The organism is Frigoribacterium sp. CFBP 8766, from assembly GCF_014841435.1.
Classification (GTDB): Bacteria; Actinomycetota; Actinomycetes; order Actinomycetales; family Microbacteriaceae; genus Frigoribacterium.
Genome location: NZ_JACYTX010000002.1, coordinates 115,344 through 230,009 on the forward strand (window position 1 = coordinate 115,344; position 114,666 = coordinate 230,009).

General features: G+C 73.2%; 101 protein-coding genes and 2 pseudogenes (2 of these 103 running past the window's edge). 72 read left to right on the forward strand and 31 right to left on the reverse strand.

Annotated features, from left to right (window positions below; all coding sequences use genetic code 11):
- Together IFT90_RS06415 and IFT90_RS06420 are read left to right on the forward strand one after the other, a co-directional pair.
- A protein-coding gene (locus tag IFT90_RS06415) for a beta-phosphoglucomutase family hydrolase (RefSeq protein ID WP_192041523.1) crosses the window boundary here: on the forward strand, positions 1–377 show its 3' portion. Its footprint begins 493 nt before the window's first position; only the last 377 of its 870 coding nucleotides appear in the window; its start codon lies beyond the left edge, outside the window; it ends in the stop codon at positions 375–377.
- Positions 374–2,881, forward strand: coding sequence for a glycoside hydrolase family 65 protein (locus tag IFT90_RS06420; RefSeq protein ID WP_192041524.1), 2,508 nt, complete (start codon positions 374–376; stop codon positions 2,879–2,881). The genes IFT90_RS06415 and IFT90_RS06420 overlap by 4 nt, the downstream gene beginning before the upstream one ends.
- A gap of 126 nt (positions 2,882–3,007) precedes the next feature.
- Here IFT90_RS06420 and IFT90_RS06425 read toward each other — a convergent pair whose 3' ends face one another.
- Entirely contained in the window at positions 3,008–3,364 is a 357-nt protein-coding gene (locus tag IFT90_RS06425) for a hypothetical protein (protein WP_123545430.1), read from the reverse strand.
- Between the two features lie 48 nt (positions 3,365–3,412).
- Here IFT90_RS06425 and IFT90_RS06430 point away from each other — a divergent pair, with 48 nt between their 5' ends.
- Entirely contained in the window at positions 3,413–3,697 is a 285-nt protein-coding gene (locus tag IFT90_RS06430; RefSeq protein WP_192041525.1) for a hypothetical protein, read from the forward strand.
- A gap of 119 nt (positions 3,698–3,816) precedes the next feature.
- Positions 3,817–5,436, forward strand: coding sequence for a molybdopterin-dependent oxidoreductase (locus IFT90_RS06435; protein WP_244644833.1), 1,620 nt, complete (start codon positions 3,817–3,819; stop codon positions 5,434–5,436).
- Between the two features lie 61 nt (positions 5,437–5,497).
- On the opposite strand, the gene IFT90_RS06440 is transcribed toward IFT90_RS06435, so the two are convergent.
- Entirely contained in the window at positions 5,498–7,675 is a 2,178-nt protein-coding gene (locus tag IFT90_RS06440; RefSeq protein ID WP_192041526.1) for an ATP-dependent DNA helicase RecQ, read from the reverse strand.
- Positions 7,676–7,700: 25 nt separating this feature from the next.
- Positions 7,701–9,239, reverse strand: coding sequence for a PucR family transcriptional regulator (locus tag IFT90_RS06445; RefSeq protein ID WP_192041527.1), 1,539 nt, complete (start codon positions 9,237–9,239; stop codon positions 7,701–7,703).
- A 121-nt stretch (positions 9,240–9,360) separates the two neighbouring features.
- On the opposite strand from IFT90_RS06445, the gene gabT reads away from it, so the two are divergent.
- The 6 genes from gabT (at position 9,361) to IFT90_RS06475 (ending at position 17,774) form a co-directional block, all read left to right on the forward strand.
- Positions 9,361–10,716 carry a 4-aminobutyrate--2-oxoglutarate transaminase gene (gene gabT, locus IFT90_RS06450; protein ID WP_192041528.1) on the forward strand — a complete coding sequence of 452 codons (1,356 nt, stop codon included), beginning with the start codon at positions 9,361–9,363 and terminating at the stop codon, positions 10,714–10,716.
- On the forward strand, positions 10,716–12,218 hold the full coding sequence (locus IFT90_RS06455; protein WP_192041529.1) for an NAD-dependent succinate-semialdehyde dehydrogenase: 1,503 nt from the start codon (positions 10,716–10,718) through the stop codon (positions 12,216–12,218). Before gabT ends, IFT90_RS06455 begins: the two co-directional genes overlap by 1 nt.
- 85 nt (positions 12,219–12,303) lie before the next feature.
- Positions 12,304–13,746, forward strand: coding sequence for an aminobutyraldehyde dehydrogenase (locus tag IFT90_RS06460; RefSeq protein ID WP_192041530.1), 1,443 nt, complete (start codon positions 12,304–12,306; stop codon positions 13,744–13,746).
- A gap of 103 nt (positions 13,747–13,849) precedes the next feature.
- The gene (locus IFT90_RS06465) at positions 13,850–15,283 is read left to right on the forward strand and encodes an NAD(P)/FAD-dependent oxidoreductase (protein ID WP_192041531.1); all 1,434 of its coding nucleotides are present in this window, start codon (positions 13,850–13,852) and stop codon (positions 15,281–15,283) included.
- A gap of 5 nt (positions 15,284–15,288) precedes the next feature.
- Positions 15,289–16,224, forward strand: a complete 936-nt coding sequence (locus IFT90_RS06470; RefSeq protein ID WP_207106317.1) for a universal stress protein — start codon at positions 15,289–15,291, stop codon at positions 16,222–16,224.
- A complete protein-coding gene (locus IFT90_RS06475; RefSeq protein ID WP_192041533.1) occupies positions 16,221–17,774 on the forward strand; it encodes an amino acid permease in 1,554 nt (517 codons plus the stop codon). The genes IFT90_RS06470 and IFT90_RS06475 overlap by 4 nt, the downstream gene beginning before the upstream one ends.
- Positions 17,775–17,864: 90 nt before the next feature.
- Here IFT90_RS06475 and IFT90_RS06480 read toward each other — a convergent pair whose 3' ends face one another.
- Positions 17,865–18,533, reverse strand: a complete 669-nt coding sequence (locus tag IFT90_RS06480; protein ID WP_197980374.1) for a TetR/AcrR family transcriptional regulator — start codon at positions 18,531–18,533, stop codon at positions 17,865–17,867.
- A gap of 120 nt (positions 18,534–18,653) precedes the next feature.
- Between IFT90_RS06480 and IFT90_RS06485 the strand changes: the two genes are divergently transcribed.
- The 5 genes from IFT90_RS06485 (at position 18,654) to IFT90_RS06505 (ending at position 25,787) form a co-directional block, all read left to right on the forward strand.
- Complete coding sequence (locus IFT90_RS06485; protein ID WP_192041534.1) at positions 18,654–19,991, forward strand: ABC transporter substrate-binding protein; 1,338 nt, start codon at positions 18,654–18,656, stop codon at positions 19,989–19,991.
- The gene (locus tag IFT90_RS06490) at positions 19,988–20,980 is read left to right on the forward strand and encodes a carbohydrate ABC transporter permease (RefSeq protein WP_244638373.1); all 993 of its coding nucleotides are present in this window, start codon (positions 19,988–19,990) and stop codon (positions 20,978–20,980) included. Before IFT90_RS06485 ends, IFT90_RS06490 begins: the two co-directional genes overlap by 4 nt.
- Positions 20,977–21,981: a carbohydrate ABC transporter permease gene (locus IFT90_RS06495; RefSeq protein WP_192041535.1), complete on the forward strand. Its 1,005-nt coding sequence runs from the start codon at positions 20,977–20,979 to the stop codon at positions 21,979–21,981. The genes IFT90_RS06490 and IFT90_RS06495 overlap by 4 nt, the downstream gene beginning before the upstream one ends.
- A gap of 149 nt (positions 21,982–22,130) precedes the next feature.
- Positions 22,131–25,226 (forward strand): glycoside hydrolase family 2 TIM barrel-domain containing protein, encoded by a 3,096-nt coding sequence (locus IFT90_RS06500; protein ID WP_371812290.1) that lies wholly within the window; start codon positions 22,131–22,133, stop codon positions 25,224–25,226.
- 111 nt (positions 25,227–25,337) lie between these two features.
- A complete protein-coding gene (locus IFT90_RS06505) occupies positions 25,338–25,787 on the forward strand; it encodes a MauE/DoxX family redox-associated membrane protein (protein ID WP_192041537.1) in 450 nt (149 codons plus the stop codon).
- Positions 25,788–26,067: 280 nt separating this feature from the next.
- Here the strand turns inward: IFT90_RS06505 and IFT90_RS06510 are convergent, their stop codons facing one another.
- Together IFT90_RS06510 and IFT90_RS06515 are read right to left on the reverse strand one after the other, a co-directional pair.
- Complete coding sequence (locus IFT90_RS06510; RefSeq protein ID WP_192041538.1) at positions 26,068–26,799, reverse strand: bifunctional 2-polyprenyl-6-hydroxyphenol methylase/3-demethylubiquinol 3-O-methyltransferase UbiG; 732 nt, start codon at positions 26,797–26,799, stop codon at positions 26,068–26,070.
- Positions 26,796–27,962, reverse strand: coding sequence for an NAD(P)/FAD-dependent oxidoreductase (locus IFT90_RS06515; RefSeq protein WP_192041539.1), 1,167 nt, complete (start codon positions 27,960–27,962; stop codon positions 26,796–26,798). The genes IFT90_RS06510 and IFT90_RS06515 overlap by 4 nt, the downstream gene beginning before the upstream one ends.
- 81 nt (positions 27,963–28,043) lie before the next feature.
- Here IFT90_RS06515 and IFT90_RS06520 point away from each other — a divergent pair, with 81 nt between their 5' ends.
- The 3 genes from IFT90_RS06520 to IFT90_RS06530 all read left to right on the forward strand — a co-directional run bounded on the left by IFT90_RS06520 (position 28,044) and on the right by IFT90_RS06530 (position 32,053).
- Positions 28,044–28,691: a helix-turn-helix domain-containing protein gene (locus IFT90_RS06520; protein ID WP_192041540.1), complete on the forward strand. Its 648-nt coding sequence runs from the start codon at positions 28,044–28,046 to the stop codon at positions 28,689–28,691.
- A gap of 330 nt (positions 28,692–29,021) precedes the next feature.
- Positions 29,022–30,203: an OmpA family protein gene (locus tag IFT90_RS06525; protein WP_192041541.1), complete on the forward strand. Its 1,182-nt coding sequence runs from the start codon at positions 29,022–29,024 to the stop codon at positions 30,201–30,203.
- Entirely contained in the window at positions 30,200–32,053 is a 1,854-nt protein-coding gene (locus IFT90_RS06530) for a hypothetical protein (RefSeq protein WP_192041542.1), read from the forward strand. The genes IFT90_RS06525 and IFT90_RS06530 overlap by 4 nt, the downstream gene beginning before the upstream one ends.
- 393 nt (positions 32,054–32,446) lie before the next feature.
- On the opposite strand, the gene IFT90_RS06535 is transcribed toward IFT90_RS06530, so the two are convergent.
- Positions 32,447–32,914, reverse strand: a complete 468-nt coding sequence (locus IFT90_RS06535) for a DIP1984 family protein (RefSeq protein ID WP_192041543.1) — start codon at positions 32,912–32,914, stop codon at positions 32,447–32,449.
- A gap of 116 nt (positions 32,915–33,030) precedes the next feature.
- On the opposite strand from IFT90_RS06535, the gene IFT90_RS06540 reads away from it, so the two are divergent.
- Positions 33,031–33,525, forward strand: a complete 495-nt coding sequence (locus IFT90_RS06540; protein ID WP_192041544.1) for a DUF427 domain-containing protein — start codon at positions 33,031–33,033, stop codon at positions 33,523–33,525.
- An 18-nt stretch (positions 33,526–33,543) separates the two neighbouring features.
- On the opposite strand, the gene IFT90_RS06545 is transcribed toward IFT90_RS06540, so the two are convergent.
- From IFT90_RS06545 to IFT90_RS06565, 5 genes are all read right to left on the reverse strand, one after another.
- On the reverse strand, positions 33,544–34,140 hold the full coding sequence (locus tag IFT90_RS06545) for a hypothetical protein (protein ID WP_192041545.1): 597 nt from the start codon (positions 34,138–34,140) through the stop codon (positions 33,544–33,546).
- 102 nt (positions 34,141–34,242) lie between these two features.
- Positions 34,243–35,814: an APC family permease gene (locus IFT90_RS06550; RefSeq protein ID WP_192041546.1), complete on the reverse strand. Its 1,572-nt coding sequence runs from the start codon at positions 35,812–35,814 to the stop codon at positions 34,243–34,245.
- 78 nt (positions 35,815–35,892) lie between these two features.
- Positions 35,893–36,399, reverse strand: coding sequence for a hypothetical protein (locus IFT90_RS06555; protein ID WP_192041547.1), 507 nt, complete (start codon positions 36,397–36,399; stop codon positions 35,893–35,895).
- 75 nt (positions 36,400–36,474) lie between these two features.
- On the reverse strand, positions 36,475–36,954 hold the full coding sequence (locus IFT90_RS06560; RefSeq protein WP_192041548.1) for a heme-degrading domain-containing protein: 480 nt from the start codon (positions 36,952–36,954) through the stop codon (positions 36,475–36,477).
- 109 nt (positions 36,955–37,063) lie between these two features.
- Positions 37,064–38,284, reverse strand: a complete 1,221-nt coding sequence (locus IFT90_RS06565; protein ID WP_371812163.1) for a glycosyltransferase — start codon at positions 38,282–38,284, stop codon at positions 37,064–37,066.
- Between the two features lie 63 nt (positions 38,285–38,347).
- Here IFT90_RS06565 and ligD point away from each other — a divergent pair, with 63 nt between their 5' ends.
- Positions 38,348–39,358, forward strand: coding sequence for a non-homologous end-joining DNA ligase (gene ligD, locus IFT90_RS06570; protein ID WP_192041549.1), 1,011 nt, complete (start codon positions 38,348–38,350; stop codon positions 39,356–39,358).
- 50 nt (positions 39,359–39,408) lie between these two features.
- Here the strand turns inward: ligD and IFT90_RS06575 are convergent, their stop codons facing one another.
- The 3 genes from IFT90_RS06575 to IFT90_RS06585 are packed head-to-tail and all read right to left on the reverse strand — an operon-like array spanning position 39,409 to position 42,667.
- Positions 39,409–40,506, reverse strand: coding sequence for an ATP-dependent DNA ligase (locus tag IFT90_RS06575; protein ID WP_256413458.1), 1,098 nt, complete (start codon positions 40,504–40,506; stop codon positions 39,409–39,411).
- Positions 40,507–40,558: 52 nt separating this feature from the next.
- Positions 40,559–41,605, reverse strand: a complete 1,047-nt coding sequence (locus tag IFT90_RS06580; protein ID WP_192041550.1) for an MBL fold metallo-hydrolase — start codon at positions 41,603–41,605, stop codon at positions 40,559–40,561.
- Between the two features lie 33 nt (positions 41,606–41,638).
- A complete protein-coding gene (locus tag IFT90_RS06585) occupies positions 41,639–42,667 on the reverse strand; it encodes an NADPH:quinone reductase (RefSeq protein WP_192041551.1) in 1,029 nt (342 codons plus the stop codon).
- Between the two features lie 66 nt (positions 42,668–42,733).
- On the opposite strand from IFT90_RS06585, the gene IFT90_RS06590 reads away from it, so the two are divergent.
- The 5 genes from IFT90_RS06590 to IFT90_RS06610 all read left to right on the forward strand — a co-directional run bounded on the left by IFT90_RS06590 (position 42,734) and on the right by IFT90_RS06610 (position 47,347).
- Positions 42,734–44,197: a sensor histidine kinase gene (locus IFT90_RS06590; protein WP_192041552.1), complete on the forward strand. Its 1,464-nt coding sequence runs from the start codon at positions 42,734–42,736 to the stop codon at positions 44,195–44,197.
- The gene (locus tag IFT90_RS06595) at positions 44,194–44,868 is read left to right on the forward strand and encodes a response regulator (protein WP_192041553.1); all 675 of its coding nucleotides are present in this window, start codon (positions 44,194–44,196) and stop codon (positions 44,866–44,868) included. Before IFT90_RS06590 ends, IFT90_RS06595 begins: the two co-directional genes overlap by 4 nt.
- A 93-nt stretch (positions 44,869–44,961) precedes the next feature.
- On the forward strand, positions 44,962–45,834 hold the full coding sequence (locus IFT90_RS06600; RefSeq protein WP_192041554.1) for a hypothetical protein: 873 nt from the start codon (positions 44,962–44,964) through the stop codon (positions 45,832–45,834).
- 122 nt (positions 45,835–45,956) lie between these two features.
- Positions 45,957–46,601, forward strand: coding sequence for an SRPBCC family protein (locus IFT90_RS06605; protein WP_192041555.1), 645 nt, complete (start codon positions 45,957–45,959; stop codon positions 46,599–46,601).
- Positions 46,598–47,347 carry a DUF4166 domain-containing protein gene (locus IFT90_RS06610; RefSeq protein ID WP_192041556.1) on the forward strand — a complete coding sequence of 250 codons (750 nt, stop codon included), beginning with the start codon at positions 46,598–46,600 and terminating at the stop codon, positions 47,345–47,347. The genes IFT90_RS06605 and IFT90_RS06610 overlap by 4 nt, the downstream gene beginning before the upstream one ends.
- A 40-nt stretch (positions 47,348–47,387) precedes the next feature.
- Here IFT90_RS06610 and IFT90_RS06615 read toward each other — a convergent pair whose 3' ends face one another.
- Together IFT90_RS06615 and IFT90_RS06620 are read right to left on the reverse strand one after the other, a co-directional pair.
- A complete protein-coding gene (locus IFT90_RS06615; RefSeq protein ID WP_192041557.1) occupies positions 47,388–48,362 on the reverse strand; it encodes an acetylxylan esterase in 975 nt (324 codons plus the stop codon).
- Positions 48,363–48,436: 74 nt separating this feature from the next.
- The gene (locus tag IFT90_RS06620; RefSeq protein WP_192041558.1) at positions 48,437–49,489 is read right to left on the reverse strand and encodes an LLM class flavin-dependent oxidoreductase; all 1,053 of its coding nucleotides are present in this window, start codon (positions 49,487–49,489) and stop codon (positions 48,437–48,439) included.
- 96 nt (positions 49,490–49,585) lie between these two features.
- On the opposite strand from IFT90_RS06620, the gene IFT90_RS06625 reads away from it, so the two are divergent.
- Positions 49,586–49,987, forward strand: a complete 402-nt coding sequence (locus tag IFT90_RS06625; RefSeq protein WP_146901276.1) for a hypothetical protein — start codon at positions 49,586–49,588, stop codon at positions 49,985–49,987.
- A 68-nt stretch (positions 49,988–50,055) separates the two neighbouring features.
- Here IFT90_RS06625 and IFT90_RS06630 read toward each other — a convergent pair whose 3' ends face one another.
- Complete coding sequence (locus tag IFT90_RS06630) at positions 50,056–51,414, reverse strand: MFS transporter (RefSeq protein WP_192041559.1); 1,359 nt, start codon at positions 51,412–51,414, stop codon at positions 50,056–50,058.
- A gap of 188 nt (positions 51,415–51,602) precedes the next feature.
- Here IFT90_RS06630 and IFT90_RS06635 point away from each other — a divergent pair, with 188 nt between their 5' ends.
- The 7 genes from IFT90_RS06635 (at position 51,603) to IFT90_RS06665 (ending at position 59,497) form a co-directional block, all read left to right on the forward strand.
- Positions 51,603–52,460: a LysR substrate-binding domain-containing protein gene (locus tag IFT90_RS06635; RefSeq protein ID WP_192041560.1), complete on the forward strand. Its 858-nt coding sequence runs from the start codon at positions 51,603–51,605 to the stop codon at positions 52,458–52,460.
- A gap of 57 nt (positions 52,461–52,517) precedes the next feature.
- On the forward strand, positions 52,518–52,925 hold the full coding sequence (locus tag IFT90_RS06640) for a hypothetical protein (protein ID WP_166644730.1): 408 nt from the start codon (positions 52,518–52,520) through the stop codon (positions 52,923–52,925).
- 154 nt (positions 52,926–53,079) lie between these two features.
- Complete coding sequence (locus IFT90_RS06645; protein ID WP_192041561.1) at positions 53,080–53,928, forward strand: LamB/YcsF family protein; 849 nt, start codon at positions 53,080–53,082, stop codon at positions 53,926–53,928.
- The gene (pxpB, locus tag IFT90_RS06650) at positions 53,925–55,694 is read left to right on the forward strand and encodes a 5-oxoprolinase subunit PxpB (RefSeq protein WP_192041562.1); all 1,770 of its coding nucleotides are present in this window, start codon (positions 53,925–53,927) and stop codon (positions 55,692–55,694) included. The genes IFT90_RS06645 and pxpB overlap by 4 nt, the downstream gene beginning before the upstream one ends.
- Positions 55,691–57,307, forward strand: coding sequence for a biotin carboxylase N-terminal domain-containing protein (locus IFT90_RS06655; RefSeq protein ID WP_192041563.1), 1,617 nt, complete (start codon positions 55,691–55,693; stop codon positions 57,305–57,307). The genes pxpB and IFT90_RS06655 overlap by 4 nt, the downstream gene beginning before the upstream one ends.
- A gap of 59 nt (positions 57,308–57,366) precedes the next feature.
- A complete protein-coding gene (locus IFT90_RS06660; protein ID WP_192041564.1) occupies positions 57,367–58,833 on the forward strand; it encodes an NCS2 family permease in 1,467 nt (488 codons plus the stop codon).
- Positions 58,834–59,014: 181 nt separating this feature from the next.
- On the forward strand, positions 59,015–59,497 hold the full coding sequence (locus tag IFT90_RS06665) for a VOC family protein (RefSeq protein WP_192041565.1): 483 nt from the start codon (positions 59,015–59,017) through the stop codon (positions 59,495–59,497).
- Positions 59,498–59,581: 84 nt separating this feature from the next.
- Here the strand turns inward: IFT90_RS06665 and manD are convergent, their stop codons facing one another.
- The 3 genes from manD to IFT90_RS06680 are packed head-to-tail and all read right to left on the reverse strand — an operon-like array spanning position 59,582 to position 62,502.
- Complete coding sequence (manD, locus tag IFT90_RS06670; protein WP_192041566.1) at positions 59,582–60,820, reverse strand: D-mannonate dehydratase ManD; 1,239 nt, start codon at positions 60,818–60,820, stop codon at positions 59,582–59,584.
- Positions 60,780–61,646 (reverse strand): EI24 domain-containing protein, encoded by an 867-nt coding sequence (locus tag IFT90_RS06675; RefSeq protein ID WP_199861738.1) that lies wholly within the window; start codon positions 61,644–61,646, stop codon positions 60,780–60,782. Before IFT90_RS06675 ends, manD begins: the two co-directional genes overlap by 41 nt.
- A 1-nt stretch (position 61,647) precedes the next feature.
- Positions 61,648–62,502, reverse strand: a complete 855-nt coding sequence (locus tag IFT90_RS06680) for an aldo/keto reductase (RefSeq protein WP_192041567.1) — start codon at positions 62,500–62,502, stop codon at positions 61,648–61,650.
- 152 nt (positions 62,503–62,654) lie between these two features.
- Between IFT90_RS06680 and IFT90_RS06685 the strand changes: the two genes are divergently transcribed.
- Complete coding sequence (locus tag IFT90_RS06685; RefSeq protein WP_192041568.1) at positions 62,655–63,161, forward strand: hypothetical protein; 507 nt, start codon at positions 62,655–62,657, stop codon at positions 63,159–63,161.
- Between the two features lie 41 nt (positions 63,162–63,202).
- Here IFT90_RS06685 and IFT90_RS06690 read toward each other — a convergent pair whose 3' ends face one another.
- Positions 63,203–64,078 (reverse strand): aldo/keto reductase, encoded by an 876-nt coding sequence (locus IFT90_RS06690; protein WP_123545522.1) that lies wholly within the window; start codon positions 64,076–64,078, stop codon positions 63,203–63,205.
- Between the two features lie 176 nt (positions 64,079–64,254).
- Between IFT90_RS06690 and IFT90_RS06695 the strand changes: the two genes are divergently transcribed.
- Complete coding sequence (locus IFT90_RS06695; RefSeq protein ID WP_192041569.1) at positions 64,255–64,662, forward strand: PGPGW domain-containing protein; 408 nt, start codon at positions 64,255–64,257, stop codon at positions 64,660–64,662.
- A gap of 63 nt (positions 64,663–64,725) precedes the next feature.
- On the opposite strand, the gene IFT90_RS06700 is transcribed toward IFT90_RS06695, so the two are convergent.
- The gene (locus IFT90_RS06700; RefSeq protein ID WP_192041570.1) at positions 64,726–65,871 is read right to left on the reverse strand and encodes a glycerol dehydrogenase; all 1,146 of its coding nucleotides are present in this window, start codon (positions 65,869–65,871) and stop codon (positions 64,726–64,728) included.
- Positions 65,872–65,992: 121 nt separating this feature from the next.
- On the opposite strand from IFT90_RS06700, the gene IFT90_RS06705 reads away from it, so the two are divergent.
- From IFT90_RS06705 to IFT90_RS06720, 4 genes are all read left to right on the forward strand, one after another.
- The gene (locus tag IFT90_RS06705; RefSeq protein WP_192041571.1) at positions 65,993–66,949 is read left to right on the forward strand and encodes a DnaJ domain-containing protein; all 957 of its coding nucleotides are present in this window, start codon (positions 65,993–65,995) and stop codon (positions 66,947–66,949) included.
- 79 nt (positions 66,950–67,028) lie between these two features.
- Positions 67,029–67,415, forward strand: a complete 387-nt coding sequence (locus IFT90_RS06710) for a VOC family protein (protein ID WP_192041572.1) — start codon at positions 67,029–67,031, stop codon at positions 67,413–67,415.
- Between the two features lie 171 nt (positions 67,416–67,586).
- On the forward strand, positions 67,587–67,874 hold the full coding sequence (locus IFT90_RS06715; RefSeq protein WP_192041573.1) for a hypothetical protein: 288 nt from the start codon (positions 67,587–67,589) through the stop codon (positions 67,872–67,874).
- On the forward strand, positions 67,871–68,767 hold the full coding sequence (locus tag IFT90_RS06720) for an NUDIX domain-containing protein (protein WP_192041574.1): 897 nt from the start codon (positions 67,871–67,873) through the stop codon (positions 68,765–68,767). Before IFT90_RS06715 ends, IFT90_RS06720 begins: the two co-directional genes overlap by 4 nt.
- Before the next feature lie 56 nt (positions 68,768–68,823).
- Here the strand turns inward: IFT90_RS06720 and IFT90_RS06725 are convergent, their stop codons facing one another.
- Positions 68,824–70,293 carry a S1C family serine protease gene (locus IFT90_RS06725; RefSeq protein ID WP_192041575.1) on the reverse strand — a complete coding sequence of 490 codons (1,470 nt, stop codon included), beginning with the start codon at positions 70,291–70,293 and terminating at the stop codon, positions 68,824–68,826.
- A 235-nt stretch (positions 70,294–70,528) separates the two neighbouring features.
- On the opposite strand from IFT90_RS06725, the gene IFT90_RS06730 reads away from it, so the two are divergent.
- The 3 genes from IFT90_RS06730 (at position 70,529) to IFT90_RS06740 (ending at position 72,466) form a co-directional block, all read left to right on the forward strand.
- Positions 70,529–71,065 (forward strand): FHA domain-containing protein, encoded by a 537-nt coding sequence (locus tag IFT90_RS06730; protein WP_192041576.1) that lies wholly within the window; start codon positions 70,529–70,531, stop codon positions 71,063–71,065.
- Positions 71,065–71,763: a MerR family transcriptional regulator gene (locus IFT90_RS06735; RefSeq protein WP_192041577.1), complete on the forward strand. Its 699-nt coding sequence runs from the start codon at positions 71,065–71,067 to the stop codon at positions 71,761–71,763. Before IFT90_RS06730 ends, IFT90_RS06735 begins: the two co-directional genes overlap by 1 nt.
- Before the next feature lie 154 nt (positions 71,764–71,917).
- Complete coding sequence (locus tag IFT90_RS06740) at positions 71,918–72,466, forward strand: MerR family transcriptional regulator (protein WP_123545541.1); 549 nt, start codon at positions 71,918–71,920, stop codon at positions 72,464–72,466.
- Positions 72,467–72,698: 232 nt separating this feature from the next.
- On the opposite strand, the gene IFT90_RS06745 is transcribed toward IFT90_RS06740, so the two are convergent.
- Positions 72,699–73,511: a ParA family protein gene (locus IFT90_RS06745; RefSeq protein WP_123545543.1), complete on the reverse strand. Its 813-nt coding sequence runs from the start codon at positions 73,509–73,511 to the stop codon at positions 72,699–72,701.
- Between the two features lie 131 nt (positions 73,512–73,642).
- Here IFT90_RS06745 and def point away from each other — a divergent pair, with 131 nt between their 5' ends.
- Positions 73,643–74,140, forward strand: coding sequence for a peptide deformylase (gene def, locus IFT90_RS06750; protein WP_133737430.1), 498 nt, complete (start codon positions 73,643–73,645; stop codon positions 74,138–74,140).
- 54 nt (positions 74,141–74,194) lie between these two features.
- Here def and IFT90_RS06755 read toward each other — a convergent pair whose 3' ends face one another.
- Entirely contained in the window at positions 74,195–76,048 is a 1,854-nt protein-coding gene (locus tag IFT90_RS06755) for an AMP-dependent synthetase/ligase (RefSeq protein WP_192041578.1), read from the reverse strand.
- Between the two features lie 121 nt (positions 76,049–76,169).
- On the opposite strand from IFT90_RS06755, the gene IFT90_RS06760 reads away from it, so the two are divergent.
- The 3 genes from IFT90_RS06760 (at position 76,170) to IFT90_RS06770 (ending at position 79,280) form a co-directional block, all read left to right on the forward strand.
- Entirely contained in the window at positions 76,170–77,120 is a 951-nt protein-coding gene (locus tag IFT90_RS06760; RefSeq protein ID WP_192041579.1) for an ROK family glucokinase, read from the forward strand.
- Between the two features lie 30 nt (positions 77,121–77,150).
- Positions 77,151–77,840 (forward strand): 1-acyl-sn-glycerol-3-phosphate acyltransferase, encoded by a 690-nt coding sequence (locus IFT90_RS06765; protein ID WP_123545549.1) that lies wholly within the window; start codon positions 77,151–77,153, stop codon positions 77,838–77,840.
- A 111-nt stretch (positions 77,841–77,951) separates the two neighbouring features.
- Positions 77,952–79,280 (forward strand): class II 3-deoxy-7-phosphoheptulonate synthase, encoded by a 1,329-nt coding sequence (locus IFT90_RS06770; RefSeq protein ID WP_192042273.1) that lies wholly within the window; start codon positions 77,952–77,954, stop codon positions 79,278–79,280.
- A 32-nt stretch (positions 79,281–79,312) separates the two neighbouring features.
- Here IFT90_RS06770 and pknB read toward each other — a convergent pair.
- Both pknB and IFT90_RS06780 read right to left on the reverse strand, forming a co-directional pair.
- Positions 79,313–81,266, reverse strand: a pseudogene (gene pknB, locus IFT90_RS06775) (Stk1 family PASTA domain-containing Ser/Thr kinase); the annotation flags it as partial.
- Positions 81,267–81,368: 102 nt separating this feature from the next.
- Positions 81,369–82,760: a LysM peptidoglycan-binding domain-containing protein gene (locus IFT90_RS06780; protein ID WP_244638374.1), complete on the reverse strand. Its 1,392-nt coding sequence runs from the start codon at positions 82,758–82,760 to the stop codon at positions 81,369–81,371.
- A 226-nt stretch (positions 82,761–82,986) separates the two neighbouring features.
- Here IFT90_RS06780 and IFT90_RS06785 point away from each other — a divergent pair, with 226 nt between their 5' ends.
- Positions 82,987–83,343 (forward strand): Rv2175c family DNA-binding protein, encoded by a 357-nt coding sequence (locus IFT90_RS06785; protein WP_371740847.1) that lies wholly within the window; start codon positions 82,987–82,989, stop codon positions 83,341–83,343.
- A gap of 50 nt (positions 83,344–83,393) precedes the next feature.
- Here the strand turns inward: IFT90_RS06785 and IFT90_RS06790 are convergent, their stop codons facing one another.
- Positions 83,394–84,515: a polyprenyl synthetase family protein gene (locus tag IFT90_RS06790; RefSeq protein ID WP_192041580.1), complete on the reverse strand. Its 1,122-nt coding sequence runs from the start codon at positions 84,513–84,515 to the stop codon at positions 83,394–83,396.
- A 98-nt stretch (positions 84,516–84,613) separates the two neighbouring features.
- On the opposite strand from IFT90_RS06790, the gene IFT90_RS06795 reads away from it, so the two are divergent.
- The 21 genes from IFT90_RS06795 (at position 84,614) to dnaE (ending at position 109,143) form a co-directional block, all read left to right on the forward strand.
- Complete coding sequence (locus IFT90_RS06795; RefSeq protein ID WP_192041581.1) at positions 84,614–85,027, forward strand: DUF3040 domain-containing protein; 414 nt, start codon at positions 84,614–84,616, stop codon at positions 85,025–85,027.
- A 308-nt stretch (positions 85,028–85,335) separates the two neighbouring features.
- Complete coding sequence (gene mraZ, locus IFT90_RS06800) at positions 85,336–85,767, forward strand: division/cell wall cluster transcriptional repressor MraZ (RefSeq protein ID WP_192041582.1); 432 nt, start codon at positions 85,336–85,338, stop codon at positions 85,765–85,767.
- Positions 85,768–85,869: 102 nt separating this feature from the next.
- Entirely contained in the window at positions 85,870–86,820 is a 951-nt protein-coding gene (gene rsmH, locus IFT90_RS06805; RefSeq protein WP_192041583.1) for a 16S rRNA (cytosine(1402)-N(4))-methyltransferase RsmH, read from the forward strand.
- Positions 86,817–87,455 (forward strand): hypothetical protein, encoded by a 639-nt coding sequence (locus tag IFT90_RS06810; protein ID WP_192041584.1) that lies wholly within the window; start codon positions 86,817–86,819, stop codon positions 87,453–87,455. The genes rsmH and IFT90_RS06810 overlap by 4 nt, the downstream gene beginning before the upstream one ends.
- Positions 87,456–87,530: 75 nt before the next feature.
- Positions 87,531–89,321 (forward strand): peptidoglycan D,D-transpeptidase FtsI family protein, encoded by a 1,791-nt coding sequence (locus IFT90_RS06815; RefSeq protein ID WP_371812164.1) that lies wholly within the window; start codon positions 87,531–87,533, stop codon positions 89,319–89,321.
- A gap of 14 nt (positions 89,322–89,335) precedes the next feature.
- Positions 89,336–90,886, forward strand: coding sequence for a Mur ligase family protein (locus IFT90_RS06820; RefSeq protein ID WP_192041585.1), 1,551 nt, complete (start codon positions 89,336–89,338; stop codon positions 90,884–90,886).
- A complete protein-coding gene (gene murF / locus IFT90_RS06825; protein WP_192042278.1) occupies positions 90,883–92,292 on the forward strand; it encodes a UDP-N-acetylmuramoyl-tripeptide--D-alanyl-D-alanine ligase in 1,410 nt (469 codons plus the stop codon). Before IFT90_RS06820 ends, murF begins: the two co-directional genes overlap by 4 nt.
- Complete coding sequence (gene mraY, locus IFT90_RS06830; RefSeq protein ID WP_192041586.1) at positions 92,289–93,392, forward strand: phospho-N-acetylmuramoyl-pentapeptide-transferase; 1,104 nt, start codon at positions 92,289–92,291, stop codon at positions 93,390–93,392. The genes murF and mraY overlap by 4 nt, the downstream gene beginning before the upstream one ends.
- Entirely contained in the window at positions 93,389–94,957 is a 1,569-nt protein-coding gene (gene murD, locus IFT90_RS06835) for a UDP-N-acetylmuramoyl-L-alanine--D-glutamate ligase (RefSeq protein WP_192041587.1), read from the forward strand. Before mraY ends, murD begins: the two co-directional genes overlap by 4 nt.
- The gene (ftsW, locus tag IFT90_RS06840; RefSeq protein WP_192041588.1) at positions 94,914–96,203 is read left to right on the forward strand and encodes a putative lipid II flippase FtsW; all 1,290 of its coding nucleotides are present in this window, start codon (positions 94,914–94,916) and stop codon (positions 96,201–96,203) included. The genes murD and ftsW overlap by 44 nt, the downstream gene beginning before the upstream one ends.
- On the forward strand, positions 96,200–97,399 hold the full coding sequence (locus IFT90_RS06845; protein WP_192041589.1) for a glycosyltransferase: 1,200 nt from the start codon (positions 96,200–96,202) through the stop codon (positions 97,397–97,399). The genes ftsW and IFT90_RS06845 overlap by 4 nt, the downstream gene beginning before the upstream one ends.
- Positions 97,396–98,826: a UDP-N-acetylmuramate--L-alanine ligase gene (gene murC, locus IFT90_RS06850; RefSeq protein ID WP_192041590.1), complete on the forward strand. Its 1,431-nt coding sequence runs from the start codon at positions 97,396–97,398 to the stop codon at positions 98,824–98,826. The genes IFT90_RS06845 and murC overlap by 4 nt, the downstream gene beginning before the upstream one ends.
- A gap of 37 nt (positions 98,827–98,863) precedes the next feature.
- Positions 98,864–100,018, forward strand: a complete 1,155-nt coding sequence (locus tag IFT90_RS06855) for an FtsQ-type POTRA domain-containing protein (RefSeq protein ID WP_371812165.1) — start codon at positions 98,864–98,866, stop codon at positions 100,016–100,018.
- A gap of 140 nt (positions 100,019–100,158) precedes the next feature.
- Positions 100,159–101,325, forward strand: coding sequence for a cell division protein FtsZ (gene ftsZ / locus IFT90_RS06860; RefSeq protein WP_123545577.1), 1,167 nt, complete (start codon positions 100,159–100,161; stop codon positions 101,323–101,325).
- A 3-nt stretch (positions 101,326–101,328) separates the two neighbouring features.
- Positions 101,329–102,027 (forward strand): YggS family pyridoxal phosphate-dependent enzyme, encoded by a 699-nt coding sequence (locus tag IFT90_RS06865; RefSeq protein ID WP_192041591.1) that lies wholly within the window; start codon positions 101,329–101,331, stop codon positions 102,025–102,027.
- A 37-nt stretch (positions 102,028–102,064) separates the two neighbouring features.
- Entirely contained in the window at positions 102,065–102,619 is a 555-nt protein-coding gene (locus tag IFT90_RS06870; protein ID WP_192041592.1) for a cell division protein SepF, read from the forward strand.
- Positions 102,620–102,693: 74 nt separating this feature from the next.
- Positions 102,694–102,990: a YggT family protein gene (locus IFT90_RS06875; protein ID WP_123545583.1), complete on the forward strand. Its 297-nt coding sequence runs from the start codon at positions 102,694–102,696 to the stop codon at positions 102,988–102,990.
- A 159-nt stretch (positions 102,991–103,149) separates the two neighbouring features.
- Positions 103,150–103,983 carry a DivIVA domain-containing protein gene (locus IFT90_RS06880; RefSeq protein WP_192041593.1) on the forward strand — a complete coding sequence of 278 codons (834 nt, stop codon included), beginning with the start codon at positions 103,150–103,152 and terminating at the stop codon, positions 103,981–103,983.
- A gap of 4 nt (positions 103,984–103,987) precedes the next feature.
- The gene (gene lspA, locus IFT90_RS06885; RefSeq protein WP_197980377.1) at positions 103,988–104,623 is read left to right on the forward strand and encodes a signal peptidase II; all 636 of its coding nucleotides are present in this window, start codon (positions 103,988–103,990) and stop codon (positions 104,621–104,623) included.
- Positions 104,620–105,543 (forward strand): RluA family pseudouridine synthase, encoded by a 924-nt coding sequence (locus tag IFT90_RS06890; RefSeq protein WP_123545587.1) that lies wholly within the window; start codon positions 104,620–104,622, stop codon positions 105,541–105,543. The genes lspA and IFT90_RS06890 overlap by 4 nt, the downstream gene beginning before the upstream one ends.
- An 84-nt stretch (positions 105,544–105,627) precedes the next feature.
- A complete protein-coding gene (dnaE, locus tag IFT90_RS06895; protein WP_192041594.1) occupies positions 105,628–109,143 on the forward strand; it encodes a DNA polymerase III subunit alpha in 3,516 nt (1,171 codons plus the stop codon).
- A gap of 50 nt (positions 109,144–109,193) precedes the next feature.
- Here the strand turns inward: dnaE and IFT90_RS06900 are convergent.
- Positions 109,194–109,674, reverse strand: a pseudogene (locus IFT90_RS06900) (flavin reductase family protein); the annotation flags it as partial.
- A gap of 101 nt (positions 109,675–109,775) precedes the next feature.
- Here IFT90_RS06900 and hisD point away from each other — a divergent pair.
- From hisD to IFT90_RS06915, 3 genes are all read left to right on the forward strand, one after another.
- The gene (gene hisD, locus IFT90_RS06905) at positions 109,776–111,086 is read left to right on the forward strand and encodes a histidinol dehydrogenase (RefSeq protein WP_192041595.1); all 1,311 of its coding nucleotides are present in this window, start codon (positions 109,776–109,778) and stop codon (positions 111,084–111,086) included.
- A 99-nt stretch (positions 111,087–111,185) separates the two neighbouring features.
- Complete coding sequence (nrdR, locus tag IFT90_RS06910; RefSeq protein WP_133737445.1) at positions 111,186–111,668, forward strand: transcriptional regulator NrdR; 483 nt, start codon at positions 111,186–111,188, stop codon at positions 111,666–111,668.
- Positions 111,665–112,708: a quinone-dependent dihydroorotate dehydrogenase gene (locus IFT90_RS06915; RefSeq protein WP_371740850.1), complete on the forward strand. Its 1,044-nt coding sequence runs from the start codon at positions 111,665–111,667 to the stop codon at positions 112,706–112,708. The genes nrdR and IFT90_RS06915 overlap by 4 nt, the downstream gene beginning before the upstream one ends.
- 82 nt (positions 112,709–112,790) lie before the next feature.
- Here the strand turns inward: IFT90_RS06915 and IFT90_RS06920 are convergent, their stop codons facing one another.
- The gene (locus tag IFT90_RS06920) at positions 112,791–113,366 is read right to left on the reverse strand and encodes a DUF3043 domain-containing protein (protein ID WP_371740851.1); all 576 of its coding nucleotides are present in this window, start codon (positions 113,364–113,366) and stop codon (positions 112,791–112,793) included.
- A 42-nt stretch (positions 113,367–113,408) separates the two neighbouring features.
- On the opposite strand from IFT90_RS06920, the gene IFT90_RS06925 reads away from it, so the two are divergent.
- Positions 113,409–114,666, forward strand: the 5' portion of a protein-coding gene (locus IFT90_RS06925) for a dipeptidase (protein WP_192041596.1). It continues 158 nt past the right edge of the window; 1,258 of the gene's 1,416 nt are visible here — the first part of the coding sequence; it begins with the start codon at positions 113,409–113,411; the stop codon falls past the right edge of the window.

Consider the following 114,666-nt stretch of genomic DNA (forward strand, 5'->3'; position numbering starts at 1 on the left):
CGGTGGCCGCCGCCGAGGACATCGCGGGCAAGCCCGCCCCCGACACCTACCTCGAGGGCGCACGCCGCCTCGGCCTCACGGCCGCCGACTGCGTCGTCGTCGAGGACGCGACGAGCGGGGTCGAGGCCGGCCGTGCCGGCTCGTTCGGCCTCGTGCTCGGCGTCGACCGCGGCACCGGCCGCGACGCCCTGCTCCGCTCCGGCGCCGACGTGGTCGTCGACGACCTGCAGGAGGTGGTGGCCGCGCTCGGCTCGGTCCGCGCCTCCTCGACGCCCGACCCGGCCCGCACGGCCGCGGCCGGCACCGCCGCCGCCACCAGCACCGGCACCGGCACCACCGACACGACCAGCACCCAGACCGCAGAGGCACAGCCGTGAACCACATCACCTCCGACCCGCTCGACCGCAACCGGTTCCCCGTCGACGAGTGGGCGCTCGTCGAGGACGAGTACAACCAGGGCGACGAGGGCGTCACGGAGACGATCTTCGCCGTCGGCAACGGCTACCTCGGCCTCCGCGGCAACCCCGACGAGGGCCGGGGCGGCCACTCGTTCGGCACCTACGTGAACGGGTTCCACGAGACGTGGCCGATCCGTCACGCGGAGGAGGCGTTCGGCTTCGCCCGCGTCGGCCAGACGATCGTCAACGTGCCCGACGCCAAGGTGATCCGGCTCTACGTCGACGACGAGCCGTTCGTGCTGTTCGAGGCCGACATCCTGCGGCACTGCCGGCGTCTCGACTTCCAGGACGGCGTCCTGAGCCGCGAGGTCGAGTGGCGGACGCCCTCGGGCAAGCGCGTGCTCGTGACGAGCCGTCGGCTGGTCAGCCTCGAGGACCGCCACCTCGCGATCATCGACTACGAGGTCACCGTGCTCGACGCGGACGCGTCGCTGCTGATCTCGAGCCAGATCCTCAACCGCCAGGACATGGGCGACGAGTACCACGCGGGCATGCGCGCGGCGGCCGACGCCTTCGACCCCCGCCGCGCCGAGTCGTTCGAGGACCGGGTGCTGCAGCCGGTCCTCGCCCGCAACGGAGGCGCGCGCGCGGTGCTCGGCTACCGCACGACGAACTCGGGCATGACCATCGCGGTCGGCGCCGACCACCTGATGGAGACGGACAACGAGTGGGACGAGTCGTCGTCGATCGACGACGACCTCTCGAAGCACGTCTACCGGGTGCGGGCGAAGGCCGGCGTGCCCGTGCGGATGATCAAGACGGTGACGTACCACACGAGCCGCGGCGTGCCCCCGCGCGAGCTCGCCGACCGCTGCGACCGCACGCTCGACCGCGCCGCGGAGGAGCCGCCCCAGGCGATGTTCGACAAGCAGCGCGCCTGGCTCGACGACTACTGGGCCCGGACCGACGTCGTCGTCGGGGGCCAGCCCGAGATCCAGCAGGCCGTGCGCTGGAACCTCTTCCAGCTCGCCCAGGCGACGGCCCGCACCGACGGCCAGGGCATCGCGGCCAAGGGCGTGACGGGTTCCGGCTACGGCGGCCACTACTTCTGGGACACCGAGATCTACGTGCTCCCGTTCCTCACCTACACCGCGCCCAACGTGGCGCGCAACGCGCTGCGCTTCCGCCTCGGGATGCTCGACGCGGCCCGGGACCGGGCGGGCGAGCTGAACCAGCGCGGGGCGCTCTTCCCGTGGCGGACCATCAACGGCCTGGAGTCGTCGGCGTACTACGCGGCCGGCACGGCGCAGTACCACATCGACGCGGACATCAGCCACGCCCTGAGCCAGTACGTGCAGGCCACGGGCGACCTCGACTTCATGGAGCGCGGCGGGGTCGACATCCTCGTCGAGACCGCCCGCCTCTGGGCCGACCTCGGCTTCTGGCGCTCCAACGGCGACCAGCGGTTCCACATCGACGGCGTCACGGGCCCCGACGAGTACACGACGGTCGTCGACGACAACCTCTACACGAACGTGATGGCGCGGGCGAACCTCCGGGCCGCGGTCCGCTACGTGGCGAAGCTCGCCGAGGAGTCGCCGGTCGCCCACGAGCGGATGGTCGCCCGGCTCGGCCTCGACGACGACGAGATCACGGGGTGGCAGCTCGCGGCCGAGGCGATGGAGATCCCCTACGACGAGCACCGAGGCATCCACCCGCAGGACGCGCAGTTCCTCGACAAGGAGCTGTGGGACCTCGACGCGACGCCCGCCAACAAGCGCCCCCTGCTGCTGCACTACCACCCGCTGGTGATCTACCGGTTCCAGGTGCTCAAGCAGGCCGACGTCGTGCTCGCGCTGTTCCTGCAGGGCGACGAGTTCACGGCCGAGCAGAAGCTGCGCGACTTCGAGTACTACGACGCCCTGACGACGGGCGACTCGACCCTCTCGGGCGTCGTCCAGTCGATCATCGCGGCCGAGGTGGGCCACCACCAGCTCTCGATGCAGTACTTCCTGTCGTCGCTCTACGTCGACCTCGCCGACCTGCACCGCAACACGGCCGACGGCGTCCACGTCGCGTCGACCGGCGGCATCTGGAGCGCGCTGGTGAACGGCTACGGCGGCATGCGCGACTACCTCGGCGGCATCAGCTTCGACCCGCGCCTGCCCGCCGACTGGGAGGAGCTCACGTTCCGGCTGACGGTCAAGGGCAGCCGCCTCCGCGTCGAGCTGGCCGTCGACGAGATCGTCTTCACGATCGAGGACGGCGAGGGCCTCACGGTCAGCGTCCGCGGCGAGACCGTCGAGGTGCCGAGCGATCGCCCGGTGCGCGTCGCGCTCGACGACCAGGGGCCCCGCATCACGACGAAGGTGCCGACGACGAGCGACCTGCGCGGGCTGGTCCGGGCCGACGGCTCGGTCATCACGGCGTCGATCCCGACGATCAGCGCCGACCGGCACGACGACGACGAGGCCTCGTCGTAGCCAGCGAGCCAGCGCTCGACGTCCTCGGGAACGCGGCCGGCACCTCCTCGGAGGGGCCGGCCGTTCTCGGTCTCGGGGTCGGGGTCGGGCTCGGGGTGGCTCGGCTCGGCTAGCTCGAGCGACGGGCTAGAAGGGCCCGGCCGCCGACGCGATGGCGTCGAACAGCGCGATCGTGTCGGCGTCGCGCTTCTTGACGCTGACGCCGATGGTGCCGGCCGGCGCGTGCACCTCGCCGGAGATGCGGCTGCCCGCGCCCGCCTCCTCGAAGACGAGGTGGACGGTGTCGGCGTCGCTCGCCGTCGCCGAGCGGCGGATCAGCCGCGCGCCCTGCTCGTCGGCCGACGTGAACGAGAACGCTGGGGTCGACTGCACGGCGCGGCGCACGACGCCCGCCAACAGCGACACCGGCAGCGACAGCTCCAAGGAGGCGCGGGTCACGTCCGCGTCGCCGGTCTCGACCTGAGGTGCTCGCTTCTCTGCCATGCGCCCGAGGCTACGGCACGCGCGTGCCGCGCCCGTAGGGTGGCAGCCATGAAGACGCTGTTCTACGCAGGCCAGGAACTGATCGTGACCGACGAGCTGGCCGAGGTGCTGCTCGCCGCCGCCATGGAGTTCAGCGACGACGACCGCACCTTCCGCGTGCCGGTCGCCGCGCGCCTCGGCGGCGTGGCCCACATGGCGCAGCTCGTGGTCGGCCCCGGCATCCCCCTGCTCGTCGTCGACGCGGACGACGACGTCGAGCCGGCCGCCGGGTCCGAGTCGTCCGTCGCGTTCATCGTCGAGCTGATGGAGAGCCTCGTCGACGACGACGAGTGACCGACGGCCGACCGAACGTGACCGCCGGCCGCCGACGACCCGCAGCGGGCCGACGACCCGTGCCCGGTCGCCTCGTCCGGCCCCAGCGGATCCCGAGCGGCGCCGCCTAGCCTGACCGCATGTCCGTGCGCCTCGACCCACCCGCAGCAGCGACCCGCGAGGGCATGTCGACCCGCGCCTCCTCGGGCTGGGCCGCGGTCGCCGGCGTCGTCTCGGCGGCGGCGTTCCTCGCCTCGGCCGAGCTCGCCGCCGTCGTGACCGGCCCCGGCGGCAGCCCGCTCTACGCGGTGGGCTCCGCGGTGATCGACCTCGCACCTCCCGTGGCCAAGGACACGATGGTCGCCCTCTTCGGCACCGGCGACAAGATCGCGCTCTTCACCCTGATGGGCGTGCTGCTGGCCGTCATCACGGCGGGTGCGGGTCTCGCCGAGCTCCGTCGGCCCCCGGCCGGCAAGGTCGTCTTCGGCCTCGGGGGAGTGCTCGCGATGATCGCCGTGCTCACCCGTGCCGACTCGTCGAGCATCGACGGGGTGCCCACGGCCGTCGGCACGCTGGTCGCCCTGCTGCTGCTCACGGCGCTCGTCCGGAGGCTCTCCCGCTGGCAGGCGACCACCCGCACCGGCTGGTCCGAGGCCTCGGTGCCCGCGCCGCCCCTCCGCGGCCCCGGCCTGGAGCGTCGCAGCTTCGTGCTGCTCGCGGGCGCCGCCGGTGCGGCCTCGGTGCTGCTCGGCACCGGTGCCCGTGCCTGGAACGCGACGCGGGCGAACGTGACGCAGCTGCGCGCGGCCCTGCGCCTGCCCGCCGCGGCGACCGCCGAGGAGGCGGTGCCCGCGGGCGCCTCGCTCGACGTCGACGGCCTCACGTCGTACATCACGCCGAACGACGAGTTCTACCGGATCGACACCGCCCTGCGGGTGCCCGGCATCGACCCGGGGGACTGGTCGCTGCGCATCCACGGCCTGGTCGACGAGGAGGTGGTGCTCACGTTCGACGACGTGCTCGCGCTGCCGCTCGTCGAGCACACGGCCACGCTCAGCTGCGTCTCGAACGAGGTCGGCGGCACGCTGATCGGCACGGCGCTCTGGCTCGGCTACCCGCTCCGCGACCTGCTCGCTCGGGCCCGGCCGCAGGCCGGCGCCGACATGGTGCTCTCGCGCAGCATCGACGGCTTCACCGCGGGCACGCCGCTCGAGGTGCTGCAGGACGACGACACGGAGGCGCTGCTCGCGATCGGCATGAACGGCCAGCCCCTGCCCCAGGAGCACGGGTTCCCCGCTCGCCTCGTCGTGCCCGGCCTCTTCGGCTACGTCTCGGCGACGAAGTGGGTGACCGAGCTCGAGGTGACGCGCTTCGCCGACGCCGAGGGCTACTGGACCCCTCGCGGCTGGGACGCCCTCGGCCCGGTCAAGCTCGAGTCGCGCATCGACGTGCCCGCCGCCGGGACGACCGTCGACGCCGGCACGGTCGCTGTCGCCGGAGTGGCCTGGCACCCGCACACCGGCGTCTCGCGCGTCGAGGTGCAGGTCGACGGAGGCACGTGGGACGAGGCCGAGCTGGCGGAGTCGATCTCGCCCGACACCTGGGTGCAGTGGGTCTACCGGTGGTCGGCGTCGTCCGGCGGGCACACGCTGCGCGTGCGGGCGACGAGCGCCGACGGGACCGTGCAGTCGGAGACCGAGCTGCCGCCCGCGCCCAACGGCGCCGAGGGCTGGGACGAGCACGCGGTGTCGGTGCGCTGAGCGCGGCAGCCTGTCAGTTCGTCAGCCCGTCACCCCCGACAGGCCGGCTCGGCGAACGAGCTCAGCCCACGACGCCAAGCGAGAACGGCAGCACGGCCGACGCCCCCGCTCGGCGCAGCTCGCGCCCGGCGGTCGTCATCGTCCAGCGGCTGTCGACGAGGTCGTCGACGAGCAGCACGGGCCCGGAGACCTGCGCCAGCGCGGCCGCCAGCTCGGGGCCGACCTCGACCGCCTGCCAGACGTCGGCGAGGCGGTAGACGCTGTTGCCGCCTCCTCCGCTGCCCCGACCGGCCGATGGTCGCGTCGGGGTGAGCGAGCCGAGCAGGGGGAGGCGCCCCACGCTGCTGATCGCCTCGGCGAGCGAGCCGACGAGCTGCGGCCGCGACGACGACGGCATCGCGACGACGCCGACCGGACGCTCGGCCCACGGCCACTCCTTGAGCACGCGGACCACCCCGTCGAGCAGCGCCTTGGTGAGCGGTGCATCCTCGGCACCGGCCGCGAAGACCTGGCGCAGCGTCGTGCCCCAGCCGAGGTCGGTGAGGCGGGCCAGCGCGCGGCCGGTCTCGATTCGCTCGCCCTCGGCGATCTTGCCCTTGGCGGGAACTCCAGCCCGGTCGGCGCCCGTCGGCCACTGGGCCCGGGGCTCGATCTCGACGCCGACCCGGTCGAGGGAGGTCGAGGCCGACGCGGCGGCCTCGCCGCCGATCTCGCTCGGGTACCAGGCACCGGCACAGATGTCGCACCGGCCGCAGGGTGCCGCGGCCGGGTCGTCGAGGTCGAGCTGGAGCATCTGCATGCGGCAGGTCGTCGCGCGCTCGTAGGAGATCATCGACTGCTGCTCCGCGACCCGTGCCTCGCCGATGCGCCCGTAGCGCTCGGCGTCGTAGACCCAGGGCCGACCCGTGCTGACCCAGCCGCCCTGCACCCGCGACACCGCGCCGTCGACGTCGAGCACCTTGAGCATCAGCTCGAGCGGCGAGCGCTTGACGTCGACCCGGGCCTCGAGGGCCGGCGTCGACAGCGGCGTGTCGCCGAGCTCGGCGAGGACAGCTGACGCGCGGGCCTCGGACGGCATCGAGGCGGTCGCGAAGTACTGCCAGATCTCGGCGTCCTCCGTGCCCGGCAGCAGCAGCACGTCGGCGTTGTCGGTCGCGCGCCCCGCGCGGCCGATCTGCTGGTAGTAGGCGACGGGCGACGACGGCGCCCCGAGGTGCACCACGAAGCCGAGGTCGGGCTTGTCGAATCCCATGCCGAGGGCGCTGGTGGCGACGAGCGCCTTGAGCTCGTTGCGCTTGAGCTGGCCCTCGAGCGCCTCCCTCTCTTCGTTGTCGGTGCGGCCCGAGTACGAGCGCACCGCGTGGCCGGCCTCACGGAGCAGGCGGGCCGTGTCGTCGGCCGCCGAGACGGTGAGCGTGTAGATGATGCCGCTGCCCGGCAGGTCGTCGAGGTGGCTGAGCAGCCAGCCGAGCCGGTCACGCGAGGTGGGCAGCGTCAGCACGCCGAGCCGCAGGGAGGCGCGGGCCAGCGAGCCGCGGATCGTCAGCACCTGGTCGTCCGGCCCCGCCGTCAGCTGCTCCTCCACGTCGGCGACGACCCGCTCGTTCGCGGTCGCCGTCGTGGCCAGCACGGGCACCGTCGTCGGCAGGGTGCGGATGAGGTCGGCGAGCCGCCGGTAGTCGGGCCGGAAGTCGTGGCCCCAGTCGCTGATGCAGTGCGCCTCGTCGACGACGAGCATTCCGAGGCGGGCCACCAGCACCGGCAGCTGCTCGTCGCGGAACCGCGGGTTGTTGAGCCGCTCGGGCGAGACGAGCAGCACGTCGACCTCGTCGGCCGCGAGGGCCTGCTGCACGTCGGACCACTCGTGCGCGTTCGCCGAGTTGACCGCGACCGCCCGCACGCCGGCGCGGCTCGCCGCGGCCACCTGGTCGCGCATCAGGGCGAGGAGCGGCGACACCAGCAGCGTCGGCCCGCCGCCCCGGCGGCGGAGCAGCAGGGTCGCGATGAAGTAGACGGCCGACTTGCCCCAGCCGGTGCGCTGCACGACGAGGGCGCGACGACGGTCGGCGACGAGCGCCCGGATCGCCTCGAGCTGGCCGTCGTGGAACACGGCGTCGTCACGGCCCGTCAGGGCCCGCAGCAGCTCGAGGGCCTCGGCGTCGATGTCGGTCGCCCCGTCACTGTGAGTCGCTGCGGGACGGTCGGTCGCGGTGCTGGCCGGGCTGCTGCTCGTCGTCATCCGGCCATGCTGTCACGGGCCACCGTCAGCGAGGCCCGGTGCCGCCTCCCGCGCCCGCGGCCTGCAACAGCGCCCACAGCTCGGCCCGCCCGGCGAACCCGTCGAGCGGCAGCCCCAGCAGGGACTCGACCTTGGCCACCCGCGCGCGGAGGCTGTGGCGGTGCAGGCCGAGTCGGCGGGCGGCCGGGTCCCACGCGCAGTTGTGCTCGAGCCACGTCCGGCAGCAGGCGAGCAGCTCGTCGCCGTCGGGCAGGGCGACCACGGGGGCGAGGCCGGACGACGCGAGCTCGGCGGCCCCCTCCGACCAGAGCGCGGCCACGAGGCCGCCGGCCGCGAGGCTCGCCCAGGTGACCACCGCCTCCTCGGCGGACGACGTCGCGACGGCGAGGGCGCGCTCGGCCTGTGCCGCGGCACCGGCGAGGTGGTCGAGGTCGGTGACGTCCGAGACGCCGATCCGCAGGCCGTGGGCGGCGGCGAGCGCGGGCAGGTCGACGGCGCTCTCGGCGGCGAGCACGGCGATCCTCCCGTCGACGAGCGCGACGAAGACGTCGGGCCGACCGGCGGCGAGCCGCTCGACGGCCTCGGTCGCGCGGTCGGGCGAGTCGCGAGGAGGCGCGGCGAGGGCCACGACGACCGGTCCCGCGGCGATGCCCACCCCGACCGACCGTGTGATGGACCGTGCCACCTCGACCTGCCCTGCCACCAGCAGCGACCACACCTGCCGCCACAGCTCGCGCTGCCCGCGCAGCCGGGCGACGTCGCGCTCGAGGGTGACCTCGGCGAGGGCGACGACGCTGGTGAGGACGGCCCGGGCCGCCGTGTCGAGCTCGGCGGGGGTGCGGACGGCGAGGACGCCGCGGAGGCCGTCCCGCCGGCCGAGGGTCTGCAGCGACACGACGGCGCCGGGGACGGTCACGGTGCTGCCGGCCCGGGCCCCGCGGCGCAGGAGCCGCGCGACCTCGGCCTCGACCTGCCGCTGGTCGCCCTGCCCCTGGTCGACCTGCCGCTGGTCGACCCGTCCCTCGTCGGCCGCGGCGTCCGACCCGTGAAGCACGACCGACCCGCCGAGCTGCTCGCCGAGCACCCGCAGCACGGCGTCGAGCCCGCCGTCGCCGATGGCCGCCACCGAGACCGCGCGCTGGGCCCGCAGCGTCCAGCGGTCGCGGTCGCGCGCCTCCTCGGCCAGCTGGTCGGCCGCCCAGCGGGCGACGGCGATGAAGGGGGTGCGCCAGGGGACCTCGACGACGGGCGCCCCGAGGGCGGAGGCGGCGAGCACGAGCTCGACGGGCGTGTCGGGCCGGTGCACGCCGGCGCCGAACCCGAGGGCGACCACGCCGGCGCCGACGACCCGGCCGACCCAGGCGTCGTAGTCGTCCTGCGTCGCGTCGGCGCCGAACTGGCTGCCCGTCGTCAGCAGCATGGTCGAGGCGGCGACGAAGGGCGACGGGTCGACGAGGTCGGAGCTGTGCACCCACGAGAGCGGCTCGTCGGTGCGCGTGGTCGGGTCGAGGAGGCGCAGGCCGAGGGGAGCCTGGCGGACGAGGGCTCGGACGGTGGGGCGCACGCGCTGAACCTAGCACCGGCCTGCCGATCTGGCAGAAGATCGCGCCGAGCACGACGAACTGTCGGTCGAGGAGGTGTGCCCCGGCTCCCTAGAGTCGCCGCAACGTCGAAGGAGCGCCTGCATGTCGAGCACCACAGTCACCACCCCGCGCGGAGGCCCCGGCCTCGAGCAGCGCCGCCGTCTCGTCACCGAGGTGCCCGGTCCGCGCAGCCGCGAGCTGATGGAGCGCAAGCGCGGCGCGGTCGCCGCGGGCGTCGGCGTCTCGCTGCCCGTCTTCACCGAGGCGGCCGGCGGGGGCGTGCTCGTCGACGTCGACGGCAACACCCTGATCGACCTCGGCTCGGGCATCGCGGTGACCGGCGTCGGCAACTCGGCCCCCGGCGTCGTGGAGGCGGTCGTCGAGCAGGTGCAGCGCTTCACGCACTCCTGCTTCATGATCACGGCCTACGACGGCTACGTCGAGGTCTGCGAAGCGCTCAACCGGCTCACGCCCGGCGACCACGACAAGCGCTCGGCGCTCTTCAACACCGGCGCGGAGGCGGTCGAGAACGCCGTCAAGATCGCCCGCTCGTACACGCGCAAGTCCGCCGTCGTGGCCTTCGACCACGCCTACCACGGCCGCACGAACCTGACGATGGCGCTCACCGCCAAGTCGATGCCCTACAAGAGCGGCTTCGGGCCCTTCGCCCCCGAGATCTACCGCGCCCCGCTGTCGTACCCGTACCGGGACGCGGGGCTCGACGGGCCGCAGGCCGCGGCGCGTGCGATCTCGCAGATCGAGAAGCAGGTCGGCGCCGCGAACCTCGCCGCCGTCGTCATCGAGCCGATCCAGGGCGAGGGCGGCTTCATCGTGCCGGCGCCCGGCTTCCTCCCCGCGATCGTCGCCTGGTGCCGCGAGAACGACGTCGTCTTCATCGCCGACGAGGTGCAGACCGGCTTCGCCCGGACCGGCCGCATGTTCGCCAGCGAGCACGAGGGCATCGTGCCCGACCTGGTCGTCACGGCGAAGGGCATCGCGGGCGGGCTGCCGCTCTCGGCCGTCACCGGCCGGGCCGAGATCATGGACGCGCCGCACGTCGGCGGCCTCGGCGGCACCTACGGCGGCAACCCGATCGCGTGCGCCGCGGCCCTCGCGGCCATCGAGTCGTTCGAGCACGACGGCCTGCTCGAGCGCGCGGCCGCCATCGGCGACCTGCTGCTCGGCCGCCTGCACGAGCTGCAGCAGGGCGACCCGCGCATCGGCGACGTCCGGGGCCGCGGCGCGATGATCGCGATCGAGCTCGTCGACCCGCTCACCGGCGAGCCCGACGCCGCGCTCACCGGCCGGATCGCCGCCGCCTGCCACGCCGAGGGCGTCATCGTCCTCACCTGCGGCACCTTCGGCAACGTGATCCGGTTCCTGCCGCCGCTCGCCATCGACGACGCGCTGCTGCACGACGGCCTCGACGTCGTCGCCGCCGCGCTCGGGTCGGCCTGATGACCCCCGTGTCGACGGTCGCACGGACGACGCGGCCCGACGCCGCAGCGCTGCCCGGGTTCCCCCCTCACGTGGTGGCGCTCGTGCGCGAGGGCGCCGCCGCGCCGGCCCTCGACGGCGTCCCGACCTTCCCCGTGCACGACCCGGCGACCGGCGAGGTCCTCGCGCTCGTCGCCGACCAGGGCCCCGCGGACGCGATCCGTGCCCTCGACCGGGCGGTGGCCGCCGCAGACGAGTGGGCCGCCACGCCGCCGCGCGTCCGCGGAGAGACCCTGCGCCGGGCCTTCGACCTCCTCGTCGAGCGCCGCGAGTCGTTCGCGCTGCTCATGTCGCTCGAGATGGGCAAGCCCCTGGCCGAGGCGCGCGGCGAGGTCGCCTACGGCGGCGAGTTCCTCCGCTGGTTCTCCGAGGAGGCGGTGCGCGTCCAGGGCCGGTACGGTCCCGTCCCCGAGGGCACCGGCACCATGATCGTCACGCACCGACCCGTCGGGCCGAGCTACCTCGTCACCCCGTGGAACTTCCCGCTCGCCATGGCCACCCGCAAGATCGCTCCTGCCCTCGCGGCCGGCTGCACGGTCGTCGTCAAGCCCGCCGAGCTGACGCCGCTCACGACGATCGCGTTCGCGGGGCTGCTGCGCGAGGCCGGCGTCCCCGACGGCGTCGTGACCGTGCTGACCACGACGGACGCGGCCGGGGTGACCGGGCCCCTGCTCGCGGACCAGCGCCTCCGGAAGCTCTCGTTCACCGGCTCGACCGCGGTCGGCCGGGTGCTGATCGCGCAGGCGGCCGAGAACGTGCTCCGTACGTCGATGGAGCTCGGCGGGAACGCCCCGTTCGTCGTGATGGCCGACGCCGACCTCGACGCCGCCGTCGACGGGGCGATGCTGGCGAAGTTCCGCAACGGCGGCCAGGCCTGCACGGCGGCGAACCGCCTGCTGGTGCACGAACGGGTCGCCGACGAGTTCACGCGCCGCCTCGCCGAGCGCGTCGAGGCGATGGTGGTCGGGCCCGGCACGGCCGACGGGACGACCCTCGGCCCGCTGATCGACGACCGCGCCGTCGCGACCTGCGAGCGGCTCGTGGCCGACGCCGTGGCCCGGGGCGCCCGCGTCGTCACGGGCGGCTCGGCGCCGGACGGCCCCGGCTCGTTCTTCGCCCCGACCGTGCTCGCCGACGTGCCCCGCGACGCCGACCTGATGCACCAGGAGATCTTCGGCCCGGTCGCCGCCGTCACGACGTTCCGCGACGAGGACGACGCCGTCCGGCTCGCCAACGACACTCCCTACGGCCTCGTCGCCTACCTCTTCACGACCGACCTGGCCTGTGGACGACGCATGCTCGGACGGCTCCGCACCGGCATGCTGGGCGTCAACACCGGCCTGGTCTCGAACGCCGCGGCCCCGTTCGGCGGGGTCGGGCACTCGGGACTCGGGCGCGAGGGCGGCAGCGAGGGCATCCACGAGTACCTCGACACGACCTACGCGCTCCAGCCGGACGGCTGAGCCCGAGCCGACCAGCACCGCCCGACCCGACCCGCACGGCCCCGAGCACCACGGCACCAGCACCGAGCACCACCGAGAGGACACCATGGCGACCCTGCAGAACTTCGTCGACGGCCGGTACGTCGACGCCCACGGCACCGCGACGATCGACGTGGTCTCGCCGATCACGGAGCAGGTCGTCGCGGTCTCGCCCGTGAGCGACGCGGCCGACGTCGACGCGGCGGTGCAGGCCGCGGCCCGGGCGTTCCCCGGCTGGAGCCGCAGCACGCCGTCGGTGCGCCAGGCCGCGCTGCTCGCGCTCGCCGACGCCCTCGACGCGCACAGCGACGAGCTCGTCGAGGCGCAGCACCGGGACACGGGGCAGCCGAAGGCGATCATCGCTGCCGAGGAGGTCGCCGTCGGCGCCGACCAGGTGCGGTTCTTCGCCGGGGCGGCCCGCCGGCTCGACGGCATCGCCTCGGGGGAGTACCTCGACGGGCTCACCTCGTCGGTGCGCCGCGAGCCCATCGGCGTCGTCGCCCAGGTGACGCCGTGGAACTACCCCCTGATGATGGCGATCTGGAAGATCGCCCCTGCGCTCGCCGCGGGCAACACGATCGTGCTGAAGCCGAGCGACACGACGCCGGAGTCGACCCTCGTGCTCGCATCCCTGACGAAGGGCATCCTGCCCGACGGCGTCTTCAACGTCGTCCTCGGCGACGCGAGCACGGGCCAGGCCCTCGTCGAGCACCCCGTGCCCGGGCTGGTCGCCATCACGGGCTCGGTCCGCGCCGGCGTGGCCGTCGCGACCTCCGCTGCCGACCGCGTGGCCCGGGTGCACCTCGAGCTCGGCGGCAAGGCGCCCGCCGTCGTGTTCCCCGACGTCGACGTCGACGTGGTCGCCCCCCAGATCGCGGAGGCGGCCTTCTTCAACGCCGGCCAGGACTGCACCGCGGTGACCCGCGTCATCGTGCACGAGTCGGTCCACGACGACCTGGTCGCCGCGCTGGTGCGCGCCGCGGAGGCGACGACGACCGGTCCCGACGCCGGGGAGGGCGCCTCCTACGGGCCCCTCAACAACGCGCGGCACTTCGCCGCGGTCCAGGCCGTCGTCGACTCGCTGCCCGCGCACGCGACCGTGGCGACGGGCGGGCACCGCGTCGGCGGGACGGGCTTCCACTTCGCGCCGACGATCGTCACGGGCGTGCGGCAGGACGACGACGTCGTGCAGGCCGAGGTGTTCGGCCCGGTCCTCACCGTGCAGTCGTTCGGCACGGCCGACGAGGCGCTCGAGCTGGCCAACGGCGTGCCCTACGCCCTGGCCTCGAGCGTCTGGACCGACAGCCACACCACGGCCGAGCGCTTCGCCCGCGACCTCGACTTCGGCTGCGTCTGGATCAACACGCACATCCCGCTCGCCGCCGAGATGCCGCACGGCGGCTTCAAGCGCTCCGGCTACGGCAAGGACCTCAGCGCCTACGGCCTCGAGGACTACACCCGGGTCAAGCACGTGATGAGCGCGCACGCCTCGCCGCGCGCCTCGTCCTGACCGGACCGTCCTGACCGTCTCGGCCGGGACCGCCCCGGCCGAGCCCGACCCCCACACTCACCCGGCACCACCCGGTGCCCGCACCAGCGACGGAGACCACCCCATGACCGACACCACCTTCTGCGACGTCGTCGTCATCGGCGCGGGGGCCAGCGGCCTGACCGCGGCCGCCGACCTGCGCGCGGCGGGCCTCGACGTGGTCGTGCTCGAGGCACGTGACCGCGTCGGCGGCCGGCTGCGCACCGAGACGATCGACGGGGCGATGCTCGAGCTCGGCGGCCAGTGGGTGTCGCCCGACCAGACGGCCCTGATCGCCACGCTCGGCGAGCTCGGCCTCGAGACGTACTCCCGGTGGCGCGAGGGCGAGAGCGTCTACGTCTCCGCCGACGGCACGGCGTCGCGCTTCACGGGCGACATCTTCCCTGCCTCCGAGCACACGCAGGCCGAGATCGAGCGGCTCATCGTCGTGATGGACGAGCTCGTCGCCGAGACCGACGTCGCGGCCCCCTGGGAGCATCCGCGCGCCGCCGAGCTCGACCACGTCTCGTTCTCGGCCTGGCTCGAGCAGCAGAGCGACGACGCGGAGGCGCGGGCCAACATCGCGCTCTTCATCGCCGACGCGATGCTCACGAAGCCCGCCCACTCGTTCTCGCTGCTCCAGGCGCTGCAGATGGCGTCGAGCGCCGGCAGCTTCAGCAACCTCGTCGACGCCGACTTCATCCTCGACAAGCGCGTCGTGGGCGGTCTGCAGCGGGTGCCGCTGACGCTCGCGGAGCAGCTCGGCGACGCCGTGCGCCTCGGCCAGCCGGTCGAGACGCTCGAGTGGTCGGCCGACGGGGTCGTCGCGTCGACGCCCGAGCTTCGCGTCGCGGCCCGCTGGGCCGTCGTCGCCGTGCCGCCCAACCTCTACTCGCGCATCGAGTACCTGCCCGCTCTGCCCGCCCTGCGCCAGCAGTGGCACCAGCACGTCTCGCTCGGCCTCGTGATCAAGGTGCACGCCGTCTACGAGACGCCGTTCTGGCGCGACGCCGGTCTCTCGGGCACGGCGTTCAGCCCGTACCAGGTGGTGCACGAGGCGTACGACAACTCGAACCACGACGACCCGCGGGGCACCCTTGTCGGCTTCGTGAGCGACGAGAAGGCCGACCGCCTCCTCGCCCTGCCGGCCGACGAGCGACGCGCGGCGATCCTCGCGTCGCTGGCCTCGTACTACGGCGAGCAGGCGACCGAGCCGGTCGTCTACTTCGAGAGCGACTGGGCGAGCGACGAGTGGACGGGCGGCGCGTACGCGACGAGCTTCGACCTCGGCGGCCTCTCGCGCTGGGGCCACGACCAGCGGGTGCCCGTCGGGCCGATCCGCTTCTCGTCGAGCGACATCGCGGCGGAGGGGTTCCAGCACGTCGACGGCGCGATCCGCGTCGGGCACGACGTGGCGGCCGAGATCCTCGCGGAGCGCGACGCACACGCCGACGCATCCGCGCAGGCCGCGTCCGCAGGCCAGCCCGAGAGCGCCGACGCCGGAGCGGCCGTCTCGTGAGGAGCGTGGTCGTCGGGTACCTGGACACCCCCGCGGGGCACGACGCCCTGGCCCTCGGCACGGCCCTCGCGCACACGCTCGGCGTGCGCCTCGACCTCGTGATGGTCCTGCACGACCAGGGCCGCGCCTCCCTCGTCCCGACCGCGCCCAGCTACGAGCGGCACCTCGACGACCTCGCCGAGGGCTGGCTGCAGGAGGCGGCGGCCGAGGTCCCGGCCGGCGTCACGTCCACGACGCACCTCGTCCGGGCCGAGACCTTCGCCGAGGGCCTGGTCGCGGCCGCCGCCGACCTCGAGGCCGACGCGATCGTGATCGGCGCCGGCAAGGAGGGGACCCTCGGCCGGCTGCACCTCGGCAGCGTCGGGGGAGTCCTCGTGCACTCCGCGCCCGTACCCGTGGCGATCGCCCCCGCCGGGTTCGCCGAGCGGGGCGTCCGCAGCTTCGGCAGCGTGACGGCCGCCGTCGGCACCCGGGCCGGCGCCCGCGCGGTCGTCGACACCGCGGTGGCCACGGCCGCCGCGGCGCGCGTCCCGCTGCGGCTCGTCTCGCTCGTGCCGCTCGACTCCGTCGGGGACGGCGAGCGCCGCGACCGCGACGACCGCGAGCGCGCCCTGCACGACGAGGCACGCGAGCACGCGGAGCGGATGCGCGACATCGCGCTCGACGGCGTCCCCGCCGACCTCGACGTCACGGTCGAGATCGCCCCGGGCCCGAGGATCGCCGACGCGATCGACGCCCTCACCTGGCGGGACGACGAACTCGCCCTCGTCGGCTCGAGTCGTCTGGCCCAGCCTCGTCGGCTGTTCCTCGGGAGCGTCGCCGCGAAGATCGTGCGCGGCGTCCCCGTCCCCCTCGTGGTGGTTCCTCGTGACCACGATGCCCGCACGACCTGGACCGGCGTCGCCCCGGGCGGCGCCCACCCCGAAGGGACCACCCCGTGAGCATCCTCAAGAAGTCCGGTGTCGCCGCCGACCAGACCCTGTCGTCGAAGGGCCTGAGCGCCGGCAGCGTCGGCCTGATCGGCGCCGTCGTCATCGGCATCTCGTGCATCGCGCCCGCCTACACGCTGACCGGTGCCCTCGGCCCGACCATCGCGCAGGTCGGCACGCACCTGCCCGCGATCTTCCTGGTCGGGTTCATCCCGATGCTCCTCGTCGCGTTCGGCTACCGCGAGCTGAACAGCGCGATGCCCGACAGCGGCACCTCGTTCACCTGGGGCGTCCGCGCCTTCGGCCCGTGGGTCGGCTGGATGGCCGGCTGGGGGCTGGTGGTCGCGACCATCGTGGTGCTGAGCAACCTCGCGGGGATCGCGGTGGACTTCTTCTACCTGCTGCTCGGACAGGTCTTCTCGGATCCGTCGATCGCCGACCTGGCGGCGAACCCGCTGATCAACGTCGTCACCTGTCTGGCCTTCATGGCCGGGGCGACCGTCATCTCGTACCGCGACATGCAGACCACCCAGAAGGTGCAGTACTGGCTCGTCGGGTTCCAGCTGCTCGTGCTGGTCGGCTTCGCGATCGTCGCCTTCGTCCGGGTCGGCGGCGGCTCGGCGTTCGACGCCACGGCCATCTCGCTCGACTGGTTCAACCCGTTGACGGTGCCGACCTTCTCGGCCTTCGCCGCGGGGCTGTCGCTGTCGATCTTCATCTTCTGGGGCTGGGACGTCACGCTGACGATGTCCGAAGAGACGAGCGGCTCGCGGACGACCCCCGGCCGCGCCGCCACCCTCACCGTCGTCATCATCGTGCTCGTCTACCTGCTCGTCTCGCTCGCCTCGATGACCTTCGCGGGCCTCGGCGACGAGGGGGTCGGGCTCGGCAACCCCGACATCCAGGGCAACGCGTTCTCGGCGCTCGCCGGGCCCGTGCTCGGGCCGCTCGCCGTCTTGATGTCGCTGGCGGTGCTGAGCAGCTCCGCCGCCTCCCTCCAGTCGACCTTCGTGTCGCCGGCCCGCACGCTCCTCGCCATGGGGCACTACGGCGCGCTGTCGCCGAAGTTCGCCCGCGTCTCGCCGCGGTTCTTCACCCCCGGGTACGCGACCCTCGCCTCCGCCGTCGTCGCGAGCGTCTTCTACGCGGTGATGCGCTTCATCAGCGAGGACGTCCTCTGGGACACGATCACGACCCTCGGCATGATGATCTGCTTCTACTACGGGCTCACGGCGTTCGCCTGCGTCTGGTACTTCCGGCACCAGTGGCGCACCGGGGCCCGCAACCTGTTCTTCCAGATCGTCGCTCCCGGCGTCGGCGGGCTCATCCTCGCCGTGCTCTTCGTCACCACGCTGGTCGACAGCATGGACCCGGACTACGGCAGCGGCTCGCAGATCGGCGGGGTCGGGCTGGTGTTCCTGCTCGGCGTCACCATCCTGGTGGGCGGCGTCGTGGTGATGCTGGTCAACGCCCGGCTGCGCCCCGCGTTCTTCCGCGGCGAGGGGCTCCGGGCCGGCGTCGCCGGCGACGAGCGCGAGGGGCAGGCCGCTCTGCCCGAGTGACCCCCCCCCAGGTCGACGGCGGGTCACCTGGGTCGACGGCGGGTCCTTCACGACCCGCCCTCGACCGCATCGACCCGCCCTGGGGGTAGGTCAGACCGAAGGAGGCGCGGGCTCGGCCCCGTCGTCCGTCGCGGCAGGCAGGATCACGAGGTCGAGGTAGTCGCGCAGCAGCCGCGGCACGTCGACCTCGCTCGGGGCGAGCAGCCACTGCAGCTGCACGCCGTCCCACAGCCCGACGAGCCCGGCGGCCGCCCGGTCGGGGTCCACGCCCTCGCGCAGCCGGCCGACCTCGGCCAGGGCACGGAAGTCCGCGGCGTAGTCCCGTCGCAGGCCGGCGAGCCGCTCCGTGACGTAGCCGCGGCCGGGGTTGCCCTCGGTCACCGCCTCGCCCGACAGGACCGTGTAGAGGCCGATGAGCCCGGGCACGCCCTCGTTGTACCGAGCCTGGCGCTCGACGTCGCCCGCGAGCTGGACGCCGTCCCCCCGAACGAACTCGCCGCTCGACATCTGGTCGCGTCGGCGGAGCACCTCGAGCAGCAGGTCGCTCTTCGACGGGAAGTAGTGCAGCAGGCTCGTCTGGCTCATGCCCACCACGTCCGCGACGCGCTGCAGCGAGCCGCCCTGGTACCCGTGGGCGGTGAACACCTCGAACGCCGCCTCGACGATGGCGGACCGCCGCTCGGCGGACTTCGCGTACGGGCCGCGTCGGCCGCCGCGGGCGCCGCGGCCACGGGTCGTCACGGGAGCGCCTTCGGTCATGACCGGGAGCCTACGACGACCCGCGGCTCCTCGGTGCGCATCCGCGTCCCAAATTCGAGCGACCACTCGAAAAGCCGTGTTACGGTCGGTCTCGTCCCGTCCACAACGAAGTGAGTCCTGATGAGTCCTCTCAGTCGTCGGCAGCTGCTGAGCCTCGGCCTCGGCGCGTCCGCCGCCGCCGTCCTCGCCGGCTGCGCCACGCCCGGCACGACCTCGGTCAACACCCTGCCGACCATCCCGCCGGCCGCCGGCAAGGTCCGCCTCGAGTACTGGGCCTGGCTCAAGGGCCTCGACCAGGTGACCGACCTCTACAACAAGAGCCAGGACCGCGTCCAGGTCGAGACCGTGTTCATCCCCGGCGGCAACGCGGGCGGGTACCAGAAGCTCTACTCGGCGCTCGCCGCGGGCGCCGGGCCCGACATCGCCCAGGTCGAGCTGCGCTCGCTGCCCGAGTTCCTGCTCGCCAACGGCGTCGTCGACCTCAAGCGCTACGGCGCCGAGAAGTACGAGGAGCTGTACGACCCCACGCTCTGGAACCAGGTCAGCTACACGGGCGGCATCTACGCCGTGCCGCAGGACAGCGGCCCGATGGGCATGTTCTACCAGCCCGCCGTCTTCGACCAGGTCGGCGCGGCCGTGCCCGCCACCTGGGACGAGTGGGCGGCCGTCGGTGCCGAGCTCAAGGGCGCGGGCGTGCTGATGGACTCGTTCCCGCTCGCCGACGCCTCGCCGTTCGCGGCCTACGCCACGCAGGCAGGCGCCTCCTGGTTCACCGCGGAGGAGGACGGCTGGGTCATCGACATGACCGACGACGCCACGCTGAAGGTCGCGGCGTTCTTCGACAAGGCGATCGACGACGGCATCGTCACCACCGCCTACGGTGCCTACACCCCGGCCTGGTTCTCGGCCGCGGCGGACGGGAAGATCGCCTCCGTCGCGACCGGCTCGTGGGGCGACGCCCTGATCGAGGGCGTCAGCGGCGCCGAGGGCAAGTGGAAGGTCGCGCCCCTGCCGACCTGGGACTCGGGCTACGCCTCGAGCTTCCTCGGCGGCTCGACCGCCGCCATCCTCGCGAACAGCCAGCACCCGCAGGAGGCGCTCGAGTTCGCCGTCTGGATGACCACCACCCCCGAGGGCGTCAACGCCCTGATCGAGTTCTGCGGCATCGGCTGGTCGCCGGCCGTGGACGTGGTCGGCACGCTCCGCGAGAAGCCGAGCGCCTTCTTCAGCGGCCAGAACTACAACCAGGAGGTGTTCGTGCCCGCCACGAAGGAGTCCAGCCAGAACCAGGACTGGAGCTGGTGGCCCGTCACGCAGCAGTCGTTCAACATCCTCAGCGACGGCTTCCGCGGCAAGGCCTCGGGCGGCACGCTCGTCGACGCCGTCGCACAGGCCGAGAAGGACATCATCTCGGTGATGCAGAACAAGGGCCTCTCGATCCGCAAGGCGAGCGCATGAGCGCCGGGATGGAGACGCGGCCCGAGACGGCAGCGGCGACGGACGCCACGGCGCCCGGCCGGGGTCGCGACGGAGGCGGCGACGCCACCCGCAGGAAGGGCGCGTCGTCCGGCGCCGTCAAGCGCGCCCCCTGGGTGCTGCTCTTCCCGTTCCTCGCCCTGTTCCTGCTGACCTTCATCGTCCCGATCCTCATGGCGCTCGTGTCGAGCTTCACGAAGGTGACCCGCGGCGGCCTCTTCGGCGAGGCCGGCGTCGTCACCGAGTTCGCCGGCTTCGACAACTACGCCCAGGTGATCGGCGACCCGAACTTCGTCGCCTCGATCGGCCGGATGTTCCTCTTCGGCATCGTCCAGGTGCCGGTCATGCTGATCCTCTGCACGGTGCTCGCGCTGCTGCTCGAGTCGGCGTCGGCCAAGTGGCCGGGCGTGTTCCGTGCCGCGTACTTCCTGCCGTACGGCGTGCCCGGCGTCATCGCGACCATCCTCTGGTCGTTCCTCTACGTGCCGGGCCTCAGCCCGATCATCGACGTGGCCGAGGTCTTCGGCGTCTCGCCCGACTTCCTCGGCGCGAACACCGTGCTCTGGTCGATCGCCAACATCGTCACGTGGAGCTACACCGGCTACAACATGCTGATCATCATCGCCCAGCTCAAGTCGATCCCGGTCGAGCTGTACGAGGCCGCCAAGGTCGACGGGGCGTCGGCCCTGCGGGTCGCGACGAGCATCCAGCTGCCGCTGATCCGCCCGGCCCTGCTGCTCACCGCCGTGTTCTCGATCATCGGCACCCTGCAGCTCTTCGCCGAGGCCCAGGTGCTGCAGCGCGTCGCACCGGCCATCGACAGCCAGTACACGCCGAACCTCAGCGCCTACACGACGGCATTCGCCTACAACGACTACAACGTCGCCGCGGCGCAGTCCGTGCTGATCGCGCTCGTCGCGTTCACGCTGTCGATCGTGTTCCTCACCATCACGAACAGGAAGTCCGCATGAGCCCCCGTGCCTCGGGCTCCGCGACGAGCGCGACGAGCGCCTCGGTCGCCGAGCAGCCCACCGACACCGAGTCCATCGTCACGGCCGGCCAGGGCAGGAGGCGCGGCGAGGGTCGAGCCGCCGCCCGCCGGTCGGCGAACAACGGGCCGGACCGGTCCGCGGGCCGCAGCCGCGCCTCCACCATCATCGTCACGGCCGTGCTGGTCGTCGTCGCGCTGTACTTCCTCATCCCGGTCTACTGGGTCGTGGTCGCCGCGACGAAGACCACCGGCGACCTCTTCGGCACCTTCGGCTTCTGGTTCGCCCCGACCTTCGCCCTGTGGGACAACCTCGGCCAGGTGCTCACCTACGGCGACGGGATCTTCCTGCGCTGGCTCGGCAACTCGGTGCTCTACGCCGGGGTCGGCGCCCTGATCGCGACGTACTTCGCCGCGGCCGGCGGCTACGCCCTCGCCAAGTACGAGTTCCGCGGGCGCAACGCCGTCTTCGGCACGATCCTCGGCGGCGTGCTGGTTCCCGGCACGGCCACGGCACTGCCCCTGTTCCTGCTGTTCAGCCAGATGGGCCTCGCCAACACCTACTGGAGCGTCCTGCTGCCGTCGCTGGTGTCGCCGTTCGGCCTGTTCCTCTGCCGGATCTACGCCCAGGCCACCGTCGACACGTCGCTGATGGAGGCCGCCCGCCTCGACGGCGCGAGCGAGCTCCGAATCTTCCACACCCTGGGGCTGCGCATCCTCACGCCCGCGCTGGTGACGGTGTTCCTGTTCCAGCTCGTCGGCATCTGGAACAACTACTTCCTGCCCCTCGTGATGCTGAGCGACGTCGACAAGTTCCCCGTCACGCTCGGCCTCAACAACTGGCTCAGCCAGACCGACCGGCTGCCCGAGTTCTACCAGCTGACGACCGGCGGCGTGCTGCTGTCGATCATCCCGCTGGTCATCGCCATGGTCGTCCTCCAGCGCTTCTGGCGCGGCGGCCTCACGGAAGGATCCGTCAAGTGACGACCCCCGCCTCCTCGTCCGCCGCCTCCGCGACCCCCAGCTCGGAGACCCTCGCGTCGCCGAGCCCGGCGGCCTCGGCACCGGCGCCGGGCGACTACCTCGCCGACACCGGTCCCGGCACCGGTCGCCGCAGCCCCGCCCGGTCGTGGCTGCACACCGACGCGCCGACCCTGTCGCTCGACGGGGAGTGGGCGTTCCGTCTGCTGCCCGGCGCGCCCGGCACCCCCGGGGGCCGCGGTGTGCTGCCCGAGGGCGAGGCCGTCGACAGCGTGGGCGACCCCGACCTCGACGACTCGTCGTGGCAGTCGATCGCCGTGCCGTCGCACTGGGTGCTGACCGGCGACGGCGAGCGGGGCGCGCCGATCTACACGAACGTGCAGTTCCCGTTCCCGACCGAGCCGCCCTTCGTGCCCGACGCGAACCCGACGGGCGACCACCGCCGCCGCTTCGACCTGCCGGCCTCGTTCGACGGCGCCGAGCGGGTGCTGCTCCGCTTCGACGGCGTCGAGTCGCGCTACGCGGTCTGGGTCAACGGCGTGCACGTCGGCGTCGGCGTCGGCAGCCGCCTCGCGCAGGAGCTCGACGTCACCGACGCCGTGCGCCCCGGCGAGAACGTCATCGCCGTGCGCGTGCACCAGTGGTCGGCCTCGAGCTACGTCGAGGACCAGGACCAGTGGTGGCTGCCCGGCATCTTCCGCAGCGTCACGCTGCAGGCCCGCCCGGTCGGCGGCCTCGACGACGTCTGGCTGCGAACCTCCTGGCACGGCACGGCGGGCGAGACCGCAGGAGGCACGACGATCGTCCCCGAGGTCACGGCCGGCCCCGACGCGTTCCCGGTCACCCTCGCGGTGCCCGAGCTCGGCGTGGACGTGACCTGGGCCACGGCCGCCGACGTCGCGCCCGTCGAGCTGGCGGAGGGCGTCGAGCCCTGGTCGGCCGAGACGCCCCGGCTCTACGAGGCCACGGTGTCGAGCGCGCTCGGCGCCGAGGTCGTCAGTCTCCGGCTCGGCTTCCGCACCGTGCGGATCGACGGCGACCTGTTCACCGTCAACGGCCGCCGCGTCGTGTTCCACGGCGTCAACCGGCACGAGACCCACCCCGACCGCGGCCGCGTCTTCGACGAGGAGTGGGCGCGCCGCGACCTGCTGCAGATGAAGCGGTTCAACGTCAACGCGATCCGCACGTCGCACTACCCGCCGCACCCGCGCCTCCTCGACCTCGCGGACGAGCTCGGCTTCTGGGTCGTGCTCGAGTGCGACCTCGAGACGCACGGCTTCGAGCGCGACGCCTGGACCGAGAACCCCAGCGACGACGCCGCCTGGCACGACGCCTACGTCGACCGGATGGTGCGCACCGTCGAGCGCGACAAGAACCACCCGTCGATCGTGATGTGGTCGCTCGGCAACGAGGCCGGCACCGGCCGCAACCTCGCGGCGATGGCCGCGTGGACGCACGCCCGCGACACCGGTCGTCCCGTGCACTACGAGGGCGACTACACCGGCGCCTACACCGACGTGTACTCGCGGATGTACTCGTTCGTCGACGAGACGCGCGCCATCGGCAGCGGCGACGAGTCGGTGCAGCTGCTCGGCTGCACGCCCGCCGAGGCGGCGCGCCAGCGGTCGAAGCCGTTCCTGCTCTGCGAGTACGTGCACGCCATGGGCAACGGCCCGGGCGCGATCGACGAGTACGAGGCGCTGGTCGACGAGTTCCCGCGGCTGCACGGCGGCTTCGTGTGGGAGTGGCGCGACCACGGCCTGCGGCACCGCACCGCCGACGGCACCGAGTTCTTCGCCTACGGCGGCGACTTCGGCGAGGTCGTGCACGACTCGAACTTCGTCATGGACGGGATGGTCCTCAGCGACGACACCCCGTCGCCCGGCCTGTACGAGTGGGCGCAGGTCGTCGCGCCGATCCGCGTGTCGCTGGCCGCGGGGGAGGCCGACGTTGAGGACGCCGATGGTGCCGATGGTGCCGAGGCGCTCGTGACCGTGGCGAACCTGCGGCACTCGGCCGACGCCTCCGACGTGGTCGTCCGGCTCACGGTCGAGCACGACGGCGAGGAGGCGCTGGTCGCCGACCTCCCCGTCGCCGGCGTCGGCGACGACGCCCTCGCCGCGGGGGAGACGGTCGTCCTGGCCGTCCCCGGACTGCCGGTCTCGTCCTCGGGCGAGACCTGGGCGACGGTGCGGGTCGTGACCGCGGCCGACGCCGAGTGGGCGCCCGCGGGGCACGTGCTCGCGACCGCCCAGCTCGACCTCACGCCTGCCGCTGCGGCGCGACGTGCGCCGTCGACGCTGCGACCCGGCGTGCCCGGTGCCGCCGGCGACCGACTGGCGGGCGCCTCCTCCGGTCGGCTCGACCTCGGGCCGGCGTCGTTCGTCGACGGCCGTCTCGTGTCGCTGGCGGGTCGTCCCGTCGACGGGCCGCGGCTCGAGCTCTGGCGCGCGCCCACCGACAACGACCAGGGGCGCGGCTGGGTGCCGCGCGACCGCGACGTCGACGTGATGCGCGACCGGCACCGCGCCGACCAGTACCTGCTGGCGGAGCTGCCGAGCGCCGAGACGACCTGGCTGCGGCTCGGGCTCGACCGCATGACGCCGCGTGTGGAGCAGATCACGGCGACGGAGTCGCAGGTGCACGTCCGCACCCGCTGGGCCGCCGCCGACGCCCGCCAGGCCGTGACCGTCGACGAGCGCTGGTCGCTCGAGGGCGGCGAGCTCTGGCTCGCGCTCGACCTGGTGCCGACGGCCGGCTGGGACACCTCCTGGCCCCGCGTGGGAGTGCGCCTCGACCTGCCGACCGACGTCGCCACCGCGTCGTGGTTCGGCACGGGGCCGCACGAGTCGTACCCGGACAGCCGCCACGCCGCGGTCGTCGGGCGCTACACGGCGGCCGTCGACGACCTCGTCGTCGACTACGCCCGCCCGCAGGAGAGCGGCCACCGCAGCGACCTGCGGAGCCTCGACCTGACCGGCGCCGACGGCCGCGACTGGCTGCGGGTCGACGCCGTCGGCGACGAGCTCGGCCGGCTGCCCGGCTTCACGCTGCGCCGCCACACCGCGCAGCAGGTCGACGCCGCCCGCCACCCGCACGAGCTGCCCGAACCCGACCACACCTACCTGTGGCTCGACGCGGCGCAGAACGGGCTCGGCTCGCGGGCCTGCGGGCCCGACGTGTCGGCGCCGCACGTGCTGCGGCCGTCGGCTCGGTCGATGCGGCTGCGGCTGACCGCGCTCGGCTAGGGGGCCTGGGCGTCGACCCTGGCCCGCCGAGTGGTCAGTCCTGGTCATCCGTGCAGCACGGAACGACCGGAACCGACCACTCGGCGTCCTCGGCAGGAGCAGACTGGTCGGATGTCGAAGCGCACCACAGCCCGTCCCACGTCCGTCCCGCGGACCGTCGCCCGCCTCCTGCTGGGAGCCGTGCTCGTCTTCGCGGGTGCCAGCCACCTCAGCTTCGCGCGGGACGACTTCCAGGCGCAGGTGCCCGAGTGGCTGCCGATCGACGACGACGCGGTCGTGCTCGCGTCGGGGGTCGTCGAGATCGCGCTCGGCAGTTCGCTGATCGCGCTCGGTCGCTGGCGCGTGGCCGTCGGGCTCGTGGCGGCGGCGTTCTTCGTCGCGATCTTCCCGGGTAACATCTCGCAGCTCGTCACCAGGACGAGCGCCTTCGGGCTCGACACCGACGCCAAGCGCTGGCTGCGCCTCCCGTTGCAGCCGCTGCTCGTGTTCGTCGCGCTCTGGTCGACGGGCGCCTGGCGCGACCGCCGCGTCGTGCTCGACCGCCTGCGCCGCCGCCGCTGACCCCTGGCGTCTCCCGCCCCTCCGCCGCCCGTCCCGATCTCCTCTCCCGCAAATGCCGACCGCGAGGCCTCCAATACCGGGAAATCCGAATGTTGCGGTGCCCGGAGCCGGCTCGCGGTCGGCATTTGCGGGTCGGGACCGCGCCTACGACGGTTGACACGCGCGAGTGCCCGCAAATGCCGACCTCGAGACCTTCAATAGTGGAAAGTCCGGGTGCTGTGGTGCCCGGAGCTGGCCTCCGGTCGGCATTTGCGGGGCCAGCAGGGCTGGGGCGGGCGGACTAGGAGGCGCGGGTCGCCTTGACGACCACGTCGCGCACCGTGGTGGTCCCGCCGTCCGTCGCGGGCACCTGCCGCGCGCGTGACTCGGCCACCTCGACGGTCCAGCCGTCGTCCGGGACGGCCGCGAGCACGTCGTCGATCGTGAACATCAGCTCCTCCTTGCCGTGCCGACCGGCCCCCGCGGTCAGGTCGGACAGGTCGTGCCCGACGACGAGCAGGGTCCCGCCAGGCGCCACCGCCTCCGCAAGCGACCGGAACAGCGCGGCGCGCACCGGGTCGGCGAGGTGCATGAACTGCGACGACACGAGGTCGACCGACCCTGGCGCGGGAGCCCACTCGGCGAGGTCGTGCTGCTCCCAGGTGATCCGGGCCGCCGCCTCCTCGTCGACCTCGGCCGCCCGGGCCGCTGCCTTGTCCAGCGCTGCTTGCGCGATGTCGATCCCGGTCACCTGCCAGCCGCGGCCTGCAAGCCAGATCGCGTCGCCGCCCTCGCCGCTGCCGACGTCGAGCACACGACCCGGCTCGAGCCCGCTCGCCTCGTCGACGAGGACGGGGTTCGGGCGCCCGCTCCACTGCAGGCCGGGGGCCGAGTAGCGGTCCTCCCAGTAGTCGCGGCCCCACTCCTCCGAGGCGTGCTGCCCGTGCTGGTCGGCTCCGTGCTCGTGATCGCGCCCGTGGCCGTGCTCCGGCTCGTGCTGGTCGTCTGAGTGCTGCCCGGTCGTCTGCGTCATCGTCGTGCTCCCTCGAGTCCGTGCCTGAGTCCGTGCCGGCGGTCGCCGAGCACCCTGGTCGTGTTCTCCGCCTCGGCGCGGACGCCGAACGGTCGCCGCCGTTCCGCCACGGCGAGGTCGGTGTCCTCGGTGATGAGGTCCATGTTGACGGCGACGGCGATCCCCACGCCGGAGGCGGCGGCCGTGACCACCTGCATCCGCGCGTCGGCGACGTTGCCGGCCAGGTACAGCCCGGGTACGGTCGTGGCCCCGGTCAGCGGGTCCGAGGCGATCACGGTCCCCAGCCCCATCGGGTGCGGCTCGTGCACCAGGCCGAGCGGCTCGAGCAGGTCGCCGTTCGGGCGCACCGCCGCCGCGACGGCCAGCGCGTCGACGGGCACCACGGGGGCCCCGTCGACGACGACGCCCGTCAGCGCGTCGCCCTCGACCCGCAGCGATCGGACGCGACCTGTCACGACCTGCACGCCGCGGGCGGCCAGCCGCTCCCACTCGTCGTCGGTCGGCTCGGGCGCCTCGTGCACGAAGAGCGTCACGCGGTCGCTCCACTGCCGGAACATCATCGCCTGGTGCACGGCGAACGGGGTCGTGCCGAGCACGCCGATCACCTGGTCGCGGATCTCCCAGCCGTGGCAGTACGGGCAGTGCACGACGTCGCGGCCCCAGCGCTCGGCGAGCCCGTCGACGTCGGGCAGCTCGTCCGTGAGGCCCGTCGTCACGACAACGCGTCGGGCCCGGACGACGCGGTCGTCGCCGCCCTGCGTCGTCAGCGAGACGGTGAACGAGGAGGCGCCTCCTGCGTCCGCCCCCGTGGCCGACGCCTCGGCGACGGAGGCGTCGCCGGGCTCGCCGCCGCCGCGCTCCAGCCGCGTCACAGTCCCGTCGACGACCTCGCCGCCGACCTGCTCCACCTCGGCGCGGCCGAGCCGGGTGAGCTCGCGCGGGGCGATCCCGTCCCGGGTGAGGAAGCCGTGCACACCCGCCGCGGGGGCGTTGCGCGGCTCGCCGGCGTCGACGACGAGCACGCGACGGCGGGCGCGGGCGAGGGTGAGGCCGGCGCTGAGGCCGGCGGCGCCGCCGCCGACGACGACCACGTCGTAGGTCGTCGCGGTCGTCGCGATCGTGGTGGCGAGCGGGCGGGGTGGGTGCTGCGGGGCGTTCGTCATGGTGGGTGACCTCCTGGGACCATGCTCGACCGGCACCTCCTCGACCTGCAAGCTCTGTTGCCGATGTGGCAAGATCGCGGCATGGCTCACGATCCTGCTCGTCCTCACGGCTCCCTCGGCGGGTCCGACGCCGGAGCCGACGCCTCGACCGACGACGTGCTCGCGGCCGTCGGGCCCCGGCTGCGCGCGCTGCGGGCGACGAGCGGCCGTACCCTCGCCCAGCTCGCCGAGACGACGGGCATCTCGGTGAGCACCCTCTCGCGGCTCGAGTCGGGCCAGCGACGTCCCGCGCTCGAGCTGCTGCTGCCGCTCGCCCGCGCCCACGGCGTCCCGCTCGACGAGCTCGTCGGCGCACCCGAGACCGGCGACCCGCGGATCCACCTGCGGCCCGTCACGATGCACGGCCAGACGATCGTCCCGCTGTCGCGCGGCGGGGGAGGCCTGCAGGCGTTCAAGCACCTCATCGAGGCCGACGTGCCGCCGGGCGAGCCGGACCCCCGCGTGCACGAGGGCTACGAGTGGCTCTACGTGCTGCGCGGGCGGCTGCGGCTCGTGCTCGGCGAGCACGACCTCGTGCTGCCCGCGGGGGAGGCCGCGGAGTTCGACACGCGCACGCCGCACTGGTTCGGCCGGGTCGGGCCCGGAGCCGTCGAGTTCCTCAGCCTCTTCGGACGCCAGGGCGAGCGCATGCACGTGCGGGCGGCGCCGCCCGGCCGCCTCGGCGCCTGACCCGCCTCGCACGCGCTGCACGTCTCTCGAGGGCGGGTCTTCTGCATCGAGGGCGGGTCGCCGCCCCTCTCGCCGAGAGGGCACGCGCGCGGTCGACTTGCCCCGGATCGTCGGTCAGCGGGCGTGCGGGCAGCCGTTCGGGGCACCTCGACGGTGTGGACGTCGGCCTGGCCGGCGGTCGCGACTTGAGGAGGAGCCCGGTTCATCCCGAAGGAGGGTCCCGGTCATCCCTGGGCAGGCTGCGGCGGGGCACGGCCCGTTCCTACGCTCGAGGTCCGGACGCTAGTCGTCCCCGAGCGGGCCTGCCCCGCGCGATCCAGAGGACCCGCCATGACCCCACGACCCCCCGCGTCCCGACGACCTGTTCTCCGCGCGGTCGCCGCCACGGCAGCCGCAGCCCTCGCGCTCGCGGTCCTCGCCGGCTGCACCCTCGAGTCGCCCGAGCCGCTCGTCCTCGGCTTCACCGCCACGTCCGCCGAGCCGCTGCCCTCGCTCGGGGCCGGAGCCGCCGACGCCGTCTCCGCCCACGCCCTCGCGGCGCACCAGCCCGCCGAGGGCAGCGTCGACGTCGTCGTGCAGGGCACGTCGTCCGCGTCGGCCCACGACCTGACCCCGATGCTGACCGCCGACCGCGTGCAGCAGGTCCCCGACAAGAGGGAGGCGGCGGTCGCCGACGCCCTGGACGAGCTGGGCTCGGACGTGGCCGGTCTCACCGCCGGCGACGAGGGCCTCGACCTGCTCTCGGTGCTCGCCTCCGCGGCGGCCCTGCACGACGGCGGGTCGATCGTCGTCGTGTCGAGCGGCGTGCAGACCGCGGACCCCCTCGACCTCCGGCAGCTCGGCTGGTCGTTCGACCCGGCCGCGGTCGCCTCGACCCTCGCGGACCAGGGCGCCCTGCCCGACCTGGGCGGGCACGCCGTCACCTTCGTCGGGCTCGGCCGCACGGCCGGCTCGCAGCCCGCGCCGTCGATCTCGTCCACGAGCCGCCTGTCCGAGCTCTGGCTCGCGATCTGCGACGCCGCCGGGGCGACGAGCTGCACCGACGGGGGAGCGGGCGCGTCCCAGGAGGCGCCCGTCGCCTCCTCGGCGGTGCCCGTCGTGCCCGTGACGAGCGACGCGACGCCGTGCACCGCTCCGCTCGTGCTCTCGGCCGCCGTCCTCTTCGGCGGCGACTCCGCGGCCCTCGGCTCGACCGCGGACACGGCCCTGCAGGGCGTCGCCGACGAGCTCGGACGGTGCCCGTCCGGGGTCGCCGCCGACATCGTCGGCCACGCGGCCGACACCCGCGCCGGGGTCGTCGACGGCGAGCAGCTCAGCCTCGACCGGGCGCAGGCCGTCCACGACGCCCTCGTGCGCCTCGGCGCCCCCACCGGCACGCTCGGCGACGTCGTCGGCCGAGGCGACGCCGACCCCGTGGTCGACGACCTGCCCGGCGGCGTCTTCGACGACCAGCTCGCGGCGCAGAACCGCCGCGTCGAGATCACCTTCCGCAGTGAGGACACCGCGTCATGACCGACATCCGCCCCGACTCCCGCCATGACTACCGGCCCGACGACCAGGTGACCGAGCGCCTCGACGGCTGGCCGAACGCGCAGGTGACCGAGCGGCTCGACGCCCGGCCCGACGCGCAGGTCACCGAGCGCCTCGACGCCTGGCCGGACGACCAGGTCACCGAGCGCCTCGACAGGTGGCCGGACCTGCAGGTCAGCGAGTCCCTGCCCGGCTCGCGGGACGCCGAGATCACCGAGCCCCTGATCCCGTTCTCGGACACGCAGGACACCAGACCGTTCGTCGGCCAGCCCGACGTCCAGGTCACGGAGCGCCTGACCGGCCGGACGGACCCGCGCCCGACGGACCGGCTGGACGCCTGGCGCGAAGCCCGCGTGCGAGACCGCCTCGCCAGTCGGCCCGACCGCGAACCGACCAGGCCGACCGTCCCCCTGACGCGAGCCGTCGCGGCGACCTCTGCCGATCCGACGGTGCCCGAGGCGCACGATGCCGGCCCGACCGCTGTCGTCCCGCCTGCTGCCGTCCCGACCGCTGCCGCGCCGCGAGCCTCCGTCCCGACTGCCGTCGCCCCGAGCTCTCTCGCCCCGAGCTCACCCGCAGCGACGGCGCCCGCCCCGCTCCCGGCGCCCCGCCCGGCCGGCACGCTCCCGCGAGCCCGCGCCGTCGAAGCGATCCCCACCGGCGACCTCGTCTTCTCGCTCGTCGGCGTCGGTCCGATCCCGGCACGGCACGTCGCCACGGCCCCGCGCCTGCACGACGAGCGCCTGCGCGCCGACCTGCCCGAGGGCGTGGACGACCACACCCCGTTGGAGGCGGCGCTCCGGCTGCGCACCGAGGTCGCGGCCGAGAGGTGGCTGGCCCGTCGCACGCGGCAGGTGCTCGACCCGGCGGCGCGCCGCCTCACCGCGCTCAGCTCGCGGCACCGCGAGGTGCTCCGACGCCTCGACCGCTCGGGCGACGAGCCCCTCCTCGACACGACGGGCCGCACGGTGACCCGGGACGAGGCCCGGGCGACCGCCGACCGGCTGTCCGTGGCGATCGAGGCGTCGCTCGACTCGGGCTCGGAGAAGCACCGCACCGAGTCGCGGGCCCGCAAGCGCCTCCTGCTGTTCTTCGTGCTCGCCGACTTCGCGCTGTTCGCCTACTTCATGTCCCGCGTGCTCAACGTCGACGTGTTCATGCCGGCGACCGACCCGATCGCCTTCACGACGTCGATCGTCTTCGCGCTGCTCTTCACCCTCGGCGTCGCCTACGCACTGCACCACTTCGGGCACGCGCACCGGGTGCACAAGGACGACTCCGGCGAGGTCGTGGTGCCCGACGGCGCGGTGCAGCTCCGCCTGCAGCTCGTCTACGTGCACGTGCTGACCGTGCTGCCCGGCGTGCTGATCGGCGTGCGCATCGTCGACGACGCCCTGGTCTCGGGGGCGCCCCTGCCCCTGGCGCTGCTGCTGGGCGTCGCGATCGGCGTGGTGATGGCCGGCATCGGGCACCTGATCTACCGCACGGAGCTGCGCGACGGCACGAGCGCGACCGACCGCCTCCTGCACCTCGGGCGGCACCTGCGGAAGGCCCACCGGCGCGACCGGAAGCTGCACCTCGAGCTCGACCGGCTCGAGCGACGCGTCGCGGTCGTCTCGGCCCGTGCGGAACGTGCCGCCGCCCGGATCGAGCAGACCGGCGACCGCCGGGCGAACCGCGGCCCGAGCACCCGCACCCTGCGGTACACGCGGTCGCTCGCCGGGACGGTGCACGTCGGGGCGGCCCTGCCGGTCGTCCGCCCGGCCCGGGGCGGCCTCGACGAGGCCCTCGGCCAGATCCGGGCGCCGCGCGTCACCGACCTCGCCGACTGACGCGCGCCCACGCCCGCGCCCCGCCCCGCCGGCTCGACGGCGTCAGGGGACGCCGCAGGCGCGGGCCCACGCCCGCGGTGTCCCTTCTCGCCTGCCGAGGCAGTCAGCCCACCCCACCCCTCCGCACCCACCCCGAGTGCGCAGCTGCGTCCAGGCCCGGACGCGTCTGGCAGTGCCACGCGGAGAGGTCCCCGATCCCGCCCTCGACGTCGCCCGGCCAGCACACGGTGATGAGACGTCGTCGATGAGACGTCACCTGTGCGGCGTGCAGGGCTGCATCATGCGGGGATGGCGCTGCCCTCGCGCCGACAGGGGCCGGGATGACCGCCGGCCACGGCTCGTGCTCGCTCCGGGAGGCGTCTACCGACTCTCCGCGCGCGGTGGTGCCTCGTCTCAGGTCGTGAGGTCCGCCTCCCAGTTGGTGCGCTGGATCTCGACGTCGAGCTCGCGCAGCTCGCGGGCCGTGTCGTCGGCCCGACGGCGCAGCTCGGCGACGGGCAGCGCCGCGAACTGGCGGAGCTCGCTGCGCAGCTGACGGAAGCCGCCGCCGCCGGCGCCCTGGGCCGCGTCGGCCGCGCTCGACAGGAGGCTGTGCCGCGCGCGCAACGTCTCGCGGCGGGCCAGGGCGGCGGTCATGGTGCGACCGTCGGCGAGCAGCACGGAGGCGTTGGTCAGGTTGACCGCGACGACCAGCTCCTCGAGGCGGTCGAGCGACCGCGACACCTCGTCCACGAGGGCCGCGGCGTCCTCGGCGGGCTCCTCGCCCTCCTGGTAGCGGGCGTTCTGGCGGATCCGCTCCTGCGCCTGCGCGATCCGTCGCTGCAGGTCGGCACGGGTCATGAGGGCCTCGGCGAGCTTCATGCCGCCATCCTGCCAGGCACCGGCGCCGCGGGCACCGCCGCCGCAGGCACCGCCGCCGGTCGCGCAGGAGGCGGCGGCACGGCCGGTCGCCCAGCCGCCGGGAGCAGGATGGCGCCATGAGAGCGAAGCGCATCGAGCCCGGGCCCGGCCAGGAATCCGTCTGGGACTACCCGAGGCCGCCCCGCGTCGAGGCGCGCCCCGAGCGCGTCGTCGTCCGGCTCGGCGGCGAGGTCGTCGCCGACACCACGGGCGCCTACCGCGTGCTCGAGACGAGCCACCCGCCGGTCTGGTACCTGCCCCGCGAGGCGTTCGTCGACGGCGCCCTGTCGGCGGGCCAGGGCCGCAGCATGTGCGAGTTCAAGGGGACGGCCCGCTACCTGGACGTCCGGGGCGGCGGGACCACCGCCTCCTCGGCAGGGTGGACCTACCCGAGCCCCTGGCCCGGCTACGAGATGCTCGCCGACCACGTCGCGCTGTACCCGAGCCGGTTCGACTCGTGCGAGGTCGACGGCGAGGTCGTCGAGGCACAGGACGGCGACTTCTACGGCGGCTGGATCACGTCGCGCGTCGTCGGACCGTTCAAGGGAGCCCCCGGCACCCTCGGCTGGTAGCCGCGTCGAGGCGTCGAGCTACGGAGCGGGACTCGCCGTCAGGGCCGCGACTACCGTCTCGGCGTCCGCCCACCACTTCGTGTAGTGGTCGGGGTCGGCGTTGACCTGCACCGCGTGCGCGGCCTGGGTCGGCGTCAGCTCCTTCCAGCCGGGCATCCGCACCAGCTTCGTGAAGAAGCTCGTCGCCGCCGTGTACGGGTCCATGCGCTGCTCGTAGGTGCCCCACTGGCCGTTGTCCCGCTGCTGGAACAGCCCCCGGCTGTCCGGACCGACCTCGTCGCCGTGGTCGATGTTCCGGAGGCTCGACTCGCCCATCGCGGTCATCACCCCGATCGCCTGGGTGTGGGTGCCGATGCCCTGGGCCTTCGCCGCCTCCATGATCCAGGCGGCGTTGATCAGCCTGTCCTGGCAGTAGCCCGCGATCGGCCCGGCGGGCACGCTGATCGTGCCGACCACGACGGGCTCGACGTCGGGGCAGGTGACGCCCACGGCGACCGGCTCGGACGGCTCGTCCGGCGTGCCGGCCAGCGACGCCACGACCATCACGAGCGCCACGACGAGGGCGACGACCCCGCCGCAGAACACGACGGAGGCGGCGATCACGAGACGGCGCACGGCGGGCTCCCGGGGCGGTGACGGGGTCGGACGGGGTGGACCCGACCGAATATAGGGCCCTGTCCTGGACGATCCCGGCAGGCATCCTTCACGTCACCTCGGTCAGCGGGCGGGCGGCACCGCCTCGGGGTCGCCCGCGTCGCCGGTCGACGCGACCCGCGCCTCCTCGGCTCGGGCGCCGCCGCCGGCTCCCCGATCGACGCCTCCTCCGCCGCCGCGTCCGCGCCGCGAGATCATCGTGACGACCCACAGGACGACCCCGATCGCCAGCAGGATGCCGGCGATCTGGTACTGCTCGCCGCCCCGGCCGGACGAGAACGGCAGCACCAGCCAGAGGCAGGCGACGACGCCGACGACGGGCAGCACGCGCCCGGCCTGGAAGTGGTGCCGGCCGACGTCGTCGCGGCGCAGCACGAGCACGGTGACGTTGACGATCGCGAACACGACGAGCAGCAGCAGCGACGTCGTGCCGCCGAGCACGGCGACGACGGGCGACTCCGGGCTGAGCGACACGTAGCCGATCAGCAGCAGCGAGAGCGCCGTCGTGAAGACGATCGACGCCCACGGGGTCTGGCGGGTGCGGTGCACCCTCGACAGGAACCCGGGCAGCACGCCCTGCTTGCTCATGCCGTAGAGCAGCCGGCTCGCCATCATCATGTTGATCAGGGCGCTGTTGGCGACGGCGAACATCGAGATGAACGGCAGCAGCTGACCGATCGGGAAGCCGGGGGCGGCCGTGTCCACGACCGTGACGAGCGGCGTCTCGTTGTCGGCGAGCTCGCCGATCGGGACGACGGCGACGGCGCAGATCGAGACGAGCACGTAGACGACGGCGGTGATGCCGAGGCCCGTGAGCATGGTGCGCGGGAAGATGCGGCTCGGGTCCTTGGTCTCCTCGGCCATGTTGACGCTGTCCTCGAAGCCGACCATGGCGAAGAAGGCGAGCGAGGTCGCCGTGCTCACGCTGAGCAGCAGCGACTTGTCGCCGGGCGTCTCGAAGATCGTGACGCGCGACAGGTCCGCATTGCCGCCCGCGATGGCCCAGAAGCCGATCATGATGACCATCACGAGACCGGACAGCTCGACCAGGGTGAGCACGACGTTCGCCTTGACGCTCTCGCTGACGCCGCGGAAGTTGACGAGCATCACCAGCAGCATGAAGCCCATCGCGATGCCCATCACGGCGATGTTCGGCAGCTCGAGCCCGACGCCGACCGCGAGGTTCGCCGCGAACGCCCGCGAGGCGGTGGAGGCGCTGGTGATCCCCGAGCACATCACGACGAAGCAGACGAGGAACGTCACGAAGTGCACCCCGAACGCCTTGTGCACGTAGAGGGCGGCGCCGGCGGTCTGCGGGTACTTGGTGACGAGCTCGAGGTACGAGAACGCGGTCACGAGCGCCACGCCGAACGCGATGAGGAACGGCAGCCAGGCGGCCCCGCCGACCTCGGCGGCGACCTGGCCGGTCAGCGCGTAGACGCCCGTGCCGAGGATGTCGCCGACGATGAAGAGCAGCAGCAGCTTCGGCCCGATGGCCCTCTTCAGCTCCGTCTTCTCCTCCCCGTCGGGGGCAGCGCCGGAGGCGGCGGTCGGCTGGTCGGGAGGGGTGGTGGTCGTCGACACGAGGGCCTCCTGGGGCGCATCGGTGCTGCACGGGTCCGGTTGACGGCCCATCCTGCTCCGCCGCGCGGCCCGGGTCACGTGCTGCCCGCGAAGTTGCAGCGTGTGCAACGAGCGTGCCGAGGAGGCGGCCTAGACGAACTCGGACCGGTCGGCCAGGTAGGCCCGCAGCTCGCGGACCTCGTCGGGGCCGCGGCCCCAGCGCACGTGCACGACCCCGTCGCGGAGCAGCAGCGGGTCGGACGCCCCGCTCCGCAGCGAGTCGGCGTCGAGCGGCAGCCGGACGTGCTCGAAGTTGACGACCTCGCCCTCGGTGAACCTCTTCGAGGCGGCCCGGCGGGCGTCGCGGCGCTCCTCGACCGAGGCCGAGAGGCCCTGCTCCTTCTTCGGCTCGGTCGCGCGGGTGATCCGGCCGGTGGCCCACACCTCGCCGTCGCGGCCGAGCAGCAGGACCCCGAGCCGCCAGGCCCGTCCGGCAGGCTGCATCGACGCCGAGGTGTGCACGAGCAGCAGCTTCCGCGAGGCCTTTACCGTGGCCAGCGCCTCGTCGCGGGCGTGCCGGGCGTCCAGCTCGGAGGCGGTCTCGCGGAGGAGGCGCGCGAGGGAATCGGCAGCCGTGACGGCCTCGTCGTCGGTCACCGCGCCTCCTCGGGGGCCTGTCGGGTCATGCTGTGTCAAGTGGTGCTGTGTCGTGCCGGGCTGCTGGGCTGCCGGTCAGCTGTCGTAGCCGTGGTCGAGGAAGTCCTCGACGAGCTCGACGACGAGAGCGTGGTCGTCGGCCTGGGGCAGGCCCGAGACGCCGACCGAGCCGACCATGCCGACGCCGCGGACGATCACGGGGAACACCCCGCCGTGCGCCGCGTAGACCGCCGTGTCGAGGCGGGACTTCTCGTCGAAGGTCGAGCCGTCCACCCGGAACTGCTCGCCGACCCGCCACGAGCTCTTCCCGTAGCGCTCGACGACGCGGGCCTTGCGGTCGAGCCACTCGTCGTTGTCGAGGGAGGTGCCGGGCAGCGCCGCGTGGAACACCCGCTGGCGGCCCTTGAGGACGGCGATCGTGACGGGCAGGCCGCGCCGACGAGCACCGGCGAGCACGTGGGCGCCGAGGTCGAGGGCCGTGTCCGTGGTGAACCTGCGGAAGGTGAGGCGCTCCTCCTGCTCGGCGAGGGTGCGCAGCAGCGTGTCGTCGGTCATGGTGCCTCCGGGATGTCAGGTCGAGCGGGCGTCGTCGCCCCGGCCGAGCCTAGACGCGGGCGCTGGGGACGAGATCGGCGCGGCCGCGGGCTCGTCTCGTTCCCGAGGGTCAGCGACGCCCGCCCGCCGCGGCGAGCGCCCGGCAGGGGTCGCTGCCGACGAGCCGGCAGTACACGTCGGACAGCTCGGCGGCCGACAGCGACCACGGGTGCTCGAGAGCGCGCTCGCGGGAGGCGCGTGCCAGCCGTCCCCACAGCTCGCCGTCCCCGAGCAGCCGGGTGACCGTCTCGCCCCAGACGGCGGGGTCGCGTGAGTCGAGCACCACGCCGGTCACGCCGTCGACGACGGACTCGCGGAGGCCCCCCGAGGAGGCGGCGACCACCGGGACCCCGCTGGCCGCGGCCTCGAGGGCGATCAGCCCGTACGTCTCGGAGTGCGACGGCACGAGCACGATCCGGGCCTCGCGGAGCAGGCTCGCGAGGCCCGGGCGGGTCTGCGGACCGAGGAACCGGACGTCGAGCCCCGCCCGGTCGGCGAGGGCGGCCAGGTCGCGCTCGTAGCCGGCGAACTCCGTGGAGGCGCCTCCGGCGATCACGAGCTCGGGTCGCAGCTCGGCGGGCACCGCGGCCACGGCCTCGATGGCGAGGTCAGGGCCCTTGAGCGGCTCCAGCCGGCCGGCCACGACGACGGTGGGGTGCGGGGACGTCTCGCCCGCGTCGAGCGGACGGAACAATGCGGCGTCGACGCCCGGCAGCACGACCGCGACCCGGTCGGGGTCGCCGCCCAGCCGGGTCGTGACGGTCTCGGCCTCGGCGTGGCTGATGGCCACGACGGCGTCGGACTCCCGGGCGAGCATCGCCTCGCCGGCGAGCCGGCCGGGCGACTCGGCGCGTTCGCCGTGCGAGAGGGGAGTGCTGTCGGCGGCGGCGATGGAGTGGAAGCTCTGCACGTGCGGGATCCCGCGCTGTCGCGCGATCGGGAGGGCGGCGACGCCGCTGAACCAGTGGTGGGAGTGGATCACGTCCCAGGGGCCGAGCTCGGCGAGACGCTCGCGGAACTCGTCGACGAACTCCTCGTGGCGGCCCTTCGGCACGGCCTCGACGGGCCCCGCGGCGAGGAACCGGAGCACGACGCCGGGCGACAGCTCGACGGTCTCGGGCTCGTCGGGGGAGGACCGCCGAGTGAGGATTTCGACCTCGTGGCCCGCCGCGCCGAGCGCCTCCGCCTGGTTGCGCACGACGACGTTCATGCCCCCGACGTCGCCCGATCCCGGCTCGGCCCCCGGCGAGGTGTGGAGCGAGACGAGCGCGATGCGGAGGGGTGAGGTCACTGCCCGAGCGTACTCGCCGTGGCCCGCACGGCCCGCCCGGCGCCGCCGGGCATACGGTGAGGCATGGCGAGCGAGGCGACGATGCTGCAGGTGGGCGACCGCGAGGTCCGGGTCTCGAGCCCGGGGCGGGTGCTCTGGCCCGACCTGGGGATCACGAAGCTGGACCTCGCCCGGTACCTCGCGACCGTGGGCGACGCGTTCGTCCGGGCGAACGGCGGCCGACCCGTGTCGCTGCAGCGGTTCCCCGCCGGGGTCGACGGCGACGACTACTTCTCCAAGAACCCGCCGAAGGGCGCCCCCGAGTTCGTCCGCAGCGTCGAGGTGACCTACCCCAGCGGCCGGTCGCACCCGCAGCTCGTGATCGACGAGCCCGCCGCCGCGGTCTGGGCCGCGCAGATGAACACGGTGGTGTTCCACCCCTGGGCGTCCCGGGCCGACGCCAGCGACCTGCCCGACCAGCTGCGCATCGACCTCGACCCCCAGCCGGGCACTGACGTCGCCCACGCGGTGCCCGTCGCGCACGAGCTCCGCCGGGTGCTCGCCGACGCGGGCCTCACCGCGTTCGTCAAGACGAGCGGCAACCGCGGCCTGCACGTCTTCGCCCCGATCGAGCCGACCCGCGAGTTCCTCGACGTGCGGCACGCCGTCATCGCGGCCGCGCGCGAGCTCGAACGACGCCTCCCCGAGGCGGTCACCACGAACTGGTGGAAGGAGGAGCGCGGGCAGCGGGTCTTCGTCGACTACAACCAGGCGAACCGCGACCGCACCATGGCGGGCGCCTGGTCTCCCCGGGCTCTCGCCACCGCCTCCGTGTCCACGCCCCTCGACTGGAGCGAGCTCGACGGCGTCGACCCGTCGGCGTTCACCGTCCTCACCGTGCCGGACCGCCTCGCCGCGACCGGCGACCCGTGGGAGCGGATGCACGACGAGCCCGGCACCGTGGACGAGCTGCTCTCGTGGTGGGAGCGCGACGTCGACGCAGGACTCGGCGAGCTGCCGTTCCCGCCCGACTTCCCGAAGATGCCGGGGGAACCGCCCCGCGTCCAGCCCAGCAGGGCCAAGAAGCAGCCGTAGGAGGCGGGGGCCCGCCACCAGGCGCGGCACGGCCGGCAGACGGGTCGCGGTCAGGGCCGGACGAGCACCTCAGCGAGGTCGTACGCCGCCGGCACCTCGAGCTGGTCGAAGCCGCACGACGCGGCCTCGCGGTCGTCGCGCCAGCGCTCGACCTGGACCGTGTGCCGGAACCGCGCGCCCTCCATCTGGTCGTAGCGCACCTCCACGACGCGCTCGGGTCTCAGCGGCACGTACGAGACGTCCTTCCCCGACGAGAACCGGCTGCGGTCCGTCTCGGCGTGCGCGACTCCTCCGTCGTCGTCGCGCCGCACCAGGTCGGCGAGCTCGTCGACGAGCTCGAGGCGACGGGCGTCCGAGAACGCGGAGGCGCCTCCCACGTTCCGCAGCTCGCCCTCCGAGTCGTACAGCCCCAGCAGCAGCGACCCCACGCCCCGGCCGCTCTTGTGCACCCGGTAGCCGAGCAGCACGCAGTCGGCCGTGCGGTGGTGCTTGACCTTGAGCATCGTCCTCTTGCCGGGCAGGTAGGAGGCGGCGAGCGGCTTGGCCACCACGCCGTCGAGCCCCGCGCCCTCGAACTCGACGAGCCACCGACGGGCGACGTCGGCGTCGGTCGTCGTCCGGCTGAGGTGCAGGGGAGCAGCCGCCCCGTCGAGCAGGCGCTCGAGCGCGGCACGGCGCTCTCCGAAGGGCCGGTCGAGCAGGCTCTCGTCGCCGTCCGCGAGGAGGTCGAACGCGACGAAGGAGGCGGGGGTCTCGACGGACAGCCTCGCGATGCGCGAGGCTGCCGGGTGGATCCGCTGCGAGAGGGCCTCCCAGTCGAGGCGCTCGCCGCCGTGGTCGCCGCGGCGCAGGACGATCTCGCCGTCGAGCACGCACGGGCGGGGCAGCCGCTCGCCGAGGGCCTCGACGAGCTCGGGGAAGTACCGCGTCAGCGGCTTCGAGCCGCGGCTGCCGATCTCGAGCTGCTCGCCGTCCCAGTAGACGAGGCCGCGGAAGCCGTCCCACTTCGGCTCGTACGACAGGCCGCCCTCGACGCTGTCGGCGTCGGGCACGGTCGCGACCGCCTTCGCCAGCATCGGCGCGACGGGGTCGGCGGCGGTGGGGATGCCTGCAGCGGCGGACGGGCTCGTGGTGCGTGGCGGCGTCATCGCCTGAGTCTGCTCGCTGCCGCGAGGCTGAGTGCGCTCGAGGAGACGGCGGTCAGCTCTCGAGGTCGGCGGCGCGGCCCGCCGCACGCAGGTGCCACTCGGTCTGCGCCAGCGCGGACGCCAAGGGCAGGCCGCTCATCGACCGGAGCCCGCCGCGCCAGCCCGTCATGGCCTCGGCCACCTGCCACACCGACGGCGCCGCACCCGCACTGGTGTCGGCACCGCCGAGCAGCCCGTCGAGGGCGCTCACCGCGTCGCGGGTGCGCTCCTCGCGGTGGGCGACGAGCGCCTCCGCCCGCTCCGTGAGCCCGACGAACCGGTACTCGTGGCCGGGGCAGACCTCGAGCGCGTCGGCGCCCGGTCGGTCGAGCTCGACGACGCGAGCCAGCGAGGCCAGCACGTCGTCGAGAGGGTTGGCGGCGGTGCGGCCGCCGAGGCCGATCCCCGGGTTGATGGTCGGCAGCACGTGGTCGCCCGTGAAGATCAGCCGCTGCTCGGGCTCGATCAGGCAGAGGTGACCCGACGTGTGGCCGGGCGTGTGCACCGCGCGAAGATGACGCCCCGCGACCGGCAGCTCGTCGCCGTCGTCGAGCAGCAGGTCGGGGACGACGTCGACGAGGAGGCGGCCCGAGCCCCACGAGGCGACCAGCGCCTCCTGCGCCTCGGCCGGCACCTGCCAGCGCACGAGGTCCGCGTCGGCCGCGACCGCGTCGTCGGCCCGGCCGGCGAGCGCCCGCTGCTCGGCCGGGTGCATCGCGAGGCGGGCGCCCGTGGCGCGTCGGACGGCGTGGGCTGCCCCGAGGTGGTCGACGTGCAGGTGGGTGGCCACGATCAGGTCGACGTCGTCCAGCTCGTGGTCGAGCTCGTGCAGGGCGGTCTCGAGCCGGTCGACGGCGTCGGGGGAGGGCCAGCCGGGGTCGATCAGCGTCAGCCGGCCGTCGAAGCCCTCGACGAGGTAGCCGTACGAGAAGTCAGCGACGGAGGAGGCGGCCGGCGAGGTCAGCGACCAGACGCCGTGCCGCACCTCCTCGAGCGGAGGGGCCGTGCCCGCGCGCAGGGCCTCGGCCTGCACGGGGCTGAGCGGAGCAGGAGCAGGCATCCGCCGAGCCTAGCCCGACCCCTCTGACCGACCTCAGCCCTGGGCGACGTCGATCAGCACCTTGCCCGTGACCCCGCCCTCGACGGCGTCGTGGGCCGCGGCCGTCTGCTCGAGCGAGTACCGGTGCAGCGGCAGCCCCGCCTCCTCGCCGACCGGCAGGGCACCGTCGCGGACGGCTGCGGTGACGTCCTCGGCGGCCGCCTGCAGCGCCTCCTCGCCCACCGTGTAGAGCAGCACGAACTGGTAGCGCGTGTTGGTGCCCATGTTCGCGCGGAGCGGCAGCTCGACCGTGTCGCCGCCGTCGTTGGCGTAGATGGCGACGGAGGCGCGGGTCGAGACGACCGCCGCGACCAGCTCCGCGTTCTGCCGGATCGACACCTCGACGACGATCTGCACGCCGTCGGGCGCGATGCGGCGGATCTCGGCGGCGGCGTCCTGCTCCTTGTAGTTCACGACGTGGTGGGCGCCGGCCGCCCGGGCGAGCGCGGCCTTCTCGTCGCTCGAGATCGTCGTGATGACGGTGGCACCCGCCCAGGCGGCGAGCTGGATCGCGGCGTGGCCGACAGCTCCCGCGCCGCCCGAGACGAGCACGGTCACGCCGTCGAGCGCGCCGGGCGAGAGGCGCGAAGGCCCGTCCTCGTGGACGGTCAGCGCACGGTGCGCGGTCATGGCCGGCACGCCGAGGCTCGCGCCCAGGTCGAACGAGGCTCCCTCGGGCAGGGCGACGACGCGCGACCGCGGCAGCACCGTGTACTCCTGTGCGGTGCCCGTCGCGTGGCCGTTCGCCGAGATGAACGACCAGACCCGGTCGCCGACCGCGAGGTCGTCGACGCCCTCGCCGACCGCGTCGACGACGCCCGCGCCGTCCTGGTTCGGCACGATCACGGGGAACGGCACGTCGCCGCCGCTCGTCTCGCCCGTGCGCGACTTCCAGTCGGTCGGGTTCACGCCCGATGCGACGACGCGCACGCGCACCTCGCCTGCCCCCGGCTCGGGCACCTCGCGCTCGACGAGGTGCAGGACGGACGACGGACCGGTCTCGGTGTAGGTGATCGACTTCATGCCCCCAGTCAACGACGCGGCCGCGATGCGTGTTCCGCGCCGACGCAGATCGGCGAGGATGTGCAGATGAGCACACCTCGGGGGGAGGGCGGCAGCGGTGCCGTCCCGCACTGGACGACCGTCGCCCGGCCCGTCGACCGCACGCTCGCCTCCGGCGCCGACCCCCGCCCCTCCGGGGTCGTCGCCTGGGTCGCCGTCGTCTCGGTGCTCGTCATCGTCGCGGTCGCGGTCGCGGCCCTCTTCGCCGCCCGCGGCCTCGCCGAGGCCGAGTCGGTCCGCGACGCCGCCGACCGGGCGGACCGCATCGCCGACGCGATCGTCGAGCCCGCCCTCACCGACGCTCTGGTCGACGGGGACGAGGAGGCGCGTCGCGCCATGGACGACGAGGTCCGCGACCACGTGCTCAGCTCGAGCATCGTCCGCGTCAAGATCTGGGACGACACGGGCCGCGTCGTCTGGTCCGACGAGCCCGCGCTGATCGACCGCCGGTTCACCCTCGACGAGGACGACCTCGAGGCGCTCGCCGCCGCAGGCAACGGCAACAGCACCGGCACCGGCGTCGAGGCCGAGGTCAGCGACCTGACCGCCCCCGAGAACGAGTACGAGCGCGACCGAGGCAAGCTGCTCGAGGCCTACCGGGCCGTCGCGACGCCGGGCGGGCAGACGCTGCTGTTCGAGGTGTACTTCCGCTACGACGAGGTGCTGCAGCGCAGCGGGCAGCTCTTCGCCGGGTTCGCGGGCATCACGATCGGCAGCATCGTGCTCGTCGTGCTGCTCCTGCTGCCCGTGCTGCGGCAGCTGCTGCGGGCGCTCGACCGGGCCAGGGTCCAGCGCGAGGCGCTGCTCGAGCGCGCGCTCGACGCGAGCGCCGCCGAGCGACGCCGCATCGCGGGGGCGCTGCACGACGGCGTGGTGCAGGACCTCGTGGGCGCCTCGCTCGCGGTGTCGGCCGAGTCCGGCTCGGCCCGGGCGCGCGGCGACGTCACCACGGCCGACGGGCTCGACCGGGTGGCCGGCGCGCTGCGCGGCAGCGTCGGGGGCCTGCGCTCGCTGCTCGTCGACATCTACCCGCCGAACCTCGCGCGGGCGGGCATCGGCCCGGCTCTCGACGACCTCGCGGCGGGCGTGCGGTCGCGAGGGGTCGCCGTCGTGCTCGAGGCCGACGCGGCCTCGGCGCTGGACGACGAGGGCCAGCGGCTGGTCTTCCGGGTGGTGCAGGAGTGCCTGGCCAACGTCGTGGCCCACGCCCGCGCCTCCGTCGTGTCGGTGACCGCGGACCGTGCCGTCGGGGGCGGCGTCGTCGTCACCGTGGCCGACGACGGCGCGGGCTTCGACCCCGAGCTGCTCACGAGTCCCGAGCCCGACCACTTCGGTCTGCGGGTGCTCGCCGACGTCGCGGGCGCAGGAGGCGCGGGCCTCGACCTGCAGACCGCGTCCGGCCACGGGACGCGGTGGCGCCTCACCCTGCCGACGACGGCGGTGGCGCCGGGTGTGGCCGCGTCCACGGGCGGCCGCGGGGACCCGTCGTGATCCGCGTCCTGGTGGTCGACGACCACCCGCTGGTTCGCCAGGGACTCCGCTCGCTCGTCGACCAGGCCGACGGCGTCGAGGTGGTCGAGGAGGCGGCGGACGGCGAGCGAGGAGTCGCCGCGGCCGCCCTGCACCGGCCGGACGTCGTCCTCATGGACCTGTCGATGCCCGGCATCGGCGGCGTCGAGGCCACGCGGCGCATCGTGGCGGTCGACCCGCGGGTGAACGTCGTCGTCCTCACGTCCGTGCCCGACGCCTCCTCGGTCCGGGAGGCGCTGGCCGCGGGGGCGGTCGGCTACCTGCTCAAGGACGCCGAGCCCGCGGCCGTCGTGGCCGGGGTCCGGGCCGCGGCGGAGGGCGGGGCGCCCCTCGACCCGCGGGCCGCACGGGCGCTCCTGCCGGACCGGCCGGCGCCGGACAGATCAGCTCCGGTCAGGTCGGTGCCGGAAGGTCCGGCGTCCGCCGCGGCGCCCGACCCGGCCCCGTTCGTCTCCGGCCGGGAGGCCGAGGTGCTCCGCCTGCTCGGCCGCGGCCTCGCGAACAAGCAGATCGGAACCGAGCTCGGCATCAGCGAGCGCACGGTCAAGGCGCACGTCGGCAGCGTCTTCCGCCGCATCGGCGTCGCCGACCGGACGAGCGCGGCCCTGTGGGCGCGCGACCACGGGTACTAGTACCAAGGTCCGATGGTGCGCGGGGACGACCGCGGCGAGAGTGGTCGCAGGCCCGGGGGACGGGCCGTCCGACCCTCCACGAGGAGCCCCGCCATGACCACCACCTCCCCCCTCGGCCGCACGGCCCGTCAGCTCCGCGCGGCGGTGCTCGTCGCGGCCGTCGTCGCCGGGTCGCTGGCCCTCTCGGCCGGCCCGGCCAGCGCCTCCGGCAAGACCAGCGCGGGCGGCGACTACCGCGTGACGATCGGCAGCACGACCTACGACCCGGCCCCCGGCAAGAGCGTCAAGGTGAGCGGGATCGTCCCGACCGGCCGCATCGCCGTCCGCGGGGTGAACAACGGCTTCGACATCGACGTCGCCACCCTGGGCGTCTACGACTACACGCTGACCGGCGCGCCGGACACGCAGCGGATGGTGACGACGCCGACCGTCGTGTTCGCCTCCAAGGTGCCGACCCTCACGCCGGCACAGCTCGCGGGCGCGACGATCAAGAGCCTCGAGGTCAAGGACGACACCCTCGTCGTGCTGTTCAGCACTGCGGGCGGCAAGTTCAAGATCCAGGCGAAGGACGGCGCGCAGGGCGGCATCTTCCAGGTGGAGTCGGAGTTCGGCGCCCCCGTCGAGTTCACGCACACCCTCGGCGCCGGCCTGTTCTACTTCGTCAACCAGTACACGGGCAAGGTCAACTTCGGAGACGGCGTCGACCCCGTGACCTCGGGTGCTGATGCGCACCAGATGCTGCTCGGCAAGGACAGCCCCCAGGTCGCGACGAAGACCCTGCAGACCGGCACCGTCACGAAGTGGCTCGTCCAGTCGGGCGGTCGCCTCGGGGGAGTGCTCGGCGAGGACGCGATCGAGCTGAGCGCCGGCGCCACGAACTGCACGAGCCAGTGCCAGGCGCAGAACCAGATCCGCGGCTCGCTGCCGGTGCCGCCGCTGCCGACCGACCCGACGCCCATCGGCTGAGCCGGGTCCGTCGCACCTCGGGGGCCGAGCAGCCGCGTGCTGCTCGGCCCTCGTCCGCGTCACGGCGGGCCAGCCCTCCTCGGGGGCTGGCCCGCCGCCGCCGTCCGCGCCAGACTCGGGCCGTGAGCAGACGAGACCGGCCCGCGCGGCCGCCCCGCGGCGGTGCAGGTGCGCCCCTCTGGGTCGAGACGACGATCCACGCCCCCCTCGAGCGCGTCTGGGAGCTCACGCAGGCCCCGGAGGAGCACGTCCGCTGGGACCTCCGCTTCAGCCGCATCGTGCCCGTGGCCGACCTGCCCGGCGGCGGCTGGCGCTTCCGCTACGAGCGGTCGATGCCCGGCCACGTGATCACCGGGACCGGCACCTCGCTCGGCGAGCGGGAACGACCGGACGGCACCCGCACCTCCGCCCTGCGGTTCGACACCGCCGACCGCCTGTCGCCGCTCCGTGGGGGCCGCGGCTACTGGCGCTACGTCCCGGTCGACGGCGGCGTGCGGTTCGTCACGGGCTACGACTACGAGCCCGGTCTCGGGCGAGCCGCCGACCGCCTCCTGCGGCCCGTCGTGCTGTGGATGACGGCGTGGTCGTTCGACCGGCTGCGGATCTGGGCCGAGACGGGCACGCCGCCCGAGGCGTGGCCGCTCGCGTCGGTGCTGGCGTTCTGGCGCGCGGACCGTCCGCGGGCCTCCCGCTGCGGCACGACCGCCCCGCGCCGGGGAGCCCTGGCCGACGCCCCGACGACCCTCTCGACCCTGGAGGCGCCGTGACCGCCCCGCTCGCCCGCTCCCCGCGCCCCCGTCGGACGCCGCTCTCGCGCACCGGCGGGCCGACGACCGGCTCGGTCTTCCGTGCTGCGCTCGGCGACGACTTCGACCGGCTGCACCCGCGCCTCCAGGAGCGCTTCGGGGTCTCGGTCGCGGACGGCCGCGGCTGCGTGGGCACGGGCGTCATGACGGAGGTGCGGCGCGGCCCCTGGTGGACGGTGCCCTTCCTGCAGATCGGCCGCCTGCGGAACATCCTCATCGCCGACGTCGGCCGCGACGTGCCGTTCCGCATCGAGAACTGGCCGTACGTCGACCCGTTCGGACGCGAGACGGTGACCTTCGTGCGCGAGTACCGCGCGCCGAGGCGTCGCGCGGTGAGCCGCTTCGACGCGACCATGGTGCTCGACCCGGGGCGCGGCACCGTCGTCGACTACCTCGGCACGCACCAGCACCTCGCGGTCGACCTCGACCTGCACGTCGAGGACGACGGCTCGCTGCACCTCACCTCGCACGCGCAGCGCTTCTACGAGGGGCGGGCGGCGTTCCGGTTCCCGATGCTCGCCTCGGGCACGGCCTCGCTCCGCGAGCGGTGGGACGACGACGCCGGGGTGTTCCGCATCTCGCTCGAGGTGCACAACCGGCTGTTCGGGTTCCTGTTCGGCTACGAGGGCTGGTTCACCGCCGAGTACCCGCCCGCGTCCGAGGCTCCGGACCACGTGAGGCCCCTGCGCCACGAGGAGCGCCTGTAGGCCCGGTGCGATCCGCACCTCCGGACCCGGCGCGGTGCAGCTACAGCCCGAACGCCTCGCGCAGCATCGCCAGCGCCTCGAGGTCGTCCTCGACCCCGCCGCCCTCGTGACCGTTGTACGGCCAGACGGTGATGTCCGCCTCGCCGCCGTACGCGTGGAACGCGCCGAACACCGTCGACGGCGGGCAGGTCGCGTCCATCAGCGCCGTCGAGAACAGCGCGGGCGCCGTGGCCCGCTTGGCGAAGTTGACCCCGTCGAAGTACGACAGCACCTCGTGCACCTGATCGGCGCGGTGGCGGTGCACCGCGAGGTAGCGCCCGATCTGCTTGTACGGGTCGCTGTCGGTGATGACGGAGGCGCGGCGGAAGTCGCAGAGGAACGGCACCCGCGGCACCGCGGCGACCAGCCCCTCGACGAGACCGGCGACGGCCAGCGTGATGCCGCCTCCCTGGCTGGTGCCGAGCACGGCGACGCGGTCGGCGTCGACGACGTCGAGCGACCGGGCGGCCTCGACGGCCCGGACCCCGTCCGTGTACACGCGGCGGTAGTAGTAGCTCTCGGGGCTGTCGATCCCGCGGGTCATGACGCCGTCGGCGGCCGGGCCCGAGCCCCCGGAGTCGGCGGTGTCGCCGGTGCTCCAGAGCGAGCCCTGGCCGCGGGTGTCCATCTGCAGGTGCGCGAAGCCGGCGGAGGCCCAGAACAGGTTCTGCTGGGCGTGCCCTCGGCCGCCCCCGTAGCCGACGAACTCGACGACGGTGGGCAGCAGCTCGCCCGAGGCGGCGGCGCCGGCCGGCACCCGCAGCCAGGCGCGCACGCGCTGGCCGTCGGCCCCGCGGAACGACACGTCGATCACGTCGACCGTCGTGAGCCCGGTGTCGACCGGCTCCGCCTGGACGTCGAGGTCGTGCTCGCGTGCCTCGGCGAGGGTCCGGCGCCAGAAGTCGTCGAAGTCGTCGGGCTCGGTCTGGGTGCTGCGGTACGCGCGGAGGGCCGCCTCGTCGAGGTCCGTGTTCATGCAGACATGTCTACAGGCCGCGGGGCGGCGACGGGACGAGGAGGCGCGGCTCGCCTCGGGAGCGGCGGTCGCTGCTACGAGGCGGTGGTCGCCCGACCGAACGCCGGCGCCCACCCGATCGCGGGCGCGACGTGCTCGGCCACGGTCCGTAGCAGCCGCGCGTTGTAGTCCACGCCGAGTTGGTTCGGCACCGTGAGGTGCACGGTGTCGGCCGCCTGCACGGCCGCGTCGTCGGCCAGCTGGCGGGCGATGACGTCGGGCTCGCCCACGTAGCTCTTGCCGAAGCGCGACTGGACGCCGTCGAGCATGCCGACCTGGTCCTGCGAGTCGGCCTGGGCGCGGACGCCGAAGTACCGCACGTCCTCGTCCGTCGTGATCGGGATGACGCTGCGGCTGACGGCGACGCGCGGCTCACGGGTGTGGCCGGCCGCGGCCCACGCCGCCCGGAACACCGCGATCTGCTCGGCCTGCAGCTCGTCGAACGGCACGCCGGTGTCCTCGGTGAGCAGGGTGCTGCTCATCAGGTTCATGCCCTGCTCGCCGGTCCACTGCGCGGTCGCCCGGGTGCCGGAGCCCCACCAGATGCGCTCGCCGAGACCGGGCGACCGCGGCTCGATGGCGAGCGGGCTCGACCAGCCGGTCATGCGCGGGTCGCTCTGGGCGACGGCGTCGCCGTCGATCGCCCGGCGGAACAGGTCGGTGTGGCGCCGGGCCATGTCGGCGTCGGTCTCGCCGTCCTCCGGCACGTGGCCGAACGCCTCGTAGCCGCGCAGCGACGTCTCGGGTGATCCCCGGCTCACGCCGAGCTGCAGCCGCCCGGCGCTGATGAGGTCGGCGGCGGCGGCCTGCTCGGCCATCGAGAGCGGGTTCTCGTAGCGCATGTCGATGATGCCGGTGCCGAGCTCGATGCGGCTCGTGCGCGCGGCCATGGCGGCCAGCAGCGGGAACGGGCTGGCCAGCTGCTTCGCGAAGTGGTGCACGCGGACGGAGGCGCTGTCGATGCCGATCTCCTCGGCGGCGACCGCCAGCTCGATCGACTGGACCAGCGCCTCCCGGGCGGTGGGCGTCCGGGAGCCGGGCACGTCCTGGTAGTGGCCGAACGAGAGGAACCCGATGCGCTTCGTCATGTTCGATGCCAACGCATGCACCGCCTCCCGCATTCCGCCAGCGATCGACCGAGTTCACAGGTGACGGGACGAGGACGCGCCGCTAGCGTGGGACAGGTGGAGAACCGCTTCCGGATCGACGGCGACGACCTCGGGGTCGACCTGCGCGCCTCCTCGGTGACCATGGGCTCGGACGGGGTGGTCGACGCGACCATCGTCGCGGCCCGGGTGCCCGAGGTGGCCGACTGGTCGGACGACGCCCCGCGGCTCGAGTTCCGCGACGTGCCCCTCAAGTTCGACGGCGCCAGCTTCGGCGTCACGGTGGACGACGACCTTCTCGACGAGCACGAGATCTCGTTCTGGCTCGGGGAGTCGCTCGACGTGCACGGCCAGCTCAGCCTGGCGGCGGGGGAGCGGCTGCGCTTCGTGGGCACGACCCACGTGGCGGGCGAGCCCAAGGCGTGGCGCGTGGACGTGTCGATCCGGTTCGGGTCGCCCGGTCGCAGCGCGGCCGTCTGACGTCCGTGCCGCACCAGGCGCCAGGCGCCAGGAACCGGGCACGCGGCGCTGCGTCCGACGTCGGGCGCCTAGCGCGCCGCGATCTCGACCACGGGCAGGTGCCGCCGCACGCGCATCTGCAGCGTGAGCTGGCCCCGCCGGGCGAGCACGAGCGCGGTCACGCCGGCGACGACCGCGGGCACGCCGCCGGAGACCACCATGGCCGTGGGCGTGCCGAGCAGCTCGACGATCCCGCCCATCAGCGGGCCGCCGACGGCCTGCCCGCCGAGCAGCACGAGCACGTAGAGCGACATCACCCGGCCCCGGATGCCGATGTTGCTCGACAGCTGCACTAGCTGGTTCGCCGACGTGAGGAACAGCAGCGACGCCAGCCCGACCGAGACGAGCACCAGGGCGAACGGCACGACGCCGGCGGCGCCGCCGACGACTCCGGCGCCCGCCTGCAGCAGGCCGGTCACGAGCAGGCCCACGACGAGGGTGCGCAACCGGATCGTGGCCCGCCGGGTCGACAGCAGCGCGCCCGTGAGTGCGCCCACGGCGATCATCGAGTTGAAGAGCCCGTAGCCGCCGGCGCCCACGTCGAAGACCTCGTCGGCGTACGACGCGAGCAGCACGGGCATCGTCAGGCCGAACACGGCGTAGGACGCGACGAGCACGACCGGCACGAGGATGGTCGGCTTCGCCCGGGCGTACGCGAGGCCCTCGCGCAGCTGGCCGCGCGACCGGGGAGCCGGTGCGGTGCGGGTCATCTGGGAGGTGCGGAGCAGGCCGAGCATGCCGACCACGAGCAGGCAGGCGACGCCGTTCACGGCGAAGGCCCACCCGGCGCCGACCGCGAGCAGCAGCACGCCGCTGACGGCGGGGCCGATCATGCCGCCGAGCTGGAACACGCTCGAGTTGACGCTGATGGCGTTGCGGAGGTGGCGCTGGCCGACGAGCTCGCTCACGATCACCTGGCGGGCCGGGTTGTCGACCACGGTCACCAGGCCCGTCGCGAAGGCGATGGCGAACACGTGCCAGGCCTCGACGACGCCGGTCAGGGTCAGCACGGCGAGCCCGATGCTCAGCACCGCGAAGACGCTCTGGGTGACGACCATCAGCGCCCGCTTCGAGAACCGGTCGACGAGCACGCCGCCGAGCAGGCCGAAGAAGAGCATCGGCGCGAACTGCATCGCCACCGTGACGCCGACGGCCGTCGCGCTGCCGGTCAGCTCGAGCACGAGCCAGTCCTGGGCGATGCGCTGCATCCAGCCGGCGGTCATGGCCACGAAGTTGCCGACCGTCCAGAGCCGGAAGTTCGGCACGCTGAGCGCGATGAAGGTGTGCCGCCACGGCGGGCGCTGCGTCGCGACGGGCAGCGGTGCGGTGGCGGGGAAGGAGGCGGCGGGGTCGACGACGGGAGTGCTGGCGGTGGACGGTGAGGACATCGGCGTTCCTGCGCTGGTGGGCGGCCCGGGGCGGTCGCGGCCGCCGGGGGAGGAGGCGAGGGGCCTCGCGGTGGTGAGCCGCGCCTCCTCGTCCCTCGACGGTAAGGCCGCCGGCGTCATTCGGACCCCCTATGGTGTGAATCACTGTCATGCGATGATCGAATGACTCGACAGGAGGAGGTCTCACCGTGTTCGACCCTGCCCTGCTGACGACGTTCCTCGCCGTGGCGGAGACGCGCAGCTTCACGGCCGCGGGTCTCCGTCTCGGCATCAGCCAGCCGACGGTGAGCCAGCACGTCGGCCGGCTCGAGAAGGCGGCGGGCCGCACCCTCGTGGTGCGGGACACCCGTGACGTGCGCCTCACCGACGACGGCGACGCGATGGCCGGCTTCGCCCGCACGATCCTCGCGGCGCACTCCGCGGCCGAGAGCTGGTTCAGCGGCTCGGCGATGCGCGGCCGCCTGCGCTTCGGTGCCGCGGACGACCTCGCCATCACGCAGCTGCCGCGCATCCTCCGGCACTTCCGGCAGCTGCACCCCGACGTCGACCTCGAGCTGACGGTGAACCAGAGCGGTCCCCTGCGACGCCGTCTCGCCTCCGGGCACCTCGACCTCATCTTCGTGAAGCAGACGGCGGGGGAGTCCGACGAGGGCCGCCGGGTCGCCGGCGACACGATGGTCTGGATCGGGCAGGAGAAGCTGCAGGTCGAGCCCGGCCGGCCGGTGCCGCTGATCGCCTACCAGGCGCCGAGCCTCAGCCGTCAGCTCGCGATCGGCGCCCTCGAGGCGAGCGGGCGCACCTGGCGCATCACCTGCAACACGCGCGACGTGAACGGCGTGCTCGCGGCGGTGCGGGCGGGCATGGGAGTCGCCGTGTTCCCGTTCTCGCTCATCCCCACCGACCTCGTCAAGGTCAGCGACCGCTTCTCGCTGCCGGCCCTCGGCGACGTCGACTACGTGCTCGTCGCCAATCCCGCCGCGCCGCGCGAGCCGGTCGAGGCGCTCACCTCCGCGATCATGAGCCGGGGCGTCCGCCGCGCCGTCTGACCTCCCCTCGGCCGGGTCGGACCCGTCGAGGAGGCGCGGGCGAGCAGGATGGACCACATGAGCACCCGACGCACCCGCCACGCCCGCACCGCCTCCGTCCGCCGCACGGCGCTCCTCCTCGCGGCCGCCTGCGGCGTCTCCGGCGTGCTCCACCTGGTGCGCCCGAGCGCCTACGACGCGGTCGTGCCGCGCAGCATGCCCGGCCCGGCCCGCCTGTGGACCACGAGCTCCGGCGTCGCCGAGGTCGTCGTCGCCGGCGCCCTGCTCTCGACGACGACGCGACGGGCGGGCGGCGCCCTCGCGGCCGCGCTCTTCGTCGCCGTGTTCCCGGCGAACGTGTCGATGGCCCTGCGGGCGCTCCGGAGCAGCCGCGCCGGGACGGCCCGGCGGGTCGTCACCGTCGTCCGTCTGCCGCTCCAGGTGCCGCTCGTGGCGAGCGCGCTCGCCGTGCGCCGCGCCTCCTAGCCGACCCGACGGCGCGGCCGCCGCGCGTCCCCGTGGGCGTCGCCGCGCCTCCTGCCCGGCGTCCTCCCCGCCCCGGCCCGGTACCGTGGACGACCGGCCCACGAGCCGACCACCGCACGACAGCCGCACGACGACCGCCGAGGGGAGGCGCCGCATGACCACGATCGACCTCAACGCCGACCTCGGCGAGGGCTTCGGACGCTGGACGCTCGGCGACGACGACGCCCTGCTCGACGTCGTGACGAGCGCGAACGTCGCCTGCGGGTTCCACGCGGGCGACCCGGCCGGCCTGCTGCGCGTCGTCGACGCGGCCCACCGTCGCGGGGTCGTCGTCGGGGCGCACGTCTCGTACCGCGACCTCGTCGGCTTCGGCCGCCGCTACGTCGAGGCCTCGCACGACGAGCTCGTCGCGGACGTCGTCTGGCAGATCGGCGCACTGACCGGGCTGTCCCGCGCGGTCGGCGGGGCCGTCCGCTACGTCAAGCCGCACGGCGCCCTCTACTCGGTCGTCGCGGACGCCGACGGCCGGGGCGCCGTCCACGCGGGCGCAGTGATCGAGGCGATCCTGCGGGTCGACCCGGCCCTGCCCGTCGTCGGGCTCGCCGGCTCCGCGTTCCTCCGCCGTGCCGAGCAGGAGGGCCTCCACGTCGTCGCCGAGGCCTTCGCCGACCGCGCCTACGACGCGACCGGCGCGCTCGTGCCCCGCAGCCGACCCGGGGCCGTGCTTCACGACGCCGACGAGGTCCGCGACCGCGTCCTCCAGCTGGTCGAGACCGGCACGGTGCGCTCCGTCGACGGTGCCGTCGTCGAGCTGCGGGCCGACACGGTCTGCGTGCACGGCGACAGCCCGGACGCCGTGGCGATCGCGGTCGGGGTGCGCAGCGCCCTCGAGGAGGCAGGGGTCGGCCTCCGCCCGTTCGTCACCGTCCCGCAGGCGGCCGGCACCCCCGCGACGCCCTCGTCCTCGTCGACGCCGCTCGACCCCGGGACGACCGCCCGGTGACCGGCCACGAGGTCGATCTCGGGGCCGCGCTCGCGCACCTCCGGGTGCTGCCGCTCGGCACGGACGGCGTGCTGATCGAGACCGACGGGCTCGACGAGTCGCTGGCCCTCTTCGGCGCCCTGCTCGCGCAGCCCGTGGCGGGCATCCTCGACGTCGTGCCGGCCGCACGGAGCGTCGCGGTGCGGTTCCTCCCCACGCTGCTGCCCATCGCCTCGCTGATGAGCGTCCTGCGGTCGCTGCCGACGTCGCGGGACGCCGCGACCGAGGGGCGGCTCGTCGAGATCCCCGTCGTCTACGACGGCGAGGACCTGGCCGAGGTCGCCCGGCTGAGCGGCCTCAGCGTCGACGAGGTCGTCGACCGGCACGCCGGTGCCACGTACACCGTCGCCTTCACGGGCTTCGCGCCGGGCTTCGCCTACCTCACGGGCGGCGACCCGTCCCTCGCCGTCCCTCGCCGCGCGACGCCCCGCACCTCGGTGCCCGCGGGGGCGGTCGCCATGGCGGGGGAGTTCACCGGGGTCTACCCCCGCGAGAGCCCCGGCGGCTGGCAGCTGCTCGGGCGCACCGACGTCGCCCTCTGGGACCTCGCCGAGCGCGTCCCGGCGCTGCTGCAGCCGGGGATGCGCGTCCGCTTCGTCGACGTCACGCAGCGTCCCCCCGCAGTCGAGGAGGCGGCGAGCCCGGAGTCCGGGAGCCCCTCGCCCGTGGAGTCCGGCTCCGCGCTCCCGCCGGCCGAGCCGATGTCCGACGCGCCTGCGCCCGCCGTGCCTGCGCCCGTCGACCGCCCGCGCCCCGACCGTGCGCTCGTCGTCACGGCGCCTGGCCCCTTCAGCATCCTCGAGGACCTGGGGCGGCCCGGCCGCTCGGGCCTCGGCGTCTCGCGCTCGGGCGCGATGGACCACCGTGCGCTCCGCGAGGCCAACCGCCTGGTCGGCGCGGCGACGGGCTCGGCCGCGCTCGAGCTGGCCTACGGCGGGCTGGAGGCCACGGCGCGCGGCGACCTCGTGCTCGCCGTGGCGGGCGCGCCCGTCCCGCTGACGGTGCACGGCGCGGGCGGCGTCCGCCACGCCGTCCCGGGGGCCGCGTTCGCGCTCGACGACGGCGAGGTGCTCGTCGTGGGGGCGCCTCCTCGGGGCGTCTACTCGTACCTCGCCGTCCGCGGCGGCTGGGAGGCCGAGAGCGTGCTCGACAGCGCCTCCGGCGACGTGCTCGCCCGCATCGGACCCGGGAGGCTGGCCGCCGGCGACGAGCTCGGCGTCGGGCGTGCCTGGTCCGAGAGCGTCGCCGCGGCGGCCCACGACGCCCAGCGCTCGGTCTCCGCCCCGGACGAGGTCACCCTGCTCGACGTCGTGCTCGGCCCCCGCGACGACTGGTTCACCGCCGAGGCGCTCGAGCGCCTCACGGGCCAGCGGTTCACGGTCACGGCGCAGTCGAACCGGATCGGGCTCCGCCTGGCGGGCGAGCACCCGCTCGAGCGTGCGGTCGAGCACGAGCTGCCGAGCGAGGCGACCGTCTCGGGTGCCCTGCAGGTGCCGCCCGACGGCCAGCCCGTCCTCTTCATGGCCGACCACCCCGTCACGGGCGGCTACCCGGTCGTCGCGTGCGTCGTCGGCGACCAGCTCGACCGTGCCGCGCAGGTGCCCGTCGGGGCGAGCGTGCGGTTCCGCGTCGTGCCCGGGCCCGACCTCGGCGCGGGTCGACGCGGCGGTCGCCGCGACGCGCGGGTCGACGAGCGCGCCGCGGACGAGCGGGGGGTCGAGCAGTGAGGAAGCTCCTGATCGCCGAGCGCGGGCTCGTGGCGGTGCGCGTCGCGAGGGCCGCCGCCGACCTCGACCTGCCCTCCGTCGCGGTGTTCGCGCCCGACGACGTCGACGCGCTGCACGTGCACGCCGCCGACGAGGCCTGGGTGCTCGACGAGCTGCCCGGCACCGACGCCTACCGCGACATGCAGGCGCTCCTCGACGTCGCCGAGCGAAGCGGCGCGGACGCCGTGCACCCCGGCTGCGGGCCCCTGAGCGAGAACGCCGAGTTCGCGCGGCGCGTGCTCGCCGCGGGCCTCACCTGGGTCGGGCCCGACCCCGAGACGATGGAGCTGCTCGGCGACAAGGTGTCGGCCCGTGCCCTCGCCGACTCGGTCGGCGCGCCCCTCGTCGTCGGCACCTCCGATCCCATCGCGTCGGCGGACGAGGCGGTCGCGTTCGCCCAGCGGCACGGGCTGCCGATCGCGCTCAAGGCGGCCCACGGAGGCGGCGGCCTGGGGCTGCGCGTCGCCCGCCGGCTCGACGAGGTCGCCGACCTGCTCGACTCCGCCGTGCGCGAGTCGGCTGCCGTCTTCGGCCGCGGAGAGGTCTTCGTCGAGCAGTACCTCGACCGGCCGCGCCACGTCGAGGCCCAGCTGCTGGGCGACGGCGAGGGACGGGTCGTGGTGGTCGGCACCCGCGAGTGCTCGGTGCAGCGCCGGCACCAGAAGCTCGTCGGCGAGGCACCGGCACCGCACCTGACCGACGAGCAGCTCGAGGTCGTCACCTCCACCTCCGTCGCGCTCGGCTCGGCCGTCTCGTACCGCGGCGCCGGCACCGTCGAGTTCCTCGTGTCGCGGGCAGGCCAGGTCTCGTTCCTCGAGGTGGGCACCGCCCTGCCGCTCGAGCACGTCGCCACCGAGCAGGCCACGGGCGTCGACCTGGTGCGGCAGCAGCTGCTGGTGGCGGGCGGGCTGGGGCTCGACCTCGCCGACGTTCCCGAGAGCCGCGGCCACACGATCTCGTTCCGCGTCACGGCGGAGGACGCCGGTCGCGGGTTCCTGCCGGCGCCTGCTCCGGTGAGCCGCCTCGAGCTGCCGGGCGGACCGGGCGTCCGGGTCGACTCGGGCGTCGTCGCGGGCTCGGCCGTCCCCGCGGGCCGCGACCCGCTCCTCCTCAGCGTCGTCGTGACGGGCCGGGACCGCGCGGCGGCCCTGAGCCGCGCGCGGCGCGCCCTGGACGGCCTCGTCGTCGAGGGGCCGGCGACGACCGTGCGCTTCCACCGCCTCCTCGTCGACGACCCGGCCTTCACGGGCGTCGTCGCGGATGCTGAGACGGGGGCCGACGGCGGGGGAGCGGGCGGCGACGAACCGTCCGTGCACACTCGCTGGATCGAGACCGAGTGCGAGTGGCTCGACGAGCTGGCGACCGCGACGCCGGAGGCGGCGGCCGGCCCGGGGTCCCTCCGCACGTGGGTCGTCGTCGACGGGCGTCGCGTGCCTCTCGTGCTCCCGCTCACCGACGTCGTCGGCTCGTCCGACGGCGCGCTCGGGGCCGACGCGCTCGTCGCCGGCATCGCCGCCGCGACGATCGAGGTCGATGTGCCCGGACAGGCCGGACGGGGCTCCTCGGCGTCGTAAGCTGAGAGTGCGCCCAGAGTCGCGCGCCCTCCTCGCCGCCCTACTCCTCGGGAGCCACCATGACCACCCCCGTGTCCACCGACTCGCGCCGCCCCGGCGTGGCCGGTGCCCTCGACCGCTACTTCGAGATCACCGGCCGCGGCTCGAGCTGGGCCCGCGAGATCCGCGGCGGCGTCGTCACCTTCGTGACGATGGCCTACATCGTGATCCTCAACCCGCTGATCCTCGGCGGCTTCAGCGAGGACCAGGCCGCGAAGGACGTCCTCGGCGGCTGGCTGCAGAACAGCCAGGTCGGCGCGGTCACGGCCCTCACCGCGGGCGTCATGACCATCCTCTTCGGGACGGTCGCCCGCCTCCCGTTCGCCTTCGCGGCGGGCCTCGGCATCAACTCGTTCCTCGCGGTCACGGTCGTGCAGGACGTGACCTGGCCCGAGGCGATGGGCCTCGTCGTCATCAACGGCCTCGTCATCACGATCCTGGCCGTCACGGGCCTCCGCAGCATGATCTTCAGCGCGGTGCCTGCGGCCCTCAAGACCGCGATCACGGTCGGCATCGGCCTCTTCATCGCGTTCATCGGCCTCGTCGACTCGGGCTTCGTCCGCGCGAGCGGCAATGCGTCGCCGCCGGTGCAGCTCGGCGACGGCGGGTCGATCAGCACCCTGCCGACCATCACCTTCGTCATCGGCCTCGTCGTCATCGGCGTGCTCATGGCCCGTCGCGTCCGCGGCGCGATCTTCATCGGGATCGTCGCCTCGACGGTCATCGCGATCGTCCTGCAAGCGATCTTCCAGGTGCCCACCTCGAACGGCCAGAACCTCGACGACTGGAACCTCAACGCGCCGGTCCTGCCGACGCAGATCGTCGCCCTGCCCGACCTGTCGCTGATCGGCGACGTCAGCCTCGGCGCCTTCGCGCGCATCGGCTGGCTGTCGGCCGTCATGCTCGTCTTCACCCTCGTCTTCACGAACTTCTTCGACGCCATGGGCACGATGACCGGCCTCGCGAAGGCCGCCGACGTCGCCGCGCCCGACGGCACGTTCCCCCGTCTGAAGTCGGCGCTCGTCGTCGAGGGCATCGGCGCGGTCGCCGGCGGCGCGACGAGCTCGTCGTCGAACACCGTCTTCGTCGAGTCGGCCTCCGGCATCGGCGAGGGCGCCCGCACCGGCTTCGCCTCGGTCGTCACCGGGCTGCTCTTCATCCTCGCCATGTTCTTCACGCCGCTGACCCAGGTCGTGCCGCTCGAGGTCGCCGCCGCGGCGCTCGTCATCGTCGGCGCGCTGATGGTCTCGCAGATCAAGGACATCGACTGGACCGACTTCAGCGTCGCCCTGCCCGTGTTCCTCACGATCATCGTCATGCCGCTGACCTACTCGATCGCCAACGGCATCGGGGTCGGCTTCGTCACGTGGGTGATCGTCCGCGCCTTCTCGGGCAAGGCACGGGAGATCAGCCCGCTGCTGTGGATCGTCGCGGTCGGGTTCCTGGTCTACTTCGTCCGCGGCCCGATCGAGACCCTGATCGGCTGATCCTCCGCGCGACACCTCGAAGTGGACGATGCACCCCGACGTATCGGGGTGCATCGTCCACTTCGAGGTGCGGGACGACCGAGGCGCAGCTGTCGACCCTCGCGGCCGGACGCGGTGCGCGGTAGCGTCTGCCGCACGCACCGACACCGTCGTCGGCGCGACCGAGCCGAGGAGGCGCCCCGTGCCCCGCATCACCCCAGTCCTGTGGTTCGACGGCGAGGCCGAGGCGGCCGCGACGTTCTACGTCTCGCTGTTCCCGGTCTCTCACATCAGCCACGTGTCCCGGTACCCCGACGACTTCCCCGACCCGGCCCTGGCCGGCCAGGCGCTCGTCGTCGAGTTCGACCTCGACGGCCAGGGCTTCCAGGGCCTGAACGGCGGCCCCGGGTTCGTCCCCAACGAGGCCGTCTCGCTCTCGGTGCCGGTCGACGACCAGGAGGAGCTGGACCGGATCTGGGACGCCCTCGCCTCCGACGGCGGCCAGGAGGGGCGGTGCGGCTGGGTCCGCGACCGCTGGGGCTTCTGGTGGCAGGTCGTGCCGAGCGCGATGCAGCGGACGGTCGGCGGGCCCGACCCGACCGGCGCCTCCCGCGCCATGGAGGCGATGAGGGGCATGGGCCGCCTGGTCGTCGCCGACCTCGAGGGCGCCTACCGCGGCGACTGACCTGCCTGCCGCGACGAGAGGCCCCGGATCGATCCGCAGCCGTGGCGCGAGGTCGATCCGAGGCCTCTCGAGCGCCTCCTCAGCTCACCAGTCGTGCACCGTCCCGTCGGCGAGGCGGTTGTAGGGCAGGTAGGCCTGCTCGTAGGGGTACTTGCCGGCCTCGTCGACATCGAGCTCGACCCCGATGCCCGGCTGCTCGCCGGGGTGCAGCATCCCGTCGACGAAGGTGAAGCTCTGCCGGAAGACGGAGTCGGTCTTCTCGCCGTGCTTCATGTACTCCTGGATGCCGAAGTTGTGGATCGCGAGGCCGAGGTGCATCGCGGCGGCCATGCCGACGGGCGAGATGTCGGTCGGCCCGTGCATGCCCGACTTGATCTGGTACTGCGCCGCGTAGTCGAGCACCTTGCGCAGGTGCGTGATCCCGCCGGTGTGGGTGACGGCGCTCCGGACGTAGTCGATCAGCTGCTCGCGGACGATCTGCTGGTAGTCCCAGACCGTGTTGAAGATCTCGCCGATCGCCAGGGGCGTCGTCGTGTGCTGGCGGACGAGCCGCAGCGCCTCCGGGTTCTCGGCCGGGGTGACGTCCTCGAGCCAGAACAGGTCGTAGGGCTCCAGGCTCTTGCCGAGCGAGGCCGCCTGGATCGGCGTCATGCGGTGGTGACCGTCGTGCAGCAGCGGGATCTCGGGCCCGAACTCGTTCCGCACGGCCTCGAAGACGGTCGGCACGTGCCGCAGGTACGAGCGGGTGTCCCAGTCCTCCTCGTTCGGCAGGGCGCCGCGCTGGGCGGGCTCGTGGTCGTAGCGCACGCCCGTGTTGGCGTCGAAGGTGGCGTTCGAGGCGATGCCGTAGATCGACTTCAGCCCGGGCACGCCGGTCTGCACGCGGATGGCCTTGTAGCCCTGCTCCTGGTGGTCGCGCACGCTGTCGAAGAGCTCGTCCAGGTCCTTGCCGGAGGCGTGGCCGTAGGTGAGCAGGCCGGTGCGGGAGGCGCCGCCGAGCAGCTGGTAGAGCGGCATGCCGGCGACCTTCGCCTTGATGTCCCAGAGGGCGACGTCGACGGCGGCGATGGCGGCCATCGTGACGGGGCCGCGGCGCCAGTAGGCGCTGCGGTAGAGGAACTGCCAGGTGTCCTCGATGCGGCCGGGGTCGCGGCCGAGCAGGAGCGGCACGACGTGCTCGCTGAGGTAGGCGACGACCGCGAGCTCGCGGCCGTTCAGGGTGGCGTCGCCGAGCCCGGTGACCCCCTCGTCGGTGGTCAGCTTCAGCGTGACGAAGTTGCGGTCAGGGCTGGTGACGACGACCTCGGCCTTGTCGATCTTCATTCGGTCTCCTTCGACTGGATGGTGGCGGCAGCGCCTCCTCACCACCCTGTCGCACCTGGCCTCCACGCGCCAGCGCGTCCTGCTCGCGGGCGGCGTCGCGCGCCAGCAGGGTCGCGCCGGCGACCGCGGCGGGCATCACGACGACGGCCCCGAGGGGGACGAAGAACGACAGCCAGGTCGCCGTGCCGAAGCCGAGGGTCCGCCAGCGGTTCGCCGCCAGGGCCGCGCGTCGCTGCCGCAGCGACCGCCCGCGCGCGTCGAGGGCGAACCCGGTGAGCTCGACCGCGAGGAACCAGCCGCCGGTGAGCGCCCCGAGCACGGGCACGAGGGTCTGCCCGACGACCGGGACGAAGCCGCCGACGAACAAGCAGACCCCGACGGCCGCGGTGGCCAACAGCAGGCGGAGCGAGTCGCCGACGCTCCTCAGGACGCCGCGCCAGAACCCCTCGTCGACGTCGGCCGGGGCGTCGCCCTCGCGCTGCTCGACGTGCCGCCAGATGCGCTCGTAGAAGGGATCGCCGACGAGCAGCGTGACGGCCGTGAAGGTGACCACGGCGAGCAGCACGGCCAGCAGCGAGACCGCGACGCCGACGCCGACCCGGACGAGCACGCGGCCCTGCTCCGGCCACCGGTCGGCGAACGGGGTCGCCAGGACGGCCAGGTCGTCCGCGTGCCCGTTCACGAGCACGAGCAGGGCGACGAAGACGGCGCCGACGATCAGGGCGGGCACCGCCCCGAGCAGCATCAGCCGAGGCGACGTCCCCCAGAGGCGCAGCCCTCGGCCGAGTACCGCGACGCCCGACCCGAACTCGCGGAGCGCCGACACCTCAGCGCACCTCGAGGGGCACGGGCCCGGTCGGCGCCGGGAACGCCCGCTCGAGCTGCGCGAACGCCTGGTCGTCGAGGTCGACGGCCAGGGCTTCGGCGTCCTCGCGCACGTGGTCGACGCTGCCGGCCTTCACGGCGAGCAGCACGTCGGGCGCGAGCCGCAGCACCCAGGCGATCGCGAGCTGGGCGGGCGTCACGCCGAGGTCGGCAGCGACGGAGGCGACGACCGGGTGGTCCAGGAGCTCGCCGTGGTCGACGGGCGAGTAAGCCATCAGCGGCGTCCCCGTCTCGCGCAGCCGCGGCAGCAGGTCGTGCTCCGGGCCGCGCCGGGCGAGGTTGTAGAGCACCTGGTCGGTCTGGGGCATCGACGACCCGTCGGTCGCCCTGGCGAGGTCGTCGAGGTCGCCGACGTCGAAGTTGCTGACGCCCCAGCCGCCGATCGAACCCTCGGCGACCAGCGCCTCCATCGCCTCCACCGTGCCCTCGAGCGGGTGGCCGCCGCGCCAGTGCAGCAGGTAGAGGTCGAGCCGGTCGGTGCCGAGGCGGGCGAGGCTGGCGTGGCACGCCTCGATCGTGCCGCGGCGGCTCGCGTTCGAGGGCAGCACCTTGCTCACGAGGAACACCTCGTCGCGCCGACCCGCGATCGCCTCGGCGACGAGTCGCTCGGAGGCGCCGCGCCCGTACATCTCCGCCGTGTCGACCAGGGTCATGCCGAGGTCGAGCCCTTCGCGGAGGGCCGCCAACTCGGCGTCGCGTCGACGGGGATCGTCTCCGAGCTCCCAGGTGCCGAGCCCGAGGGCGGGGGCGGTGCGTCCGTCGGGGAACGTGACGCGGGGGTTCTCGTGAGCGGCCATCGTCCCAGTGTGCCCGGGAGACCGTGCTCACGGCCCGTCCTCTCTGAGCCGCAGACGCGTGCTCCCTCCCCAGAGTCGATGGCTCGCGGCACCGTCCACAGTCGAGGAGGCGCGGGTCGAGCCGCGACGCCCGCTCCGGCACGGTGGTCCCCATGACCACGACAGACCGCACCGTCCCGCCCCTGCCCGCCAGCTCCTCCGAGTCCGCCCTCGCGCAGTGGGCGAGCGTCGCCTGCGACGAGCCCTGCGACGAGGACCTCGTCTACGTCGCGTTCTTCGATCGCGGCGAGTACCCCTGCGCGAACCTGATCCGGCTGAGGGGCCTGCCCCGGCTGCCCTACGGCCGCGACGTCGCCTCCCTCGAGCGCGTCGTCCGTGACCAGGCGAGCGACGTGCGGGCCCGCTCGGTCGTGCTCGTGTGGCAGCGCGAGGGCGAGACGCCCCTCGACGACCTGGCCGTGGCCACCTGGGCGAGGGGCCTCGCCGAGAGGCTCCGACGGGGCCCGCTGAGCCTCCGCGGCCAGGTGCGCCGCACGCCGGGCGGGTTCGACCCGGCCCCGCGGCTGCCGGGACAGGTCACGGCGACCGACCTTCCCGAGGGGTTCGGCGTGCCCGGCGACGGCCCGCAGCTGATCCCGATGCGGAATCCGTACCACTGACCGTCGCCCGCCCGTGCCGTCGCCCGGAAGCGCCCGTCAGCTCACGCCGCGTCGGCGGCTGCGTCGAGCCTCTGCACCTCGTCGGCGGACAGCTTGATGGTCGCGGCGGTCGCCGAGTTCATGATCGTCTGCGGACGAGTCGACCCGGGGATGGGGATGACCAGCTCGGACGCGTGCAGCTCCCACGCGAGGGTCAGCACCTGGGGCGAGATCCGGCGTGCGTTGGCGATCTCGGCGAAGACGGCGTGCTTCGTGCCGAGGTCGGCGGCGTTCGTGATGCCGCCGAGCGGGCTCCACGGCAGGAACGCGATGCCCATCTCGTCGCACAGCACGAGCTCCTCGGTGCTCGAGCGGAACGCGGGGGAGTACTGGTTCTGCACGGAGACCAGGCGCCCGTCGAGGACGTCGTTCGCCTCGCGGATCTGGTCGACGGTCGCGTTCGAGATGCCGGCCATGCGGATGACGCCCTCGTCAAGCAGCTCCGCCAGCGCGCCCACCGAGTCGGCGTACGGCACGGCCGGGTCGGGGCGGTGGAACTGGTAGAGGCCGATGGTCTCGACGCCGAGGCGCTGTGCGGACGCGCGCGCCGCCTCCTTCAGGTAGGCCGGGTCGCCGTTCTGTGCCCAGGCTCCTGCCTCCGGTCGGAGGTGGCCGCCCTTCGTCGCGACGAGCACGTCCGAGGTGTCGCCGTGGAAGCTCTCGAGCGCCCGAGCGATCAACGACTCGTTGTGCCCGATCTCGTGGGTGCCGGGCTGGTGGTAGGCGTCGGCGGTGTCGATCAGGGTGATGCCCTGCTCGAGAGCGGCGTGGATCGTGGCGATCGCCTGCTTCTCGTCCGGCCGTCCCTCGATCGACAGGGGCATGCCGCCCAGGCCGATCGCGCTCACGGTGACGTCTCCGATGGTCCTCGTCTTCATGGGTCCTCCTCGTGCCGCAGCGGTGCGGCGCTCGTGATCGTGGCGGTCCCCGCACGCGAGGACCCTGCGTCCTGGCTACGCCCGCCCGGCCTCCCCGTTCCCAGGAACGGGCGGCGCCCAGGTGCCTGGCAGGGGGCACGGCGGGGTCTGCCAGGGGAGCCGCCTAGTTTCTCCGCATGACCTCCGAGACCGCCGTGGCCCCGTCCCGGCCCGCCGCCGGCCCGCACGACGACGGTGCTCCCCGTGGTGCGACGCCTCCGGGCGCCCCCGAGCAGGGACTCGGCCGGGCTGCCCGGGCACGAGCTCGGTGGCGTGCCGGGCGAGAGAAGCTCGACGGCTACCCCCGCCTCCGCGTCGCCTACAAGGTCGGGGTGGCGCTGGTGGGCGTCGTCGTGATCGCCGTCGGCCTCGTGCTCGTCCCGCTGCCCGGTCCCGGCTGGTTGATCGTGTTCGTGGGGGTCGCCGTCCTCGGCACCGAGTTCCCGGCCGCACACCGCGTCACGCAGGCCGTGCGACGGCTCGCCCACCGCCTCCGGCTGCGCTGGCGAGCCTGGCGAGCGAACCGGGCCGCCGCGCGCGCCTGACCACCTGCACCGCAGAGGGCCCGTCCGATCATGGACGGGCCCTCTACGGTGCAGGAGCTGTCGCTAGTGCGCGGCCTCGTACTTCACCGGCTCGGGCAGGCCCTTGTCGGCCCGGATCGACCGGGACAGGCGCTCGATCGAGGTGAGGGCCGCGACCACGTCGGCGGCAGTCACCGGGAACGGCATCGAGTGGATGGTCTCCGACTCGACGGTGGCGGCCGCAGCCACCGCCTCGAGCTCCTCGGTGTCGTCCGTGCTCAGGCCGATCTCGGTGAGCGTGTTCGGCAGGCCCACCCGGGTCGTGAACTCGACGAAGTCCTCGATCTCGGCACGGGGTGCCCCCTCGAGCACGAGCTGGGTCAGCGAGCCGATGTTGACCTTCTGGCCGTGGGTCAGGCCGTGCGTCTGCGGGGCGGCGGTCAGGCCGTTGTGGATCGCGTGCGCGGCGGCGAGGCCGCCCGACTCGAAGCCGAGGCCGGAGAGCAGCGTGTTCGCCTCGACGAGCGACTCGAGCGCCGGCGTGACGATCCCGTCGCGGACGGCGTCGAGGGCGGAGAAGGCGTTCTCGTGGATGATGCGCCACGACAGCTCGGCCAGGGCGGTGCCCGCCTGGGTCGCGAGTCCGCCGGCCATCGTGGTCGCGGCGGCCTTCGCCGACGCGCGGGCCTCGATCCAGGTGGCGAGCGCGTCGCCGATCCCCGCCACCAGGAACTGCACGGGGGCGTTCGCGACGAGCTGCGTGTCGATCAGCACGAGGTCGGGGTTCCGCGGGAAGAACCGGTACTCGATGAACTCGCCCTCGTCCGTGTAGACGACGGCGAGCGCCGAGGTCGGCGCGTCGGTCGAGGCGACGGTGGGCACGCTCACCCAGCGGATGCCCGTGGCGTGGCCGGCGGCCTTGGCGGCGTCGATGGCGCTGCCGCCGCCGATCGCCACGACGACGTCCGCGTCCGACGACCGGATCGACTCCGCCAGCTCGTCGATCGCGGCCGGCGTCGCGAACCTGCCGAACGGGACGCGCTCGACGCGCAGCGACTCGGCGGCGAAGCTCGTGCCCACCGCCTCCTCGACCAGGCCCCAGACGACGTCGTCCGCGACGACGAGGGGGCGGCTCCCGATCGGCGCGACGAACTCCCCGAGGCGGGTGATCGCGTCCTTGCCCTGGACGTAGCGGGCGGGGCTCATGACGGTGCGGACGGGAACGGGCATGCGGGTCTTCCTCTCGTTGCGGAACGTGTGTCGTGCACGGTAGGCGGAGCGGCTCCGTGTCCGGTGGACGCCGACACCGACGCCGACGCGCCGCCCAGCCGCGGCCCGATATCGTTGCGGGGTGACGCCCAGTCCTGCCTCCGCCACCGCCTACGAGGTGCTCGGCGTCCCCTCCACGGCGTCCGACGACGACCTGCGACGTGCCTACCGACGCCTCGCCCGCGAGACGCACCCCGACCTCGGCGGCAGCGCCTCGGCCTTCCGCGACCTGCAGCTGGCGTGGGAGGCGGTCGGGACGCCGGAGGCGCGGGCCGCGTACGACCGTCGGCGCCCGTCGTCGTCGACGTCTGGCCGCTCGGGCTCGGCGTCGTCCTCCTCCGGCGCCCCCGCGCCCGGCTGGGCCCCGCCGCCCCGTGACCCCCAGCGCACCGACTCCCGGCCACGGGCCCGGGTGCACGGCCATCCCGGCGGCGCCAACCGGGAGCGATACCTGTCGCTGATGCGCGAGTGGGTCGGCCGCGGCGTCCCCCTCGACGACCCCTACGACGAGGCCCTCGTGCGGACCGCGCCCCCGGAGATCCGGCACGTGCTCGCCGACGCCCTCGCCGAGGAGGCGACGGTCGCGATCGTCACCGGGCTCGGCATCGGCTTCACCATCTGGAGCGACGTCGACGCCGGCCCCGACGGCAAGCTCGACCACATCGTGCTCGGCCCCTCGGGCCTGTTCGCCGTGCAGTCGTCCGACTGGGGGAGCGAGGTCACCGTGTCCAAGGGCGACCTCGTCGGCCCGGGCATCCCCCTCGACGAGCAGCCGGTCCGCGACGTGACGAGGCAGGCCCGCGCCGTCCGGCGCGAGACCCGGGTGTCGTTCACCCACCAGCTGATCGTCGTGCCCGACGACGACCTGCCCACGGCGCTCGAGCAGGTCGGGCGAGGGCGACGGGGCAGCACGTGGGTCCTCCGGCGCTCGCTCCTCGCCCAGGTGCTCCGCCACGGTCCTGAGCTGGGCGACCGGACGGCGCTCTCCGACGTCTTCGAGATCCGGGAGCGCCTCCAGCAGGCCGTCCGCTTCGTGTGAACCGGGAACCGCCTCGGGGCGCGCCCTTCCCGGGGCACGTCCCGAGGCGCACACTGGTGTCCCGATCCAGGAGGTCCCCGTGTTCGAGCCCGTCAGCGCCTACAGCGGCTTCAGCGTCGACGACGTCCCGGCGGCGGCCGAGTTCTGGGGCGAGGTGCTCGGACTGGCCGTCACGCCCCTCATGGACGGCACGATGCTGCAGGTCGAGCTGCCCGGCAGCGCCGGGAGGGTCCTCGTCTACGGCAAGGACGACCACCGGCCCGCAGGCTTCACCGTCCTCAACCTCGTCGTCGACGACCTCGACGTCGCCCTGGCCGGCCTCGCCGAGCGCGGGCTGAGGCCCGACCCGGGCGGGCCCTGGGCGGGCGAGGACCAGGTCGTCCGCGGGCGCGCCTCGGGCCACGGCCCCGACATCGCCTGGTTCCACGACCCCGCAGGGAACGTCTTCTCCGTCCAGCAGCAGTGACGGCAGACGCGGGCCGAGGCGGCAGCAGCACGAGCGGAGGGCTGGCCCGACATCGGGTTCCGGGCCAGCCCCCTGTCCTCGTTCGGAGTCCCCGGCCCGCCGGTTGGGTGTCACGTCGTCCTCGGAGCGGCGGCCGGTAACCTTGGGGCACCGACCCGAGGAGCACCAGCGATGACGCGCGACGCCGAACCCCGCCCCGCCTCCGACCGACCGATCGCGGCGTTCCTGTCCGTCGCGGCGGGCGTGCTGGCCTTCGCGGTGCCCATCCCGGCCCTCAACGTGGTCTTCTCCCTCGGCGCCCTCGTCTACGGCGTGCTCGGCCTCCGACGCAGCCGGGCGCTGCGCTCTCGCGGTCCGCTGCGCTCGGGGCTCGTCCTCGCGATCGTCGGCCTCGTGCTCGGGGCCCTGGCAGTGCTCGGCACGGTGGCGGGCCTCGTCGTCCTGTCCCAGCGCTCGTGACCGTCCACGGGCCCGCCGACGGCTGGGTCGAGGGCCCCGACGGCCGACGGTTCTGGGGCCGCGCCGGGGCTGCCGGCCTGCTCGCCGTCGACGCCGCCGACCGCGTCCTCCTCCAGCACCGCGTCGAGTGGAGCCACTTCGGCGGCACCTGGGGCCTGCCCGGGGGCGCGCGCGACTTCGACGAGACCGCCGTGGCCGGAGCCCTCCGCGAGGCAGGCGAGGAGGCCGCCGTCCCCGCCGACGCCCTGCGACTGCGGTCCGAGTCGGTCCTCGACCTCGGCTTCTGGTCGTACACGACCGTCGTCGCGGCCGTCACGCGCGACTTCGACCCCGTCATCTCCGACGCCGAGAGCCTCGAGCTGCGCTGGGTCCCTCGAGCCGAGCTCGACGTCCTCCCGCTGCACCCGGGGCTCGCGGCGTCCTGGCCCGGCCTCCGCGCCCAGCTCGACGACGACGTGCACCTGGTCGTCGACGGGGCGAACGTCGTAGGGTCGCGGCCCGACGGCTGGTGGCGGGACCGCGCAGGAGGCGCCGCCCGCCTCCTCGGGTCCCTGGCCGACGCGCTCGCGGTCGGCCTCCCCGCCCGGCTCCTGTCGGACGCCCCGCCCGAGGGCCCCGGCGCCGCCACGTCCTGGTGGCCGACGACGACGGTCGTGCTCGAGGGCGAGGCCCGCCGAGCCCCCGACGTCGACGGGCTCACGGTGCGTCGCGCACCTGGCGAGGGCGACGACGCGATCGTCGTCGAGGTCGAGCAGCGCGTGGCCGCTGCCGTCGGCGCCGGAGCGACGCCCCGGGTCGTCGTGGTGACGGCCGATCGTGGCCTGGCCGACCGTGTGCGGGCCGCGGGCGGCGCCGTCGTCGGTCCCCGGCGCCTCCTCGACCTGCTCGGCTGACGGCACGGAGGCCCTCCCTCCGGACCGGGAGGAAGGGCCTTCGCGCGTATCGGGGGTCAGGCTGCGGGGCCCTCGCCGAGGGTCACCGTCGCGGTGTGGCTCGTGCCGGTCGCGTCGGTCCAGGTCAGCTGCACCTGGTCGCCGGCGTCGTGCGCCTGGACGGCCGCGGTCAGGGCCGAGGCGTCCGCCACGGCGGTGCCGTCGAGCGCGGTGACGGTGTCGCCCGCGACGAGGCCGGCCGACTCCGCGGCGCTGCCCTCGACGGTGCCGGCGATCGCGACGCCTGCCCCGGTGCCCGTCGCCGTGCCCGAGATCTGGGCGCCGAGGAACGCGGGGAGCCCGATCTGGATCGTCGAGCTGCCCTGACCCGCGACGATCTGCTTCGCGATCGACAGCGCGTGCGAGATCGGGATGGCGTAGCCGGTGATCGGATCGGCGCCCGAGGAGGCGGCGGTCACGATCCCGACGACCTCGCCGTCGGCGTCGCGCAGCGGCCCGCCGGAGTCGCCCGAGACGACGTCCGACTGCAGCTCGATCAGGCCCGACAGCGACTCCGTGCCGCTGCCCGTCTCGCTGGCGACGGAGATCGCCTGGTCGGTCGCGAGCACCGTGCCCTCGGCCGTCACCAGGTCCCCGGTGCCGCCGGCGTTGCCCGTCGAGTGCACGGCGTCGCCGGTGGCCACGTCGCCCGAGGCGTCGAAGTCCACGGGCGTCAGCCCGCTCGCGTCCTCGAGCTGCAGCACGGCGACGTCGTTCGTGGCGTCGGTGCCGACGACCTTCGCGGTGTAGGTCTGCCCGGTCGTCTCGTCGGTGACCTCGATGCTCGTCGCGCCCTGCACCACGTGGTTGTTCGTGAGCACCAGCCCGTCCGCCGTCATGACCATCCCGGTGCCGGCCGACTCGTACGACGAGTCGTAGTTCAGGGTGCTGACGATCGTCACGACGCCCTTCGTCTCGTCCGCGGTCGCCGCCGTGGCGGACGACTCGGAGGCGCCCGTGCCGCCGGTGCTGCCCGTGCCGCCCTGAGCCTGGCCGGGGAGCAGCTGGCCCCCCGAGGACGACCCCTCCGAGCTGCCGAACGGCGAGCCCTGCGAGGGCAGCTGCTGGGGCGAGAGCTGGTAGGTCTGCTGGCGTGCCTCCGCGGCGGCGAGGCCGACGGAGTGGCCGAGCGACCAGGCGCCCACGCTCGCCCCGCCGACGCCGAGAACGAGGACGGCGGCGGCGCCGGTCACGAGGGCCCAGCGGGCGGGGCGGCGGCGACGGGAGGGGCGGGGACCGAAGGCCGAGGGGTGGGACGGGCCGGACGCGGCCGTGCCGCCCTGCGTCGCGGCCGGGTCCTCCGCGGCGGCGGACACGAAGCGTGCGTCCGAGGAGCCCGTCACGTGGGGGAGCGTGCGGGCCTCTGCCGGAGCCCGGTCCGTCGCGCTCGGGGTCGGGGTCGGGGTCGAGCTCGTGTTCGGCGTCGGCGTCGTCGCGGGCGTCGGCTGGTCAGCGGTGCGGTCGGCGTCGCTCTCGCGGTCGTTCATGGGGTGCCTCCTGGGGCGGTGGTCGAGGTGATGAGGACCATGGAACGAGGTCCGCCGATGGATTCCCTATGAACCGCCGAGGAGGTGGTCGTGAGTTCTCGGAGGGGCCGCCGACAGCCCTGGGCCGTGTCCTCCCTTCGGCGGACGATCGTCCGTCCCCGGGCGGTCCGCCCCGAAAAGCGTTGTCGTCCGGTGCCGCCGATCCGATACGCTGGTCACCCGAAGGAGGTCCACGATGGCAGAGCCCGTTCACCACGTGCCCGACGAGCACCGCCCCGACGAGGGCAGCTCCGGCGCGCACACGGCACACACCCCCGCGCAGGGCGTCCCCGGGTCCTCCCGCGAGGTCGACACCACCCTCAGCTTCAACGAGGAGTACCAGGCGCAGCTCGCCGCGCTCCAGGGGGGTGCCACGTCCGACGAGGGCGAGGCGGTCGCCGCGCTCCCCTCCGGCTCCGCTCTCCTCGTCGTCCGACGGGGCCCGAACATCGGTGCCCGGTTCCTCCTCGACTCCGACGTCACGGTGGCCGGCCGGCACCCCGACGCGGGCATCTTCCTCGACGACGTCACGGTCAGCCGCAAGCACGCCGAGTTCCGTCGGTCGGGCACGACGTTCACGGTCAACGACCTCGGCTCGCTCAACGGAACGTACTTCGACGGCGTCCGCATCGACGAGGCCCTGCTCAGCGACGGCGCCGAGGTGCAGGTCGGCAAGTTCCGCCTCACCTTCTACGCCTCGCGCGTCGACCTGGCCACCCTGGCCCTCCAGTAGTGCCCGGCTCCGCCGCCGCCCGGTCGTCGCCGACCGGGTCGGCAGACCTGTTGACGATCGGGCAGGTCCTGGCGCGTCTCAAGCCCGAGTTCCCCGACCTGAGCAACAGCAAACTCCGGTTCCTCGAAGAACGCCAACTGGTCACGCCCGTGCGCACCGCGTCGGGCTACCGCAAGTTCTCGTCCGCCGACGTCGAGCGCCTGCGGTTCATCCTCGGGCTGCAGCGCGACCACTACCTGCCCCTCAAGGTCATTCGTCAGCACCTCGACGACCTCGATGCGGGTCGACCCTCCACCCTTCCGACGGGCTCCGCTCCCGTCTCGATGCTCTCCACCGTGCGCCGGTTCTCCCGAGCCGACCTGCTCCGCGAGTCGGGCGCCTCCTCGGCCCTGCTCGACGACGCGATCGCGTCGTCCCTGATCTCGCCGTCCGAGACGTACGGAGACGAGCCCCTCGCCGTGCTCGTCGCCCTGGTCGAGCTCGGTCGCTCGGGCATCGAGCCCCGTCACCTGCGGAGCTTCCGTGCAGCCGCCGAACGAGAGCTCAGCCTCATCGAGAGCGCGCTCGCGTCGGTCGCTCGGCGTCGCGACCCTGCCGGTCGGGCACGGGTCGCCGAGCTCTCCCGAGAGCTCGCCGGGCAGCTCGAGGTGGTCCGCACCTCCCTCATCCGCTCCGCCCTCGACCGCCTCGACACGTAGACGTCGGCGCCGTCGACGAATATCCTCGACACGCCGACTCCTCGACGCGGATGTCGCCTCGACGAGCACCCGATGTGGGTACCGTGGGACCAGGTCGAACCATCAACCCGGTGTTGAATGTTTCGGGTCAGATCGCGACGTGGAAGGCAACTGCATGAACGAGTCAGGTTCCCCTGAGGGATCCCGCTACGAGCGGGGCCTGCTCTTCACGGACGGCATGCCCGAGCTCGACGCCGACAGCGGCTACCGCGGCACCGTCGCGGCTCGCGCCGCCGGCATCAGCTACCGCCAGCTCGACTACTGGGCCCGGACCGGCCTCGTCGAGCCCACCATCCGCAGCGCCGCCGGCTCGGGCTCGCAGCGGCTCTACGGCTTCCGCGACATCCTCGTGCTCAAGCTCGTGAAGCGCCTGCTCGACACCGGCATCTCGCTCCAGCAGATCCGCACCGCCGTGAACCAGCTGAGGGAGGCGGGGGTCAGCGACCTGGCGCAGACCACGCTCATGAGCGACGGCGCCAGCGTCTACCTCTGCACGTCCGACGACGAGGTCATCGACCTCGTGAGCCGCGGTCAGGGCGTCTTCGGCATCGCCGTCGGCAAGGTCCTCCGCGAGGTCGAGACGAGCCTCGTCGAGCTCGACAGCACCCCCGCGGCCGATCCCTCCGACGAGCTGGCCGCCCGTCGAGGCGACCGCGCCAGCTGACCTGCCACGGTCAGCGTCCGGTCGAGCGCTGCTCGGGACTCACCAGGCGCAGCGTCCTGGGGTCTCGGCGCCCGCGAGCGGTGGCTTCTCGTCTCCTGCCCACGCGGCTCGTCCCGTCCTCCGCAGCGACACGGCAGGGCGCGGGTCCCCGTAGACGTGTGCCGGCGGTTGCACGCCAGGGGACGTGCGCCTGCGGGCGTGCCTCGACCGGCGTGCGGAGGGGCGACCGGTCTCAGCGCGCGGCGGGTTCGGCGTAGTCGCCGATCTTCGCCGTGCGCATGATGCGCTCGAGCAGCTGGTCGAAGTTTCGGGCCATCTCCTGCGCGCTCTCGCCGGGCCAGACGTGCAGGGGCTTCGCGGCGCCCTGCGCCTGCTGCAGCGAGGTCCGCTCGGGCAGCTGCGGGCTCAGGACGAGGGGCCCGAACATGTCGCGGAGCTCCTTGATGCGGAACTGGTGCTCGATCGACTGGACGCGAGCACGGTTGACGATGATGCCCAGGGGCTGGAGCCGAGGGGAGAGGCCGCGGCGGATCTCCTCGATCGCCCGCAGGGCACGGTCCGCCGCGGCGACGCTGAAGAGACCGGGCTCGGTGACCACGGTGACGCGGTCGGAGGCGGCCCAGGCGGTGCGCGTCAGGGCGTTCAGGGAGGGAGCGCAGTCGATGAGGACGAGGTCGTAGTCGGCCTCGACGTTGGCGAGCGCCTCCTCGAGCTTCCAGATGTCGCGGATCGACGGGTGCGGGCCGTCGAAGTTGATGGCCGAGGGGCTGCCGATCATGACGTCGATCTTGCCCGTGCGGCCCTTGGTCCAGCCGCTGGGGGCGATGGCGGCCCGGACCGTCTTCTCCTTCGGCGACGCGAGGACGTCGGCGACGTTGAGGTGCCCCGCGACGGTGATGTCGAGGCCGGTCGAGACGTCGGACTGCGGGTCGAGGTCGACCACCAGGGTCCGGAGGCCCTTGGCGAAGGCCGCCGAAGTGAGTCCGAGCGTCACGGTCGTCTTGCCGACGCCGCCTTTGAGAGAACTGACGCTGAGTACATGCACGACGACGACGATACCGTCACTATTCTTGAAGCACCTGCACGCCACGTCGCCCGACGGGCGATCCCGGCAGGCTCCCTCGTCTCCGGTGGCTCCGAGCCCCGTCCCCGTTCCTTCCCCAGGAGGTGCTCGTCGTGAGCGTCCGCCCCATCCGACTCTTCGGCGACCCGGTGCTCCGGTCGCCCTCCGACCCTGTCCGCGTGGGCGACGCCCGACTGGCCTCGCTAGTCGACGACCTCCTCGACACCGTGCGCGAGCCCGGTCGTGCGGGCGTGGCCGCTCCCCAGATCGGCGTCGGCCTCCGGGCCTTCAGCTACAACGTCGACGGCGAGGTCGGCTACGTCCTGAACCCTGAGATCACGGAACTCTCGGGCGAGAAGGAGCTGGTGGAGGAGGGCTGCCTCTCCGTGCCGGGCTTCTGGTTCCCGACCCCGCGCTGGTCGCGGGCCCGCGTCGAGGGCATCGACCTCGACGGCGAGCCGGTCGTGCTCGAGGGCGACGGGCTCATGGCGCAGGCGCTCCAGCACGAGACGGACCACCTCGCCGGCACCCTCTACGTCATGACCCTCGAGACCGAGACCCGCCGCGACGCCCTGCGGCAGATCCGGGCCAGCGACTGGTGGCGGGCCTGACCGGACCTCGACCGGCGGCGCCCGCGGCGCCGCCGGCACGGGTGCCGCGCGCGGTCAGGCGGTCGGCCCCGGCTTGTCCGCGGACGAGACGGTCCTGACCGACTCCGTGTTGGGGTAGACGGAGTAGAGGTCGGCGATCTGGCCGGCGAAGTCCTCGACGACGACGGCGCGCTTGACGCTCATCTTCGGCGTCAGGTGCCCGCTGGCCTCGGTCAGCTCGATCGGCAGCACGACGAACTTGCGGATCGACTCCGCCCGGGAGACCGCCTCGTTCGCGAGGTCGACCGCCCTCTGCACCTCGGCCAGCACGGCGGGGTGCTCGGCAGCCTCCGCGAGCGGCATGTCCGCGGCCTCGCCCGCGTTGTTGAGCCAGACCGGCAGCATCTCGGTGTCGAGGGTGACGAGCGCCGAGATGAACGGGCGCTGGTCGCCCACCACGACGACCTGGGCGACGAGGGGGTTCGCGCGGATCGGGTCCTCGAGCACGGCGGGGGCGACGTTCTTGCCCCCGGCGGTGACGATGATCTCCTTCTTCCGACCCGTGATGGTGAGGTAGCCGTCAGAGTCGAGGCTGCCGAGGTCGCCGGTGCGGAACCAGCCGTCCTGCATGACCGCGGCCGTCTCCTCCTCGTTCCTCCAGTAGCCCGCGAAGACGTTCTCGCCCTTGACCAGCACCTCGCCGTCGTCGTCGATCCGCAGCGAGACACCCGGGAGCGCCGGTCCGACGGTGCCGATCTTGAACCGCGACACGAGGTTCACCGAGGCCGGAGCCGTGGTCTCGGTCAGGCCGTAGCCCTCGAGGATGCGGATGTCGAGGCTGCGGAAGAAGTGTCCGAGGCGGGTGCCGAGCGGGGCCGAGCCCGAGACGGCGTAGCGGATGTTCCCGCCCATCGCCTTCTTCAGCTTGCGGTACACGAGCCGGTCGAAGAGGGCGAAGCGCAGGCGCAGGCCGACGGGCACCGTCCCCTCGTCGAGGGCCTTGGAGTGCGCGATGGCCACCGCGACGGCCTGACGGAAGATGCCGCCCTTGCCCGAGGCCTCGGCCTTCTGCTCGGCGGAGTTGTAGACCTTCTCGAACACCCGCGGCACCGCGAGCAGGAACGAGGGGCGGAAGGAGGCGAGCGACGGCAGGAGCTGCTTGGTGTCGGCCTGGTGGCCCACCTTGACCCCGGCGTGCACCGACATCACCGCGATGAAGCGGGCGAAGACGTGGGCCGTCGTGATGAACAGCAGGGTCGACGAGCCCGGTGCCACGACGTCGCCCATGGCCACCGCGGCGTTGCGGCTGGTCTCGACGAAGTTGGCGTGCGTCAGCATGCAGCCCTTGGGGCGGCCCGTGGTGCCCGACGTGTAGATGATGGTCGCGAGGTCGTCCCCGTTCGCCAGCGTGCGGCGGCGCTCGAGCTCGTCGTCCGGCACGCCCCGCCCGGAGCGGGCCAGCTTCTCGAGGTCGCCGAGGTCGATCTGCCAGACGTGGGCGACGTCCGGCAGCTCGGGGTGCACCTCGTCGAAGCGGGCGAAGTGGTCCGGCGTCTCGACGATCACGGCCACGGCGCCCGAGTCGCTGAGGTTCCAGTGCACCTGGCTCGGCGACGACGTCTCGTAGACGGGCACGAGCAGCGCGCCGGCGAACCAGACCGCGAAGTCGACGAGCGTCCACTCGTAGCGGGTGCGGCTCATCAGGCCCACCACGTCGCCGGGCTGGATGCCGGCGGCGATGAGGCCCTTGGCGACCTCGCGCACCCGGGCGGCGAACTCGGCGGCGGTGACGTCGGTCCAGCCTCCCGTACCGTCGGGCACGGAGAACAACGGCTCGTTCGGCGTCGCCGCCGCCCGCTCCACGAGCAGGTCTGTCGCGTTGGCGGTCGGGTCGGCAGGGACCACGAGGGGGACGGTGTGTTCGTTCACGGCAGCTCCTTCGGCACCGGCAGGGTCCGACGAGCTTAGCGGGGCCCCCTCCGTCCGTCCCGGGACGACCTGCGGGCGTCGTGGAACGACAGGAGACGGCCCGAGGATAGACTCGTCGCTCGTGCAGGCAATAGGCATTGACATCGGCGGGACGAAGATCGCGGGCGGCGTCGTCACCGAGCTGGGCGAGATCGTCGCCGAGGAGCGAGTCCCGACCCCCGCCGGCGACGCCGGTGCGATCGTCGACGCCGTCGTCGCGATGGTGAAGGGCCTCCAGGCGCGTCACCCCGGCGTCGTCGCCGCAGGGGTCGCGGCCCCCGGCTTCATCGACGCCTCGCAGTCGGTCGTGTACTACACGCCGAACATCCCGTGGCGGAACGAGCCGCTCAGGGCCCGGCTGTCCGAGCAGCTCGACCTGCACATCACCATCGACAACGACGCGAACGCCGCGGGCTGGGCCGAGTTCCGGTTCGGCGCCGGCCGCCTCGCGAGCGACATGACCATGCTCACCATCGGCACGGGCGTCGGCGGCGCCGTCGTCGCCCAGGACCGCCTGCTCCGCGGCGGCTTCGGCACCGGCGGCGAGCTCGGCCACATGCGCATCGTCCCCGACGGCTTGCCCTGTGGCTGCGGTGCCCGCGGCTGCATCGAGCAGTACGGCTCCGGACGGGCCCTGCTGCGCATGGCGGGCGAGGTGGCCGACCTCGGCGGCGTCGGGTCGGCGCTGGCGGCGGTGCGTGCCGAGAAGGGCGAGCTCACGGGCCACGACGTGGCCGCGCTGATGCAGGCGGGCGACGCGGGTGCCCTCGAGGCCCTCCGCCAGCTGGGTACCTGGCTCGGCCAGGCCGCGGCCTCGCTCGCCGCCATCCTCGACCCGCAGGTGTTCGTCTTCGGCGGGGGAGTCGCGCAGTCGGGCGAGCTCCTCCTCGCCCCCGTCCGCAAGGCGTTCCACGAGCACCTGCCGGCCCGCGGGTTCCACCCGGAGCCCGACTTCGTCATCGCCGAGCTGGTCAACGACGCGGGCGTCGTGGGCGCCGCCGACCTGGCCCGGCTGCACGCGTCCACTCGCTAGACTCCGACCGCCGACGAGGGAGGGGCCCCGATGCTCTACTGGTTCTTGAAGACGATGGTGGCGAGCCCCCTCATGCTCACGGTGTTCCGTCCGTGGGTCCGCGGGCTCGAGAACGTCCCGGCGTCCGGCGCCGTCATCTTCGCCAGCAACCACCTGTCGTTCGTCGACTCGATCTTCCTGCCGCTCGCCCTCGAGCGCCGCATCTCGTTCCTGGCCAAGAGCGACTACTTCACGGGGTCGGGCCTCAAGGGCTGGGCCATGCGACTCTTCTTCACCGCCACCGGCCAGCTGTCCATCGACCGATCGGGCGGCAAGGCCTCGGAGGCGTCGCTCGCGACGGGCCTGTCGGTCCTGGGCCGCGGTGAGCAGCTGGGCATCTACCCCGAGGGCACCCGCAGCCCCGACGGCAAGCTCTACCGCGGCCGGACGGGCGTCGCGCGCATGATCCTCGAGGGGCACGTGCCCGTCGTGCCGGTCGCCATGATCGACACCGAGAAGGTCATGAAGACCGGCACCAAGATCCCCAAGATCCGCCGGGTCGGCATCGTCTTCGGCGAGCCCCTCGACTTCAGCCGGTTCGAGGGCATGGAGGGCGACCGGTTCATCCTCCGGTCCATCACCGACGAGATCATGTACGAGCTCGGCGCCCTGAGCGGCCAGGAGTACGCCGACGTCTACGCCTCGTCGGTCAAGGAGAAGCGCGTCGCCTCCGCGCGGTAGGCTCGACCGCCGGGATCGATCGGTCCCTGGCCCGTCCTAGCTGCAAGGAAGACCGTGGTCCCCATCGCCGAACCGTCCGCGGGCGTCGTCACCGACGCCTCCACCACCGACGTGATCGACGGACTCGACTACTGGCGCACGCTCCCGATCAAGCAGCAGCCCGCGTGGCCCGATCCCTCCGCGGTCCAGGCCGCGTCGGCCGAGATCGCCGCGCTGCCGCCCCTCGTCTTCGCGGGCGAGGTCGACACCCTCCGCGACCGGCTGGCCGCGGCGGCCCGAGGCGACGCGTTCCTGCTGCAGGGCGGCGACTGTGCCGAGACGTTCGCCGGCGCCACCGCCGACCAGATCCGCGACCGCGTCAAGACGATCCTGCAGATGGCCGTCGTGCTCACGTACGGCGCCTCCGTCCCGGTCATCAAGATGGGTCGCATGGCGGGCCAGTTCGCGAAGCCCCGCTCGAGCGACTCCGAGACCCGCGACGGCGTGACGCTCCCCGCCTACCGCGGCGACATCGTCAACGGCTACGACTTCACGCCCGAGTCCCGACGGGCCGACCCTGCCCGGCTCGTGAAGGGCTACCACACCTCCGCGTCGACGATCAACCTGATCCGCGCGTTCACGCAGGGCGGCTTCGCCGACCTCCGCCAGGTGCACAGCTGGAACCGCGGCTTCGCGGCGAACCCCGCCAACGCCGCCTACGAGCACCTCGCGAAGGAGATCGACAAGGCCATCCGCTTCATGGAGGCGGCCGGTGCGGACTTCGACGAGCTCAAGCGCGTCGAGTTCTACACCAGCCACGAGGCCCTGCTGATGGACTACGAGCGGCCGATGACGCGGATCGACTCGCGCACGGGCGACCCCTACGTCCTGTCGTCGCACTTCGTCTGGATCGGCGAGCGCACGCGTGACCTCGACGGCGCCCACGTCGACTTCCTCTCCCGGGTCCGCAACCCCATCGGCGTCAAGCTCGGCCCGTCGACCACGCCGGACGACATGCTCCGCCTCATCGACGTGCTCGACCCCGACCGCGAGCCCGGGCGCCTGACGTTCATCACGCGCATGGGCGCCGGCAAGATCCGCGAGTCGCTGCCGCCGCTGCTCGAGGCGATCAAGGGCGCCGACGCGACGCCGCTCTGGGTCAGCGACCCGATGCACGGCAACGGCCTCACGACGCCGACGGGCTACAAGACCCGCCGCTTCGAGGAGATCATGGACGAGGTCAAGGGGTTCTTCGAGGCGCACCGCGCCGCGGGCACCCACCCCGGCGGCATCCACATCGAGTTGACCGGCGACGACGTGACCGAGTGCCTGGGCGGCTCCGAGCACATCGACGAGGCCACGCTCGCGACGCGGTACGAGTCGCTCTGCGACCCGCGGCTGAACCACATGCAGTCGCTCGAGCTCGCGTTCCTCGTCGCGGAGGAGCTGGCGGCCAACTAGGCCGCGCCTCCTCGGCTCGCCGAACGGCCACNCGACGCGGTAGGAGAGCCTGACCGTCGATCCCCGGGGCGCGGTGGCTCCCGGGACGGGGTCCGTCGAGACGACGGTGAGGCTCGCCTCCCAGTCGAAGAAGGCGCAGGTGAAGTTCGTGCACCGGTCGTAGCTGACCCGCAGGCCGAGTGCCTGCAGCTGGGCCGTGGCCTGGTCGAGGGTCTTGCCGGTGACGTCGGGGACGGTGACGGGCGGAGGCCCGTCCGAGACGACGAGGTCGAGGGAGGCGCCGGGCCGGATGGGGCCGTCCTGCTGCTGGTCGGCACGGATCACGGCGCCCTCGTCGACGTCGTCGCTGAACTCCGTGCCGGCCTCGACGCCCGTGAGGCCCACGTCCTGGAGCGTCGCCTGGGCGTCCTCGACCGACTGGCCGACCACGTCCGGGACGGGGCCGAGCGAGACGGTCAGCGTGACGGGCTGCTGCTCGCCGTACTGGGCCGCGCCGGCCAGGTCGACGGCCGTGCCCGCGGAGTCGACCCCCGAGACGGCGAGCACCGTGCCGGGGTCGGCGGCGTCGAACTGGGTCGTGCTGTCCTGGACGGCGAAGGACGACAAGGAGGCGCGGGCCGAGTCCTCGGTCTGTCCCACGACGGCGGGCAGGTCGAGCGGCTGCGGGCCCTGCGAGACGACCAGCGTGACGGTCGAGCCCTTCTGGAGGCGAGAGGACGCACCGGGGTCCGTCCCGATCACCTGCCCGGTCGGGACCTCGACCGAGAAGTCGGCCGCGTCCTGCTCGGCGACGACGAACTCGGCCGCCTCGAGGGCGGACGCGGCCGCGGCCGGGTCCTGGCCGGCCACGTCGGGGACGGCCACCTGGCTGCCCGGACCTGCCCCGAACCACCAGCCCGCGCCGCCGCCCACCACGGCGAGCACGAGGACGAGCGCGATCCACACGAAGCCCCGTCGCCGTCGCCTCCGGGCCACCTCGCTGAGCTCGGCGACCGTGTCGACGGCCGCCGGTCCCACCGGTCCGGTGCGGTGGCGTGCCTTGGGGAGCGCCTGCGTCTCGCCGGTGCCGCCTCGCGGGAGGACCATCGTCGCGGAGGCCGGGGGGAGGACCATGGTGCGGCCGAGGGGAGCGCCGGACGGGTCGGCGAGGACGCGCTGGACGTCGATCAGCTGGTCGAGCATCGCCCGGGCGTCGCGGGGGCGGTGCTCCGGGTCGCGTGCCGTGGCCCACAGGACGAGCTCGTCGAGCTCGGCGGGGACCGACGGGTTCGCCGAGCTGGGCGCGGGGACCGTGTCGTTCGCGTGCTGGTACGCGATCTGCATCGGCTGTTCGCCCTTGTAGGGCTGCTCGCCGGTGAGCATCTCGTAGAGCATGATGCCGAGCGCGTAGATGTCGCTGCGGGTGTCGGCCACGCCGCGGGTGACGAGCTCGGGGGAGAGGTAGGCGATCGTGCCGAGCAGGGCAGCGCCGGTCGCGGTGTTCGCGGTCGCGGCGCGGGCGAGGCCGAAGTCGCCGATCTTGATCCGGCCGTCGTCGGCGAGCAGGACGTTCTCGGGCTTGAGGTCGCGGTGGACGATGCCGGCGCGGTGGGCGGCGGCGAGGCCGGCGAGCACCGCCTCCAGGATGTCCATGGCCTGCTCGCTCGTGAGGACCTTGTGGTCCTGCAGCAGCTCGCGCAGCGTGATGCCGGGCAGGTACTCCATCACGAGGTAGGCGCTGTCGTCGTCCTGGCCCTGGTCGAAGACGTTGACGACGTTGGGGTGGGCGAGCCTCGCTGCCGAGCGCGCCTCCTGGATGAAGCGCTCCTTGAAGGAGGCGTCGTCCGCCAGGTGGCCGTGCATGATCTTGATCGCGACCCGGCGCTCGAGCCGGAGGTCGGTGGCCAGGTACACGGTGGCCATGCCGCCGCGGGCGATGCGCGAGCGGACCTGGTACCGGTCGTCGATGAGCCGGCCGATCATCGGGTCAGTCTGGTTCGCGCTCATCGAGGCGATCCTACGAGTCGGCGCGCCGGTGGCCGACGAGGCTCACCGGCGAGTGTCGAACGGGGGTGCCGACGACGTCGCCGCGGTGGTGGCGCGGACGGCTCAGCCCAGGGTGCTGAGCCACGTGCGTGCCGGTGCCTCCCACTTGGCGTAGGCCGTGGGGTGGGCCGAGAGCTGGACCGCCTGGGCGGCGTCCGTCAGCGACATCGAGGACCAGCCCCGGACGTCGAGCAGGCCGCGGGTCTTGCCGACGTTCGGGTTCGTCCGTCCGCCGAAGAAGAGCTTCGTCGCGTGCGCGGCGTCCGTGAGCTGCGCGGGGGTGCCCCAGCCCGTGCTCGGACGCTGCTGGAACAGGCCGAGCGAGTCGCGGTCGCCGTGGTGGATGTTCCTGAGGCTCGACTCCTGCGCCGCCGCGGCCAGGGCCACGACGATGGCCTGGTCTCCCACGCCCAGCTCGCGCCCGACGCGGATGATCACGCGAGCGTTCTCCTGCTGCTCGGCGGTGAGCGTGGTGCTCGTCGTCAGCGGGGCCACGGAGGTGGTGGCCACGACCGTCGTGGGCGCGGCGGCAGGGGCAGGCGACGAGGCGCCGGGGACGACGAGGGTGCGGCCCGCGTAGATCGTGCTCGTCATGCTCAGCCCGTTGGCCGCGAGGAGCGCCTGGACCGTCGTGCCGGTCTGCCTCGCGATGGAGGCGATCGTCTCGCCGCTCCTGATGACGTGGCCGGCGGTCGCCGCGGGGGTCGGCGCGGCGGCCCTCTGCGCTGCCGGCGCCGTGGCCTGGGACGCCCCGCCGGGCAGGGAGAGCACCTGGCCCGGGTAGATGATGCTCGACCAGCTGAGGCCGTTCGCCCCGAGCAGGGAGGCGGTGCTCACCCCGTGCGCGCCGGCGATCGAGCTGAGCGTGTCGCCGCGCGCGATGGTGTAGCTGCCGGCCGCGGCGGCCCGGGTCGCGCTGGTCGGCGCCGCGGGAGAGGGCGTCCGCGAGGACGCGACGAGGCTGAGCGTCTGGCCGGGGAAGATGGTCGACTTCCAGCTGAGGCCGTTGAGGGCGAGCACGGAGGCGGTGCTGAGCCCGAAGGACGCGGCGATGCTGGCGACGGTGTCGCCCGAGGCGACGGTGTAGGTCGACGGCGCTAGGACGGTGCTCGACGACGCGGCGACGTCGACCGTCGAGGACGTCGACTCCGGGGCCGGAGCGGCTGCCGTCGGCGGGAGCGCGATCGGGCGCGGGGCGGCGTGCGGCTTCTTCGTGGGCTGCTGGTCGTGGGCGACCGACGCGACGGGGCCGGTCATGCCGAGGCTGAGCGCCATCGAGCCGACGAGCATGATGGGCACCGTCTGGAGCATGGAGCGAGCGGCCCGTGAACGAGCCCCCCGTCCGTCGGCGTCGAGTGCCCCGCGGCCGAAGGCGGCACCGGGCAGCCGTGTGGCGCGGGGCGCGTCCGGGGTCCCGTCGAGGTCGAGGGCGCGGTCCGAGCTGCTGTCGTTCATGGAGGTGATCCTCGGGTCGTGGCGTCCGACACGTCGACAACCTGATCCGCGACGGCGTGTCTCGTGGTGCCAAGTTGGCACAGGTGGAGACCCGTGTCAATCACAGTGACCAGTGCTACGAGTGGGGTCGATGTTACTGATGTGACCTTTGTGGCTCGTGTGACGAGAGTGACACGAGCTACGAGGCGCGACACGGAGCGGTGGGCGACCGTGGCAAGGTGGACCCGTGACCGATCTCTCTCAGCAGCCCTGGTTCGACGACACCGAGTGGCTGGCGGTGCCCGACCTCGTCGAGATGCTCGGCCTCAGCGTCAGCCGCGTCCACCGGCTCTTCGAGGACCACGTCCTGATCTCCACGCGGGTGGACGGCGTCGTCGTCACCCCGGCGGTGTTCCTGGTCGACGGCGAGCCCATGCACGAGCTCCGGGGAACCGCCACCGTCCTCGCGGACAACGGGTTCACGGATGACGAGGCGCTCGACTGGATGCTCTCCGTCGAGGACAGCCTCGGCGTCTCCCCGGTCGAGGCGCTGCGCGCGGGGCGCAAGGCCGAGGTCCGCCGGGTGGCGCAGAGCCTCCTCTGAGCCGACTCCCGTCAGGTCGGGGGGGCAGCCGGAGGCCGGCGGCCCCGGACCTAGTAGGTGCGCTTCGTCACCGTGTCGGCGAGCCGCGTGAGCTGGGCCCGTGCGGAGGGTGCGAGATCCGCGCCGTCGAGGGCTGTCACGGCGCGCTCGACCTGGTCGGTGATCGACTGCTCCACCGCCTCCACGGCCCCCGACTCCCTCAGCGTCGCCTGCAGCACGCCGATCTGGTCGTCGTCGAGGTCGGGATCGCCCAGCAGCTCGTCGAGCAGGCGGACGGAGCTCGGCGGCAGCGCCCGGCGGGCCGTCGCCACCAGGACGGTCCGCTTGCCCTCGCGGAGGTCGTCGCCGGCGGGCTTGCCGGTCACCTCGGGGTCGCCGAAGACGCCCAGCAGGTCGTCGCGGAGCTGGTAGGCGATGCCGAGGGGGAGCCCGAAGCGCCGCAGCGACTCGAGCTCCGACTCCGAGCCCCCGGCCATGGCCGCCCCGATGGTGAGCGGTGCCTCGACGCTGTACTTCGCGGACTTGTAGACGATGACCCTCTGGGCCCGGGGCAGCAGGTCGACGTCGGGCACGCTGCGCCAGGCGTTCTCCTCGAGGATGTCGAGGTACTGGCCCACGGTGACCTCGGTGCGCATGCGGTTGAACTCGCGCCGAGCCGAGAGGGCGGCGCCCCGGGACTCGAGGGCGTCGAGGGCCTCGCTGATCTGCTCGTCGCTCCATGCGAGGAGGAGGTCGCCCATGAGCAGGGCCGCCGACGTGCCGAAGCCGGACGCGGAGCCGAGCCACCCGCCCTCGCGGTGCAGGGCCTCGAACCGGCGGTGCGCGGCGGGGCGCCCGCGACGGGTGTCGGAGTTGTCCATGATGTCGTCGTGCACGAGCGCAGCCGCGTGGAAGAACTCGAGCCCGACGGAGGCGGTCATCACGGCGTCGAGGGACCGCTGGTCGACGGTCGTCCCGAGCGGGTCGAACCCGGCGTCACGGCCGGCGACGGACTGCCAGCCCCAGTAGCAGAACAGGGCCCGGAAGCGCTTGCCGCCGCGGAGCAGGTCGCTGGAGAAACCGGCGAAGGGGGAGAGGTCGTCGGCGATGCCCCGGAGGGCCGGTCGGCGGTCTTCGAGGAACCGATCGATGCGCTCTTGAACGACGTCCACTAACCGCGTACTCTCAGCCACGCTGCCTAGCCTAGCCACAGCGCCCGGGCATACACTCGCCCGTATCCACACGCGGTGATCCCGAGGCCGCGGGGCCTGTGCTCGAAGGGAACAAAGAGATGCCACTTTCCGAACAGGAGCAACGACTCCTCGAAGAGATGGAGCGGAGCCTCTACAGCAACGACTCCGACTTCGTGGCGACGGTCGGCGGGCGCCGTGGGCGCCCGAACTACACGATGGTCGTCATCGGCGTGCTCGCGGCTCTCGTCGGCATCGCGGTCATCGTCACCGGCGTCATCATCCGGACTCCTCCGGTGGGTCCGCTCGTCGGCGTGGCGGGCTTCGTGCTCCTCGTGGCCGGCGCCGTCTTCGCGATGGCGCCTCCTCGTCGCGGCTCGCAGGCCCGTCCCTCGGCTGCGTCGTCCGCTCCCGGCTCCGCTCGTCCGGCGGCCTCGCGCCCCGCGCGCAGCGGCAGCATGATGGACCGCCTCAACGACCGCTGGGAGCGCCGCCAGGACGGCGACCGCTCCTAGTCCTCCACTTCGCACCACGACCTCAGGGGTCGGCCTCCGGGCCGGCCCCTTTCTCGTGCGCCCGGGGCCTCCTGGCGCCTCCCCGCAGGGCTCCCTTCGCGGTGTCGGCGCGCGTCCCGGACCCGTCTCGTGGTCCCCGGTCGACTTTCCCCTTCCTTCTCCTCCACCGCGGTGGCCCCCGAACTGGAGCGGATCCGGGAGGTGTCGACGCGACTTCGACCCCATGTCGCCTATCCGGGTGGGGGATCGTGGAGTAAAGTGGAGGCACGTGCCACGAACGGGGTGCGGGGCGAAGGGGGGCGAGGCGCATGTTCCTCGGCACCTACTCGCCCAAGCTCGACGAGAAGGGCCGGATCATCCTCCCCGCGAAGTTCCGTGACGAGCTGGCCTCCGGCCTCGTCATGACCCGCGGTCAGGAGCGCTGCGTCTACGTGTTCAGCCAGGCCGAGTTCGAGGACATGCACACGCGCATCCGGCAGGCGCCGATCACGAGCAAGGAGGGGCGCGACTACATGCGCCTGTTCCTCTCCGGCGCCAGCGACGACGTCCCCGACAAGCAGAACCGCGTCACGATCCCGTCCCCGCTGCGGGACTACGCGGGCCTGGGTCGCGACCTCACGGTCATCGGCGCGGGCAACCGTGCCGAGATCTGGGCCACGGACGCGTGGAACACCTACTACGAGGCCCAGGAGGCCGCGTTCGCGAACACCACGGAGGAGGTGATCCCCGGGCTCTTCTAGCTCCTCGGCCCTGACTCCCAGCCGTCCGCCCTGGCGCACCTTCCCCGGTGCCAGGTCGAGATGGATGGGGATCAGGGCCCGGGATCCAGGCCCAGGTCAGCCATGGCAGATCAGATCCACACCCCCGTCCTCCTCGAGCGCACGCTCGAGCTCCTCGCCCCGGCGATCGCGCGCCCCGGCGCCGTCGCGGTCGACGCGACGCTCGGCATGGGCGGCCACGCGGCCGCGATGCTCGAGCGGTTCCCCGACCTCACCGTGGTCGGCCTCGACCGCGACACCGAGGCGCTCGCGATCGCCGGCGAGCGTCTGCGACCGTTCGGCGAGCGTGCCCGACTGGTGCACACGCGCTACGACGGCGTGGCCGACGCCCTCGACGAGCTGGGCATCGACGAGGTGCAGGGCGTGCTCTTCGACCTCGGCGTCTCGTCCCTCCAGCTCGACCGGGTCGAGCGGGGCTTCTCCTATTCCAAGGACGCACCGCTCGACATGCGGATGGATCCGACCTCCCCGGTCACGGCTGAGACGATCCTCGCCGAGTACCCCGAGTCCGAGCTGCGGCGCATCTTCTACCAGTACGGCGAGGAGAAGCTCAGCCCCCGGTACGCCCGCCGCATCGTCGAGCACCGCGCCGAGGCGCCGCTCCGTCGCAGCGGGGAGCTCGTCGACCTCCTCATCGCCGCCACGCCGATGGCCCTGCAGCGGGCGGGCCACCCTGCCAAGCGCGTCTTCCAGGCGCTGCGCATCGAGGTGAACGGCGAGCTGGCCTCGCTCGAGGCGGCCGTCCCCGCCGCCCTCGACCGCATCGCCGTCGAGGGTCGCGTCGTGGTGCTCGCGTACCAGTCGCTCGAGGACCGCTTCGTCAAGCGCGAGCTCGCGGCCCGGACCACCTCGACGGCGCCCCAGGGCCTCCCGGTCGAGCTGCCCGAGCACCGGCCCGGCTACCGCCTCCTCGTCCGCGGCGCCGAGCTCGCCTCCGCCGACGAGATCGACCTGAACCCCCGTGCCAAGCCCGTGCGACTGCGCGCAGCCGAACGAATCCGGAGAACAGCATGAGCAACGCCGCGATCGACCCGATCCCGCAGCGCCGCCCCTCGCACGAGCCTCGCCGGGCACCGGTCGAGATCGTCACGAGCCGGGCACAGCGTCGCGCGCGGCCCCGGATCGCGTACGCGCTCGTGGCGACCGCCTCCTTGTTCGTCCTGCTCCTGACCCAGCTGGCGATCAGCATCGCCCTGAGCGACGGGGCCTACACGATCTCCGACCTGCAGGCCGAGAAGACCGAGCTGACGCGCGACCAGCAGAAGTACTCCGAGCAGCTCGACGTCCTCTCGTCGCCGCAGAACCTGGCCAACAACGCCGAGCAGCTCGGCATGGTCCGCAACTCGAACCCGGTCTACCTCGACCCGACGACCGGCGCGGTGCACGGCGACCCTGCCCCGGCCGACGGCACGGCGGACGGCACGGACAACCTGATCCCGAACACCCTGCTCGACGGCGTCCCCCTCGCGACGGTCGCACCCGACGCGGCGACGACCGACACGGCGGACTCGGCGGCGGCGTCGAGCGACGCGGCGGCGCAGGGCACGCCTCCGACCGACTCCGCCACGACGGGCGCGGCGACCGCGGGATCCGGCACCCCGTCGGTAGCGTCTGACCCTGACCAGCTCGCGGCTCCCCAGACCCGCTAGCGGTGCGCCCTCCGTGGCGCACCTGACGACGACAGCGGCCGGTGCCACACGACCTGCCGCGGTGAGGACACCTTCGTGAACACAGCCCCTCGCAGCCGCCGGCTCCGGGCGACGCTGGCCATGGCCGTCGTGATCGCGCTGGTCGGCGTGTTCGTCGTCCGCCTGGCCGACATCCAGCTCGTCCAGGCCGCCGAGCTCAACGCGCAGTCGCAGAACAAGCGCGAGATCCAGCAGGTGACGTACGGCGACCGGGGCGACATCACCGCGAACGACGGCACGGTCCTCGCCGGCAGCGTCACGCGGTACAACATCACCGCCGCGCCGGCCTTCGCCGCCGACGTCACCGTGACGGGGACCGACGCGGACGGCGAGAAGACCAAGGTCGCCATGTCGGTCGACCAGGTGCTGGCCGAGGTGGCCGAGATCACCGGCGGGTCGGTGGAGACCATGCAGGAGGCGCTCACCCGCGACCCCGAGGCCAACTTCGCGTTCCTCGTCAAGGGCGTCGACGTCGACGCCTTCCGCGCCGTCCGCGACCTCAAGAACAGCGGAGTGTCCTGGCTCTACTTCGAGCGCCAGTCCGCCCGGACCTACCCGAACGGCTCGGTGGCCGGCAACCTCACGGGCTTCGTCGGCACGGACGGGCCGCAGGCGGGGCTCGAGCGAACGGCCGACTCCTGCCTCGCCGGCACGAACGGCAGCGAGACCTACGAGCGCGGCGCCGACGGCGTGCAGCTCCCCGGCAGCACCGTGACCACGAAGGAGGCGGTGGCCGGCGGCACCTTGCAGCTCACCGTCGACAAGGACCTGCAGTACATGACGCAGCAGGCCATCGCCGAGCAGGGCCAGGCCATCGGGGCCGAGTCGGCCACCGCCGTCGTCCAGGAGGTGGCGACCGGCAAGCTGCTCGCCGTGGCCGACTGGCCCACGGTCGACCCCAACGACGTGAACCTGACGAAGGACGTCGGCGACCTCGGCTCCAAGGCCTTCACCGCCTCCTACGAGCCGGGCTCGACCTTCAAGGCGATGACCGCGGCCATGCTGCTCGACTCCGGCAAGGCCACGCCGACGAGCCAGGCGACCGTGCCCTACTCCCGCTCGTTCCCCTGGGGCGGCGAGATCCACGACGCGAGCTTCCACCCGACCGAGCGGCTCACGCTGACCGGCATCCTGCGCGACTCCTCCAACGTCGGCATCTCGCTGCTGGGCCAGAACCTCAGCGCGCAGGCGCGGTACGACTACATGGTCAAGTTCGGCCTGAACGAGCCCACGGCCGTCGGGTTCCTCGGCGAGCCGACGCAGGGCGTCCGGGCCGCGAGCTCGTGGGACCAGCAGACCAGCATCAACACGATGTTCGGCCAGGGCGTCTCGACGACGGCGCTGCACGTGGCCAGCATCTTCCAGACCCTCGGCAACCACGGCGTCAGGCTCCCGTCCCAGCTCGTCGAGGGCTGCACGGCCGCCGACGGGACGGTCACGCCGGCACCGGCCGTCGAGGGCACGACCGTGGTGTCGCCGTACGCCGCCGACACGACGGTGAACATGCTCGAGAGCGTCGTCTCGGCCGGCGAGCAGAAGGACGCGCTGACCATCCCGGGCTACCGCGTCGCCGCCAAGACCGGCACCGCCGAGATGGCCCGCGCCGACGGCACCGGCTACGGTTCCGACCGCGTGGTGTCCGTCGCGGGCATCGCCCCGGCCGAGGACCCGAAGTACGTCGTCGTCGTGAGCTTCACCAAGCCCAGTACCATGAAGACGTCGGCCGCCGCGGCGCCGACCTTCAACAAGATCATGTCCCAGGTCCTCGAGATGTACCGCGTCCCTCCGTCGACGGAGCCCGCGCCGGCCATCCCCCAGACCTGGTGAGAGAAGAGGATTCATTGAGCGCCCGGATCCCCCCGGTCCTTCGACCGGAACATCCGTCGGCGAGGTCACTCGCCCAGCTGGTCAGCGAGTTCGGTCTCGAGCACGAGGGTTCCCTCGACGGCGTCGAGGTCACCGGAGTCACGCTGAGCACGGGGGACCTCCACCCCGGCGACCTGTACGTCGGCGTCCCCGGCGAGCACCGGCACGGTGCCGAGTTCGCCGCGCAGGCACGGGAGGGCGGCGCCGTCGCGCTGCTCACCGACGCCGCGGGCCTCGAGATCGCCCGCGAGAGCGGGCTGCCCGTGGTGCTCGTCGACTCGCCCCGCGCGGCCCTCGGCGACGTCTCGGCGTGGATCTACCGCACCGGCGGCGACGACTCGCCCCTCCTGTTCGCCGTCACCGGCACGAACGGCAAGACCAGCACCTCCTACCTGCTCGAGGGCGTCCTCCGCCAGCTCGGGCTCGTGACCGGCCTCAGCAGCACGGCCGAGCGCCACATCGGCGACCTCACGGTCGTCAGCCGCCTGACCACGCCCGAGGCGAGCGAGATGCACGCCCTGCTGGCCCGCATGCGCGAGAGCGAGGTGCGTGCGGTGGCCGTCGAGGTCAGCGCGCAGGCGCTGAGCCGCAACCGCGTCGACGGCCTGGTCTTCGACGTCGCGGCGTTCACGAACCTCAGCCACGACCACCTCGACGACTACGCCGACATGGAGGAGTACTTCCAGGCGAAGCTGCCGCTGTTCCAGCCCGACCGGGCCAAGCGCGCGGTCATCTCGCTCGACTCGCCGTACGGGCACCGCGTCGTCGACAACGCGCGGGTGCCGCTGACGACGATCACGATCCTCCCCGACGTCGAGGCCGACTGGCGCGTCGAGATCCTCGACGAGCAGGCTGCCTGGACCGAGTTCCGGCTCACCGGCCCGGAGAACCGCGAGCTCGTCACCCGGGTGCCGCTCATCGGGTGGCACATGGTCGCGAACGCCGCCCTGGCCATCGTGATGCTGGTCGAGGCCGGCTTCGAGCTCGGCGCGATCTCGCAGGCCCTCGAGGCCGAGGGCGGCATCGTCGCCTACCTGCCGGGCCGCACCGAGCGCGTCTCGGGCGACCGCGGCCCGAGCGTCTACGTCGACTTCGGACACAGCCCCGACGCCTTCCTCACCACCCTCGCGGCCGTCCGCCGCTTCACCCCCGGCAAGGTCATCATGCTGTTCGGCGCCGACGGCGACCGCGACAAGACCAAGCGCGGCGACATGGCCCGCGTGGCCGCCGAGGGCTCCGACATCCTCGTCGTCACCGACCACCACCCCCGCTTCGAGGACCCTGCCGAGATCCGCGCGACCCTCGTCGGCGCGGCCCGCGAGGCGTACCCCGAGCACGAGATCCACGAGGTCAGCCCGCCCGAGGCGGCCATCCGCACCGCCGTCGGCCTGGCCGGCGAGGGCGACTCCATCCTCTGGGCCGGCCCCGGCCACCAGGACTACCGCGACATCCGCGGCGAGCGGACCCCGTACTCCGCCCGCGACGAAGCGCGCGCCGCGCTGCGAGAGGCCGGGTGGTCCGAGTGATCGCCCTCACGCTGGCCGAGCTGGCCGAGATCGCCGGAGGTGCCCTGCACCTCCCCGAGGCCGGTCCCGACGCCGACCAGGTCGTCGACGGATCCGTCGAGACCGACTCCCGGCTCGTGACCACAGGCTCGGTGTTCTTCGCCCTGCGCGGCGACGAGGCCGACGGCCACCTGTTCGCCGACTCGGCCGTCGCCTCCGGCGCCGCGGTCGTCGTCGCCGAGCGTCCGCTCGACCTGGCCGTCCCGGTCGTCGTCGTCGACGACGGCGTCGAGGCCCTCTCCCGCCTCGCCGCGGGGGTCGTCGAGCGCGTCCGCCGGGGCGGACGACTGCGCGTCGTCGGCGTCACCGGGTCGAACGGCAAGACCAGCACCAAGAACATGCTCCGGGCTGTGCTGTCCGACGTCGGCCCCACCGTCGCGCCCGAGGGCTCGTTCAACAACCACGTCGGAGCGCCGATCTCGATGCTCCGCGTCGACCTCGACACCGAGTTCCTCGTCGTCGAGATGGGCGCCTCCGGCCCGGGCGAGATCGCCCGCCTGGTCGCGATCGCCCGACCCGACACCGGCGTCGTGCTCAAGGTGGGCCTCGCCCACGCCGGCGGCTTCGGCGGCATCGAGGGCACCCGTGCGGCGAAGGCCGAGATGGTGACCGACCTGCCCGCGACGGCGACCGCCGTCCTCAACGTCGACGACGACCGCGTCGCCGGAATGGCGGCCGACACGGCCGCCCGCGTCGTCGGCTTCGGCCTCACCGACTCGGCCGCCTACAAGGCGTCCGACCTCGAGGTCACCCGCGAGGGCACCTCCTTCGTGCTCGAGCACGACGGGGTCTCGCGCCCCGTGCAGCTGCGCATCCTCGGCGAGCACCACGTCATGAACGCCCTCGCCGCCCTCACGGTGGCGGGGGAGTGGGGCCTCGACCTCGACCGCGTCGTCACGGTGCTCGAGGGAGTCGCCCGCGCCGAGCGCTGGCGCATGGAGGTGCTCGACGGCGGCGACGGCGTCACCGTCGTCAACGACGCGTACAACGCGAGCCCCGACTCGGTCGCCGCGGCCCTCAAGACGCTGGCCCAGATCGTGCCCCCCGGCGGTCGCTCGATCGCCGTGCTGGGCGAGATGGCCGAGCTCGGCGACCTCGCCCGCGAGGAGCACGACCGCGTCGGTCGCCTCGTCGTGCGGCTCAACGTCGGCCAGCTGGTCGTCGTCGGCCACGAGGCCCGTCACATCCACGTCGCCGCCGGCCTCGAGGGCTCGTGGGACGGCGAGTCCGTCCTCGTCGACACCGTCGACGAGGCGTACGACCTGCTCCGTCGGACCCTGCTCGACGGCGACGTCGTGCTCGTGAAGTCGTCGAAGTCGGCCGGTCTGCGCCACCTGGGCGACCGCCTCGCGGGGGTGACCTCATGATCGCCCTCCTGATCGCGGGCGCCGTGTCGCTCGTCTTTACGCTGCTCATGACGCCGCTCTTCATCCGGCTGTTCCACCGCCTCGGTTGGGGGCAGTTCATCCGCGACGACGGGCCGCAGTCGCACCACACCAAGCGGGGCACCGCGACCATGGGCGGCATCGTCCTGATCATCGGCACCGTGCTCGGCTACTTCGTCGGCCACCTCGTCGGTCCCGACAGGATCACCAACAGCGGCCTGCTCGTCCTCTTCATGATGGTCGGCCTCGGCGCCGTCGGGTTCCTCGACGACTTCCTCAAGGTGCGCAACCAACGCAGCCTCGGGCTCGGCGGCTGGGCGAAGATCGCGGGCCAGGTCGTGGTCGGAGCGGTGTTCGCCGTGCTGGCGCTGTCGTTCCCGAACGAGAACGGCCTCACGCCCGCCTCGACCATGATCAGCGGCGTGCGAGACATCTCGTGGCTCGACTTCATGTTCTTCGGCACGATCGTCGGCGGCGGGCTGTTCCTGATCTGGGTCGTCCTCATCACGGTCAGCACGTCGAACGGCGTGAACGTGGCCGACGGGCTGGACGGCCTCGCGACCGGGGCGTCGATCCTGGCCATCGCCTCCTACATCTTCATCGGCTTCTGGCAGTTCAACCAGTCCTGCTTCAGCACGCGGCTCGACGAGTCGACCAGGGCGGCCTGCTACACGGTCGCCAACCCCCTCGACCTCGCCGTGGTGGCCGCGGCCATTTGCGGCGGCCTGATCGGTTTCCTGTGGTGGAACACGTCGCCGGCCCAGATCTTCCTCGGCGACACCGGTTCGCTCGGCCTCGGCGGCGCACTCGCGGCACTCGCGATCCTCAGCCGGACCGAGCTGCTCCTCGTCCTCATCGGCGGCCTGTTCATCGTCGTCACCGGCTCGGTCATCCTGCAACGGGCGTACTTCAAGATCACGCACGGCAAGCGGATCTTCCTGATGAGCCCGCTGCACCACCACTTCGAGCTCAAGGGCTGGGCCGAGGTGACGGTCGTCGTCCGGTTCTGGATCATCGCGGGGCTCTTCGTGGCCGCGGGCGTGGGCGTGTTCTACCTCGAGTGGATCTCGCGCACCTCATGACGCACTCCGCCTCCGACCCCGTCCTCGCGGCGCGGCTCGACGGCCTCACGAGCTGGCACGCCGACTGGTCGGGCCTCCGCGTGCTGGTCCTCGGCCTCGGCGTCACGGGGTTCTCCGTCGCCGACACCCTGACCGAGCTGGGCGCCCGGGTCGTCGTGCTCGCCCCGAGCGTCGACGACGACCGGGCCGAGCTGCTGGGCCTGATCGGCGCCGAGCTCGTCCTCGACCCCGCCATGGCCGACCTCCCGCCGAGCGTCGTCGAGTTCGATCCCGAGCTCGTCGTCCTGTCGCCGGGCTTCGCGCCCCACCACCCCTTCGCCGTGCGCGCGGTCGAGTCGACGGCCGCCGTCTGGGGAGACGTCGAGCTGGCCTGGCGCCTCCGCGACAAGACGGCGACGGTCGCCGAGTGGCTGCTCGTCACCGGCACGAACGGCAAGACGACGACGACCCAGCTCGCGACGGCCATGGCCCTGGCCGGCGGCCGGCGTGCCGCGGCCGTCGGCAACATCGGCGTGCCGGTCCTCGACGCCGTCCGCGATCCCGAGGGGCTGGACGTGCTCGTGGTCGAGCTCTCCAGCCACCAGCTGCACTGGCTGCCCGTCGAGGGCCCCGGCGCCCTCCGGCCCCGGGCGTCCGTCTGCCTCAACCTGCAGTCCGACCACCTCGAGTGGCACGGCTCGGTCGAGGCCTACCGCGACGCCAAGGCCCGCGTGTACGAGAACACCGTCACCGCGTGCGTGTACAACAAGGCCGACGCGGCCACCGTCCACATGGTCGAGCAGGCCGACGTGGCCGAGGGCTGCCGTGCCGTCGGCTTCGGGCTCTCCGCGCCCGGCCCGAGCGACTTCGGGGTCGTGAGCGCCGAGGACGGCGGCGTGCTCGTCGACCGGGCCTTCCTCGCCGAGCGGCGCCACCGTGCCCTCGAGCTGGCGACGACGGCCGAGCTCGAGACGGCCGGCCTCGCCGCCGACCACCTGGTCGAGGACGTGCTGGCCGCCGCCGCGCTGGTCCGGGCCGTCGACGTCGAACCGGCCGCGGTCCGTGAGGCCCTCCTCGCGTTCCGGGTCGACCACCACCGCACGGAGGTGGTGGCCGAGTCGGACGGCGTCCTCTGGGTCGACGACTCGAAGGCCACGAACCCCCACGCGGCACACGCGTCCCTCGGCTCGTTCCCCTCCGTCGTGTGGATCGTGGGCGGCACGTTCAAGGGCGTCGACCCCGAGCCCCTCGTCCGCGACGCGGCCGAGGGGCTCGCCGCCGCCGTGCTGATCGGCGTCGACCGGGAGGGGCTGCGTGAGGCCTTCCGGCGACACGCCCCCGAGCTGCCCGTCTTCGAGGTCGACGAGACCGACACTGAGCGGGTGATGCCGACGGCGGTCCGCCTGGCGGCGGCCGCGGCGAGGCCGGGCGACACCGTCCTCCTCGCCCCCGCGGCGGCGTCCTTCGACCAGTTCACCGACTACACCGCGCGCGGCAGGGCATTCGCCGCCGCGGTCGCACACCACCTGGGAGGTGACGCTGATGGCCACGAAGCCCACCAGCCTCCCGCGTCGCCGGCCGACTGAGTCGACCCGCCCGCGGGACGACGACGGCACCCGTGCCACGCCGCACGACGGCAGGCAGGCCGCGGCCGTGGTGGCCGTCAAGAAGCTCTTCGCCGCCGAGACCGGCTCGTTCTTCCTGATCCTCGGCACGACGCTGTTCATGGTCGTGCTGGGCCTCGTGATGGTCCTGTCGTCGTCGTCCGTGGAGCAGTACATCGCCTCGCGGCACACGTCCTTCTTCGGCGCGTTCGTGCGGCAGGGCGTCTACGCGGCCATCGGGGTCCCGCTGATGCTGATCGCCTCCCGCGTGCCCGTCTCGTTCTGGAAGCGCTGGGCCTGGCAGATCCTGCTCGTCACGGTCGTGCTCCAGCTGCTGGTGTTCACCCCCCTCGGCTACGAGATCGGCGGCAACCGCAACTGGATCGACCTCGGGTCCTTCACCGCGCAGCCCTCCGAGGCGGTGAAGCTCGCCCTGGCGATCTGGCTGGGCATGATCCTCAGCGTCAAGCGCGACCTGCTCGACGACTGGAAGCACCTCGCCATCCCGCTGGTGCCCGTCGTCGGCGTCGCCGTGGGCCTCGTCGTGCTGGGCGGCGACCTGGGCACCACGATGGTGATGCTCCTCCTCGTCTTCGCGGCCGTCTGGTTCGCGGGCGTCCGCCTCCGGTACCTCGCGGTCCCCGTCCTCTTCCTGGCCGCGGCCATCCCGCTGATCGCGTCCGGCTCGGCCTCGCGCAACGAGCGCATCGCGGCGTGGATGTCGGGCTGCACCGACTCGAGCGACTACCAGGCCGCCTGTTGGCAGACGCTGCACGGCACCTGGGCGCTCGCCTCCGGCGGCCTCTTCGGGGTCGGCCTCGGCAACTCGAAGTCGAAGTGGTCCTGGCTGCCCGAGGCCGACAACGACTTCATCTTCGCGATCATCGGCGAGGAGCTGGGGCTCATCGGCGCCATCGTCGTGCTGGCGCTCTTCGTCGTGCTCGCGGTCGGCTTCGTCAAGATCATCCGACGCACGAACGACCCGTTCGTCCGGGTCGTCACCGGTGCCGTCACCGCCTGGATCATCGGTCAGGCGCTGATCAACGTCGCCGTCGTCCTCGGGCTCCTCCCGGTGCTCGGGGTGCCGCTGCCGCTGATCTCCGCAGGTGGCTCGGCGCTCATCGTGACCCTCGTGGCGATCGGCGTGGTGCTCTCGTTCGCCCGTCAGCCGGAGGAGCCCCTGGCCGGCCGAGGCGTCCCGCGCCAGCGGGTAGGGTCTCTCCGGTGACGACGTACCTCCTCGCCGGCGGCGGCACCGCCGGGCACGTGAACCCCCTTCTCGCGGTGGCCGACCGGATCCGCGACACCGAGCCCGACGCGACCGTCCTGGTCCTCGGCACGGCCGAGGGCCTCGAGGCCCGGCTCGTCCCGCTGCGCGGCTACGAGCTCCTCACCGTGCCCCGCCTGCCGTTCCCGCGCCGCCCCTCCCGCGCCGCGCTCCGCTTCCCCGCAGCGCTCCGCGGCGCCGTCGCCGGCGTTCGCGAGCTGCTCGCCCGGCACGACGTCGACGTCGTCGTCGGCTTCGGCGGCTACGCGTCGGCGCCCGCCTACGTCGCGGCCTGGCGCTCGCACGTCCCGCTCGTGGTCCACGAGGCGAACGCCAAGCCCGGCATCGCGAACGTGCTCGGCTCGTGGTTCACCCGGCACGTCGGCGTGGTCCACCGGTCGACTCGGCTCCGGCACGGCCGTCAGGTCGGCATGCCCCTCCGCCGCGAGATCGAGCAGCTCGACCGCCGCGAGAGCCGGCAGGAGGCGCTGGTCGAGTTCGGCCTCGACCCCCGCAAGCCGACGTTGCTGGTCACCGGCGGCTCGTCGGGCGCGCGCCGCCTGAACGAGACCATCGCCCGGTCCGCGACGAGCGTGCTCGGCGCCGGCTGGCAGATCCTGCACGTGACGGGACAGAAGTCCGAGCTGCGCTCGACCGACCTGGCCGACCACCACCTCCTGCCCTACTGCGACCGGATGGACCTGGCGCTCTCGGCAGCCGACCTCGTCGTCTCCCGCGCCGGCTCGGCGACGGTCAGCGAGCTGACGGCCCTCGGCCTGCCCTCCGTGCTCGTGCCCTACCCCGTCGGCAACGGCGAGCAGCGGCACAACGCCACCGACGTCGTGGCCGCCGGCGGAGCGCTGCTCGTCGCGGACGCCGACTTCACGCCCGACTGGGTGCGCTCCACGCTCGTGGGCCTCCTGCAGGACCGCGCTGCCATCGCCGAGATGGCCGTCCGGGCCGGCACCGTCGGCGTGCTCGACGGGACCGACCGCACGGTCGAGCTGGTCCGGGAGGCCGTCCGCGAGGCGCCCGCCCGTGCCGACCGCGACGCGCCGCCCCGCACGCAGCGGCATGCCTCGTCCCGGCCCGCCAGCGACCGCCGCACCGACCGCACCGACGCCCAGACCGAGAAGGCGAGCCCCGAGCGCCCATGATCAAGCCCGACCTCCAGCAGCAGATCCCGGCCGAGCTCGGCCGAGTCCACTTCGTCGGCATCGGCGGCTCCGGGATGAGCGGCATCGCGCGCGTCTTCCTCGCTGCGGGCCACACCGTCTCCGGCTCCGACATCCGCGAGACGGCCGGGGTGGCCGCCCTCCGCGAGCTCGGCGCCGAGATCGCCATCGGCCACGACGCGGCGAACGTCGGGGACGCCGACACGCTCGTCGTCACGGGCGCCCTCTGGCAGGACAACCCCGAGTACCAGCTCGCCCTCGAGCGGGGCCTCCCCGTGCTGCACCGGTCGCAGGCGCTGGCCTGGCTGATCGGGCAGCACCGCCTCGTCTCGGTCGCCGGCGCCCACGGCAAGACGACCTCGACCGGCATGCTCGTCACCGCGCTGCTCGCGGCGGGCCACGACCCGAGCTTCGTCAACGGCGGCGTCATCCAGTCGCTCGGCGTGAGCGCGCAGGGCGGCTCCGACGACCTGTTCGTCGTCGAGGCGGACGAGTCGGACGGCTCGTTCCTGCTCTACGACACGTCGGTCGCGCTCATCACGAACGTCGACGCCGACCACCTCGACCACTACGGCTCGCACGAGGCCTTCGACGCCGCCTTCGTCGAGTTCGCCTCCGCGGCCCGCGAGCTCGTCGTGGTGTCGTCCGACGACGCCGGCGCGCGTCGGGTCACGGAGTCGCTCACGCACCCGCACGTGGTGACCTTCGGAGAGGACGAGTCCGCGGACGTCCGCCTGACCGACGTCGCGTCCTCGGGCCCCGTGTCGTTCACCCTGCGCCACGACGGCTCGAGCTGGCCCGTCCAGCTCCGCGTGCCCGGGCACCACAACGCCGTCAACGCCGCGGGGGCCTTCGCCGTGCTCGTCGGCCTCGGCGTGGAGCCCGAGGCGGCGATCGCCGGCCTCGAGACCTTCGGCGGGACGGAGCGCCGGTTCGAGCTGCACGGCACGGTCCGCGGCGTGAGCGTCTACGACGACTACGCCCACCACCCCACGGAGGTCGCGGCCGCCCTGCAGGCCGCCCGGTCCGTCGTCGGCGACGGACGCCTCATCGCGGTGCACCAGCCCCACCTCTACAGCCGGACCCGGATGATGGCGGGGGAGTTCGCCGAGACCTACGAGCGCCTCGCCGACCACACGATCGTGCTCGACGTCTACGGTGCCCGCGAGGACCCGGAGCCCGGGGTCACCGGCGCTCTCGTGTCCGAGCGCTTCGCCGACGCGTCGCGCGTCGACTTCGTCGCGGACTGGCAGGCCGCCGCCGACCGCACGGCGGCCGTCGCCCGCGACGGCGACTTCGTGATCACCCTCGGCTGCGGCGACGTCTACCGCATCGTCCCCCAGCTGCTCGGCTCGCTCGACGCCGCGTCGGCGCCGGACGCGTCGACCGCGGAGGAGTCCGGAGAGTGACCACGCGTCGACCCGCGTCGGCCGGCGGGCGGCGCCCGTGAGGCGGCCCGAGGGCTTCGACCCGTCCGAGGGCTCCGACGGCGCGTCCGAGGAGGCGGCACATCCGTCGTCCCTGCGCGACCGGCTGTCCGCGGCACGGCCTCGTCGAGCTCGGTCCGAGCCCGACGGAGCAGCCGAGGCCCCGGACGACACGTCCACGGGACCGGTGGCCCTGCGGACGGGATCGGGCACCGTGTCCGGCGTCGCCTCCCGCCTCGCCTCGGGCCTGTCGGGCGTCGTGTCCCGTCGGGGAGCGTCGTCGACCGGTCAGCCCGAGGGGGCCGTGTCCGCGTCGGACGCCGAGGAGGCGCCGCGCACCGTGACCGCGCGCATCGAGCCCGAGGGGGGTGCGGACGAGGCTCGTCGGCGTGCCGCCGAGGCGCGCCGTGCCGCACGGCGTGCGTCGGGGGAGCGGCGGCGCACGGAGCGGACCGAGGTCCGGCGGTTCACGAGGCGGTCACGCCACCGCCGAGCCGCGTGGGTGACCGCCGCGGCCGTCGCCCTCTCGCTCGCGGCCTCCGTGGGGATCGCCGTCTTCTCGCCGCTCCTCTCGCTCGAGCAGATCGAGGTCGAGGGGACGGACCGTGTCGACGCCGCGTCGGTGCAGGCCGCCGTCTCGGGCCAGCTCGGCACCCCCCTCGCGCGGATCGACTTCTCGCGGATCACGACCGAGCTCGAGCAGTTCCCCCTCATCGCGACCTACGTCACCGAGACGGCTCCGCCGCACACCCTCGTGATCCGGGTGACCGAGCGTCAGCCGATCGCGACGGTGCCCTCCGGCGACGGCTTCGACCTCGTCGACCCCGCCGGCATCGTCGTGCAGCACCTCGACGCTCGCCAGGAGGGCGTCCCGCTCGTCGACGTGGGCGGCGCCTCGTTGGAAGACACGGCCTTCCGGTCGACCGCCGAGGTCCTGCTCGCGCTGCCTCAGGCGCTCCGGGCGACCGTGGACTCCGCGACCGCCTCGACCGCCGACGACGTCACGTTGTCGCTCACCACGGGCGAGCGCGTCGTCTGGGGCAGCGCCGACCACTCGGCCGAGAAGGCGCAGGTGCTCTCGGGGCTCGTCGCCGACCAGGCGAGGCGGGACCCGGCCGCGTCCGTCGAGTTCGACGTGTCCGCACCGGACAACGGCATCATCCGGACCCGGTGACACGCCGTTCGTTCGCGACACGCCTGCCCGGCTGGACCGTGCGTCTCGCGGCGGCACCTAACTTGTGACTGCAGCACTTACATACCATGTACAACCTTAACCTTCAACTTCCGAGTTAAGGTTTCAGCGGAGGCCCGGACGTGACAACGAACCATAACTACCTAGCCGTGATCAAGGTCGTCGGTGTCGGCGGCGGTGGCGTCAACGCCGTCAACCGCATGATCGAGCTCGGTCTCCGCGGAGTCGAGTTCATCGCCATCAACACCGACGCCCAGGCACTTCTCCTCAGCGACGCCGACGTCAAGCTCGACGTCGGCCGTGAGCTGACGCGCGGCCTCGGCGCCGGAGCCGACCCCGAGGTCGGCCGGCGCGCCGCCGAGGACCACGCGGAGGAGATCGAGGAGGCGCTGGCCGGCGCCGACATGGTCTTCGTCACCGCAGGCGAGGGCGGCGGCACGGGCACGGGCGGGGCGCCGGTGGTGGCCCGCATCGCGAAGTCGATCGGCGCGCTGACCATCGGCGTCGTCACGAAGCCCTTCGGCTTCGAGGGCAAGCGCCGCCAGGCCCAGGCCGAGGCCGGCGTGGCCCAGCTCAAGGACGAGGTCGACACCCTCATCGTGGTCCCCAACGACCGCCTCCTCGAGATCTCCGAGCGCGGCATCTCGATGGTCGAGGCGTTCGGCACCGCCGACCAGGTGCTCCTCGCCGGCGTCCAGGGCATCACCGACCTGATCACGACCCCCGGCCTCATCAACCTCGACTTCGCCGACGTCAAGTCGGTCATGCAGGGCGCGGGCTCGGCCCTGATGGGGATCGGCTCGTCGCGAGGCGCAGACCGGGCCATCAAGGCCGCCGAGCTCGCCGTCGCGTCGCCGCTGCTCGAGGCGAGCATCGACGGCGCCCACGGCGTCCTCCTCTCCATCCAGGGCGGCTCGAACCTCGGCATCTTCGAGATCAACGACGCCGCGCGCCTGGTGCAGGAGGCCGTCCACTCCGAGGCCAACATCATCTTCGGTGCGGTGATCGACGACACTCTCGGCGACGAGGTGCGGGTGACCGTCATCGCCGCCGGCTTCGACGGCGGCGAGCCCACGGCCAAGACGAAGGACCGGCGCTCGAGCTTCGTCGAGTCCGACGCGGCCCCGGCCGCGGCGTCGACGCCGGGCGTCTCGGCCATCGCCGACAGCGGTGCGTCGCACGACACCCCGTCGTGGCGCCGGCCCGACGACCACGCGGCCACGCAGGCCGTCGACCCTGCCTTCGACGGCGGCGACGACGACCTCGACGTGCCCGACTTCCTCAAGTAGCGCGTGACGGACGGTCTCGATCTCGGAGGCGACCTCGGCGAGCGTCTCGCCCGGGTCGCCTCCGGCGTCGACGACGCGGCCAGGGCCGCCGGTCGTCAGGCCGACGAGGTGACGACCATCGTCGTCACGAAGTTCCACCCGGCGTCGCTGGTCCGTGAGCTGCACGCCCTGGGCGTGCGCGACGTCGCGGAGAACCGACACCAGGAGGCGCAGGCCAAGTCGGCCGACACCGCCGACCTCGAGGGCCTCCGGTGGCACTTCGTGGGCCAGCTCCAGTCGAAGAAGGCACGGCAGGCGCGGCGCTACGTCTCGGCCGTGCACTCGCTCGACCGGGACAGCGTCGTGGACGCCCTCGGGGTCGACGACGGCCACGTCGTCGACGGCTTCGTGCAGGTGTCCCTCGACGGCCAGGAGGGGCGGGGCGGCATCCCCGCGTCCGAGGTCGAGCGCCTGGTCGAGCGGCTGCTGCACCTGCCCGGCGTCCGCCTCAGGGGAGTGATGGCCGTGGCGCCGCTGGGCGAGCCGGCGCGGCCGGCGTTCGCGCGCCTCCGCCAGGTCTCCGAGGAGGTCCGTCGGACGGCTCCCGGCGCCGACGCGATCTCCGCCGGCATGTCGCACGACTTCGCCGACGCGATCGCCGAGGGAGCGACACACCTCCGCATCGGCACCGCAATCACGGGTTCGAGGCCCGAAGCTCGTTAACCTCGGACACAACGCCCCACGACCCGGAGGACACCCCATGGCCAACCCCCTGCGAAAGACGATGGTCTACCTGGGCCTCGCCGACGAAGAACTCGAGTACGACGAGCAGGAGCAGCGGCAGGAACAGCGCCAGCAGCCTGCCCAGGCCGCTCAGCCGGCCGCTCGTCAGTCCTCCGCGGCGGCACACGCTTCCCCGGTCGCCCCCGTCCCCGCGCCGGCACCTGCCCCCGCCGCGACACGCGCCCCCGTGACGCCCCTGCGTCGCAGCTCGACCTCCTCCACCTCGAAGAACACGGTGCCCCACGACATGAACGAGATCCTCACCGTCCACCCCCGCGAGTACAAGGACGCCCAGGCGATCGCCGAGAGCTTCCGGGACGGCATCCCCGTCATCATCAACCTGTCGCAGATGACGGAGGCCGATGCCCGTCGCCTCGTCGACTTCGCCAGCGGCCTGTCGCAGGGCCTCTTCGGCAAGATCGAGCGCGTCACGAACAAGGTCTTCCTCCTGTCCCCGGCCCACATCGCGGTGAGCGGCGAGCAGGCCGAGGTAGAGTCCGACATCGAGGCGTCCTTCTTCGCGCAGTCCTGAGCCGCGGCGTCCCGACGCCCCGACTCCTCTCCGTGGCTCGACCACGCCGACCAGTGTGAGCTGATGACACCCCGATGACGTTCCTGATCGCCTCGATCGCGTACTACGCGCTCCTCCTGTTCTTCCTGTTGATGTGGGGGCGCTTCGTCCTCGACCTGGCGCAGTCCTTCAGCCGGGGGTGGCGTCCTAGGGGCCCCGTCCTGGTGCTGGCCGAGATCGCGTACACGGTCACCGACCCGCCCATCAAGGCCATCCGGCGCGTCCTCCCGCCCGTGCGGCTGGGGTCGGTGGCCCTCGACTTCGGGTGGAGCATCATCATGCTCGCCGTCGTCATCCTCATGGGCGTCGCCAGCGGGCTCCGCTTCGCATGACGCCCGGCCTGGCCTCTCTCCGCACGGCGAGAGGGTAGGCTGCTGCGAGGGCAACCGCGCCCCCGCTGCCCTCCGGGGCCAGTGTTCGCTACGGTGTAGTCGAACGACACAGACCACGATCACGATCACGTGATCCCACAGATGCACGAGGTGACGGCAATGGCTTTGACGCCTGAAGACGTAGTCAACAAGCGGTTCCAGCCGACGAAGTTCCGCGAGGGCTACGACCAGGACGAGGTCGACGACTTCCTCGACGAGGTCGTCGCAGAGCTGCGACGACTCGGCCAGGAGAACGACGAGCTGCGTCAGCGGCTGTCGTCCGCCGAGTCGGCGGGCGGCTCCGCCGTCCCCGCCCCGGTCGCCGCCAGCGCCCCGGCATCGGCCCAGGCCCCCGCCTCGGTGCAGGCCCCGGCCTCCGCCCCGGCGCCCGAGTCCGAGCCCGCCCCGGTCTCCGAGCCGGCGCCCGCGTCGGTCCCGGCTCCCGTCGAGGACGCGCCCGAGCCCGAGGCAGCACCCGAGCCGGTCGCCGCCGCGGCGGTCGCCCCGGTCCCGGCCTACGCCGGGCCCAGCCAGGACGACACGGAGAGCACCAACAGCCTCCTGCAGCTCGCTCGTCGCCTGCACGAGGAGCACGTCCGCGAGGGCGTCGAGAAGCGCGATGCCCTGATCGCCGAGGGGCAGTCGACGTCGGCTCGTCTCGTGGCCGAGGCCGAGGCCAAGCAGCGCGACGTCGTCACCGAGGCCGAGGCCCGCTCCCGCGAGGTCGTGGCCGAGGCCGAGACCAAGCGCCGCGAGGTGCTCGAGCAGCTCGCGACCGAGCGCACCGGCCTGGAGCGTCGCATCGACGACCTGCGCACGTTCGAGCGCGACTACCGCCAGAAGCTCAAGGGCTACATCGAGGGCCAGCTCCGCGACCTCGAGGCCGAGTCCGGCGAGCAGCAGCCCGCGAGCGGCTTCGCTCCCGCCAGCGCCCAGGGCTTCGGCTCCAACTAAGGTCTTGACGCAGAGCACTCCTCCGACGAAGGTCAGCGTCCGCATCATCGCGGCGCTGGCCTTCGTCGCTGTCACGGCCTACGTGCTCGACCAGGTGTCGAAGCACCTCGTGACCACCCGCCTGGTCGAGGGCGAGAGCGTCGACGTCGTGGGCGAGTTCTTCCAGCTGCACTTCGTGCGGAACCCCGGTGCGGCCTTCTCCCTGGCCAGCGGCACGACCTGGATCTTCTCGATCGCCGCCTCGGCCGTCGTGGTCGCCATCGTCGTCTTCGCCCGGCGCATCCGGTCCCGGGCGTGGGCGGTCATGCTGGGCATGCTCCTGGGCGGCACGCTCGGCAACCTGACCGACCGTCTCACCCGTGAGCCCTCCTTCGGGCAGGGTCACGTCGTGGACTTCCTCTACTTCCCCTCGCTGCTGCCGGCGATCTTCAACGTGGCCGACATCTTCATCGTGTCGAGCATGGGGCTCCTCCTGCTGCTGACCCTGCTGGGCGTCAACCTCGACGGCACCCGGACCACGAAGGCGAGCGCGGCGCGTGACGCGGCGAGCGACCAGGCCGCCGACGAGACGACCGCGGCGGGGTCCGTGACGGACGCCGACGCCGCGCATCCTGCGGCCCGACCGACGGAGCACCCGTGACCGAGTCCCGCCAGCTGCCCGTGCCCGACGGACTCGCCGGCGAGCGGGTCGACGCCGCGCTGGCCAAGCTGCTCGGCTTCAGCCGCACCTTCGCCGCCGAGGTGGCGACCTCCGGGGGCGTGGCCGTCGACGGTCGCCCCGTGGGCAAGTCCGACCGACTCGAGGCCGGCGCCTGGCTCGAGGTCACCTGGGCGCCGCGCGAGGCCCCTACCGTCGTGCCGCTCGACGTCCCCGGCCTGGGCATCGTGCACGACGACGACGAGATCGTCGTCGTCGACAAGCCCGTCGGCGTCGCCGCCCACCCCTCGGTCGGCTGGACCGGGCCCACGGTGCTCGGCGGCCTCGCGGCGGCCGGGTTCCAGGTCGCCACGTCGGGGGCGGCCGAGCGCGCGGGCATCGTGCACCGCCTCGACGTCGGCACCAGCGGCCTCATGGTCGTGGCGAAGTCCGAGCGTGCCTACGCACAGCTCAAGGACGCCTTCCGCGAGCGGACGGTCGAGAAGATCTACAACGCGGTCGTGCAGGGCCACCCCGACCCGCTCACCGGCACGATCGACGCCCCGATCGGTCGTCACCCGTCGTCGGACTGGAAGTTCGCCGTGGTCGTGGACGGCAAGCCCTCGGTGACGCACTACGAGACCGTCGAGGCGTTCCGCTCGGCCTCGCTGCTCGAGATCCACCTCGAGACCGGTCGCACGCACCAGATCCGCGTCCACATGGCCGCCCAGCGCCACCCCTGCGTGGGCGACGCGACCTACGGAGCGGACCCGACCTTGTCCGCTGCCCTCGGCCTCGGCCGGCAGTGGCTGCACGCCGTCCAGCTCGGCTTCCGCCACCCGGGGACGGGCGAGCCGGTCGTCTACCGGTCGACGTACCCGGACGACCTGCAGCACGCGCTCGATGTCCTCCGTGCGGCTTAGGCTGTCCACCTGCCGCTGAACCGGCGCACCACCACAGAACCGCAGATCCACCACAGAACCGTCGAACCACAGACGAGGAGCCGCGTGGCCTCGAAAGATTCCTTCGTCCACCTGCACGTCCACAGCGAGTACTCGATGCTCGACGGTGCGGCCCGGGTCAAGCCGCTGATCGCGGAGGCCGCCGCCCAGGGCATGCCCGCCGTCGCGGTCACCGACCACGGCAACGTGTTCGGCGCCTACGACTTCTGGAAGACGGCGACCGAGGCCGGGGTCAAGCCCATCATCGGCACCGAGGCCTACATCACGCCGGGCACGCACCGGGGCGACAAGACCCGCATCCGCTGGGGCGACGGCGGCCGTGACGACGTCTCCGGCGCCGGTGCGTACACGCACATGACGCTGCTCTCGCAGAGCACGGCGGGCATGCACAACCTCTTCCGGCTGTCGTCGCGCGCGTCCCTCGAGGGCTACTACTTCAAGCCGCGCATGGACCGCGAGCTGCTGTCGCAGTACTCCGACGGCCTCATCGCCACGACGGGCTGCCCGTCCGGCGAGGTGCAGACGCGCCTCCGACTCGGCCAGTACGACGAGGCGGTCAAGGCCGCGGCGGACTTCCGCGACATCTTCGGCGCCGAGAACTACTTCGCCGAGATCATGGACCACGGCCTCGGCATCGAGCGCCAGATCATGGGCGACCTCCTCCGCCTCGCGAAAGACCTGGGGCTGCCCCTCGTCGCCACCAACGACCTGCACTACACGCACGAGCACGACGCCACGAGCCACGCGGCGTTGCTCTGCGTCCAGTCGGGCTCGACCCTCAACGACCCGAACCGGTTCAAGTTCGACGCCGACGAGTTCTACCTGAAGTCCGCCCAGCAGATGCGGCACCTCTTCCGCGACCACCCCGAGGCCTGCGACAACACCCTGCTCATCGCCGAGCGCTGCGACGTCCAGTTCAACACCTCGGCCAACTACATGCCGCGCTACCCCGTGCCCGAGGGCGAGACGGAGGAGACCTGGTTCATCAAGGAGGTGGAGAAGGGCCTGGTCTACCGGTACCCGGACGGCATCCCCTCCGACGTCCGCAAGCAGGCCGAGTACGAGATCGGCGTCATCACCGGCATGGGCTTCCCCGGCTACTTCCTCGTCGTCGCCGACTTCATCAACTGGTCGAAGGAGAACGGGATCCGCGTCGGTCCGGGACGCGGCTCGGGCGCCGGGTCGATGGCCGCCTACGCGATGCGCATCACCGACCTCGACCCGCTCCGCCACGGCCTCATCTTCGAGCGCTTCCTCAACCCCGACCGCGTCTCGATGCCCGACTTCGACGTCGACTTCGACGACCGGCGCCGCGGCGAGGTCATCCAGTACGTGACCGAGAAGTACGGCGACGAGCGCGTCGCCCAGATCGTCACCTACGGCACCATCAAGGCCAAGCAGGCCCTGAAGGACAGCAGCCGTGTGCTCGGCTTCCCCTTCGGGATGGGCGAGAAGCTCACGAAGGCCATGCCGCCCGCGGTCATGGGCAAGGACATCCCGCTCACGGGCATCTTCGACAAGGCCCACGAGCGCTACAAGGAGGCGGGCGACATCCGGACGGTCGTCGAGACCGATCCCGAGGCGAGGACGGTCTTCGACACGGCCCTCGGCCTGGAGGGCCTCAAGCGCCAGTGGGGCGTGCACGCGGCCGGCGTCATCATGTCGAGCGACCCCCTGATCGACATCATCCCGATCATGAAGCGCGAGCAGGACGGCCAGATCGTCACGCAGTTCGACTACCCCGCCTGCGAGTCGCTCGGGCTGATCAAGATGGACTTCCTGGGTCTCCGCAACCTGACGATCATCAACGACGCCCTCGACAACATCCGCACCAACCGAGGATTCGACCTCGTCCTCGAAGACCTCGAGCTCGACGACCGGGCGGCCTACGAGCTGCTCGGCCGCGGTGACACGCTCGGCGTCTTCCAGCTCGACGGCGGGCCCATGCGGGGGCTCCTGCGGCTGATGAAGCCCGACAACTTCGAGGACATCTCGGCCGTCATCGCGCTGTACCGCCCCGGGCCCATGGGCGCGAACTCCCACACGAACTACGCGTTGCGGAAGAACGGCATCCAGGAGATCACGCCGATCCACCCCGAGCTCGAGGAGCCCCTGAAGGAGATCCTGTCGACGAGCTACGGCCTGATCATCTACCAGGAGCAGGTGATGGCGATCGCGCAGAAGGTCGCCGGGTTCTCGCTCGGCCAGGCCGACATCCTCCGTCGTGCGATGGGCAAGAAGAAGAAGTCCGAGCTCGACAAGCAGTACGCGGGCTTCGAGCAGGGCATGTTCGACAACGGCTTCTCACCGGACGCCGTCAAGATGCTCTGGGACATCCTGCTGCCCTTCTCCGACTACGCGTTCAACAAGGCGCACTCCGCCGCCTACGGCGTCGTGTCCTACTGGACCGCCTACCTCAAGGCCCACTACCCGGCCGAGTACATGGCCGCGTTGCTCACGAGCACCGGCGACTCGCGAGACAAGCTCGGGCTCTACCTCAACGAGTGCCGGCGCATGGGCATCACGGTCCTCCCGCCGGACGTGAACGAGTCGATCGGCTTCTTCGCGGCCGTCGGCGACGACATCCGCTTCGGCATGGGCGCGGTCCGGAACGTGGGGTTCAACGTCGTCGACCACGTGATCGCCGCCCGCCAGAAAGAGGGGGCCTTCGCCTCCTTCCACGACTTCCTCCGCAAGGTCCCGCTCCCCGTCGCCAACAAGCGCACGGTCGAGTCGCTGGTGAAGGCCGGGGCGTTCGACAGCCTGGGCTCGACCCGCCGTGCCCTGGTCGAGATCCACGAGTCCGCGGTCGAGGCCGCCGTCAACGAGAAGCGTGCCGAGGCAAACGGCCAGGTCGGCTTCGACTTCGACTCCCTCTGGGACGAGCCACAGGACGTCCAGCACGTGCCCGAGCGACCCGAGTGGTCGAAGCGGGACAAGCTGGCGTTCGAGCGCGACATGCTGGGCCTCTACGTCAGCGACCACCCGCTGGCCGGGCTCGAGCTGCCGCTCGCGAAGCACGCGAGCACGACGGTGACCGACATCCTGTCGAGCGAGCCGACCGCGATCGACGGCGAGACGGTGACGATCGCCGGCCTCATCACGAGCGTCCAGCACCGGGTCGCCCGCAACTCGGGCAACCCGTACGGCATCGTCACGGTCGAGGACTTCGGCGGCGAGATCTCGGCGATGTTCCTGGGCAAGACGTACCAGGAGTTCGGGCCGTCGCTCGTCGGCGACTCGATCATCGTGCTGAAGGGTCGCGTCAGCGTCCGCGACGACGGCATGAACATGCACGCCGCGAGCATGTTCATGCCCGACCTCGGCGTCGGTGCGTCACAGGGCCCGTTGGTGCTGCAGATCCCCGAGCACCGCGCCACGACCGACACCGTCACGGAGCTCGCGGCGGTGCTCGGGCGACACACCGGCGGCACCGAGGTGCGGCTCCGGCTCGTCAAGGGCGACGTCGCCCGGTCGTTCGAGATCCCGATGCCGGTCGACGTGACCGCCGACCTGTACGGCGAGCTGAAGAGCCTCCTCGGGCCCGGCTGCCTCGTCTGACGTCCGAGCGTCCCGGTGACGCACGAGGGCCCCGCGGACTCGAGTCCGCNACGCGTCGTCGTCGGCTCCCGTGCCGCCGTCCTCGACCTGCACGACGACGACGGCGTTGCCGTGCACGTGCACCCGCTCGACGATGCGGCCGGTCATCCAGGCGGTGACGTCGTGCAGCAGGGGGAGACCGTGCGGCCCCTCGCTCCAGTGGTCGCCCTCGAACCGCTCGGCGGCCGGGCCGGCCATGCGGCGCGCGAGGCCCTGGTTGCGGAGGCCGAGCAGGTGGATCACCACGTGTTCGGTCTCCTCGATCGCCCGCCACGAGCTGGCGGTGCGCGCCATGTTGAAGGTGGCGAGCGGCGGGACGGCGGCGAGCGAGGCCAGCGAGGTCGCGGTGAAGCCGACGGGTCGGCCGTCCGAGTCCCGGGCGGTGACGATGGCGACGCCCGCGGCGTGGCGGCGGAAGCCGGCCTTGAACGCGGCGAGGTCGGCGGGGTCGGGCGGTGCAGCCGCGGCTGCTGGTGCGGTGGTGTCGGGCATGACGGGTGGGCGCCTCCTGTGCTCTGCTGCCGGGGGAGTGGCGGGCGCGTGCACGCCGTGACGGCTCGCGCGGAGCCCGCTCGGGCTAGGCTCGACGGGCCATGATCCAGACCACAGACCTCCGGGGCCTCAAGCCTACCCACGCCGACCTGCTGGGCCTCGTGCCCCGGTCGCACGTCGACGTCGCCGCCGCCTCCGGCGCCGCCGCCCAGATCGTCCAGGCCGTGCGCGAGCGCGGCGCGGACGCCCTGCGCGACCAGGCGGAGCGCTTCGACGGCGTCCGCACCGACGTGTTCCGCGTCGAGGCGGCGGCCATCGCCCGAGCCGTCGACGAGCTCGACCCCTTGGTGAAGGAGGCGCTGGTCGAGTCGATCGCCCGCGTCACCGAGGCCAGCAGGGCCCAGGTGCCCGCGGGCTCCGTGACCGTCCCGGCCCCCGGGGCGCTCATCGAGCAGCGCTGGCAGCCGGTCGCCCGGGCGGGCGTGTACGTCCCCGGCGGCAAGGCCGTCTACCCGTCGAGCGTCGTCATGAACGTCGTGCCGGCCCTCGTCGCCGGGGTCGGCTCGGTCGCGCTCGTCTCACCCGGGCAGCGCGACTTCGGCGGTGCCGTCCACCCCGTCATCCTCGGCGCGGCGGGGCTCCTCGGCATCGACGAGGTCTACGTCATGGGCGGGGCGGGCGCCATCGCGGCCCTCGCCTACGGAGTGCCCGAGATCGGGCTCGAGCCGGTCCAGGTCATCACCGGCCCCGGCAACAACTACGTGGCCGCCGCGAAGCAGCTCGTCCGCGGACGCGTCGGCATCGACGCCGTGGCGGGCGCCACCGAGATCCTCGTCATCGCCGACGACTCGGCCGACCCGACGCTCGTCGCCGTCGACCTGATCAGCCAGGCCGAGCACGACGAGGAGGCCGCCGCCGTCCTCGTGACCACCTCGGCGGAGCTCGCCGACCGAGTCCGCGACGAGCTCGTGCGGCTCGTCCCGCGGACGCTGAGCGCGACCCGCGTGCAGACCGCCCTCGACGGCCGCCAGTCGGCCCTCGTGCTCGTCGACGACCTGGCGGCCGCCGTCGACTTCAGCAACGCCTACGGGCCCGAGCACCTCGAGATCCAGACGCGCGACGACGAGGGGGTGCTCGCGGGCATCACGAGCGCCGGTGCGGTCTTCGTGGGCCCGAGCACCCCCGTGAGCCTGGGCGACTACCTCGCCGGCTCGAACCACGTCCTGCCCACGGGCGGCCAGTCGCGGTTCTCGTCGGGACTCGGCGCGTACACGTTCCTCCGGCCGCAGCAGATCGTGCGCTACGAGCACGACGCCCTGGCCGAGGTCGCCGACAGGTTGGTCGCCTTGTCGCGCGCGGAGCTGCTGCCCGCCCACGGCGAGGCCGTCGCGGCGCGTCTCCACAAGCCCTGACCCGTCGTCCCGACGGCCTCCGTGCAGGGCGTGGCCGAGCGTGTCCCGCCCGTGGCGTCGAGGGGGCGGGGTGCGGGGCCCCAGTACGCTGAGGGCACCATGTTCTGTCCTTTCTGCCGCCACCCCGATTCCCGCGTCGTCGACTCCCGCACGAGCGACGACGGCACCTCGATCCGTCGGCGGCGCCAGTGCCCGAACTGCGGTCGTCGCTTCAGCACGACCGAGACGGCCAGCCTGAACGTCGTCAAGCGCAACGGCGTGCTCGAGCCCTTCAGCCGGGAGAAGATCATCTCCGGCGTCCGCAAGGCCTGCCAGGGCCGTCCCGTCACCGACGGCGACCTGGCCGTCCTGGCGCAGAAGGTCGAGGAGGCGGTGCGTGCGTCGGGCACGTCGCAGATCGAGGCGAACGACATCGGCCTCGCGATCCTGCCGCCCCTGCGCGAGCTCGACGAGGTCGCCTACCTGCGCTTCGCGAGCGTCTACCAGGCCTTCGACTCCCTCGAGGACTTCGAGTCGTCGATCACGCAGCTCCGCGACGAGCACCGTGACCGCGTGCGCACGCCTCGATCGGTCGACGAGTGAGGACCGCCTACCGGGTCGTGTTCGACCTGGTGCTCTCGAAGATGGACCCCGAAGACGCGCACCACCTCGCGTCCCGGGTCATCCGTGCCGTCCCGCGGGTCGGCCTGGCGCCGCTGGTGCGCCGACTCACCGCCCCGCACCCGTCTCTCGCCGTCGAGGCGCTGGGCCTCCGTTTCGACTCGCCGTTCGGCGTGGCGGCAGGCTTCGACAAGGACGCGACCGGCATCGCGGGCCTCGGTGCGCTGGGCTTCGGCCACGTCGAGGTCGGCACCGTCACGGCCAGGGCCCAGCCGGGCAACGAGCGACCGAGGCTGTTCCGTCTGGTGCCCGACCTGGCGGTCGTCAATCGCATGGGCTTCAACAACGGAGGCGCGGCGCAGGCAGCCGGCGAGCTCACCCACGCACGGCGGGCCTCCGTCCGGCCGGTGATCGGGGTCAACATCGGCAAGAGCCGTGTGGTCGAGGTCGACGACGCGGTCGACGACTACCTCGTGAGCACCCGCCTGCTCGCCCCGCTCGCCGACTACCTGGCCGTCAACGTCAGCTCGCCCAACACTCCCGGCCTCCGCGGCCTGCAGGAGCTCGACAAGCTCTCGCCGCTGCTTCGCGCCGTCGACGCGGCCGCAGGCGACACCCCGGTGCTCGTCAAGATCGCCCCCGACCTCGACGACGACGGCATCCGCAAGATCGCCGAGCTCGTCACCGAGATCGGCCTCGGGGGAGTCATCGCGACGAACACGACCCTGTCCCGTTCGGGGCTTCGGACCTCGCCCACCGTCGTGGAGGCCGCGGGGGCCGGGGGTCTCTCCGGCGCCCCGCTCGCAGCCCGGTCGCTCGACGTGCTCCGGGTGCTGCGCTCGGTCCTGCCCGACGAGACGTGCGTCGTGTCCGTCGGGGGCGTGACGAGCGCGGCCGACGTGCAGTCGCGCCTCGATGCCGGGGCGACGCTCGTGCAGGGCTACACGGCCTTCCTCTACGAGGGGCCGCTCTGGGCCCGGAAGGTCAACCGGGGGCTGCGCGCCCTCCGCCGAGCGGCGTGACCGGTCGCGGCAGCCCCGAGAGGCGCGCCCGACACGAAGGAGCCCCCGACCATGTGGTCGGGGGCTCCTTCGTGGGTCCTGGCTACAGCGTGGGGAACTCGCGGCGCTTGACCTGCGGCTTCGGCAGCCGCATCGGCTTCATCTGCATGGCGCGCATCGCGGTGTACCAGCGGTTGCCCTTCTGGAGGCCGTCGTCGCCGAACTTCGCGCGCAGCTGCGACGAGACGCGCTGGCCGGCGAGCAGGCAGTCGGCGACGGCGAGGATGAAGAAGCCCCACAGGACGAACAGCGTCGTCGTCTGGACCGCGACGTTCTGGACGATGCTCATGACGATGACGAGCACCATGACCGGGATCATCGCCTCGCCGACGCTGTAGCGAGCGTCGACGTAGTCGCGGATGAACTTGCGCTGCACGCCCTTGTCGCGCTCGGGGAGGAACTTCTCCTCGCCGTTCGCGAGCCCGACGCGCTGGCGCTCGCGCTGCTCGGCGAGACGGGCGCGCTGGGCCTTCTGCGCCTCCTTGCCGGTGGCCACGAGCGGGCGCTGGTTGGCCGCCTCGCGTTCGCGGCGGGTCGGCGTCGGCCGTCCCTTGCCGCTCGTCGGCGACTCGGTCTCGTCGACGGTCGTCGTGATGGTCTTGTCAGGTGCCTTGGCCACGGAGAGTCCTCGGGGGTTGAACGAGTTCCTAAGATTACCTGCATGACCGACTCGCAGCACCCTGTGACCCCGACCGATCCTCGTACTGTCAGCGAACTCGCGGAGGCGGTGCAGGGCGGCTTCCCCGCGGCAGTCGCCGACCTCGGCGGCCTGGTCCGCATACCGTCCGTCTCGTGGGACGCCTTCGACCCCGCGCACGTGGCTGCCAGCGCCGAGGCCGTCGCCGAGCTCGTGCGGGGCACGGGCCTCTTCGAGACCGTGCAGGTGAGCCGTGCGCCGATCGGCGACACGGGCGCCCTCGGCCAGCCGGCCGTGCTCGCCCGGCGCCCCGCGCGCGACGGCAAGCCGACGGTCCTCCTCTACGCCCACCACGACGTGCAGCCTCAGGGCGACGACGCCGACTGGGACTCGCCTCCGTTCGAGCCCACCGTCAAGGGCGATCGCCTCTACGGGCGGGGCGCCTCCGACGACAAGGCCGGCGTGATGACCCACGTGGCGGCGCTGCGGGCCGTCCGCGAGGTGCTGGGCGACGACCTGGGCGTCGGCGTCGCGGTGTTCATCGAGGGGGAGGAGGAGTTCGGCTCCCGCTCGTTCGCCGACTTCCTCCGCCAGCACCGTGACGACCTCGCGGCCGACGTCATCGTCGTCGCCGACTCGGGCAACTGGAGCACGACCGTCCCCGCCATCACGGTGGGGCTCCGCGGCAACGTGACGTTCCGGCTGACCGTCCGCACCCTGGCGCACGCGTCCCACTCGGGGATGGTCGGCGGCGCGGTCCCGGACGCGATGCTCGCGATGGTGAAGCTGCTCGCCACGCTGCACGACGACGCGGGCAGCGTCGCCGTCGCCGGGCTGCACAGCCGTGAGGCCGAGCACCCCGAACAGAGCGAGCAGCAGCTGCGCGAGGAGGCCGGGCTGCTCGAGGGCGTGACGCCGATCGGCACCGGTCCGCTGCTCAGCCGCGTCTGGTCGCAGCCGTCGATCACGGTGACGGGCATCGACGCGCCGACCGTCGCGAACGCGTCGAACACGCTGTCGCCCGAGGTGTCCGTCCGGATCAGCGCGCGCATCGCTCCCGGGCAGGCCGCCTCCGAGGCCTACGCGGCCATCGAGGCGCACCTCCGCGAGCACGCCCCCTTCGGCGCGCACGTCGACATCGACGACGTCGACCAGGGCGACCCGTTCCTCGTCGACACCAGTGGCTGGGCCCTCGCCGAGGCCACGGCGGCCATGACCGAGGCCTGGGGGGAGGCGCCCCTGCAGATCGGCATCGGCGGCTCGATCCCGTTCATCGCGGACC

Excerpts from the sequence above, each read along its gene's own strand:
- IFT90_RS06425 (WP_123545430.1), bottom strand. The coding sequence starts at position 3,364 with ATGGCAGAGAAGCGAGCACCTCAGGTCGAGACCGGCGACGCGGACGTG.
- IFT90_RS06430 (WP_192041525.1), top strand. The coding sequence starts at position 3,413 with ATGAAGACGCTGTTCTACGCAGGCCAGGAACTGATCGTGACCGACGAG.
- IFT90_RS06435 (WP_244644833.1), top strand. The coding sequence starts at position 3,817 with ATGTCCGTGCGCCTCGACCCACCCGCAGCAGCGACCCGCGAGGGCATG.
- IFT90_RS06440 (WP_192041526.1), bottom strand. The coding sequence starts at position 7,675 with ATGACGACGAGCAGCAGCCCGGCCAGCACCGCGACCGACCGTCCCGCA.
- gabT (WP_192041528.1), top strand. The coding sequence starts at position 9,361 with ATGTCGAGCACCACAGTCACCACCCCGCGCGGAGGCCCCGGCCTCGAG.
- IFT90_RS06455 (WP_192041529.1), top strand. The coding sequence starts at position 10,716 with ATGACCCCCGTGTCGACGGTCGCACGGACGACGCGGCCCGACGCCGCA.
- IFT90_RS06460 (WP_192041530.1), top strand. The coding sequence starts at position 12,304 with ATGGCGACCCTGCAGAACTTCGTCGACGGCCGGTACGTCGACGCCCAC.
- IFT90_RS06465 (WP_192041531.1), top strand. The coding sequence starts at position 13,850 with ATGACCGACACCACCTTCTGCGACGTCGTCGTCATCGGCGCGGGGGCC.
- IFT90_RS06480 (WP_197980374.1), bottom strand. The coding sequence starts at position 18,533 with ATGACCGAAGGCGCTCCCGTGACGACCCGTGGCCGCGGCGCCCGCGGC.
- IFT90_RS06485 (WP_192041534.1), top strand. The coding sequence starts at position 18,654 with ATGAGTCCTCTCAGTCGTCGGCAGCTGCTGAGCCTCGGCCTCGGCGCG.
- IFT90_RS06490 (WP_244638373.1), top strand. The coding sequence starts at position 19,988 with ATGAGCGCCGGGATGGAGACGCGGCCCGAGACGGCAGCGGCGACGGAC.
- IFT90_RS06495 (WP_192041535.1), top strand. The coding sequence starts at position 20,977 with ATGAGCCCCCGTGCCTCGGGCTCCGCGACGAGCGCGACGAGCGCCTCG.
- IFT90_RS06505 (WP_192041537.1), top strand. The coding sequence starts at position 25,338 with ATGTCGAAGCGCACCACAGCCCGTCCCACGTCCGTCCCGCGGACCGTC.
- IFT90_RS06510 (WP_192041538.1), bottom strand. The coding sequence starts at position 26,799 with ATGACGCAGACGACCGGGCAGCACTCAGACGACCAGCACGAGCCGGAG.
- IFT90_RS06515 (WP_192041539.1), bottom strand. The coding sequence starts at position 27,962 with ATGACGAACGCCCCGCAGCACCCACCCCGCCCGCTCGCCACCACGATC.
- IFT90_RS06520 (WP_192041540.1), top strand. The coding sequence starts at position 28,044 with ATGGCTCACGATCCTGCTCGTCCTCACGGCTCCCTCGGCGGGTCCGAC.
- IFT90_RS06525 (WP_192041541.1), top strand. The coding sequence starts at position 29,022 with ATGACCCCACGACCCCCCGCGTCCCGACGACCTGTTCTCCGCGCGGTC.
- IFT90_RS06530 (WP_192041542.1), top strand. The coding sequence starts at position 30,200 with ATGACCGACATCCGCCCCGACTCCCGCCATGACTACCGGCCCGACGAC.
- IFT90_RS06535 (WP_192041543.1), bottom strand. The coding sequence starts at position 32,914 with ATGAAGCTCGCCGAGGCCCTCATGACCCGTGCCGACCTGCAGCGACGG.
- IFT90_RS06540 (WP_192041544.1), top strand. The coding sequence starts at position 33,031 with ATGAGAGCGAAGCGCATCGAGCCCGGGCCCGGCCAGGAATCCGTCTGG.
- IFT90_RS06550 (WP_192041546.1), bottom strand. The coding sequence starts at position 35,814 with ATGGGCCGTCAACCGGACCCGTGCAGCACCGATGCGCCCCAGGAGGCC.
- IFT90_RS06560 (WP_192041548.1), bottom strand. The coding sequence starts at position 36,954 with ATGACCGACGACACGCTGCTGCGCACCCTCGCCGAGCAGGAGGAGCGC.
- ligD (WP_192041549.1), top strand. The coding sequence starts at position 38,348 with ATGGCGAGCGAGGCGACGATGCTGCAGGTGGGCGACCGCGAGGTCCGG.
- IFT90_RS06575 (WP_256413458.1), bottom strand. The coding sequence starts at position 40,506 with ATGACGCCGCCACGCACCACGAGCCCGTCCGCCGCTGCAGGCATCCCC.
- IFT90_RS06580 (WP_192041550.1), bottom strand. The coding sequence starts at position 41,605 with ATGCCTGCTCCTGCTCCGCTCAGCCCCGTGCAGGCCGAGGCCCTGCGC.
- IFT90_RS06585 (WP_192041551.1), bottom strand. The coding sequence starts at position 42,667 with ATGAAGTCGATCACCTACACCGAGACCGGTCCGTCGTCCGTCCTGCAC.
- IFT90_RS06590 (WP_192041552.1), top strand. The coding sequence starts at position 42,734 with ATGAGCACACCTCGGGGGGAGGGCGGCAGCGGTGCCGTCCCGCACTGG.
- IFT90_RS06600 (WP_192041554.1), top strand. The coding sequence starts at position 44,962 with ATGACCACCACCTCCCCCCTCGGCCGCACGGCCCGTCAGCTCCGCGCG.
- IFT90_RS06615 (WP_192041557.1), bottom strand. The coding sequence starts at position 48,362 with ATGAACACGGACCTCGACGAGGCGGCCCTCCGCGCGTACCGCAGCACC.
- IFT90_RS06620 (WP_192041558.1), bottom strand. The coding sequence starts at position 49,489 with ATGACGAAGCGCATCGGGTTCCTCTCGTTCGGCCACTACCAGGACGTG.
- IFT90_RS06630 (WP_192041559.1), bottom strand. The coding sequence starts at position 51,414 with ATGTCCTCACCGTCCACCGCCAGCACTCCCGTCGTCGACCCCGCCGCC.
- IFT90_RS06640 (WP_166644730.1), top strand. The coding sequence starts at position 52,518 with ATGAGCACCCGACGCACCCGCCACGCCCGCACCGCCTCCGTCCGCCGC.
- IFT90_RS06645 (WP_192041561.1), top strand. The coding sequence starts at position 53,080 with ATGACCACGATCGACCTCAACGCCGACCTCGGCGAGGGCTTCGGACGC.
- IFT90_RS06660 (WP_192041564.1), top strand. The coding sequence starts at position 57,367 with ATGACCACCCCCGTGTCCACCGACTCGCGCCGCCCCGGCGTGGCCGGT.
- manD (WP_192041566.1), bottom strand. The coding sequence starts at position 60,820 with ATGAAGATCGACAAGGCCGAGGTCGTCGTCACCAGCCCTGACCGCAAC.
- IFT90_RS06680 (WP_192041567.1), bottom strand. The coding sequence starts at position 62,502 with ATGGCCGCTCACGAGAACCCCCGCGTCACGTTCCCCGACGGACGCACC.
- IFT90_RS06685 (WP_192041568.1), top strand. The coding sequence starts at position 62,655 with ATGACCACGACAGACCGCACCGTCCCGCCCCTGCCCGCCAGCTCCTCC.
- IFT90_RS06690 (WP_123545522.1), bottom strand. The coding sequence starts at position 64,078 with ATGAAGACGAGGACCATCGGAGACGTCACCGTGAGCGCGATCGGCCTG.
- IFT90_RS06695 (WP_192041569.1), top strand. The coding sequence starts at position 64,255 with ATGACCTCCGAGACCGCCGTGGCCCCGTCCCGGCCCGCCGCCGGCCCG.
- IFT90_RS06700 (WP_192041570.1), bottom strand. The coding sequence starts at position 65,871 with ATGCCCGTTCCCGTCCGCACCGTCATGAGCCCCGCCCGCTACGTCCAG.
- IFT90_RS06715 (WP_192041573.1), top strand. The coding sequence starts at position 67,587 with ATGACGCGCGACGCCGAACCCCGCCCCGCCTCCGACCGACCGATCGCG.
- IFT90_RS06725 (WP_192041575.1), bottom strand. The coding sequence starts at position 70,293 with ATGAACGACCGCGAGAGCGACGCCGACCGCACCGCTGACCAGCCGACG.
- IFT90_RS06730 (WP_192041576.1), top strand. The coding sequence starts at position 70,529 with ATGGCAGAGCCCGTTCACCACGTGCCCGACGAGCACCGCCCCGACGAG.
- IFT90_RS06740 (WP_123545541.1), top strand. The coding sequence starts at position 71,918 with ATGAACGAGTCAGGTTCCCCTGAGGGATCCCGCTACGAGCGGGGCCTG.
- IFT90_RS06765 (WP_123545549.1), top strand. The coding sequence starts at position 77,151 with ATGCTCTACTGGTTCTTGAAGACGATGGTGGCGAGCCCCCTCATGCTC.
- IFT90_RS06780 (WP_244638374.1), bottom strand. The coding sequence starts at position 82,760 with ATGAACGACAGCAGCTCGGACCGCGCCCTCGACCTCGACGGGACCCCG.
- IFT90_RS06795 (WP_192041581.1), top strand. The coding sequence starts at position 84,614 with ATGCCACTTTCCGAACAGGAGCAACGACTCCTCGAAGAGATGGAGCGG.
- mraZ (WP_192041582.1), top strand. The coding sequence starts at position 85,336 with ATGTTCCTCGGCACCTACTCGCCCAAGCTCGACGAGAAGGGCCGGATC.
- rsmH (WP_192041583.1), top strand. The coding sequence starts at position 85,870 with ATGGCAGATCAGATCCACACCCCCGTCCTCCTCGAGCGCACGCTCGAG.
- IFT90_RS06810 (WP_192041584.1), top strand. The coding sequence starts at position 86,817 with ATGAGCAACGCCGCGATCGACCCGATCCCGCAGCGCCGCCCCTCGCAC.
- mraY (WP_192041586.1), top strand. The coding sequence starts at position 92,289 with ATGATCGCCCTCCTGATCGCGGGCGCCGTGTCGCTCGTCTTTACGCTG.
- murD (WP_192041587.1), top strand. The coding sequence starts at position 93,389 with ATGACGCACTCCGCCTCCGACCCCGTCCTCGCGGCGCGGCTCGACGGC.
- ftsW (WP_192041588.1), top strand. The coding sequence starts at position 94,914 with ATGGCCACGAAGCCCACCAGCCTCCCGCGTCGCCGGCCGACTGAGTCG.
- murC (WP_192041590.1), top strand. The coding sequence starts at position 97,396 with ATGATCAAGCCCGACCTCCAGCAGCAGATCCCGGCCGAGCTCGGCCGA.
- IFT90_RS06870 (WP_192041592.1), top strand. The coding sequence starts at position 102,065 with ATGGCCAACCCCCTGCGAAAGACGATGGTCTACCTGGGCCTCGCCGAC.
- IFT90_RS06875 (WP_123545583.1), top strand. The coding sequence starts at position 102,694 with ATGACGTTCCTGATCGCCTCGATCGCGTACTACGCGCTCCTCCTGTTC.
- IFT90_RS06880 (WP_192041593.1), top strand. The coding sequence starts at position 103,150 with ATGGCTTTGACGCCTGAAGACGTAGTCAACAAGCGGTTCCAGCCGACG.
- hisD (WP_192041595.1), top strand. The coding sequence starts at position 109,776 with ATGATCCAGACCACAGACCTCCGGGGCCTCAAGCCTACCCACGCCGAC.
- nrdR (WP_133737445.1), top strand. The coding sequence starts at position 111,186 with ATGTTCTGTCCTTTCTGCCGCCACCCCGATTCCCGCGTCGTCGACTCC.